The sequence below is a fragment of the Paenarthrobacter sp. NCHU4564 genome (genome assembly GCF_052156435.1).
Classification (GTDB): domain Bacteria; phylum Actinomycetota; class Actinomycetes; order Actinomycetales; family Micrococcaceae; genus Arthrobacter.
In genome coordinates, this window is the sequence record NZ_JBQLIS010000004.1 from 55,231 (window position 1) to 166,791 (window position 111,561).

Here is a 111,561-nt window from a genome sequence, read left to right on the forward strand (position 1 = left end):
TGGCGCTGGGGTGGTGCGCTGCCGGATGCCGGGTGACGGCTGGCCTGGCTCGGCCGGGGTGGTGGTTGTCATAGGGCAAATCTAGCCCGGTCCTGAGGTTCGCGGCTGGCGGATTTCGGACGCGTCCCCACAAGAAACTGCCAATGTTTGACACCCGCAGGCTGCTGCCGTAGCTTATCGATTAACGGTAATAACGAATATCGATAAATTGGGGTTAATCATGGGCTTGCGAAGAAACGTCAGCGACTCTTTGGCTCGCGTCAAAGTAGTCTCGAGGGCTGATTCGGTGGTGCTGATGGTGATCGCTTTCGCTGTGGCCTTGGTGACCACGGGTTTCACGGTGGTCTCGATCATCGGAAATTCCGGCGAGGTTGTGCTGAGGCTGCCGGTGGATCCAGCGCTGCAGGAAATGCGCGATCTGGGATTCGGGGCCGCGGGGCGGACGTCCCAAGTTGAAGTCAGCGTGCCAAGGCTCCCGGAAAATGAGGCAGCTCTGCTGGGTTGGTCTGCCGTGTTCAATCAGGTGGCGATCCTGGCGGTGGCGTCTCTGCTGGTCCTGCTGGCCCACAGGCTGGCGAATGCGGTTCTTTTCGCCCGCGGTACCGCGGTGGTGTTGGGAACTGCCGGGGGAGTTCTGGCGATTGCCGGGAGCGCTGGCCAAATCATGGACTCAACGGCCCGCAACCGGCTCGCTGAATACGTGGGCCTGGCTCCGGCAACCCCGGGCGAGACCCTGCTGTATGTGTCGGGTTTTAATCCCACACCCCTTGTGGCCGGGATTGCCCTGCTGCTGTTCGCCGGGGTTTTCCAGTTTGGGCGGCGGTTGCAGTGCGATGTGGAGGGCCTGGTCTGATGCCGGCCGAGGAAGACCTTGCCATCCACTGCAAGCTGGATGAGCTGCTGGAGCAGCGGGGGATGACCCTGACCGAGCTCAGCCGACGGGTTGGGGTGAGCCTGGTGAATCTGTCCGTCCTGAAGAATGACCGCGCCAGGGCGATCCGCTTCTCTACGCTGTCAGCCATTTGCGGGGTCCTCGAGTGTCAGGTAGGGGACCTGTTCGAGTACGTTCCCGGTGGCGTCGGGTAGTCGCCAGGGAGTGATTCGCGAGTGCGTGTCGGAGGTCACACGGCCCTCGATTTTGGAATCCGGGTATCTATGCTCTAAAGTTTTAGAGTCCAGTTCGGACGAGCGAGAGCGGAAAAGAACGCATAAAGCGTTGTGTTCTGCTGCGAAATCCGAATTGAGTTCAGGCCCCCATCGTCTAGCGGCCTAGGACACCGCCCTTTCACGGCGGCGGCACGGGTTCGAATCCCGTTGGGGGTACGCAAGGCAAGTGGTAAATCGGACCGAAAAAGTCTGGTAAGCTGGAAGCCTTGAAAAAAACGCGGTAGAGATACCGCAAAGCAAGGCCCTGTAGCGCAGTTGGTTAGCGCGCCGCCCTGTCACGGCGGAGGTCGCGGGTTCAAGTCCCGTCAGGGTCGCTCTGAGCGCCGGAAGTAATTCCGGTTCTCAAGGTGACGTGTCACCTAGGCTCTGTAGCTCAGTTGGTAGAGCGTTCGACTGAAAATCGAAAGGTCACCGGATCGACGCCGGTCGGAGCCACCACTGGGAAGCACCAGTTCTTCGGAACTGGTGCTTTTCTTGTTTAACCCGCTTACTGGCGTGCGGCGCCAGCGTCTGCACACCGGCAGTGCCGACGCCGCACCTTCCTCATGAAGATTTCAGCTTCGGTTTCACATCCTTGGTGTAAATGGACTGAAGGGTGCCTTTGAGCTCGGTCAGGGTTGCTTTGACGTCGGCCTTCTCGTTCATGATTCTTGTCGCCGCCTTCGCGATCTCTTGATCACCGCCCGGAAGGTAAGTCCGCGCGTAATCCTGGGTCCTGGTGACTTTCAGTTGGTCCACAACGGTCTTGAACTCCGGTGTCTCCGCCAAGATCGAAGCAATATCGGCGGCCTCGGCCACCGGAGCATAACCGGTAGCTGCAGACAGGGTTGCTGTGCTTTGCGCGTTCGTGGCGAACGTTGCGAACAATGCTGCGGCCAGTTGCCGTTCCGGGGAGGTCTTGCTGGCGATCACCAATCCGGAGCCACCGGTGGGGCATACCGGCGACTGGCTTACCGATCCTCCAGGAAGAAACCCGACTCCTATGCGCATATTGGCTTCTTTAGCGGCCTTCAAGGTAGCGGCGAGGTCTGCCGAAGAGCTGATTGTTGCGCTGACTGCACCAGCCTGCAGGTCAGTGATGGCGTTCTTGGACGAAACTCCGGCCCAGGAGTCCTTCACGATCGAGTCTTGCACCCACTGCATGGCCTTTACGGACGCCTCGGAGTCAGCAATGATGTCCCATTCCTTGGACCAGGCGCCACCAAAGCCCCACAGCACGTTCTGCAGGGTCCAGCCAGCGTAGCCGGCAATCGCGGGGTACTGGTACGCATTTTGGTAGCCGGAAGACACAGCGTTGGCAGTTTTGATCCTGGGCGCCCAACCTGCGAACTCTTCCCACGTCTCAGGTGCACGTTCAGGAACGCCGGCTGCCTGGAAGTGGTCCTTGTTGAAGTAGAACAATGGGGTTGAACGGGCGTATGGGACGGCCCATTGCTTGTTGTCGTGTTTGTAGTCGGAGATGAGCCCGGCAACGTAGTCCGAGGTACTGGCCTTCACGGCCTTAAGTAGTCCGTCGATAGGAAGAATGGCACCCGAAACGGCGTACCTGAACCACCACACGTCAGAGGCCACAACTACATCGGGGATGTCAGTGCCTGCCTGGGCAGTCTGGAACTTCTGGGCGACCTCTTCATAGTTGGCGCCTCCCGTGATGAGGTTCACCGTGATGCCCGGTTGGGCCTTCTGGAATGCTTCAATGAGCTTTAGTTCGGTATCCCGTGACTTTCCCGGGTGGCTTGACATGAAGCTGATGGAACTGGCTGGTTTAAGTTTTGACCAATCAGCTGCCTCGGCGGTGTTGTTGGACCCGCCGCCAGTGGTCGAAGGACCTCCACACGCGGCCAGGGTGAGCGTTCCGAAACTTGCCCCTGCCACGCCGAGGAACTGTTTGCGCGAGAGTGATATTGACATGCCGAAGCTGCCTTTCTGTTAGGTAATGGTGGAGTACTAGCCCGTTACTGACCCTTGGGTGAGCCCGGAGACGATATACCGCTGGAGGGCGGCAAAAATGATGAGGATCGGTACCAGGACAATTACTGCGCCGGCCATGAGCATTCCCCAGTTCTGCGTGCTGCCTTCGCTGTTGACCAGCTGTGTTAATCCCACGGGGAGAGTCATCATCTCCGGGTGATCCGTAACGATCAGTGGCCAGATGTATTCGTTCCATTCCGAGACAATGGTCACCAGAGCGACGGTTGCGATGCTGGGCACTGAGATTGGAACCACAATTTTCCACAGCTTCCGCCAATGGCCGGCGCCATCGATCTCAGCGGACTCCAGAAGCGCCGGAGGGAGCGTCAGAAAGTGCTGGCGCAGCAGAAACGTTCCAAATGCCGTACCCAGTCCGGGGAGGATGATGCCCCAATAGGTATTCAGGCCTCCCATGCTTGCGATCAACACGTAATTCGGCAGGACAGACACCTGCGGTGGAACCATGAGGGCCACGAGGATGAGCAGGAAGATGGCTTTTTTGAAAGGAAACCGGATAAATACGAGTGCGTAGGCAGTGAAAACGGCCAGAATGCATTTGAGCGTTGAGCCGATGGCTGTCACGATCACGCTGTTGAGGAAGAACCGCACGAAAGGCACAGTTGATGTTGCCTCGACGTAGTTTTGCAGGTTGGGATTTCTGGGCAGGATCGTCAGGTCAGTGGACACTATTTCTCCTGGCGCTTTGAGTGATGAAAGCATCATCCAGAGCAAAGGGATAAAGACCACCAGAGTGGCGAGGATGAGAGGAACGTAGCCTCCCGCGATGGTCTTACCCAGGTTTTGCCACGATAAGGGCCTGGCGCGTTCTTGGAACACGGGGGATGTCTTGACACTCATGAGTAGTGGACCTTTCGCTCGACGAACTGCAACTGCACTGCCGTCATGATCAGCAGACCGATGAACAGGACCACGGAAATGGCGGCAGAGTAGCCTGCCCTGTTATATGAGCCGAATGCTTGAAGGTAAGACTCAAAAATCAGCGTGCCGGTGCCGTTCCCGGAAGGCGTCATGATCCGAATGATGTCGAAGGCCTGGAGGGAGCTGAGTAACGAGGTAATCAGCAGGAAGAAGGTAGTTGGGGACAGCAGCGGAACCACGATCGAGCGGAAACGCCGGAAGCTGGTTGCTCCATCGAGTGCAGCGGCTTCCATCAGTTGGGGCTGGATTGATTGGAGCCCTGCCAGATAGACCACCGCGCAGTAGCCCAGGTTCTTCCACACGTAAACGATGATGATCATGACCAATGCCAACCTTGGATCGTTAACCCACTGAGGACTTGCTTGGCCGAGCGAACGGAGGAGCCACGACAACGCCCCGTACGTGGGATCAAAAATGAAGAGCCACACCAGGCCGACACCTACGCCGGATAGCACGTACGGGGCAAAAACCACAGCCCTGGCGAACGTTCGCCCCTTGAGCTTCTGGTTGAGGGCCAAGGCGATCAGCAATCCCAGAACCATGGCTCCACCCACGGTTGTAACTGTGAAGATTGCAGTGATGCTGAGTACTTTTGATGCATCTGACGAACTGAAGAATTCGACGTAGTTCCCGAAGCCCACGCTCGTGGCATTGGCTGCGCCAAGGGTCCAGTCCAAGGTTGAGAAATAGAAGTTGGTGATCAACGGCCGGTAGGTGAACAGCACAATGAGGATCACATTGGGTGCGGCGAACAGGAGGAAGGTCCAAGCTTCGCGTCGGGTTCGTCCGTTCGGCTGCCGGTTTCTCCCCGCGCCTGGTCGCCGGTTTCCCGCATAGCCTGCTTCGGCATCGCCGCCGCCTGCCGCTGTTAGGGGCTGGTTTTTTCCTGAACTTGTAGCGTCAACAGTGCTCTCCACGGACCTCAGACTCCATCGTCATCGCGGTCTGGGCCAGCGTCTAGCGAGGTTGGATGTGATCAAGGGGCGTTTGACCGGACAATCTAACCTGTTGTTCTTGTGACAAGCTACATTCATCGATGCCCTAGCGCAAGGGGCGTCTTTTTCCTTGCAAACAAACGCCTCATCATCATGTGCTAATGTCCTCACAAAAAGCAGTCAGTTATCACTCAAGAACTGTGCGGTCGCTTCTGGAGCGCCTAAGGCCCCGGAACTCCATGTTGCGGCCATGACAGAAAAGGGCTCTTGATATCGGTTCTCGAACAGGAGCATGGCTTGATCTTCAGCACGGAAACGCAGTGGTGGCAGATGTGCGCGGCCTTGGCCGTAGCGCTGGTGTTGTCTACAGCGATTGGTTTTGAACGGCAGAGCAAAAATAAATCAGCCGGGATGCGGACGCACGCGATGGTGGGGCTAGGCGCTGCGCTGTTCATGGTCGTCAGTAAATACGGCTTCAGCGATGTGTTGATGATGGACCTGGTACGGCTCGATCCGTCCAGGCTGGCCGCGCAGGTAGTGTCGGGCATCGGATTCATTGGAGCCGGACTGGTGTTCGTCAAGCGAAACCAGGTTCGGGGACTAACGACGGCGGCGTCCATATGGGTGACGGCTGCTGTAGGAACTGCAGCTGGAGCAGGACTGGTGTTGCCCGCAGTCTTTGGGACGGCGGCGCACTTCCTCATCGTTTACGCATACCCGGCGTTGTCTCGGAGGATGCGCTTCGGTTTGCCTGGTCGATGGCTCTTGCGTGTGACCTATCTGGACGGCACGGGCGCACTGCGCGATGTACTTAGCGCCTGCACTGGGGAGGGGTTCCAAGTCCAAGGTTTCACTAGTACCCGGGGTTCCGACGAAACCAAGCGCGTAGTGGAACGACTTTTACACCAGGACGACGCCGTGCCCTCGGCCGGCTTCATCGAGATTGAGCTCGAAATCGAAGGATCTGCGACTCCGTCCACGATTGTCAGTGGGCTTTCCCAATTGAGATCCGTCGTCGAGGTCTCCTTGCTTGACGAAAGCGAATAGGTGAAAAGCGGACTAAGGAGAGATACATGGTTGAAATTCAGGGTCACCGCGGCGTTCTCGCATCACATCACGGAAACACCATAGCGGGGTTCGTCGAAGCCCTCAGGCTTGGGGTTGATGCCATCGAAGTGGACATCTGGCTCACAGCGGATGGCCAGTTGGCGCTCCGGCACGATGCCGTCATTGACGGTCTCGACATCAGGATGACAGCGCTGCGCCAATCCGGGGTGGAAATGCATCCTGCTACGACGACGGAAATCCGAGGAGAAAGGCGAACCCCGACTTTGGAGGAGCTGCTGGCCCTCCTGAGGTTTGCCGCGGCTCCGAGCGTTGTGTTGGACATCGAAGTGAAGAACGATGGCACTCCGTGGGGCCAATACGGGGAGGCTGTCATCTCATCCCTTGTCAGGGTGTTAAGCGCCCACGAGCATGAGCAGTCGCTCCGCGTTCGCAGCTTCGACCCACGGATCATCCGGGCTATGGCAGGACTGCTGCCCAGGATCCCCATGGTGGCGCTAAGTCGTAAAGTCACCGAGCCTTCCTCGGCTCTATATCCATACGAACCAGCCGCCCTCATAGAGGCCGCCTTGGCGTCAGGGGCAAATGCTGTCGCGCCCGAGTATGGAATTCTCAGCGCAGCACTCGTAGCGAAGGCCCGCACGGCACGTTTGGCTGTTTATCCCTGGACGCTTGTTACTGCGGAGGAGATCTCCGAAGCCGTACGGCTCGGGGTTGAGGGTGTGTGCGTGAATGACGTCGAGATGGCTCGGGAAACATTGGCCGGGCTGGGGCACAAGCTGCCAGAGCCGAAGTCGATAAATCTTCCCATGTTGGGCGTGGGCGACGGCAAGGAAGTCGAATCGCGCTGACTCCTTAACGGCCGATTCGATTGGTTTGGGCTCGAAGCTTGGCAGTAAGCCACGGTACTACCGAGTATGGCTCAGCCGGACTGAGGTCCATCTGGCGAGGCCGGTCGTCTATCGGTTTTGGGGGCAGCCCCATGAGGTGGGGTTTTCTTCGCAGGTGTCGGCGACGAGGGCTCGTTCTGTTTTCCAGGCGTGGATGGTTTTGGGTGGGGTGGTGAGGTTGAGGGTGCCGTTGATGGGCAGGGGTGGGCCGTTGTTGACGGAGTAGGTTCCGGTGAAGGTGGTGGTCACGGTGATGGGGTAGTTCCCGGTGGTGGTGTAGGTGTGGCTGGTGCGGGTTTTGTCCTGGAGCCAGTGTTTTTCGGGCAGTGGGGCGCCGGGGTCGGGGGTGGGTCCGAGGGTGGTGCCGTCGCCGTAGGTGTAGGTGTGGCTGGTGGGGGTGGCGGTCAGGTGGACGTTTTGGCCGAGGATGGTGGTGTTGAATGTCTGGGTTGTGGCGGTGGTGTAGGTGTTGGTGGGTGCGCCGATGAGGGTGTGGGGGAAGGGTTGGATTTCCACGGTGCCGGGGTTGATGGGCAGGTGTTGGAAGTCGGTGAGGATCCGTGCGGCGATCTCGGCCAGGACGTCTGTGGGTTCTTCGGTGTAGAGGCAGGTGGGGCCGCTGACGGGGATCCAGTCGGTCCAGCCGGGATTGGTGATGGCTTTGGGTGCTTGTTTCCAGATCACCGGGGTGCCTTCCGCGCCTCCGGTGGCCGATGGTGGGCAGGACAGGGCCAAACAGCCCGGGTCCACGGTGTCCGGACCATCAGCCCGGCAATGAGTATCGGCCATGTACTGATTCGGATCCTCGGTCGGCGCCCCTAGCGCTCCGAGTGCCCGGCTGAAAGCGCCTGTGGTGCTGTCTCTGGTCCACTGTGTACTGCTCATCTTCATCCCATTGTCGACATAGCCGATATCAATCTTCGGTTCTTGAGCCAATGATTCGTTGAGGGGAACGTTGATGGCTATTACCAGAACCAGCGCGGCAACCAGAGCACGAGTATGTGACATGACCCGTTAGCGAATCAGTCCGAGGTCAACCATGACCCATCCGTCATCTTCATGGGTGAGGGCTGCACGACTCGCGGTATTGGATTCCGGTGTTGGCTCTTGGTAAAGCGATCCGTCCTGATTTCTAATCTCAATCCTTTGCTGAATCACCTGTACGACGGCAATTTGTGATGGGCTGGATCCGTCAAAGCCGAACTCGACTGCCGCCGCTCTGATGGTTGCCCCCGATACCCACCTTTGATCCGACCAAGCAGTCTTGATTCCATCGGACAATGATCGGCAAAGAGCGCAGGAGGGTTTGCTCACTGCATCGAGCGCCCCCGTTTCACCCGTTTCGTAGGCGTAGCTCAGAACGGCATACCAGTACCGAATAAACGCCTCCAGCCCCTCCTTCGTGTTCTCGCGGGCCAATGCCGGCATCACGGGAACCGGGACGTTTTGGGCCTTCCCCTGCGCATCCGCCGGCTTATATGCACCGGTGGCTGAAACAGTGGGCGGCCCACTGCTTTCCGAAGGACCCGCCGAGCCGCCTGGGGCGGGTGCCGCCGTCGTCGTGGGGTTGGCGGAGGGTGAGCCACCGCTCGAACAACCGGCCAGAAGCAGCGCTGCCGCCGCAGCAGCGGCGACAGGCAGGCGATAGGTCGGTCGGAAAGTACGGCGTGGCATGACAGGCTCCCCAGCGGCTGTTTGGCGTATTGTCGGCCAGTCTAGGCAGGGGAGGATGGAGGTTCCGACCCCGTGCAGCACGGTTGTGGATAACCTCGGCATGTGCAGGAAGAGTCCCGGCCCGGGCTGCAGGCATTGGCGCTGCAAGTACTGGTCGCCGCGCAACTCCTTCTCTCCCAAAGCGTCTGACCTAGACGTTAGGGTGGTAGTCAAGAGAAGGGGAGTGCTCCGTGTCAGAACAGAACGTGCCACACCACAACGTGCCGGATCCGACTGTGCAGATAGAACCCATGCCCGGGGACGAAGTCCCTGGCACCGGGCGCACCATCATCTCGGAAACCGCGGTAGCCAAAGTTGCCGGCATTGCGGCCCGCACGGTCCCCGGCGTGTACTCCCTGGGATCCGGACCTTCACGGGCGCTTGGCGCGATCCGGGATGCCGTGGGCAGCTCGGACCACGCAGCCGGGGTCCGGGCGGAGGTGGGCGAAACGCAGGTGGCCGTGGACATCAACCTCGTCGCCCTCTACGGCTACCCCCTGCACGGCGTAGCCAACCAGGTCCGTGCCGCCGTTTATCGGGCGGTGGAGGAACTTGTGGGGCTCCAGGTCATTGAAGTCAACGTGGAAATCAACGATGTTTACGTGACACCGCCCGCCAAACCTGCCGGGGCGAAAACAGTGGTGGTCGAAAAGGAGGCACTCCAGTGAGCATGACTGTGGTGGGTATTGTGATCGGTGCCTTCGTGGCCTTCATGTCCCTTCAGTTCGGTCTTTGGGGCTTCCTTGTGGCGTTGCTGTTCATGGGCATCGGCGCCCTCCTTGGACGCGCGGCCGACGGCAAGCTGGATCTGCGCAGCGTCCTGGACGCGCTTACGGGCCGGCGCTCGTCGTCATGAGTGTGGCTGAGGCTGTGGAACCCACCACCAGCCTGGCCGGCCACAACCGGATCAGTACCCAGGCTTTGACATCGCTGGCCCAGGCTGCCGCCGCCGAGGCCCTCGGCGTTGCCCAGGGTGATATCCGTGCAGATTGGACGGACGACGACGGCCTGCTGGCTCTATCGATCGTCGCACCGATCCGGATCCCCGCCTTGGGCGACGTCCTCCGGAACCCGCAGCGCGTCCGGGGCATGGGCGGCTCCATCTGGGACCGTGCCGTGGCAGCGAAAGCCATGGTGCTCGAAACCGTGACCAGGCTGAGCGGTTCCCAGCTAAGCCGCGTGGATATCCGGATCAGCGGCGCGCATGTCTCGGAGGGAGGCCGGGTCCAATGACCCAGGAATATGTCGTCTCGGGGCCTGCGGATCCCGCCCCCGGGCATCTTCCGGGAGCCAGCCCTGTTGCCGGTGAGGACGCCGCCATGAGCCGGATCCTGAGCAGGGAGACCCACTCATCGCGTGCCGGTGCTGCCGGTATCGCGGCAGTGCTGGTCATCATCGTGTGCGTCTATGCGCTGCTTGAATCGGTGGTCCGCGCTATCGGGCAACCGCCCTGGCTCGTCGACCCCGGCACCGCTGCAGAAAGGATCATCGCCCTGCCTGCGGGAATTTCTCCGCTGCTGCTCGGGGCCAGCGGTGCAGTGATCGCCATGGTGGGACTGTTTTTCCTCCTCCAGGCGGTGCTCCCGGGCAAACGGGCGCGCCACTTGCTGCGTGACGCACGCACCGCCGTCGTGGTTGATGACGAGGTCCTGGCCTCCGCCCTGGCCCGTCGTGCGCGTACTGCCGCGAACGTGACCCAGGAGCAGGTCATGGTGGTGGTGTCGCAGCAGCAAGTGATCGTGAACGTACGGCCAACGTCAGGCATCAGGGTCAGCCGGGAAGCGATCCTCACCGCGGTGCAGGCTGAACTTGAGGAAATGTCTCCCGTTCCCATGCCAACCGTGCGGGTTAACCTGGCGACGTCGGGGGTGATCGGTGCATGAATGAGACCCCCAGGGCCCTCAACCGGGTGCTCCTGTTCATTATCGGTGTGAAAATGCTCGCCGTAGGGCTGTTGCTGGTGCTGCTGGCGACCGTCCCGGCGGTCGCGGACTGGTGGCACGGGTGGTCTGGATCCGTCTGGGCCGGTGCCGAAGACGCGTTCCGGGCCACGCGCTTTCCCGGCCGCCAGGAGAGCTGGCTCTGGATAGTCGCAGGCGCGGTCCTGTTGTTGGTCATCGTGGCCATGGTGGCGTGGCTGGCGCAACAGGGCAAGGGCCGGGCAAACCTGCTGGTGTCCAGCGACGACGACAGCCATGTTGACGGTGAAGTCCAGATCGGCGGCGGCGTTGCCGAGCAGGCCCTTCGAGCAGCGCTGGCGGACAGGCCGGACCTCGCCGGAGCCTCGGTGGCAACCTATGAGGTCAAGGGCCAGCCGTGCCTGCGGGTCCGTATCCATCCGAGGCAAGGAGTGGCCCCGCACCTCCTTGCCGCAGAAGTGTCCCGTTTGGTGGAGGCGCTGGACCTGGTCATCGGCAAGAAGACCCCTGTCCTGGTCCACATGGCAACCGGCGCCCGTGCGCGTTTCACCAAGGCTGAAAGGGTCCGCTGATGTCAGGAACAACTGCTCTCGGAGAATCCACCCTCCATCAGGTGATGTCCGAACTCGCCGCTCTGGAGGATCCCCGCGCCCGGGAAGTCAACGAAAAACACGGCGACGATCACGGTGTAAACCTGGGTAAGTTGCGGGCTGTGGCCAAGCGCCTGAAAACCCAGCAGGAACTGGCACGCGAGCTCTGGGCCACCGATGACACCGCCGCGAAACTGCTCGCGCTGCTGATCTGCAGGCCCAAAGCCTTTACTCGGGAAGAGTTGGACGGCATGCTGCGGGAATCCCGTACACCCAAGGTCCATGACTGGCTGGTCAACTACGTGGTCAAGAAGAGTGCCCACGCAGAAGCGCTGCGCGAAGCATGGTTCGCTGACCCGGACCCGGTGATTGCCAGCGCAGGCTGGGCACTGACGTCGGAGCGCGTAGTCAAAAGCCCTGAAGGCCTGGACCTCGGCGGGCTGCTGGACACGATCGAGGCCGGCATGAAGGAGGCCCCGGAACGTCTTCAGTGGGCCATGAACCATTGCCTGGCCCAGATCGGGATCGAGCACCCGGACTTCCGTGCCCGTGCCCTGAGCATCGGCGAACGGCTGGAAGTGCTCAAGGACTACCCCACGCCGCCCAATTGCACCTCGCCGTTCGCGCCCATCTGGATCAATGAGATGGTGCGCCGGAAGCAATCCTGAGGAACTTAGCCCCGATTGCGGTGCATCATCCGGTAGGTCAGCTCAGCAAGGAGCTCCTCATCCGAGAGGTGTGACGCCCGGGCGATCGGGGCGGCCGGGGCTGTAACCCGTGGACCGGGCAGTTGCCGGGAGTCTTCGGTGGTCCGCATGTCGTCCGGCGTGATCTGGTCGGGGGCGAAGCTTGATTTTCCCTTAAGAACTTCTGAAACCGAGCCCGCGCGCCACCCCAGGGCATGCTCCAATTTCCGCTGGTTGATTTCCTGCGTCCGACGAGTGCCCGACTCCAGCGTCCGGACGGTCTTGATGGCGGTCCCGGCCTGCTTGGCCAGCTGCACCTGGCTGAGCCCCTGGGCCAGGCGTTCTTCCTTGATCAGCCGGCCAATAGTCTGGAGTGCTTCTAGTTCATCCACACTTCCCACTGTTCCATAGGCAATACTAGGCAACCAAATCCGGTGTTCTTCTGGATGGTGCCAGGCCGGATGCCAGGACCTTGCCAAGGGGCGCGCGGAGTCCCCTAACGTGGCCCCGCCATCGCGATGGAAAGGTTACTTGGTATCAGTGTGGTTACGGTCGGTGTAAGCGCTTGCATGTCATAGTGCTTGGTCGCTAGTGTGAGGGCCACCACATCAGTTGCGCCACGCTTTTCTTGTACTCAGCGAGGAGTCTTCAGCATGAAAAAATCCAAGTACCTGCTCCCGGTCGCTACGGCCGGTGTTCTGGCACTTACCCTCTCCGCCTGTAGCGGCGACAGCGGCGGCGGAGGAAACACGGCCGGATCGGACGATTGCTCGGCCTACGAAAGCTACGGCAAGCACGACGGCAAGACCGTCTCCGTCTACTCCACGATCGTCGACATCGAGGCAACCAACCTCGAAGAATCCTGGAAGCAGTTCGAGGACTGCACCGGAATCACCATCAAGTACGAGGGCAGCAAGGAATTCGAAACCCAGATCGGCGTCCGCGCCCAGTCCGGCACCGCGCCTGATGTGGCGATCTTCCCGCAGCCCGGACTTCTTGCTACCCAGGCCCGCGCAGGCTACTTGAAGGCGGCTCCGCAGACGGTCTCCGACCTCGTGGACAAGAACTGGTCTCCGGACTGGAAGAAGTACGGCACCGTGGACGGCACGTTCTATGCCGCGCCCATGCTGGCGAACGTCAAGGGCTTCGTCTGGTACGCCCCGAAGACCTTCAAGGACAAGGGCTGGGAAGTCCCCAAGACCTGGGACGAAATGATCGAGCTCTCCAAGAAGATTGCCGCGGACGATCCCAACATGAAGCCGTGGTGTGCCGGATTCGAATCCGGTGAAGCCACGGGCTGGCCGGGCACCGACTGGATCGAGGACGTCGTCCTGCGCGCCCACGGCCCGGAGGTCTACGACCAGTGGATCACCCACCAGATTCCGTTCAACGACCCCAAGATCGTGGACTCCTTCAACAAGGCCGGTGACATCCTCCTCAACCCGGAGATGGTCAACGGTGGCTTCGGTGACGTCCGCTCGATCCTGAGCACGGGCTTCGCACAGGCCGGCCAGCCGGTCCTGGACGGCACGTGCGCCATGCACCACCAGGCCAACTTCCAGGCTGCCAACTGGCCCGCGGGAACCAACGTTGCCGAGGACGGCGACGTCTGGGCCTTCATGACGCCCCCGATCGACGAGAGCAAGGGCAAGGCTGTCACGGGTGGTGGCGAAATGGTGGGTGCCTACAAGGACACTCCTGAGGTTCAGTCGTTCCTTGCCTACCTGGCCAGCGCCGACTTCGCCAACAACCGCGTCAAGCTCGGTGGTGTTGTCAGCGCCAACAAGGGACTCGACCCCAACAACGCCCAGTCCGACCTGGACAAGCTGACCGTCCAGATCCTCCAGGACCCCGAGACCGTCTTCCGCTTTGATGGTTCGGACCTCATGCCGAGCGCCGTGGGATCCAACTCCTTCTGGAAGGGCATCGTGCAGTGGATCAACGGCACGTCCTCCCAGGATGTGGCCAACAGCATCGAGTCCAGCTGGCCCAAGAGCTGACTCACCGAGTACTGCCTCCCTTGCTGGCCCTGCCCAGCCGGGGAGGCAGTGCTTTTCCCGGAACTGAAGTGATTCACTCACGCCCCGGAGGTTGGGTATGGAATTCATAGGAGAAAAACTCCTTCAAGTAGTGATAGCCCTGGCGATTTTCTCAGCGGTGATCGGCCTCATCATGTTGCTGGTGGACAGGGCCCCCAAATCAATCAAAGACAAGGTCACGGTGGCGGGATTCCTTGCTCCTGCCGCGATCCTCATGGTGGTCGGCCTGGTCTATCCCGCCATCCGCACGTCCATGCTGGCGTTCACGGACGCCAGCGGGAACGTCAATGGTCTCGACAACTTCGTCTGGATGTTTACGCAGCCGGAGGCCTTGGTCACCCTGCGCAACACCGTCATTTGGACGGTACTGGTGCCTTTGCTGTCCACCGGCTTTGGCCTGGCCTACGCCGTGTTCATCGACAAGGCCAGGGGCGAGCGGGTCCTGAAGTCGTTGGTCTTCATGCCCATGGCCATCTCCTTCGTGGGCGCCGGCATCATCTGGAAACTCGTCTACGATTACCGCGGCCCGAACATCGAGCAAACCGGTGTCATCAATTTCTTCCGGGTGGCTTTGGGTATGGATCCCAAGCAGTTCCTGCTGGACGCTCCGGAGAATACGATCTTCCTGATCATCGTGATGGTGTGGATCCAGACCGGTTTTGCCATGGTCATCCTGTCCGCTGCCATCAAGGGTGTCCCGGTGGAACTCATTGAGGCAGCCCGCCTGGACGGCGCCAACGCCTGGCAGCAGTTCCGGAACGTCACGGTTCCCGGCATCCGTGGAGCCCTGGTAGTGGTCCTGACCACCATCACGATCGCCACGCTGAAGGTCTTCGACATTGTCCGGACCATGACCGCCGGTAACTACGAGACGTCGGTTGTGGCCAACGAAATGTACACGCAGGCCTTCCGTGCCGGCGAACCTGGACGCGGCGCCGCCTTGGCCCTGGTCCTGTTCCTGATGGTCCTGCCGATCGTCGTGTACAACGCCCGAGTCCTTCGCAAGCAAAGGGAGATCCATTGACAGCCACGCCAGCCCCGAAAGAGGCCTCAAAGGCCGCCACCCGGCAGCGTCCTGGATCGGATCCCACGGAGGACGCCCAGCCCATCATGCGGCGCGTCAAGACCAAGCTGACGTCCAAGTGGGCAACAGCGGCGGCAATCATCATCGCCGTTGTGTGGTCCGTGCCGACGTTCGGCCTCTTCGTCACGTCGTTCCGTCCCGCCGCCAAGCAGGTGGGTCCCCGCTCTGACGGATGGTGGAATGCGTTCGTTGACTGGGACTTCACGTTCAAGAACTACGTGGACGTGCTGACCCCGGCGGGTTCGCAGTCCGCCAACCTCTCGCAGTACTTCGTCAACTCCATAGCGATCGTCATCCCCGTTACGGTCTTCGTGCTGGTGCTGGCAGCCATGGCGGCCTACGTGTTCGCCTGGGGCAAGTTCAAGGGCCGCGATGCCCTGTTCATTTTCGTCTTTGCCCTGCAGATCATTCCGCTCCAGATGGCACTGATCCCGCTCCTGCAGTTCTTCACGCAAACGCTGCAACTGCCGGCCGGATCCTACGCCCAGCTGTGGATTGCGCACACCATGTTCGGCCTCCCGCTGGGCATCTTCCTCCTCCACAACTTCATCTCGGAAATCCCCGGTGAAGTGATTGAGGCGGCAAGGGTGGATGGTGCCGGACACAGCACCATCTTCTGGCGCATCATCCTTCCACTGTCCGTTCCGGCCTTGGCGTCGCTGGCCATCTTCCAGTTCCTGTGGGTCTGGAACGACCTGCTGGTGGCCTTGGTGTTCTCCGGCGGAACGGCAGACGTTGCACCCATTACGCAACGCCTGGCCGAAATTTCGGGTACCCGTGGCGCCAGGGATTACCTCAACCCCGCAGCAGCCTTCGTCTCGATCATCATCCCGCTCCTGGTCTTCTTCGGCCTCCAGCGGTACTTCGTACGCGGCCTGCTGTCCGGCGGTCTTAAGGGATAACAACAAATGCGGCAGGTTACGCAGCGGGGACAACCCGCTGCGTAACCGGGGCCTGCACAAAATAGACTGTTTGTTCGCCAAAAGATAGTCACACAGGCACCGAGCAGCCGGAGAGGGGGACCTGTGACGCGTGCGACGGGTAGGTCCCAACGCGGTGGCCATGCCGGCGTCAGCATCGAGGACGTCGCCGCGGCCGCCGGAGTCTCCACCGCGACAGTCTCGAGGGCGGTCCGCGGACTCCCAAGGGTTTCCCCGGCGACCCGCGAGAAGATCCTGGAAGTGGCCGCGTCGCTGGGTTACGTGGCGTCGTCGTCCGCCTCGGGTCTGGCTACCGGACGGACCCGTACCGTGGGCGTCCTCGCCCCGTTCGTCAGCCGCTGGTTCTTCTCCAAAGCGATTGAGGGAGCAGACCGGGAACTTCACTCACGCAACTACAACCTCTCCCTGTTCAACCTGGGCGGCCACGGCAGCAACCGCGAGCGGCTGTTCAGTTCCACCATGGTCTATAAGCAGATCGACGCCCTGCTGGTCCTCTGCATGGCCCTGGGCGAAGAGGAACTGGGCCACCTCCACAAGCTGGACATTCCGCTGGTGGTGGTAGGCGGGCACGTTGAGGATTGCGCGTACATCGGGATCAATGATTACGACGCCGCGTCCACCGCCGTGCGGCACCTGCTGGAGTTGGGGCACACGGACATCGCATTGCTGCATGGCGACGACGAGACCGACCTGAACTTCGATGTTCCCCGCGTGCGGATCCGCGCGTTCCAGGAGGTCATGGCCGACGCCGGCTTGGAGGTCCGTCCCGAATGGGACGAATGGGGGGATTTCACGGTAGCCAGTGGGCAGCAAGCGTTCAACCGGTTGTGGGGCAGGCCCGGCCGGAAGCCCACGGCCATCTTCTGTTCTTCCGACGAGATGGCCATGGGCGTCATCTTCGAAGCAGCACGGCACGGTGTCCGGGTACCGGAGGACCTTTCCGTGATCGGGATCGACGACCACGATTTTTCGGCCTCGCTGGGACTGACCACAGTGGGCCAGCGCCCAGACAACCAAGCTGAACTGGGCACCAAAATGCTGCTTGACGAGCTGGACGGGATCACCGGCGCCGTGCATTCCCAAGTGGCGCCTCACCGGCTTATCGTCCGCGAGACCACCGCTCCGCCCTGCGCCAACTAGGACTCATCTCCTGGCGGGAGCTACGGCAACTACGACGCCCGCGCCAATTGGCGGATGGGGATCCACCGCGAAGCCAGCCTGCGGTAGGCTGCCGCGGCGCCGGTCATGTCCCCTTCAGCCAGACATTCGATGCCAAGGCGCACGTCCATGGGGGATTCGTCCGGATACACCTTGTCCGCCACGGCGCCGTAGTCGAGCTCAACCATCGATTGCTCATGGAACAACTCCAGCCATTCCGTCAGCTGCGTCAGGTCATCCAGCATGTCCAGATCGGGCGCAGCCAGGGCCAGGTGGGCCACGGCGAAGCGCGCCCTGTCCAGGGCTTCCATCAGGGGCGTCCATACCCGGACGGTGACGATCCGGCCATCAGCCTCCACCACGTCCGTACGGTCCGATTCAGCGAACAGGGAGAACCAACTGAAAGGGATGCCCCACGTGGATGCCCGGGTATGGACCCGCTTGGCGTCCTCGCCGGCGTTGATCCGGTCGATCCGGAGCTGGTGCCTGTCCCGCTGCGGAACCGGAATCAGGAGATCGGCCAGCGGACTGTGCACCCCGTCCATGAGGGCGTTTGCCGCCAAGCCGGCCCGGATCACGAGCTGGCTGGGGCAGTAAAGCAGCCGCCCGGCGTCGTGCTCCTGCGGGACCTCGCCGGAATCATCAGGTGCCGCATGCCGCCCGGCGGGGACGCGGGTCATCCGGACCAGGTCGGTCCGCCCGGTGGGAAAGGGGTCACCGCCCGGGCGGGTGATGCGTCCGAGCGAGGCCTGCAGCTCCGCATTCTCGACGGCGGCCCGGGAACCTATCCGGCCGCTGTCCGCCACGAGTTGGCGCTGCTGTTCGGGAGGGAAGGCCTCCAAGGGCTCGTAGATGCGCAGTGACGACGAAAAGGGCAGGCCGGCCTGGCCCCTGTACAGGTTCCCGCTCATGTCCAACCAGCCCCTTTCGTCCGAGTCAGTGAATGGTCAGTCTGCGAGCTCCACAATCACCGGAGCGTGGTCCGAGGCACCCTTGCCCTTGCGTTCCTCGCGGTCGATCGAGGCGCCGGTGACCCGGGCTGCCAAAGGTGCGGACGCGAGGCAGAAGTCGATCCGCATACCTTCCTTCTTGGGGAAGCGCAGCTGTGTGTAGTCCCAGTAGGTGTAGACGCCGGGGCCGGGGGTGTAGGGGCGGACGACGTCGGTGAAGCCTGCTGTTTCGAACGCGTGGAAAGCTGCGCGCTCGGGTTCGCTGACGTGCGTGAAGTTGTTGTTGCGGAACAGCTCTATGTCCCAGACGTCGTCGTCAAAGGGTGCGATGTTCCAGTCGCCCATGAGGGCGATCTGGGCGCTGGGGTCGGCCTGGGCCCATGCGGCTGCCTGGTCACGGAGGACTTCGAGCCACTTGATCTTGTAGGGCATGTGTTCGTCATCCAGGGAGCGGCCGTTGGGGACGTACAACGACCAGATGCGGATCCCTGCACAGGTAGCGGCGATGGCCCGGGCTTCCTGGGCCGGGTCCTTGCCGGCCTTGCCGAACGCCGGTTGGTCCACGAACGTGCGCTCCACGTCTTCCAGGCCCACCCGCGATGCGATGGCAACGCCGTTCCACTGGTTCAGGCCGAAGTGGGCGACCTCGTAACCCATGCGCTCGAACAGCTCCCACGGGAAGTTGTCGTCCTTGCATTTGGTTTCCTGGATGGCCAGGACATCACAGTCGCTGCGCTCGAGCCAGGCTTCCACGCGGTCGGCGCGTGCGCGGAGGGAGTTCACGTTCCAGGTAGCTATCTTCACAGCAACTAACTTACCGAACTTGGCGCTGAGCGCATCCCTTGGTGCCGGTCTCCCCGGAATCCGGGCTGATGGTACCTGCGGCTCAGTGCGCGTACAGGAACTGCGAGGAAGGACCCCTGCGGAGCCTGATCCCGCACACAATCAGCAGCAACCCCGCCACCACGGAGAACGCCGCGAGGAAGGCCGCCATGCTCAACAGGCCCAGCCCGGGGTTGATGAGCAGGAAGAGTCCGAACGCCGCCGTCAGGAAACCGGTCAGCACCCACACGCCCCAGCCGCTCATGGTCTCCCGTGCGGCGAACGCCAGGACGATTTCCGAAAGCCCCAGCACCAATGCCCAGAGACCAAGGAGCACCCCGAACGCAGCGGCTGTCAGCCCCGGCCACGCCACTGCCGCAAGTCCTGCAGCGATGGACACGAAGCCACCCACCAGGGTCCACCGGGAATGGCGGGAAGGATCGTAGAAATAGTGCGCCACGTTGGTCAGGCCGTCCGTGACGGCAAAGACGGCGAAGGCCAGGATCAGCCCGAACACCGTGGCCACAGGCAACGCCGCCACCAGGAAGCCGAACAGCACGGCAATGATTCCCCGGACCAGCAATGCTGTCCCCGAATGCTTGAACATCCTGCGTCCCGAAGCGTCGGACATACGGTCAGCTTAATCGAACGGGCCTCCTGGAAACAGAGGCATACGGGGCTTCCTTAGCGCATTCCTTCGCGCCGGATGGCGGTCGCAATGGCAGCCGCCCGTGTCTCTACGCCGAGCTTGGCATAGATGTGGGCAAGGTGGGTTTTGACCGTCGCCTCGGAAATGAACAGCCGCTTGCCCAAGTCACGGTTGCTCAGGCCCTGGGTAAGGAGGCTCAGGAGTTCGGCCTCGCGCGGGGTGAGGATTTCGTCCGGGTTCCGCAACTGCTGGAACAGCCGCGAAGCCACGGGCGCACTCATGACGCTCTTGCCCTGCACCGCGCCGCGGACGGCAGCGAAGATTTCCTCCGGGGCTGCGTCCTTGAGCAGGTAGCCCATGGCGCCGGCGTCGACGGCCCGCACGATATCGGCGTCCGAGTCATAGGTGGTGAACACGATCACGGCCTGCCGCGGATTGCGCTGACGGAGCTGCTTGATGGCTTCGATCCCATCCATTCCGGAGCCCATCGCCAGATCCATCAGCACAACAGCCGGTTGGTGTTCTGCCGCGGCCTGCAGGGCTTCCTCACCCGATGCGGCTTCGGCGACGACGGCGATGTCCGCCTGGGTGCCCAGCAGCGCCTTGAGGCCGCTCCTGACTACCGTATGGTCGTCCACCAGGAGCACGGAAATGGTGGTCACGGGGTCCCCTTTGGCTGGAAGCCGGTGCCTTGAAGGGGCAACTGCGCCGCGATGATGGTGCCTTCGCCGGGCGCGCTTTCCACCGACAATTGTCCTCCCAGTTGTTCCATGCGCTGGCGCATGGCCCGCAAACCGTACCCTCCGGTTTCCGACGGCGGAGGTACCGCCGCGGGATCAAAGCCGCGGCCGTCGTCGTACACGTCCAGGGTGACCGCCTCCGGAAGGTAACCGAGCGTGACGCTGGCGTGCCCGGCGTCGGAGTGGAGCTTGATGTTGGCCACGGCGCTTTGGGTCACCCGGATCAGGGCGTGGCGCAGTTCCGGCGGGACAGGCAGGGGATCGCCGGTTACCTGGAACCGGACGTTGTCCACATGCTGCCGCGCGGCGTGCTCCACGGCCTCCGCGAGCGGCCCGCTCTCCAGCCCGGGCGCGGAGAGTTCATGGACCAGGCTGCGGGTGTCGGCGAGGTTCCGCCGCAGCAACCCGGTCGCTTTTGCCACGTCCTCCCGGGCATCCGCTTCCGGCCACGACCTCTGGGCGGCTTCCAGGAGAAGGAGGCTGCTGGCCAGGCCCTGGGTCACGGTGTCGTGGATTTCGCGGGAAACGCGTTCACGTTCCGCGGCGATGCCGGCCGCCCGTTCCGTGGCGGTGAGTTGCTCCTGCGCCCGCGTGACCTCTTCCGCCAGCCTGCGCTGGAGGGCGGCATCGCGTTCGATTTTGTCGTACGTCAGCGTCAGCAGGGCTCCCGCTGCCAGCGGACCCAGCAGCATGGCCACGTCCGTCCAACCGCTCATCCGGAAAAGCCCGACGGCGGTAGCGGCGGCCGTCGCCCCGCCCGCCATGTACGCGGCTACTCCGGTGAACGCGGTGCGGGCCAGGAAGAAGATCGCAAAGGAGCACCAGGCAAAACTGGGAGCCGCCACCACCAACGCCGCCCAGGCCGCAAGGAGGGCAACCATCCACGGCACGGTGCGTCCGGCGTTCCCCCTGTGGGCCAGCACGGCAGTAGCGGCGTAAAGAGCGCACACCGCAGCGGCCAAGGCGACAGTCCACAGGTTGTCGACGGGGGAGTGGCGCATGACATACCGGACGGCTGAAGCCACCATCAGCACCGCGAAACCCAGGTGCACCACGATGTCGATCCGGCCGTCGATGCGGCCGGCGGCGGAAGTGGGGGCTGGCATGAGGGTTCCCGTTCGGTTGAGGGCGCTCTTTCCATGCTAAATCCCGCGCAGCCACCGGTCTCTCCACCTTTTGGCTGATACCGGTGGCGGAAAGGCTGAGGCCGGTCCCTGCGGCTGGCCGATGCGGGCACGGGGTGCCGGGCGGAAGCATGGAGCTGTACCGGATTGACCGTGCCTACTGCGAGGAGAACCCCGTGAAGAAGTCGAAGAAGATGATCGCCGCCGCTGCCGCCGGAGCATTGTTGCTCACCGGTGGCGTCACCGCTGTTGCCAACGCCGTTGCGCCGCAGTCCGCTCCCGCTGCCGCGGTTGCCAAGGTTCCGGCCGATGTGCAGCCGGCGCCCGAGAACGTCGTCGCCCAGAACCGCATCACCGTGGGTGCGTCCAGCAAGGCAGTCAATGCTGCGCTCGCCAAGTGCCAGGCCGACAAGCTGCCGTTCGTCACAGTGGCCCTGGTTGACCGTTTCGGTACGGTCCAGGCGCTCCTCCGCGGCGACAACGCCGCCGAGCACACCATCGAGGCCGCCAAGCAGAAGGCCTACACCGCTGCCGCCTTCGGTGCTCCCACCAGTGAACTTGCCAAGCGCATCAACGGCACTGGTCCGTCCATCGCCGACCTCCCCGGTACCCTCTACCTCGCCGGCGGCGTGCCGCTGAAGGTGAACGGTGTCTCGGTGGCGGGTATCGGCGTCGGCGGTGCTCCCGACGGTGCCCTGGACGAAGCCTGCGCCACCGCCGGAGCCGATGCCCTGGCTGCAGCCGCGAAGTAGCCTCGACGTATGAGTTTGTGGAAAGCGCGCGGCCTGGCCGCGGGTTCGGCGATGCTGCTCGCCGGGCTCGTGGCCGGCTGCGTGCCGTCCGCGGCACCTGAGCCGGCAGGCCCGACGGCGGCTGTCCCGCCTTCCGGCCCCGTCTCCGCCCAAGCACCTCCAACAGCCCCGTCGTCGAGCGCGGGTGGCGGCCCGACGTCGTCGTCCCCTGCCGTGCCGCCGAAACTGTCACCGGAGGACCAGATGGAAACCGACCGGCTGCTCATCCTCGCCGCCAAGGCCAACGATCCCGTGCGCGTCCGGGAGTTGATTGCCGCCGGCGGAAACGTCAACGCGAAGGACGACATCCAGGACTCCGCGTTCCTGTATGCCGGCGCGGAGGGGTTCAACGAGGTCCTGCAGTTGACCCTGGATGCCGGGGCCGATGTCCGCAGTATCAACCGGTACGGCGGAACGGCGCTGATCCCTGCGAGCGAGCACGGGCACACGGAAACGGTGCGGATACTCATTGCCGCCGGAGTGCCCGTGAACCACGTGAACAACCTGGGCTGGACCGCCATGCAGGAGGCGATCCTGCTCAACAACGGCGGGCCGAACCAGCAGGACGTCGTGCGGCAGTTGCTCGCGGCCGGGGCCGATCCGGACATCCGCGATCCCCAAGGCCGAACCGCCCTGCAGAACGCAGAGAGGCTCGGATTTACGGAGATCGCGGCCCTGATCCGCAACCGCTGACCGCCCCGTCTCCCTCCCCCCGCCTACCCAACTGGGTCGCAGTTAAGCGCGTTTAGACCCATCAAAACGTGCTTAAGTGCGTCCCAGTTGGGAGGGCTAGAGGGATTCGAGGATGCTGACGTAGTTGGCGATCCCCACGCCACCCATGTTTTGGACCGCGCCGCGCCGGGCATTGGGCAACTGCATGTCCCCGGCGGTGCCGCTGAGCTGCATCGCCGCGATGACGTGCTGCGAAACTCCGGTGGCACCCACCGGGTGGCCCTTCGCTTTCAGGCCGCCCGACACGTTGACGGGCAGCTTTCCGTCCTTGTACACCCAGCCTTCCTTGACGGCCCGGGAACCCTCGCCGCGTGGGGCCAGGCCCATGGCCTCATACATGATGAGTTCGGCGATGGTGAAGCAGTCGTGCACCTCGGCAAAGTCCAGGTCCTCCACTCCCACGCCCGCCATGGTGAACGCCCGCTCCCACGAAGCCCGGGTGGCAGCGAATTCGGTGGGGTCGCGCTTCTCCGCGGGGAAGAAATCATTGGCGTGGCCAAAACCGGCAAGGCGCACGGCTGCGGTAGCGCCGTTGGTTGCCGTGGTGGACAGTACGACGGCGGCAGCACCGTCCGAGACCGGCGAGCAGTCAGTGCGGCGTAAGGGATCGGCCACCATGGGGTTCTTCTCGGAGATGGTCCGGCAGAACTCTTCGCCAAAGTCGCGGTGCATTTGGGCGTACGGGTTGTCCATGCCGTTGCGGTGGTTCTTGGCCGAGATGGAGCCAAGGACATCCCCGAGGCCCGCTTCAAACCCCGGGCCGGCGATGTCCGCGCCGTAGCGCTTCCCGTAGTGCTTGGCGACCTCGGCGAAAAGACCCGTGAACCCGGTGGTGGAAGGCTTTCCGGCCATCTCATAAGAGGCACCCAAGAGAGCCGCCCCCACGACGTCGGCTCCGGCATCGGTCATTTTTTCCGCACCGATCACCAGCACATTCCGGGCAGTGCCCGCGAGGACAGACTTCACGCCCTGCTGGAACGCCGCGGAACCGGAAGCACACGCGTTCTCCGTGCGGGTTGCCGGGACGTTGGCCATGTCCGCGGAGAGCTGCAGTGCCAGGGACGACGTGAAGCCCAGGGGCTGCATGCCGGAGTTGAACTGGCCAAGGTAGATCTCGTCGATGTCCTTGGGGTCCAGGCCAGAGTTCCGGATCGCTTCACCGGCTACCTGGACGATCAGGGTCTCCAAGGTCTCGTCAGTGAGCTTGCCGAACCTGCTGTGGCCCCAGCCCGTGAGCAGGATGTCCTTGCCGAATTGGTCCTTGAGGCTCATGCGTTGGCTCCTTCCAGAGTGTGTGCTTCTGCGTCCAGCGCGACCGTGAACTGCGCCTCCGTCTTGTCGCGCAGCTCGTCCACCGTCACGCCCGGGGCGAGGCGGGTCAGCAGGAGGTGCGTGGCGCCGTCGTGCGTTTCATCAGGCGCGATGTCAAAAACGGCGAGGTCCGTGATGATGCGGTCCACGCACTTAAGGCCCGTGAGGGGCAGAGTGCATTCGGTGACGATCTTGGGCGATCCGTCCTTGGCGTTGTGCTCAGTCAGGACCACCACCCGGGGCGTCCCGGCTACCAGGTCCATGGCACCGCCCATGCCCTTGACCATCTTGCCCGGAATGGTCCAATTGGCCAGGTCCCCGCTGCCGGAGACCTGCATGGCGCCCAGGATGGCGACCTTCACATGGCCGCCGCGGATCATGCCGAACGACGTGGCGGAGTCGAAAATACTGCCGCCGGTGTTGATGGTGACGGTCTGTTTGCCCGCGTTGATGAGGTCGGCGTCTTCCTCGCCTTCATAGGGGAACGGGCCCATGCCGAGCAGGCCGTTCTCGCTCTGCAGGACCACCCGCACGCCGTCGGGCAGGTTGTTGGCCACCAGCGTGGGGATGCCGATGCCGAGGTTGACGTAGTCGCCGTCATTGAGTTCTTCGGCCGCGATGGCGGCCATCTGGTCACGTGTCCATGCCATGGTGTGTGCTCCTTTTAGTCTGCTTGGACGGCCGCGTTAGACGGCTGCGGGTTCGAGGCGCTGGCGGACCGTGCGCTGTTCGATGTCCTTGACCCGGTTGCTTGCCTGGACGAGCCTTTGGACATACACGCCCGGGGTCACGATGTGGTTCGGGTCCAGTTGGCCGGGCTCCACGATGACCTCCGCCTCGGCGATGGTCACTGTGCCCGCTGTGGCAACCACCGGGTTGAAGTTCCTCGCCGTGTAGCGGTAGATCAGGTTGCCGTCGGTGTCCGCGGTGTGCGCGTGAACCAAGGCGATATCTGCCGTGATGGCGCGCTCGCGGACGTACGTCACGCCGTCGAACTCTTCATGGGGCTTGCCTTCGGCAACCAGGGTTCCCACTCCGGTGCGGGTGTAGAAGGCGGGGATGCCTGCGCCGCCGGCCCGGAGGCGTTCAGCGAGCGTGCCCTGGGGCGTGAATTCGACCTCCAGCTCGCCGGCCAGGTACTGCTCGGCGAACAGCTTGTTCTCACCGACGTACGAGGCGATGACTTTCCGGACCTGGCCCGCCTCGATCAGCACCCCGAGGCCCTTGCCGTCGATGCCCATGTTGTTCGAGACGATGGTGAGGTCCTTGACGCCCGACTCGCGGACGGCGTCGATCAGGTCGGCGGGTATGCCGCTGAGGCCAAAACCGCCGACGGCGATCGTCTGGCCGTCTGCCAAAAGGTCATGGAGCGCTTGGGTTGCGGAGGGATGCAGCTTGGACATTGGGCGACTCCTCGTTGAGTATCCACTTTGTGGACCGGCGTTTCGTTGATCTTGAGCCTAAGAGCGGCGATCCTTCTGAGCAACGGCAGCCAAGCTTCGCGACTCACGCTGTGGACGATAGGATGCTAGGTGTCCATATTGTGGATGAAAATTCAGGAGCAGCTGTGACGGCCACTAAATCCGCATCCTCCAACCCGGTCCAAGGCGCCCAAGTGGTGGGACGCGTTGCCCTGCTGCTGAGGCTTGTCGGCCGAAAACCCGGCGGCATGTCCTTGGCGGGATTGGTCCGGGAATCGGGGCTGACCCGGCCCACGGTGTACCGCCTTTTGACATCGCTGGCAGTCGAGGGCCTGGTGGAACACGAGGAAGCCACCGGTAAATGGGTCCTTGGACCGGAGATTTTCCTGTTGGGTACCGTGGCAGCGGCCCGCTTTCCCATGGAAGACATCGCCCGGCCGTCCCTGCGCAGGCTCGCGGCTGAAACGGGGGAGAGCGCCTTCTTTTCCATCCGGCGTGGCAATGAAACCGTGTGCGTGCTGCGGGAAGAGGGCTCATTTCCCATCAGGTCGTTCGTCCTGCATGAAGGCGTGCGCTTCCCGTTGGGCGTCGCGTCCGCGGGGACGGCGATCATGGCTTTCCTGCCGGAGACGGAGCAGGAGTCGTTGCTCGCCGACTGGGAAGGGCATGCCGGTGAATTCGCCGTGGGACATCCCGCCGACGTGGTGCGGGGAAACCTGGAGCAGACCAGGCTGGCCGGCTACTCGGTGAACCCGGGGCTGGTTCTGGAAGGAAGCTGGGGCATGGGTTCGGCAGTTTTCGACCGGCAGGGCCACCCGGCCTGGGCCCTGTCCTTGACCGGGATCGAGCCGCGGTTCCGGGCGGAGCGCCGGGAGTTCCTCGGCAAACTCCTCCTCGAGGAAGCCCACCGGATGACCGCGCGTCTGCAAGGGTCCCAACCCCAACTAGGTCGCAGTTAAGCGCGTTTTGAGGGCTCAAAACGCGCACAAATGCGACCTAGTTGGGGGAGTTGGGGGGGTGGGGCGTTAGGGGAGGTCCAGGCGCATCAGGACCCTGGGGAAGCCGTTGAGGACGGACGTCGTTTCGGCCACCTTTTTGAACCCGGCTTTCTCGAACAGCCTCCGGGTTCCTACGTACGCCATGGTCAGGTCCACGTTGCCGCCCTTGTTGTCCACGGGGTATCCCTCGATGGCTGGGGCCCCGTACTTCCTGGCCATCTCCACGGCCCCCGCCAGCAGATGGTGCGAGATGCCCTTCCCGCGGTGGCCCGGCCGCACCCGGATGCACCACACGGACCAAACCGGGGATTCGTCCACGTGCGGGATCTTCCGGTTCGTCGCGAAACTGGTGTCCGCACGCGGGTGGACGGCTGCCCACCCAACCACGTCGTCGCCGTCGTACGCCAAAACACCCGGAGGCGGGTCTTCGGCGACCAGCTTCTCCACATATTCGCCGCGGGCTTCCTTCTGGAGGCTCTGGTTCAGCTTGGACGGGATGCGATAGCTCAGGCACCAGCACACGTTGGAGCCGGGGTTTTTGGGTCCCACCATGGTCTTGACGTCTTCGAACACCGTGGCAGGGCGGACTTCGATAGCCATCCGCCCATCCTGCCACCGTTCGAAAGGCTGCTGCTACCCAAAGGTAAACGAGTACGCCTGGATCCCTTGCGGAACCCGTACTTCGAGCTGGCCCGTGCGGATGTCCGGATCGTCCGCGATCTTGTACAGCGTCGGCGTCCCGGAAACCGCCACGGGAGTGGCCTTACCGTCGCGAACCACATCCAGCGAACCCTCACCGCTCACCACGATGTACACCTGTTTGGCGTGGTAATTCAGGGTGATGGAGGACCCGGCACCCGTGGGGGTAATGGACTGCGTGCCAATGTCCCACCCGCCGGCCAGGGCGAAACTGTCAGCGGGCTGCGAAGCAGGGACGGTGTACGTGCCCACCCCGGCCTTATACGGTTCACTCCCCGCATAGTTGACCTTCTTGGTCACGCCCAGGTACGTCTCGGGAGTCGTGGCACCCGCTACCGGGCCGTCGTCGGACGCTTCCACTGGCTCCGGCAGCTCAACGGACGGATCGGCCTGCTTCAGCAGCTCCCGGATCAGCCGTTCCGTGGTCTGGTAGCCGCCCTCGCCGAACTTGATGTGCCGCACCGTGCCCTCGGAATCAATCAGGTAGTGGGCCGGCCAGTAACGGTTGCGGTAGTTGGTCCAGGTGGAGAGGTTGTTGTCGATGGCCACGGGGTAGGTGATGCCCAGGCCCTGTGCGCCGGACACGACGTTCCGGACTTCCTTCTCAAATGCGTATTCCGGGGAGTGCACGCCGATAACTTCCAGCCCGGCGTCTTTGTAGGCTCCGTACCAGTCGGTGAGGTGCGGAATGGAGCGTTGGCAGTTAATGCAGGAATATGCCCAGAAATCCACCAGGACCACCTTGCCCTTGAGGTCCTTCAGGTTCACCGGCTGGTTGCCGGGGGTGTTGAACCATTCCTGGATCCCCTTGAGGTCCGGCGCAGTGCCGCAGGACTCCAGCTCGGCCGCACCGTTGCTGCATTTGTCCAGATCCCTGTTCTGGTCGTTCACGAGCCCGCCGAGGTCCAGCGCCTTCTTCACCGATTCGTTGTCCTGCACTTGTTCCTGGAGTGTGGAGGTGTAGTCGGGGACCAGCTTCTGGAGCAGCTGGGGGAGATTGAAGACCAAGCCAATGGCCAAGGCGATCATCATGATGCCGCCGGTGATACGGATCTTCCGCTGATTGCGCCGGAAGGCCTTGACCCGTTCGGCAACCCGCCGTCCAGCGAGGGCAAACACCAGCAGCGGAATGGCCGCGCCCACGGCGAAGGTCAGCGTCAGCACGATCGTCTCCGGACCCACCTGGCCGGTTGCCCCGGCCACCGCGATGGCGGCCAGCACTGGTCCTGCACAGGGAACATACACGACGCCGAGCGCCAGACCCAGCACCAGCCCGCCGTTTTCCGTCCCCACCTGCTTCTGCGGAATCCATGAGAATGGCTTCTCCAGGATGTGCTGGAAACGGTCGAAGATCAGGCCAAGCCCGATCAGCACCAGCACGGTCAGCCCGATCCACCGCAGCAGGTCCTGCGGCAGGTTCAGCAGCGTCAGCAGGAAAGATCCTGCCAGCGTGAAGGTGCTGAAACTGATGACCAGGCCAAGGATCACCAGATAGGGACGCCACCCGGCTGCGCGCCGTTGGGCACGGTCGGAGGGGGTCCCGACGGCGGTCGCTTCCTTTTGCGTGGCAACGGAACCACGTTCGACGGCGGCAGCTCCGGCGCTGCTGCCGGGTGACCCGGCTGCTGCGGTGCTGTGGGCGCGGACTCCGCTGCCGCCGTCGGGGTTGTCCTTGGCGGCCGGGGCCTTGCTGCCGGTACGTTGGCGGGCGCCTTGGGCGCCGCCCGATAGAAATATCACCGGGAGGACCGGCAGGATGCACGGCGAGATTCCCGTGATGAGCCCGCCGAGCAGGCCGATGAGTGCCAATTGCAGCATTGAGTCTCCCAACGTAGCCGGGCCGGCCGTGTGGTGGTCCGGCTCCGGGATCTGCAGGAAGTTCGGAGCGGCAGGGCGGACGGCTTGGTCCGGCTTGCAGCGGGATGGCAGGAGTGGGGCCAGTCCGCCTGGAGCCGTGCCTTAAGCCAGCGTTTCAGGAAAACAAGGGTGCTTCCAAAATTTTTTCCATCCGCACCCATCCACCCCGGCAGGCCCTCCGAATAGCAGGTGAGCACAACACCGGCAGCACCATCGCCGGGCCGCCCGTGCCACCCCCAGAGGACCAAACGCCCATGGTTCCAAGAACAAGGAGAATGACATGTTGTCCACAAAGCGCCGCCCCGCCCTCGCCTTCGTCGGCCTCACTGCAGCCGCCCTCCTCGGACTCACGGCTTGTGGTGGTTCAAGCACCTCCAGCACTCCTGCATCTTCCTCCGCAGCACCGGAGACGTCGTCAGCGGCACCGTCGCCGTCCGCCTCTTCCATGAGCAGCGCCGCCATGGACCCCGCCCGCGACCTGGTGGGTCCCGGTTGCGCCGGCTACGCAGCCCAGGTCCCGGACGGCCCCGGTTCCGTGGTTGGCATGGCCCAGGACCCCGTAGCCGTGGCCGCGTCCAACAACCCGCTGCTCAAGACCCTCACCGCGGCAGTGTCCGGGCAGCTCAACCCCAAGGTGGACCTGGTCTCGACGTTGAACGGCAGCGAATTCACGGTGTTCGCCCCGGTGGATGACGCCTTCGCCAAGATCGATCCCGCTACGATCGAAACGCTCAAGACGGACGATGCCCTGCTGAGCAAGATCCTGACCTACCACGTTGTCCCGGGCCAGCTGACCCCGGACCAGGTCGTGGGTACCCACAAGACGGTCCAGGGTGGCGAAGTTACGGTGGGTGGCACCAAGGATGCCCTCACTGTCGATGGCGCCAACGTGATCTGCGGTGGCGTCCACACCGCCAACGCCACGGTGTACCTGGTCGACTCGGTGCTGATGCCCAAGTAAGCAGGACCTGAAGGCAAAGAAAAAGCAGGCGCCGGGTTTCCGGCGCCTGCTTTCTTGTGTCCGGGCTCAGCGGCCGAGGTCGCTGTCCACGTAGGACCCTGTGTGGCGGTGTTCTGCTCCACAGGGGCAACCGCCGTTAAGCTCGACTCGGACGGTCACGGGGCTGGAAGCATCCACGCTGAAGGAGACGTGCTCCTTGGAATCGCTGGATACCCTGACTGTGCTTTCTTCTGCACGCGTTGAGATCATGGGATGACACCTTACTGCTGGTTGCTGGGAGGGGAAGGCTGGACTTACAGGTCTTTCGCCTTCGGGGGGTTGTCTTCAACGGTGGGAATGCTGCCGGTGGCGGTTCCACCGGGACAGTCAGAGTCCGGGCAATCCTCGGCACACTCGTGCTTGGTCACAAGATCGAACTTGACTCCCCGGTGCTGTTCCACCCCGGTTCGGATGGCCCGTTCCACGACGGATGTTGCCAGACGGCGCCGCAGGGACAGGGGGTCGCGCCTTAGGTCCTTCGCGAGGGCGAAGCAGAGCAGCAACATGACCAGGATGAAGGGCAGTGCTGCCACGATCGTGACCCTTTGGAGCCCCGACAACGCTTCGGACGGTTCATCACCGCCGGCCAGCATCATGACGGCTGCCACGGCACCGGTCAGGCTGCCCCAGAAGATCACGACTCCACGGCGGGGGTGCTCAGCGCCGTTGGAGCTGAGTGAACCCATCACGATGGAGGCCGCGTCGGCGCCGGTGACGAAGAAGATCGCCACCAGGACCATGGCCAGCACGATCACGCCTGCCGTGAGCCACTCCGGCATGCCAAGGTTCTTGACCAGATCGAAAAGTGCGCCGTCGAAGTTGATGGAGGGAGCGCCGTCGACCATGGTCACGAGCCCCGGCGTGCCGGCTTTGTCGGCTTCCTGCTGGACGTGGAAGGCGGCTCCGCCGAAGATGCCGAACCAGATGACACTGACGATGCTTGGCACCAGCAGGACACCGGTGACGAACTGGCGGATGGTGCGGCCGCGGCTGATCCGGGCGATGAACATGCCAACGAAGGGCGTCCAGGAAATCCACCAGGCCCAGTAGAAGATGGTCCAGCTGGTCATCCAGCTGCGCAGGGCGTCGTCCCCGACAGCCTCGGTCCGGGATGACATCTCGGCAAGGTCGCGGGCGTAGTCGCCTACTGCCGAGGGGATGAGGTTGAGGATGAACAGCGTGGGTCCAGCGACGAACACAATGAGGGCCAGGACGACGGCCAGGACCATGTTGATGTTGGACAGCCACTGGATGCCCCGGCTGATGCCGGAGACGGCGGAAGCCACGAAGCAGAAGGTGAGGATGGCCACGATCACCACCAGGATGGGCGTGCCGATTTCCCCGAACCAGCCGTTGGACGTCATGCCGCTGCCGATCTGCAGGGCGCCGAGGCCGAGTGACGCGGCGGTGCCGAAGAGCGTGGCGAAGATGGCCAGGATGTTGATGAACTTCCCGAGCGGACCTTCCACCATCCGGATGCCGAACAGCGAGGTGAAAGCCGCGGATACCAACTGCTTCCGGCCCAGGCGGTAGGTGCCATAGGCCATGGCAATGCCTACCACCGCGTACATGGCCCAAGGATGGAGGGTCCAGTGGAAGATCGAGGTAGCCATGGCGGTTTGGATGGCGTCAGGCGTGCGGCCATCCACGGTGCCGGGCGGGGGTGAGATGTAGTGGTAGAGCGGTTCTGCCACGCCGTAGAACATGAGGCCGATGCCCATGCCTGCTGCGAACATCATCGCGATCCACGAAATGGTGCGGAATTCCGGTTTTTCACCGTCTTTGCCCAGCGGGATATTGCCGAACTTGCCCAGGGCAAGCCACAGCACGAAGATCACGAACAAAGAGGCAAGGACCATGAACAGCCAGCCGGTGTACTCCATGACCCAGTTGAGGGCACCTTTGGAGGTTTCAGAGAGGCTGTCCCTTCCGACAAATCCCCAGACCACAAAGGCGACGGCGATGGCGCCCGTGATTCCGAAGGTGACTTTGTCGAGCGTAAGTTTGCGGTTCCGGCGGGCCGATACGGCCTGCTCGGTCTTGGCGACGCGGAGTTCTTCCAGGATCTGCTCATATTCTTCAGCGTCCGGGAGAACTTCGGCCCCTCCGTCCTCAGCGTCGAGGACTGCGGGGTTTGTTTCCTCAGGGGAGACGGTGATGACGTCTTCATCCGTTCCCTTGCGGGTGTGTTTGTTGGCTGTTGGAGTTTCCGCCGGCAGGTTGTCGGCAGGTAACTCCTCGGGCGTTAAGGGTTTTGTGTCACTGTTTATGGCCATGAGCGGGTCCTTTGCTCGGCGAGTCATGGGCTTGCGTTTAAACATGGCCGTGGAATGGTGGGCCGGAGGGAAGGTTGGGGGCTTCATCCGGACCGGTGACCATGCGGTTGCCGGTGGCGGTCTGCAGTTTGTCGGCGCCGACCGGCAGGTATACCGGGCGGGTGTCCGATCCTCGGCTATGGAGGCCGGACCTGGCGGCGTCATGCATTCCGTCAGTGGCGGTGGTCCCGCCATCTTCACGTGTGAAAGCGGCGGTCGGAGCAATTGTTTGGGGGCTTGCTGCCTTCCCGTCAGCGGTTGCGCTGGGCGGGGAGGCGTCGTGCATGATGCACCTCTTCCGGTGTATGGGACGGTCTGCCGGCCCGGTGGCCGTCCGGCCTGACGGGCGTTCCGCAAGAATCAACAACATTCGCGGTAAGCAACAGAGTGCGCCCCGTCACACTCAAAGTCAAGCCTTTTTGGCTCTTTGACGGCAACTTGATATATCAATTGGCTTCAAGTCGGCCCGTTGCGTATGGTGTCAACAGTTGCGCAATGTGCGACGGCGGAGTCCGGCTAGGTGCCGACAGCGGAGTCCGGAAGGCACGCCAGCGGACGAAGACGCTGAATTACCGGTGCCGGTAACCCATCTTGGCGCTGATTGACAACCCGGCCTCGCGAAGTCCATCTATGAGTCCGGGCTGGTCCTCGGGGTTGAAACGGAAAGCCGGCCCGGAAATGCTGACCGCGGCGATCACGCTGCCCAAGTGGTTGTAGATCGGCACAGCGACTGCCGTGAGTCCGATCTCGAACTCCTCATGGACCACCGCATAGCCGTTCCGTGCCACATCATGGAGCTGCCTTTCGAGCTCCCCACGGTTGGTGACGGTGCGGGGGGTGCGGGCCGGGAGTCCCACCGCCTTGAAGACCTGGCTTCTCTCGTCCGCCGTCAATGCCGCCAGGAGCACCTTGCCGCTGGATGTCGCGTGCAGTGGCGTCAGGCTGCCCACCCAGTCGTAGGTGGCCAGCGTGGAGGGTCCCATGGCCTGATCAACGTTGACGGCGTAGTTCGACCGCAGCACCGCCAGGTTTACGGTTTCCTTGTATTCGGCAGCGAGGGTCTCCAGCACTTCGCGGGCCTCGTGGACCACACTGAGGCGGCCGGGGATGGAGGAGGCCAGGCGGAGGATGCCAAAGCCCAGCTGGTACTTTCCCCGTTCGCTGTTCTGCCGGACCAGTTCACGGGCAACCAGTGAGCCAACCAGCCTGGACACCGTGGATTTGTGCACGCCCATTTCCTCGGCAATTTCGCTGACTCCGGCATCGCCCTCGCGGGCCAGGATTTCCAGGATCTGGAGGGCACGGTCCACTGACTGGACGCCTCCGCCTTGGGCGTCTGCGTCCTTGTCGATGTCCGGGTTGCTGCGTGCCATGGTTCACATCCTAAACGGACAGGACGGACGCAGGCGGGGGCAAGGGACTCTAGGGGCCCATGCGCGCCTCCTCAAGGAGTGCCCGACGCGGGAGACCGACCCTCTCCCGCCCGGAGTAGACATTGAGGCTTTTGCCGCGGCTGAAGCCCACCAGCGTCACGCCCGTCTCTGCGGCCAGGTCGGCCGCCAGGCTGGATGGGGCGCTGACGGCTGAGAGGACGGGAATGCCGGCCAGTGCTGCCTTCTGGACCAGTTCGAAGGATGCCCTGCCTGACACCTGCAGCACCAGGCCGGACAACGGCAGCAGATCCTGCCGCAGTGCCCAGCCCACCACTTTGTCCACTGCATTGTGACGCCCTACGTCCTCGCGCAGGCAAAGCAGTTCCGGCTCCGGGCCATCCAGCCTGAACAGTCCTGCGGCATGGACCCCGCCGGTCCGGTCGAACACGGCCTGGGCCTCGCGTAGCCGATCCGGCAGTCGGGCGAGAAGGTCCACCGGGACGTGCAGGGGGTCGCTGGATGGATCGAAGCTGATGGTTTTCCGGACGGCCTCTATGGAGTCTGTTCCACAGATGCCGCACGAGCTTGAGGTGTAGACGTGCCTCATGGTGTCGGGAAGGGGAACGTCCGGCCGCAGCTGGGCTTCCACCACGTTGAACGTTTGAACGCCGTCCCTCTCGCCCGCGCAGAACCGCAGGGAAACCAGTTCGGCCTGGTGGCGGATGATGCCCTCGGACACCAGGAACCCGGCCACCAGATCGAAGTCGTCACCCGGCGTCCTCATGGTGACGGCGAACGACGTACCGTTGAGGCGGATCTCCAGGGGCTCCTCCGCGGCAAGAACGTCTTCCTTGAACCGCACCGGGTGCCCGCTTGCCGCGTCATCCAACAGGAAGCGGTGGATCTTGCGGCGCTGGGTCAAGCGTGCCATGGGGCCGTCTTTCCGTAGTGGTCCAGGGGCGATGTCCACGGCAGCGGCATGACCGGGACGGGTTGGCCGGCTTCCACCCCTTCGGGGGGAACAGCCATGTAGCCGTCTGCCCAGGCGAGTCCGCGCATCATTCCGGGCCCGGTGTGGGCGGCGGGAACGGCGAGTCCGTGGACGAACGTGCACGGGACCAGCCGCGTTCTGCCGCGGTCCGGTTCGAAATCCGCGCCCGACGTCATCCGGCCTGCGGCGGACAGCGGGCGGTTTCCAAGGGCGGCCAGCAACGGCTCGCCCAGGGTGGCCAAGGCCAGCATGGCTGCCAGCGGATTCCCTGGCAGCCCAATGATGAAGCGACCGTCCGGAAGCTCGGCCAGCACCGCGGGGTGGCCCGGCCGCATGGCAATTCCGTCCAGCAGCAGGCGCCCTCCCAGGGCGTCCACGGCAGTCCGGAAGTGGTCTGTTCCGGATACCCCGGTACCGCCGGTGGTGATGGTCACGTCCGCCTGGTGGCCGTCGTGGCGGCCGGCAAGGGCGTCCAGCCATTCGTCGTACGAGTCGCCGATCCTGTGTCGGCCGGTCGGCTCGCCGCCCAGTTGCGAGATAACCGTGGCCAGCTGTGGACCGAAAGTATCGCGGACCTGTCCCGGAGCCGGCTCACCGGACGTTACTACTTCGGACCCGGTAAGCACGACGGCGACGCGTGGCTTGCGCTGTACCCGCACGTGGTCGTGGCCTGCTACAGCCGCAAGGGCGATGTGGGCCGGGTTGAGTATGGTCCCGGCCGGAACCAGGACGTCGCCTGCCGAGGCTTCTTCCCCCGCGGGACGGATGTGGCGGCCCGGTTGTGCTTCTCCGGGCTTGGCGTCCGGTGTGAGTGTGACCTGCCGGGTGCCGGCCGCGTCTGCGGTGACCTCGCCACTTTCCTTCCGCAGGATGCCGTCGGCTCCCTCGGGGACGAGCCCTCCGGTGGCGATGATGCTGGCCTCTCCGGGGGCCAGGACCGACCCTGACGGCACGAGGATCCAAGGTCCGGGGCCACTGATGGCCCAGCCGTCCATGGCGGAGGAGGCGTAGTGGGGAATATCCTGGCGCGCCACAACGTCCGCGGTCAGTGCAGATCCGATTCCGTCCGCAAGCGGTACCACCACGGAACCGAGCGGCTTGGCGCAGTGGTAGGCCACGTGCCGCGCTTCAAGCCACGTGGGCGAGTGCTTATTTTCGCAGGACATGTGGAATGCGGGGATGTCGGAGACTTCCTGGGCTAGCATGATGCCCACTTCCTGGTCTGGTTGTGCTGTCTGGGCTGTTTGAGGATCTGAGCTGGTTGACGGCGGATGCCGTGCATTAAATGCGGAAGCCGGGGGCGGCAGGCCTTCCCGTTTTTGCCGTGCCGCCCCCGGAATCCGTGGTTGCGAACTGAACCCGCGGTTGTCAGGCCTTTACATAGCCATTGGGGTTCAGGACGAACTTGGTGGCCGCCCCGGCGTCGAATTCCGCGTAACCGCGCGGTGCGTCCTCAAGCGGAATCGCCTTGGCGTTGACTGCCTTCGCGATCTGGACCTTGTCGTGGAGGATGGCCATCATGAGCTGGCGGTTGTACTTCATGACCGGGCACTGGCCGGTGGTGAAGGACAGCGACTTGGCCCATCCGGTGCCGAGGGACAGCGACAGGGAACCGTGCTTGGCGGCCTCGTCGATTCCGCCCGGATCGCCGGTGACGTACAGGCCCGGAATGCCCAGGGCGCCACCGGCTGCGGTGATGTCCATCAGGGAGTTCAGCACGGTGGCCGGCGCCTCGTGGGAAGCGTCCTTGCCGTGGCCGCGGGCCTCGAAGCCGACTGCGTCGATGCCGCTGTCCACCTCGGGCACGCCGAGGATCTGTTCGATCTGGTCTTTCGGGTCTCCGTTGGAGACGTTGACGGTTTCGCAACCGAAGGAGCGCGCCTGTGCCAGGCGGTCTTCGTTCATGTCGCCCACAATGACGACGGCGGCACCCAGCAGTTGGGCGCCGACGGCAGCGGCGATACCCACAGGGCCGGCGCCGGCAACGTAGACGGTGGAGCCCACGCCGACGCCGGCAGTGACGGCGCCGTGGAAGCCCGTGGGGAAGATGTCCGAGAGCATGGTCAGGTCCATGATCTTTTCAAGGGCCTGGTCACGGTCGGGGAAGCGCAGCAGGTTCCAGTCCGCGTAAGGGACCAGGACGTACTCGGCCTGGCCGCCTACCCAGCCGCCCATGTCAACGTAGCCGTAGGCGCTGCCCGGGCGGTCGGGGTTGACGTTGAGGCAGATGCCGGTCTTCCGTTCCTTGCAGTTCCGGCACCGGCCACAGGAGATGTTGAACGGCACCGAGACGATGTCGCCTACCTTGATGAACTCGACGTCGGGTCCCACCTCGATCACTTCGCCCGTGATCTCGTGGCCAAGGACCAGGTTCTGCGGCGCGGTGGTGCGGCCGCGGACCATGTGCTGGTCGGAACCGCAAATGTTGGTGGTCACGGTACGCAGGATGGCGCCGTGGGGCACCTTCCTGCCGACGTTGGCCGGGTTGACGCCAGGTCCGTCTTTGAGTTCGAACGTCGGGTACTCAGTGTCGATGATTTCGACGACACCGGGTTCCTTGTAGGCGACTGCTCTATTTCCTGACATGGCCACTCCTTGGACAGTTGATAATACGGAACTCATGGGCCGTCCAATGGTCCGAAAGCGATGCTCCGATGAGGAATACCTCCCCAGGTTTCAGGCCACCGAAGCACCGTTCACGGACCATTGGACAGCTGTGCATTGGGTCTAGGCGACGCCTTGGAACCGGACAGCAGCTCCAGCCGATGCCACGGTGTGGTCGTCCTCGACAGTGCTGCCGCTGACGCCGATCGCTCCAATCACCGCGCCGCTGCCGTCCTTCAGCGGGACACCGCCGGGGAACGTGATGAGTCCTCCGTTGGACACCTCGATGTTGAACAGCGGACCACCGGGCTGGGACAACCCGCCAATGGCTCCGGTGGGCATGTCGAAGTAGCGCGCGGTCCTGGCTTTCTTGATGGAAATGTCGATGCTCCCCAGCCAGGCCCCGTCCATGCGGGTGAAGGCCTTGAGGTTGCCACCGGCATCCACAACCGCAATGTTCATGGCTGTGCCGGTTTCACGGGCGGAGCCGAGTGCTGCGGCAAGGACGGCATCGGCGTGGGTTTGGGTGATGTCAGACATTGATTCTCCTTTGACTCATGTCTTCTGCACGGGGTTGGGGCCGGGCCGGAGCCAGACCGGAAAAGCCTCTGATATCTACGAACTCGGTCTATAGATATATCAGTGACATACTATGGCACGCATCACATGATGTACAGGCCCTTCTAAGCCCGTTCCAACCTGACGATGACGGACTTGGAAGTCGGCGTCCCACTGGTGTCGGCGACGGAGTCCAGCGGAACCAGGACATTCGTCTCCGGGTAGTAGGCAGCGGCGCACCCCTTGGGCGTGGAGTAGGAAACAATCCGGAAGTTCTCCGCGATGCGTTCTGTGCCTTGGAACTCCGAGATGAGGTGAACCATGTCTCCATCGGCGAAGCCCAGCTCCGTGATGTCATCCTGGTTGATCATGACCACGCGGCGACCGCCGTGGATGCCGCGGTAACGGTCGTCCTTGCCGTAGATGGTGGTGTTGTACTGGTCGTGCGAACGCAGGGTCTGCAGCACCAGCCGGCCGGCCGGGATCTTGATGTATTCGAGCTCGTTCCCGGTGAAGTGGGCCTTTCCGGAGACGGTGTCGAACTTCCTGGCGTCCCGGGGAGGGTGGGGGAGGACGAAACCGCCCGGATGCTGGATGCGGTCCTCGAAGTTCTCGAACCCGTCGATGACGGCTTCGATGTGCTTGCGGACCAGGGTGTAGTCGTCCCGGAGGGCGAGCCAGTTGGCGCGGGGTGCTCCCGGCAGTGGCCTGCCCCGGCCGTCGGTGAACAGCAGGTGGGCGAGGTTGCACACGATCGCCACCTCGGAGTGGAGGTGGTCGCTGGCGGGCTTCAACCGTCCGCGGGAAGCATGGACCGCACTCATCGAATCCTCTACCGTCACGCGCTGGTCACCGGAAGCCTGGGTGTCCTTCTCGGTCCGTCCCAGGGTCGGCAGGATCAAGGCGCGACGCCCTGTGGAGAGATGGGAGTGGTTGAGCTTGGTGGAAATCTGCACGGTGAGTGCCGTGTTGGCAAGGGCGTCCTCGGTCACTTGCGAATCCGGGGCCGCGCGGACGAAGTTGCCGCCCATTCCCATGAAGAAGCGGACCTTGCCGTCCCGCATGGCCCGGATGGCCGCAACGGTGTCGTAACCGTGCTCCCTGGGCGACAGGAACCCGAATTCGTGGTCCAGCCGGTCGTGGAACGTCGGAGGCATCTTTTCGAAGATTCCCATGGTGCGGTCGCCCTGGACATTCGAGTGTCCGCGCACCGGGCACACGCCTGCGCCGGGCTTGCCGATATTGCCTTGGAGCAGCAGCACGTTGACCACATCCCGCAGGGTGGGTACGGAGTGCTTGTGCTGGGTCAGCCCCATCGCCCAGCAGACGATCGTGGCGTTGGAGGCCAGGAGGCGCTCACCTGTGGCGTGGATCTGTTCGAGGGTCAGGCCGCTGGCTTCGACGATGTCATCCCACTCCACCTTCTCGAGGTAGCGGAGGTATTCGTCGATCCCCACGGTGTGGTCCGCAATGAACGCGTGGTCCAGCACGGTGTCCAGACCGGGAGTGGCACGGCCTGCGGCCTCGGCTTCCAGCAGGTACTTCCCGAGGCCTTGGAAAAGTGCCTGGTCGCCGCCTGCCCTGATCTGGAGGAAGTCGTCAGTCAGCTTGGTGCCCGTGACCACGCCCGCAACGTGCTGCGGGTTCTCGAAGTGAAGCAGCCCGGCCTCAGGCAGCGGGTTGACGGAGACAATGACTGCGCCGTTCTTCTTCGCCTTTTCCAAAGCGCTGAGCATGCGCGGGTGGTTGGTGCCCGGGTTCTGGCCCGCCACGAAGATCAGGGACGCTGTTTCCAGGTCCGTGAGGCTCACCGAACCCTTGCCGATGCCGATGGTCTCCACCAGGGCGGATCCGGAGGACTCATGGCACATGTTGGAGCAGTCCGGCAGGTTGTTGGTGCCGAGGCCGCGGACCAGGAGCTGGTACACGAACGCGGCTTCATTGGATGTGCGGCCCGAGGTGTAGAAGACTGCCTGGTCCGGAGTCTCCAGGCTGCGCAGTTCATCGGCCATCAGCGCGTACGCGTCATCCCAACTGATCGGTGCGTAGTGGGTGGCGCCCTCTTCCAGGACCATGGGATGGGTCAGGCGGCCCTGCTGGCCAAGCCAGTAATCGTCGCGGGTTTTCAGTTCCGCAACGGAGTACTTGGCGAAGAATTCCGGCGTGACCCGGCGTTTCGTGGCTTCTTCGGCCACGGCCTTGGCCCCGTTTTCGCAAAACTCTGCCGCGTTGCGCTTCTCGTGCTCCGGCCAGGCGCAGCCCATGCAGTCGAACCCGTCCAGCTGGTTCACGGCCATCAGCGTCTGAACGCTGCGGACCGGTCCCATCTGTTCGAACGAGATCTTCAGCGCATTGGCCACAGCCGGGATGCCCACGGCCTTTGTCTTGGGTTTGGTGACGGTCAGCTTTGACTCGTCGATGTTTTCGCGGGGGGCTTTGGAAGCCATGGCGATCTTCCCTCCAGATCAGGAACTAACGGCTTTGCGGGAGTCAGGCGACGACGGCGGCCAGCGGCTGGCCGGTGGACGCACGGGCCTGGCTGCGGGCTGCTTCGGTGGTGTGCAGCAGCAGGAGTGCGGTCGTCACCGAGCCTACGCCGCCCGGTACCGGTGTCAACGCAGCTGCCACACCGCTGACGCTCGCCTCGTCGACGTCCCCTACCAGGGAACCGTCGGGCAGGACGTTCGTGCCGACGTCGACCACTACCGTCTTCACCGAAACATGGCTGCCGGTCAGGAGTCCGGTGCGGCCTGCAGCCACGACCACGACGTCGGCGGGCCGGGTGAACGGCTCCAGCTCACCGGAGCGGGAATGGCAGACGGTGACGGTGGCGTCTTTGGCGAGCAACAGCAGGGACAGCGGTTTGCCCACCACTGCGGAGCGCCCGACGACCACTACGTTCTGCCCCGCTGTGGGCACGTCAAAGTGGTCCAGCAACTCCACCACGGCCCGTGCGGTGGCCGGCGCAAATGCAGGTTGCCCCACGGCGAGGCGTCCCAGACTGAGGGGGTTTGCGCCGTCGATGTCCTTTTCCGGGGCGATCAGGCCCACCAGGGAATCTCTCCGGACACCGGCGGGCAAGGGGGTCTGGAGGATGATTCCGTTGACCGCAGGTTCTGCGCTGAGGTCCCGCAGGACGCTGGCCAGGACCTGTTCGGTCGCGTCGTGGCCGAGGTCCACGATCCGGCAATCAATGCCGGCCCGCTCGGCGGCGCGCTCAATCGAGCGGACGTACCAGTGCGTCGATTCGTCGTCGGTGGCAACCACCACGGCAAGGACCGGATGCACGCCCTCGGCGTCGAGGAGGCGGGCCTCATCCTGCGCCCGCTGCTTGATGAGTCCGGCAAGCGGCTTGCCGGAGAGGACTTCAGTATTCATGCGAGGATCCTTTCGCGGACCCGCTGCACCAGGGCGTCGGCAGCGAGGACGACTTTCTCTTCCAGGCCGTCGGTTTCACTGGCCAGGCGTGAGCGGACCGCGGGGTCCTTGATGGCCACCACGTTGATGTCGATGTTGACCCTGGCAGTGGTCGCAGCAGCACGGGCGGCGTCCGCGGCGGCGGCGACGTCGCTGATCACATTGGGGTTCGCGGCGTCGAAGAGTTCGGTGGCAAGGTCCACCACAGCGCCGGAAAGGCCGATCAGCCGCGCAGGTGTCTGCGCGGCCGTGACCAGGGCGTCCTGGATGGCTGCGGTCTTCGCGGCTTTGAGCTCCTCCGTAGTGGAGGGAAGTTTGTAGGCATCGATCACGCCTTGGAAGGCGCGTTCGTCCTCGTCGGCGAGGCCGAGGGCTTCGTGCCGGAGGGTGTCTGCGGATTCGGTGATCCGGGCTACTTGTTCGGCGTAGGCGGCATATTTCTCACCGGTGGAGTACCGGGCCACCATGGCCACGAGTGCAGCACCCTGTGCTGCGTGCAGGGCGGCAGCGGCGCCACCGCCGGGAGTCGGCTGGCGTGATGCGAGCCGGAAGAGGTAATCGTTCATGCTTTCAGAGCTGATCATGGGGCTTCCTGGGCGTACGGGAGAGAGGCGTGGTGGGGCGTCTTGACGGCAGGGGAAAGGGCAGCGGCCCGGACACGGTTTGCGAGGGAGAAAGGGTGTCCGGGCCGCATGCCCTTGAAAGGCTGCGCGATCAGCCGCGAAGCCTGCTCATGGTGGGGTCGTACAGCGGGTCCTCGGTGACCGTTGCCTGGATGCGGCGGCCAAAGTATTCGATTTCCACGGAGTCTCCCAGGGAAACAGCCGACGGCAGGTATGCGTACGCAATCGGCTTGCGGACGGAATAGCCGTACGCGGCGCTGGTGACGTAACCCACCGGCTGGTTCTTGTAGAACACCGGTTCCTTGCCCAGCACGAGGCTGCGGCCGTCGTCGACCGTCAGGCAGCGGAGGCGGCGGGCGGAGCTTTCTTCGCTCCGGCCTTCCAGGGCGGCCTTGCCGACAAAGCTTTCCTTGGCCATCTTGACCGCGAAAGCGAGGCCGGACTCAAACGGATCGTGCTCGGTGGTCATGTCAGTGCCCCAGGAACGGTAGCCCTTTTCGAGGCGGAGCGAGCTGAACGCCGCGCGGCCTGCCGCGATGACGCCGAACGGCTGGCCGGCCTTCCACAACGCATCCCAGAGGCGCTGGCCGTTGTCGGCACTGGTGTAGAGCTCCCAACCAAGTTCGCCAACGTAGGACAGGCGCATGGCGGTCACGGGAACGCCGCCGATGACGACCTTCTTTGCACGGAAATAGCGGAGGCCCTCGTTGGAGAAGTCGTCGCTGCTGATGGTGCTGACAAGGTCGCGGGCCAGGGGTCCCCAGAGGCCGATGCAGCAGGTGCCCCCGGTGGTGTCGCGAACCTGCACCCAGTCGCCGGCTCCGCCGTTCTCCGTCTGGTGGCGGGCTGCCCGCTCGAAGTAGGCGGTGTCGATGTTGCCGTTGGCGCCGAGCTGGAACGTGTCCTCGTCCAGGCGGGCAACCGTGATGTCGCTTCGGATACCGCCCGCGTGGTCAAGGAGAAGGGTGTAGGTCACGGCGCCCGGCTTCTTGTTGAGGTCGCCGGTGGTGAGTTCCTGCAGCAGCTTGAGGGCTCCAGGGCCGGAAACCTCAAGGCGCTTCAGCGGAGTCATGTCGTACATGGCTACTGCGGTACGGGTCTTCCAGGCCTCGGCTGCCGCGATAGGGGAGTTGAACATGCCGGACCAGGCGTCACGGGCCGGCGGCTGCCATTCGTCCGGCATTTCCTTCAGGAGCTCGGCGTTGGCTTCGAACCAGTAGGGGCGTTCCCAGCCGGCACCTTCCAGGAAGTAGCCGCCCAGCTGCTTGTGGCGGGCGTGGAACGGGCTGACGCGCAGGTTGCGCGGAGACAACTTGGGCTGGAGCGGGTGCAGCACGTCGTAGATCTCCACGAAGTTCTGCTGGGAGGTTTCGCTGACGTATTCGGGAGTGAGCTGGATGTCCTCGAAGCGGTGGATGTCGCAATCGCCCAGGTCGATCTGCGACTTGCCGTCCACGAGCACCTCGGCAACAGCGCGCGCAATGCCTGCGGAGTGGGTGACCCACACGGCCTCTGCCACGTAGAAGCCGTCCAGTTCCTTGGACTCGCCCACCAGGGAGCCGCCATCAGGGGTGAAGGAGAAGATGCCGTTGAAGCCGTCTTCGATTTCGCTCTCACGCAGCGCCGGAAGGATCTGCTTGGTGGCTTCCCACGCCGGCAGGAAGTCCTCCAGCGTGAAGTCCAGGCGGGACGGCATGTTGTGTTCGCTGATGCTGCTGGGCTCGTACTTGCCGAGTTCGTCCAGGTCCACTGGCATGGGCTTGTGGGCGTAGGAGCCGATTCCGTAGCGTTCGCCGTGCTCGCGGTAGTAAAGGTCCTGGTCCTGATGGCGCAGGATTGGCAGCTGGGCGCCGTTCGGGAGCTCGTTCTTGCCCTTCTGCGCGGGGACGGGGGTGGTCTTGACGTACTGGTGTGCCAAGGGGAGGAGCGGCACGGACATGCCGATCATCTCGCCGATCTTTGCGCCCCAGAAGCCGGCACAGGACACCACGATGTCAGCCGGGATCACGCCGTCGGCCGTTTGGACACCGGTGACGCGGCGGCCCGACTGTTCAATGCCTGTGACCTCCGTGTTGCCCTGGTACTTCACGCCGGCAGCCTCGGTGCGCTTGATGAGGAGCTGGACTGCGCGGGCGGCGAGGGCCAGGCCATCGCTGGGCACGTGGAGACCGCCCAGGATGTCCTCTTCGTTGATCAGCGGGTAGAGGGCCTTGCACTCCTCCGGAGAAAGAATTTTTCCGTCGATGCCCCATGATGCCGCATAGCCGAGCTTGCGCTTCAGGTCCGCCAGACGGGTCTCGGTGGTAGCAACTTCAAGGCCGCCCACCTGGTTGAAGCAGCTCTGGCCGTCCTCGGTCAGGGACAGCAGCTTCTCCACCGTGTACTTGGCGAAGAGGGCCATGCTCTTGGACGGGTTCGTTTGGAAAACCAGGCCGGGGGCGTGCGAGGTGGAACCGCCCGGCATGTTGAGCGGTCCCTGGTCCAGGACCGTGATGTTGTTCCAGCCGCGTTGAACGAGTTCGTCCGCGAGGTTGGTGCCGACAATGCCGGCTCCGATGATGACAATGCGAGGCGTGGAGGCCATGAAAGTATTCTCCTGCTGTGATTCGGGCGGGGCTAGGGTGCGGGTTAGCGGAAAACGACCGTGCTGGTCTGGTCCAGCAGGACACGGTGTTCGCAGTGCCAGCGGACGGCGCGGGAAAGGGCGAGGGCTTCGGCGTCCTGGCCCACCGTGGAGAGGGCAGTGGGGCCGTAGCTGTGGTCCACCCGGATGACTTCCTGCTCGATGATCGGGCCTTCGTCCAGGTCCGCAGTGACGTAGTGGGCCGTGGCGCCAACCTGCTTCACGCCGCGGTCGTAGGCCTGGTGGTAGGGGCGGGCACCCTTGAAGCCGGGGAGGAAGGAGTGGTGGATGTTGATCGCACGGCCTTCCAGCTTGCGGCAGAGGTCGTCGGAGAGGACCTGCATGTAACGGGCCAGGACGACGAGGTCGGCCTGGTACTCATCAACCAGCTCAAGCAACCGGGCTTCGGCTTCTGCCTTGGTGTCCGGGGTTACCGGGACGTGGATGAAGGGCAGGCCGGCGGCCTCGGCCATGGCGCGGTGTGTCTCATGGTTGGACACCACCGCAACCAACTCGCCGCCAAGGCTGCCACCGCGCCAGCGGAAGATGAGGTCGTTCAGGCAGTGGCCGAACTTGGAGACCATCACCAGGACGCGCTGCTTGGTTTGGTCGTAGAAGCTGAACTTCATGTCGAAACGCTCCGCGATGGAACGGAACTCGTCCTCAAGCTGCTCCGGGGAGTAGCTCTGCGGACCGGAGAACGCGGTACGCAGGTGCAGCGTCTGGCGCAGGCTGTCATCGAACTGCTGGTGCTCTTCAATGTTGAAGCCGCGTTCGAACAGAAACGTGGTGACTGCATGCACGATGCCGGGCTGTTCGACGCACGACAGTGTGAGTACGAACTTCTGCGCCTGCTCGTCCTTGAGCTGGCTGCGCTCTGCCGGCACGGTGCTGAGGTGAGAGTCTGAAGCCACGAGGGTCATAGGTCCTCCTTAGATGATTCCCTAAATATATTCCTGAGTCGTGTACTGATATATTAGGATTGGAATCAGCGTATACTGGACCTTGGAACGGGGTCAATAGGTTTTTTTGAACTGCGGAAGGGGCTCGGCACTGTGGTAATCCAAACTCTGGCAACCGCCGAAGAGGCGGGCAGGAAGTCCCTTGCGGAGATCGCCTACGAGAGTGTGCGGGACCGATTGCTGACACTGGACATCAAGCCCGGGGATCTCCTGAACGACGAGCAACTGGCCAGGGAGCTGGGCATCGGTCGCACGCCGGTACGCGAGGCCTTGAAGCGCCTTGAGCTGGATCGCCTGGTGGTGACTTATCCGCGGCGCGGAACCTTCGCCACCAGGGTGGAAGTCACCGATCTCGCCTTCATCTCGGAAATCCGCGTCCAGCTGGAGCCTGTGGCCGCTGCCCGCGCTGCGCGGGTAGCCACTCCGGCGGGCCGTGACCATCTTCGCCAAGTGATGCGCGCTGTAGAAGCGTTCGACCTCCGCGCGGCCACGGTCGTGGAAACGCTGAAGCTGGACGCCAGCGTCCATCAGGGAATTTATGCGGCGGCCGCCAATCCGCACCTGGAAGACGTGTTGATCCGTTATGACAACCTCGCCACGCGCATTTGGTGCATGGTGTTGGACCGATTGCCGAATCTTGAGCACCATGTCCATGAACATGTGGACCTCCTTCAAGCCGTGATCGACGGTGAAGCTGAGAAGGCGGCCGAACTGGCCCGTGTTCACGTGAGCGGCTTCGAGCAGGCCGTGCGCCAGGCGTTGTTTGCCGCCTGACGGCAGCCCGCCCGCTTCATTCCCGTTCGCCCTTCGGTCCTGCCGTTGACTCCGGGAACCAAGGCTTGCATACTGAAATCCGCAGCTAATATATCACCCGGATATCAGACACTCCTGCCTTTGCATGATCGATCTCCGGGTGCCCGCGGCCACCGCGGCTTTCATTCCTTTGGAGTATCACGTGAACCCAAGACTTCTCCCTTTTGAAAACATCGCGCTCACGGGCAGCAGCCGCGTTAAGCGGGGCATGGCTGAGATGCTCAAGGGCGGCGTCATCATGGACGTCGTTAACGTCGAGCAGGCCCGCATCGCCGAGGATGCCGGCGCCGTGGCTGTCATGGCGCTCGAGCGAGTTCCGGCTGATATCCGCGCCCAGGGTGGCGTGTCCCGCATGTCCGATCCAGACATGATCGAGTCGATCATCGCTGCCGTGTCCATCCCGGTGATGGCCAAGGCCCGCATCGGCCACTTCGTCGAGGCCCAGGTCCTGCAGTCCCTCGGTGTGGACTACATCGACGAGTCCGAGGTGTTGACCCCGGCGGACTACATCAACCACATCGACAAGTGGAACTACACTGTGCCTTTCGTTTGTGGGGCCACCAACCTCGGAGAGGCGCTGCGCCGCATCAACGAAGGTGCGGCAATGATCCGCTCCAAGGGCGAAGCCGGCACCGGCGATGTCTCCAACGCCACCGGTCACATGCGCAAGATCCGCACCGAGATCGCCCAGCTCTCCGCCCTTCCCGAGGACGAGCTGTACGTTGCGGCCAAGGAACTGCAGGCTCCGTACGAGCTGGTCAAGGAAGTCGCCGCCACGGGCAAGCTTCCGGTGGTGTTGTTCACCGCCGGTGGCATCGCGACCCCGGCTGATGCTGCGATGATGATGCAGCTCGGCGCCGACGGTGTGTTCGTCGGTTCCGGCATCTTCAAGTCCGGCAACCCGGCCCAGCGCGCGGCAGCCGTCGTCAAGGCCACCACGTTCCACGACGACCCTGACGTGATCGCCAAGGTCTCCCGCGGCCTGGGCGAAGCCATGGTCGGCATCAACGTCGACGAGATCCCGCAACCGCACCGCCTCGCCGAACGTGGCTGGTGATGGAGGTGCCGGAGGCAAGGCAGGTTCGGACGGAAGAAGGGCGTGCATTGCGCCATGACTGGGCCCAGTTGACGGGGCACGTGGTGGAGGTGTGGTTAAAGGACGACCGCATCATGTCCGGGGTCGTGGAGCAGGCAGCCGCCGATGATTCTGTCCTGTGGCTGGCCGCGGACGGGGCCGAATCCCGCCGTCTGTTCGATAAATCGACCGGTTATCAGGTGTGGCACTGAGCAGCATGTGAGGGGCCATGGCGGGATATTGACACAAATTGACACTGTGAGACGGCCAACACTACGTTCTCATATATCAGTTTTTTTGCTGTCAATATATTCACCGTTTTCCCGACGCAGCGTCGCGCCGGGACAGGCCAAGGAGAACCATGGGTCTAAGCTCCGCCCTCGATTCCGCCCGCTTTTCCCCTTTCCATCGAAAACTCGTCATTGGCTGCATGGGAGGTCCACTCCTGGACGGGTACATGCTGAGCATCATTGGCATAGCAATGGTGGGGCTTACTGCCCAGTTCGGAGCCAATGAGCTCGAAGTCAGCCTCATTGGCGCCTCCGCCCTGGTGGGCATCTTCTTCGGCGCGCTGCTCCTGGGGCCGCTGACGGACAAGATCGGGCGCCGTCTGATGTACACGATCGACCTGTGGGCGCTGGTGATTGCCTCGGCGCTGCAGTTCGTGGTGCAGGATGCCACGCAGTTGATCATCCTTCGCTTCATAGTGGGCCTGGCCATCGGTGCTGATTACCCCATTGCCAGTGCACTGTTGGCCGAATGGCTGCCCCAAAAGCGCCGCGGCAGGATGCTTGGCATGCTGATCACCGGCTGGTTCGCGGGGGCTGCCCTGGCATCCCTTGTAGGGTTCGCCATGTCGGAGGTCTTCGGTCCCGAAAGCTGGCGCTGGATGCTGGGGAGCTCTGCGGTGCTGGGCATCGCGGTGCTGGCCATGCGGCACGGAATTCCGGAATCACCGCGTTGGCTTTTCAACAATGGTCGACTGAAAGAGGCAGAGGACGCCCTGCGTACCGGCCTGGGCGACCAGGTGGACGCAGCGGCGGTGCTTGCGGCCGAAGCCGAAGCGCCGTCCGGGGCGTCGAAGCGGGGCAAGGTTGACTTCGCCATGTTGCTTCGCCGCCCCTACCCCAAGCGCCTGTTCTTCTGCAGCGCGTTCTACATCCTCCAAGTCACGCCACTCTTCGCCATCTTCACGTTCGGCCCGGTCATTCTTGGCTCGTTTGGCCTGGGGGAGGGCAACCTGGCAAACCTTGGCTCGGTCATCATCAATGCCGTCTTCCTGCTTGGATGCCTGCCTGCCCTCCGCCTGGTTGAAACCGTCGGCCGCCGACCGCTGATCATCTGGAGTTTTGCCTTGATGGCGCTCCCGCTCTTTGTTTTGGGATTCGCTCCGGGAGCGCCGGTCGCCATCATCATTGCCTGCTTCTGCATGTACGCCTTTTTCTCGGGCGGTCCCAACATCCTTGAGTGGGCGTACCCCAGCGAGCTTTTTCCCACGGAGATCCGGGCGAGTGCCATCGGCATTACCACCGGTGCCAGCAGGATCGGGGCGGCCATCGGTACGTTCGTGATCCCCTTTGCTCTGCGCGACTGGGGCATTGGTCCCACAATGCTGGCAGCAGCCGGCCTCACCGCGCTCGGATGGCTGGTATGCGTACTTCTGGCAGAAGAAACCAAGGGAATGTCGTTGGCAGCGGCTGCGGGTTCCAAGGAAACCATCGTCGACGACCAAGCCGCCGAGCCGGCGCGGATCGCAGGCGTCTAGAACCTGCGCCGAATGGCTTGGCATGATCCTGGCGTCGGCTGGAAAATCCAGGCGACGCCAGGACGCCGCTTGGGGAGACACGAGCTGGTCAGAGGTCGTCCTCCGGGCGGGCGGTGAGGATCCGATGGGCCCGGGCCTGCAGGATGTCCAGCGACTCCTTGATCAGGGGCGAAGAGATGCTTCCCCTGCGGACTGCGGCGACAATGCGGCGCGCTGGCTTTCCCTTGCCCGTAATGCGGAGCCGGACCACGTTTTCGGCACTGTGGAGGGGAGCCAGGCGCGGCAAGAGGCCAACGCCGAGCCCCGCCCCGACAAAAGCGATCTGGGTTTCCCACTCAACGGCCTCGTGGGCTATCCGCGGGGTCACGCCCACCGCAGTGAACGCCGCGGTAAACAGGGCGTGATACGTGGAACCGGCTGACTCAGTGATCCATGGTTCCGAGGCCAGCTCTTCGAGCGTCACGGTCGTCCTCGTTGCCAGGGGGTGGTCGGCCGGAATAATCACGTCCAGGGGATCGTCGAGCAGGACGGTCTGTTCGAAGCGCGGATCGTCCTCGCCGTATGTGTCCGATTGCATGGCCACTATGACGGCGAGGTCGATCCGTTCGGCGACCAACAGGTCAAAGCAGCGGGCCGGGTCGGCCTCCAATACCTGTACCTCGAGCTGCGGCCGTGTTGACCGCAGCGTTGCCGCCAGCGGCGCAAGCAACTGGGCGGCCGCCGTCGAGAATCCGCCCAAACCAAAATGTGACTGCACTTGGTCGCCGGCTTCCATGGCCGCCGCCCGCAGGCTCTCCCATTCCGCGACGAGCGCGTCCGATCCGGCCACCAGGTACCGGCCTGTGGCGGTCAGCCGAACGCCCCTTCCGTCCTTTGTCAGCAACTGCATTCCCAGCAGGCGCTGGAGCTCGCGGAGCTGCGCGGACACTGCAGAAGGGGAGTAACCGGTGAGTTCGGCTGTTGCTCCGACCGTGCCGCAGCGGGCAAACACGCGAAGGGTATTGAGCCTTGGATCGATCATGAACTAATCATGCACCAAACGTGCACGGTTATCTCCTGAATATTGCGCTTTTGTTGCAGTTCCTGTGACCCTAATCTCTTACTACGAAGACTTCGAAAATACCGGCCGCGACGACGCATTGCCGGTCCCCCAGATTCACCTACGTACCCAGCCTCCCGGGAGGAAACCCATGACTGCTCCAGTGAACGTCGCCCTCAATTCACGCGGAAAACTCGCTTCATCCCTGCCTGCCGAGCAGTTGGCAGAAATCACCGCGTTGTTTGAGTTCCGGCGTACGGGCTATTCCCTCGATGCCCCCTTCTACACCGATCCCACGATCTTCAAGATCGACATGGAAGCCATCTTCGGCCAGCACTGGATTTTTGCCGGCAGCGTCGCCGAACTGCCTGAGCCCGGCGACTACATCACGGTGGACTACGGCCCGTACTCCCTGATCGTGCTGCGCACCGATGAAGGTGACGTCAACGTTCTCCACAACGTATGCCGCCACCGCGGTGCCCGCGTCCTGACCGAAGCCGCCGGCTCCACCGGAAACCTCGTCTGCGGCTACCACTCCTGGACCTATTCCCCCGAGGGCAACCTGATCCACGCCTCCGCTCCCGGAGAAGCCAAGTTCGACAAGAACTGCTTCGCCCTCAAGCGTGCCCACAGCCGCGAGGTCGCCGGACTCATCTTTGTCTGCATCGCGGACGAGCCGCCCACGGACTTTGACGAGACCTCCAAGATCTTCGAGCCCTACCTGGCGCCCCACGATCTGTCCAAGACGAAGATTGCCTACCAGCAGAACATCATCGAAGAGGGCAACTGGAAGCTCGTCATGGAGAACAACCGTGAGTGCTACCACTGCGACGGACACCCCGAGCTGGCGTGCTCGCTCTTCCCCACATGGGGCCTGACCGAGGGCCTGATCCCGGCACACCTTGAGGAGGTTTGGGACCGTAACAAGGAAGCCCAGTCCTCGCTTGAAGAGCGTTGCCGTCGCTATGGCCTCCCCTACGAGGTGGTTGAGGAACTCGATACCCGTATTGCCGGCATCCGCATCTCACGCGAGTCCTTGGACGGCGAAGGCGAATCGTTCTCCGCCGATGGGCGCCGCCTTTCCAAGAAGCTGCTCGGCGACCTGCCGGACTTCCGCCTCGGCCGCTGTTCCATGCACCTGCAGCCCAACAGCTGGTTCCACTTCCTGGGCGACCACGTGATCACGTTCGGTGTCTTCCCGATCAACGAACACCAGTCCCTGGTCCGCACCACCTGGTTGGTGGCCGACGACGCCGAAGAAGGCGTGGACTACGACCTGGACAAGCTCACCTACACCTGGAAGCAGACCAACATCCAGGACAAGGCCTTCGTTGAGCTGTGCCAGACCGGCGCGGGCAGCCCTGCCTACGAGCCCGGCCCGTACATGAAGAGCGAATACCAGGTTGAAGCATTCATCAACTGGTACGTGCAGCGCGTTCAGGAGCACTTGGCATGACGGAACTCCTCACCGAGACGGTCATCGAGGAACCGCAGCGTATCCGCGGCCTTGAGATGCCGTGGAACCGGGTGATGGGCAGCACGGATGCACCGGCCCGCGCTGCCCGGGCCCTGGGCCCCTGGCATCCGCAGGAGTTCATGGCCGAGTGCGTGGAAACCGTTCCCGAGGCCGGCGGCCTGATGACTTTCGTCTTCCGCCGCTGCGACGGTGCGCCCCTGGCATTCCGTGCCGGGCAGTATGTCAACGTGGCGTTCCCCGTGAACGGCGAGGACCACGAGCCTGTGGACCGCAGCTACTCCCTGTCCAGCTCGCCCACCGAGCCGTGGACCTTCAGCATCAGCGTCAAGCGCGATGCCGGCGGCCTGGTGTCCCCGTGGGTGCACGACAACGTCAAGCCCGGGACCGTGCTGGAGATGCTCGGTCCCGTGGGTGCATTCCATCTGCCTGATGCGGACCGGCGTGCACGTTACCTGTTGCTCGCAGCCGGAGCCGGCATCACGCCCATCATGTCCATGGTGCGCACCATCCATTCGTTGCCGGGTCACGCGGACGTTGTGGTGCTTTACCACGGCGCAGAAGCAGGCGGCTTCGCCTTCCACCGGGAGCTGGCTTACATCGCTTCCGTGGATTCGCGGATCCGGGTCTTCTACTCCCTGGGTGACCGCAACAAGCCGGACGGTTGGGAAGGCCTCACGGGGCGCCTGACTTCGGCAATGATTGACCACGTGGCGCCTGACGCCAATGGACGCCAGGTGTATGCCTGTGGTCCCGAGGGCTACCTGAACACCGCCACCGAACTTCTCAAGAAGGTGGGCGTGGACGACACCTCCATCTACATGGAGTTCTTCTCCGGTGATCGCCAGACGCTCCTTGAATACGCGGCCGAGGTTGCCCTCGCCGCGGACATTGCCGAGGAGATCGCGGAGGAAATCGCCGATTCGGCCGAGGACTACTACGAAAGCCAGCCCGCCGCATTCGGACTCTACGAGCCCGGTTACGATGCCGACGGGACCCTGGAGGCCTCAGGCCTGCCCCTGGAGACGGTTGAGGGGGAGCCCTCCGGTTCCGGGACGAACGACGGCGGTCCGGTCACCGAGCCTGAGGCAGCAACTCCCGATGCCTCAAGCTTCAACACTGTAGGTTCCGGCAGCCTCACGATGTCCTTCCTGAAGACCGGCATTAACGTGCGGATCGACCCCAGCGAGCACATCCTTGAGGTGGCACAGCGCGCGGGCGTCAGGATCGGCGCGAACTGCAAGGAAGGAATGTGCGGTTCCTGCAAGGTGGTCAAGCTGTCTGGTGACATCGACATGAACCACCAGGGCGGAATCCGAAAGAGGGAGATCGACGCGGGCAAGTTCCTGCCTTGCTGCTCCACTGCCCAGACCGACCTGGTGATCGACGCTTAACTCCAATCCGGCTGCGTCCTGCGCAGCAACGGACTACCGGATTCCCGCACTGTGGGCCATTGCCGTGGCCTCAGTGCGGGACCGGACGTCCAACTTCCTGAACAAGTTCCGCACATGGAACTTCACCGTGTTCTCGCTGATGTTCAAGGCAGCAGCGATGGCACGGTTTCTGTGTCCCGCGGCCAGGAGCTCCAGAACCTCGAGCTCCCTCTGCGCCAGTCCCCATGCAGCTACGTCCTTGCCCGGTAACCCGGGAGGATCCAGGGGCAGGACTACGGAGATGTCCGCTCCCCACCCCTGCATGACGTCGATGCCCATGCGTCCGTCCACCGCCTGAACCCTTTGCCGCAGCCGGTCGATGGTGGGGGCGTCGGGGGAGAGGTCGCCGCGGCCGTCGTCACGGACATTGACCAGCAGGTTTTCTCCGTCGCAGTCCCACTGGACCCGGACCCGCCGCACATCAGGCTGCTCCGCGATCGCCAACACCAGTCCCCGCACTACCGCCCTGGCGGCGTGGGCAACTTCTCCCGGCAGTGCCCTGCCGTTGGCCGGCGGTTCGATGAACTGGGTATCGATGTTGCTGAACCGCATCAACGGCCGGAGGTCCTCCCGCAGTCGCGCGAACGCATTGCTCACGGGTTCCTCCGCGAGGTCGCTGGTGCGGTCGTTCAGTGTGCGCAGGCCCACCAATGCTTTGGCGGTCATGTCCGTCACTGCGGTGCGGGCGGCTTTGTCGTCCAAGGCTGTGGAGCGCAGGGCAGCGAGCACCGTTTCCAGCGTGGTTGAGTGCTGGTCCACGAGCTCTGCTGTGACCCGCAGGCGCTCGGCCGAGGCGGCACGGGATTCCAGAAGGTACGACGGCGGCGCATCCGATACCTTTTCCTGGATGCGGGCGGCTGCGAGGCACCACAGGTACTCCACAATGCGCAGCTGCCCACTGACATGCTGTTTGGGCTGTGCTGCGGGAAGCTGTTCCGCCGGAGGCTGCCCTGCCTGTACGTGCCCGGGGTCCGTGAGCACAAGCAAGGCCCCGCTGGGTTGGTATTTCAGGGCAAGAACGTCCCGTTCCATGCCCCCGATCTCCGCCCGCCCTGTCCACGCTTTCCCGTCCGGAACCCCGGCGCGGAGGCGCTCCAGCTCCGCGATGGTGACCCGCCCGATGATTGCCTCGTCGCCGGCCTTCTTCTGGGGCCGTCCGGTGCAGTCTTCGGTGAAGATCACCAGGGCACTGTTTGCCATGAACGGCTGGACAGCGGCGCGGAGGCTCCCGGCGATGCCCAGGAGGGGGGCCTGCACAACTGCCGTGATGTGGTCCAGCAGTTGCCAGGGAAGTCCCGTGGACAGCAGGGCAGAAGGCGCAGCAGTGATGGTCATGGAAGAACGGTACCGGCTGTCGGCGCGCCCTGACTACCCGAACGGATAGGTATTACTGCTCTTTTTCAGCGTATTACCTACCCGCAGATACCTGAAAACTGGTATCAGGCCGCAGAAGCGGCCCATCTACCACCTGAGAAGGGAGCACGTATGGACGTAACGGCAGAGTCGCCGTCCCTGACCGGAACCACCGATCAGGCCGCCCTGAACCTTTCCCTCATCCAGAAGGAAATCCTGGACACCACCAGCAAGATCGATGTCCGGGAACTGGCAGTCCTGGCCGACCGGATCAAGGGCGCGGACCGTGTCTTCCTGGCCGGCGCCGGGCGGAGCGGGCTGGTCCTGCGGATGGCTGCCATGCGCTTGATGCACCTCGGACTGACGGTGCACGTGGCCGGTGACACCACGACGCCGGCCATCACCTCGGGCGACCTCCTGCTGGTTGCGTCGGGATCGGGAACCACGGCCGGGGTAGTCAAGGCTGCCCAGACTGCCCGCGACGCCGGAGCAGAGGTCGCGGCGGTGACTACCGACCCGGACTCGCCGCTGGCCGGCCTGGCCGGTGCCGTGGTGGTTATCCCGGCGGCACGCAAGACGGATCACGGATCCGCCATCACCCGCCAATACTCCGGGAGCCTTTTTGAGCAGTCTCTGTTCCTGGCCACCGAGACGGTGTTCCAAACCCTCTGGGACACCACAGACGAGCCGGCTGAGCAGCTATGGCTCCGCCACGCCAACCTCGAGTAGGCGTCCTCGTTTTACCCGTGCTGTGCACAACAACCAACACCACCGGAAAGAAGAAAACATGAAACTGCAGGTTGCACTGGACCTCCTCACCACCGAAGATGCCCTGGCACTGGCCGGCAAGGTCGCCGAGTACGTGGACATCATCGAGTTGGGTACGCCCCTCATCAAGGCCGAGGGCCTCTCCGCCATCTCCGCCATCAAGGAAGCCCACCCGGAAAAGATCGTGTTCGCGGACATGAAGACCATGGACGCCGGCGAGCTCGAGGCTGACATCGCGTTCAAGGCCGGAGCCGACCTCGTCTCCGTGCTGGGCACCGCCGACGATTCCACCATTGCCGGTGCCGTCGCCGCAGCCAAGGCCCACAACAAGGGCATCGTGGTGGACCTGATCGGTGTTGCCGACAAGGTATCCCGGGCCAAGGAAGCCCGTGCACTGGGCGCCAAGTTCATCGAGTTCCACGCAGGCCTGGACGAGCAGGCACAGCCTGGCTACAACCTGCGCACCCTGCTGAACGCCGGCGAGGAAGCCCGTGTTCCGTTCTCCGTGGCCGGTGGAGTGAACGCCTCCACCATCGGATCCGTGCAGTTGGCAGGTGCTGACGTTGCTGTTGCCGGAAGCGCCATCTACAGCGCCGAGGACCCGGAACTGGCTGCCAAGGAACTGAAGGCTGCCATCCAGTAACTGCTGCTGCCATCCAGTAGCTGGCGGCCTACCTGTCCGGCTCCCGCAAGCGGGCCCGCTCCACGAGCTCGGACATCCAGGGCCGCTGCCCGTGATGAACCGTGAGACCCTCCGGAATGCCTTGCACCGTCGCTTGCATTCCGGAGGCGTCGATCGTGATGCGGGCATCTCCCATGGGGGCGTTGCTGATGTGCAGGTCCCCGAAGGACTCCGGCAGCACCGGGTCCAGCCAGATCCCGCCCTGCGAGATGTGGGTGTCGTACCGCATCAGGCTGGTGATCACGTGGATGGGCGTGGTGGCCGCCCATGCTTGCGGCGAACAGGCGGTGGGGTAGGGCACCGGTTCCATGAACCTGTCGCGGTCGAAGCCGCAGAAGAGCTCGGGAAGCCGGCCACCGGAGTACTCGGCCGCCTCGAGGAGGGCGGTGCCGATCCGCTGGGCTTCCTCCACATACCCGTACCGGAGCAAGCCGGACATGATCAGGGCGTTATCGTGGGGCCATACTGATCCGTTGTGGTAGCTGGCCGGGTTGTAGGAGGCCATGTTGCTGGCCAAGGTCCGCACTCCCCATCCGCTGAACATTTCCTTGGACATCAGATGTTCCACCACGGAGGGAACCTTGTCCTCATCCAGCAAACCAAACCACAGGCAGTGGCCCATGTTGGAGGCGCACGCATCCACCGGCCGCTTGTCCCGGTCCAGCGCTACGGCGAAGTAGCCCCGGTCCGGCAACCAGAACTCCTCGTTGAACCTTTGCTTCAGCCGGTCCGCGCGTTCCTGGAGGTCGGCCGCCAAGGCGGTGTCGCCGTCGTCGTAAGCCATCCAGGCGCGTGCCACATAGGCGCCATGCACATAGGCCTGGACCTCCGCCAGGGCGATGGGCACCTCCGCGAGGGTGCCGTCGGCGAAGTTGATGCCGTCCCACGAGTCCTTCCAGCCCTGGTTGATGAGCCCATGCTGGTTGGGCCGGCCGTACTCCACGAAGCCGTCCCCGTCACGGTCCCCGTAATGGCGGATCCAGTCCAGCGCCCGGTCCGCATTGGGCAGCAGCGCCTTGATGGTCTCCCTGGAGAAGCCCCAGCGGCTGACGGAGCCGAGCACCACCACGAAAAGCGGCGTGGCATCCACGCTGCCGTAGTAAGCGGACCTGCCGCCCAGTGCCTGCCCACTGGTGACATCCAGCCTGACCTCGTGGAGGATCTTGCCCGGTTCCTCTTCGGTGTCCTCATTGACCTCGGTGCCCTGCCGTTCCGCGAGGGTGCGCAAGGTACCCAGCGCCAGGGAAGGATCCACAGGCAGCGCCATTTCCGACGCCCAGAGTGAGTCGCGGCCGAACAGGGTCATGAACCAGGGCGCACCGGCGGCCACAACCACCCTGTCAGGGTGGTTGGGATCCTGGATCCGCAAAGCGCCCAGGTCCTCGTAGCTCCGGCGCAGGGTCCGCTGGATGGACCGGTTGCCCATCTGGAGGACCGGGATCCTGGCCACCCATTCCTGCCTTCGGCGGTCGCTGGGGGAGAGCCCGTCCCGGTCCGGATGCCCGAAAGGAAGGGCCGTGCCGGTGCCGTCGACCGTCGGGACCACGCTGAGGCGTGCGTTCCACTCCCCAAAAGGCGGCACGGTGATCCTGTAGCCCAGGGCCTTCGCTCCTGCACCGCCGCCTTCGGCCCTGATGACCACACTTTTGCGCACGCCTTCCCACTGACCCCGGATTTCCAGGGAGTCACCGTCGATCCGGCGGGTTTCCTTCCACTCGCGGGTGACCCGGGCCTCCTTGACCTCGAACAGGTCCGCAAAGTCGGCTTCCACCGACAACGTGATCCGGCATTCCGTGGGCTTGGCGGAGTAGTTGTGGACCGTAACCTTCTCCAGGATCCCGGCCCCAACCTCCCGGCGCCGTTCCACCAGCAGGGGGCTGTCCGAGTTGCCACCGGGCCCCGGTACGCGGCAAGCGAACAGCGCACGGTATGGTTCCTGGGTTTCGGCGGCCAGGGGTTCCAGGGGCTGGTCGTTGATGGTCATTTCCCAGCGCGACAGGATGCGGGTGTCCAGATGGAAGACACCGTGGGGCAGGCCTGGGCGAATGTCCCCGTTGGCCGTGGAGATGCAAAACGACGAGCCCTCCACGAGCGTCACCGTACCGGAACCCAAGGGGCCGGCGGCCGTGTCAGTATTCCATCCGGCCACGGGGGCTCCTTCAACGGCGTGCAGCGGGATGTAGTTGACGGTACGCCGTGCCGGCAGCGGATACCAGACCTCTGTACCCGGAGTTCATCTCCGCGGGCCAGCCGGGCGGTGGAAAGGGGTCTATAGTGGGGAAGAGCACTACCTCGCTGATGCAGACCGGCGGCCCTTTTTGATGGCCGGAGGCCTCTGCAATGACAGATTCCCAGATTCATGCGTTCCTGCGCGATTCCGTAATTTACGAAGAAGACAGCGAAGACGGGTTGGGCTTTGAAGCCCTGTATGGCCTGTACATCAGTTGGTGCTTGCTGGGGAACAAGGTTCCCATCCCGGACAGTGCCTTCCGCACGGCAGTCCGGATCAGCGGCGTCAAGCACGACAAGCGTGACGGTCTGCGCTACTACCCGGGACTTCGCATGATGGGCGAGGCTGCGCGGGACTACGTGGTCAACAGCGTTCCCGTAGCCGGTGCCCTGGAGGTTCCCACCCCGGCGTTGCTGGTGGTTGAACAGGATGGGCCGGTTTCCACCCTCAGCTAGTCGGAATGTTTACAGAAAGTGCCCTTATGATTCGTTCGTAAGGGCACTTTCTGTATTCAACCTGGAAGAGGGGCTCAAGTGAAGCCGTCCATCGTATGGTTCCGTGACGACCTCAGGGTCCGCGACAACCCGGCCTTGCGCGCCGCCGTCGATGATGGCGCCGCAGTGGCCCTGTACGTCCTGGACGAGGAATCGCACGGCATCCGTCCGCACGGCGGTGCCGCGAAGTGGTGGCTGCACCACTCCCTGGCGGCGCTGCGCGAGGATCTGGACAAGCTCGGGATTCCTTTGTTGCTGCGGCGTGGACCGGCCGCGGAGGTCGTGCGGAAAACCACGACGGCGGCTGGCGCGGGCGCGCTGTACTGGAACCGGCGGTACGGCGAAGTGGAACGGACCATCGACGCCGGGATCAAAGCCTGGGCGGGGGACGAGGGGCTGCATGTAGAGAGCTTCCAGGCCTCCTTGCTCCATGAGCCGTGGAAGATCACTACCAAGACCGGCGGGCAGTACAAGGTCTTCACGCCCTTCTGGCGCGCGGTGTCCGCTCAGGAGTTCCGTGAACCGTTGGCCATCCCGGCCAAGGGGCATGGTTACGGGGGCAAGCTTCCCGCGTATGACGACCTGGATTCCTGGCACCTCCTGCCCACCAGGCCCGACTGGTCCGGGGGGTTGGCTGAGCGCTGGACGCCTGGTTCGGATGCCGGCCACCGGCGGCTCCGGGATTTCGTGGCCAACGGCCTGTCCGGCTACAAGGACGGACGCAACCGGCCGGATGTTGATGGCAGCAGTTCTTTGTCGCCCTACCTCCGCTGGGGTGAACTGAGCCCGTTCGAGGTCTGGCATGCCTTGGGCTCCAAGCGCTCGGACAGCGCCACGATTTTCGCCTCCGAGCTTGGTTGGCGGGAATTCTGCTGGCACCAGTACTTCCACAACCCGACCCTGGCCACGGCCAATCTCCGAACCGAGTTCGACCGTTTTCCGTGGGCATGGCCGGGAGCTTCCGGCAGTTCCTCCGATGGCAAGCATCCCGGCCATGAGTCCGCGCCCCAGGAGTTCGCAGCCTGGCAGAAGGGCCTCACCGGGTTTCCCATGGTGGATGCCGGGCAGCGACAGCTTTGGCACACGGGCTGGATGCACAACCGGGTCCGCATGGTCGCTGCGAGCTTCCTGGTGAAGAACCTTGGCATCCACTGGCAGCTCGGCGAGCAGTGGTTTTGGGACACACTGGTTGATGCCGACCCTGCGTCAAATCCGGCCAATTGGCAGTGGGTGGCCGGTTCAGGTGCTGATGCCTCACCGTTCTTCCGGATCTTCAATCCTGAGGCACAGCGCACCAGGTTCGACCCGCAGGGCAAGTACATCGCGCACTGGATCCCGGAGTTCGGCACGCCTGATTACCCCGCCGAAATCGTGGACCTCAAGACCTCCCGCCAGGACGCGCTGGATGCCTACAAGGAGCTGCGCGAGGTCCATTGAGGCCTGCCCGCCGCTGCCGGATGCCCCTCTGGAATTTAGTAGGAAGTCCGAGTATATTCAGGTTCAGAGATGACCTGGATCACAGTTGGTCACGTGTTCCCGCCACGTCCCAGCACCCCGGGAACGGCAGTCATTCACGATGCAAAGGAGCATTCACCATGGTGCGCGAACTTTCCCACTACATTGATGGCCAACGGGTGGACGGAACGTCCGGCCGTTTCAGCGACGTCTACGATCCCTGCACGGGCCAGGTCCAGGCCCGGCTTCCGTTGGCCAGCGCGGACGAGGTTCGCAACGCGGTAGCGAATGCGGAGAAGGGCCAGCTCGAGTGGGCTGCCATGAACCCCCAGCGCCGTGCCCGGATACTGCTGAAGTTCGTTGATTTGGTCAACGACAACATGGACGAACTCGCCAGGCTCCTGTCCTCGGAGCACGGCAAGACCTTTGCCGACGCCAAGGGCGATATCCAGCGCGGCATCGAGGTGGTGGAGTTCTCCGCCGGAGCCCCGCACTTGCTCAAGGGTGAATTCTCCGACAGCGCAGGCCAGGGTATCGATGTCCATTCGCTCCGTCAGCCACTCGGGGTGGTTGCGGGCATTACCCCGTTCAATTTCCCGGCCATGATTCCGCTGTGGAAGTCCGGACCTGCGCTCGCCGCCGGCAACGCATTCATCCTTAAACCGTCCGAACGCGACCCCTCCGTTCCTTTGCGCCTGGCCGAGCTGTACAGCGAAGCCGGGGTGCCGAACGGCGTCTTCAACGTGATCAACGGTGACAAGGAAGCCGTGGACGCGCTCCTCGAGGACCCGCGGGTCAAGGCGATCGGCTTCGTGGGTTCCACGCCGATTGCCCAGTACATCTACGCCACCGCCGCTGCGCACGGAAAGCGGGCCCAGTGCTTCGGCGGGGCAAAGAACCATATGGTGATCATGCCCGACGCCGACCTCGACATGGCTGCCGACGCCCTGATTGGTGCCGGGTACGGTTCCGCAGGTGAGCGCTGCATGGCCATCTCGGTGGCCGTACCTGTGGGCCAGGAGACGGCCGATGCGCTGGTGGCCAAGCTGGGTGAACGGGTCAAGGACCTGAAGGTGGGCCACAGCCTGGACAAAGACGTGGACTTCGGGCCGGTGGTTGCCGCGTCCGCCAAGGAAAGGATCGAGGGATACATCCAGTCCGGCGTTGATGAAGGCGCCACGCTCGTTGCCGATGGGCGCGGCCTGACCGTTGACGGCTATGACGGCGGGTTCTGGGTGGGCCCCACACTCTTCGACAATGTCACCAAGGACATGAAGATCTACAAGGAAGAGATCTTCGGTCCCGTGCTCAGTGTCCTGCGGGCGGCAGACTACGACGAGGCTCTGCGGCTCTGCAGCGAGCACGAGTTCGGCAACGGCGTGGCCATTTTCACCCGCGACGGCGATTCCGCCCGCGACTTCGCCAGCCGGGTGGAAGTGGGCATGGTGGGCATCAACGTCCCCATCCCGGTGCCGATCGCGTACTACACCTTCGGTGGCTGGAAAGCGTCCGGTTTCGGCGACCTCAACCAGCACGGCGCCGACGCCTTCCGTTTCTACACCAAGACCAAGACCGTCACCTCGCGGTGGCCCTCCGGCATCCGCCAGGGCGCCAGCTTCGTGATGCCGGCAGGCAGCTGATGGGAGAAACAGTTTCCACCGAACAGGCAGAAGACCAAGTGCTCTTTGAGCGCCGCGGCCATCTGGGCATCGTGACGCTCAACCGGCCCCGGGCAGTCAACGCCCTCAATGCGGGCATGGTGAAAGCCATGCTGCAGCAGTTGGCTGCCTGGGCTGATGATGACTCCGTTGCCACGGTGTTGGTGCGCGGTGCCGGCGACCGCGGTCTCTGCGCCGGCGGTGACATCGTGGCCATCTACAAGGACATGCTGCACGGCGGTTCGGCCACGGCAGACTTCTGGGCTGATGAATACCGGCTCAACGCCCTGATTGCCAACTACCCCAAGCCCTACGTTGCCTTCATGGACGGGCTGGTGCTCGGTGGTGGCGTGGGCGTTTCGGCCCACGGATCGGTCCGGGTGGTCACCGAACGGACCCGTACCGGCATGCCGGAAACAACCATCGGTTTCGTGCCCGACGTCGGCGGCACCCTGTTGCTGTCGCGTGCACCGGGGGAGACCGGAACCCATGCCGCCCTGACGGGAGCGCACTTGACCGGGGCGGATGCACTGTTCCTCGGACTTGCGGACCACTTCGTGCCGTCCGGAAGCCTCCCGGCACTTGCCCAAGCGCTGGAAAGCTCGACGGCGGACGCCGCCGTCGGGCGCTTTGCCCAAGCCGCGCCGGACTCACCCCTGGAGGCGCAACGGGACTGGATCGATGCCTGCTACGCAGGCGGCGAGGCCGAGGAGATCGTGCACCGCCTGCGCAGTGCCGGTGGGGACGCGGCCGAAGCCGCGGACACGATCGAGGGGAAATCCCCGACGTCGGTCAAGGTTGCCCTGGAATCGTTGCGGCGTGTGCGGGGGCTCTCCCTCGAAGAAGCCCTGGACCAGGAGTACAGGGTGGGTCTTCGCTGCCTCTCGGGTCCGGACTTCCGGGAAGGGATCCGTGCCCAGGTGGTGGACAAGGACCGCAATCCGCAATGGAAGCCGGCCACCCTCGCCGAGGTGGCGGCGTCCGACGTCGAGGGCTATTTCGCGCCGCTTGGCGACCGTGAACTGGGGCTTGCGCCAAGTCCAGTCCAGTCGAGTTGAGGGAGACGATCATGACAGAGAATGCAGCGAGGTCGGCCACGGGACTCATCGCTTTCCTGGGCCTCGGCCACATGGGCGGTCCCATGGCGGCCAACCTGATCAAGGCAGGGCATGAGGTGATCGGCTACGACCCTGTGCCGGCCGCCGTGGAAGCGGCCAGGGACCATGGGATCCCCATGGCGGAATCGGCGGTCGATGCCGTGCGGGACGCGGGCGTGGTGTTGACCATGTTGCCCAGCGGCAAGCATGTGCTGGACGCGTACCGGGGCGTCGAGGGTCCAGGGCTCCTTGCGGCTGCACGGCCGGACACCCTCTTCCTCGACTGTTCCACCATCAACGTGGACGAGGCCCGCGAGGCAGCGTCCCTGGCCGTCGCTGCGGGGCACCGGTCTGTGGATGCTCCCGTGTCCGGTGGGGTAGTAGGCGCCGAGGCCGGAACCCTGACCTTCATGGTGGGAGCGCTGCCCGGGGATTTCGACGCCGTCAGGCCGCTCCTGGAACACATGGGCAAGAGGATCGTCCACTGCGGCGACCACGGAGCCGGCCAAGCCGCGAAGGTGTGCAACAACATGATCCTGGGGGTGTCCATGATCGCTGTTGCCGAGGCCTTTGTCCTGGGCGAGAAACTGGGCCTTACCCATCAGGCGCTGTTCGATGTTGCGTCCAATGCGTCCGGGCAGTGCTGGGCGTTGACCACCAACTGTCCGGTTCCCGGTCCCGTGCCTACGAGTCCGGCCAACCGTGACTACCAACCCGGTTTTGCCGGCGCTTTGATGGCCAAGGACCTGCGCCTGGCAGTGAATGCGTTGGAAAGTACGGGTGTCGCAGCGGAGATGGGGCCGCTGGCGTCCAGGATCTACGATGCCTTTGCTGCCGGAGAGGGCGCCGCGCGGGACTTCTCCGGCATCATTACCGACATCCGCGACAAGTCTTCGTAAGTTTTGGTTGCTGAGAGGGAGAGTATGACGTTCGAGAACATCCTGGTGGAGCGCCGGGGCCGGGTTGGCCTGGTGACGCTGAACAGACCGTCGGCTTTGAACGCCTTGAACACGGCGCTCATGAATGAACTCGTCGAGGCGGTCACTGACATGGATCGTGATCCCGGTGTGGGTGCCGTAGTGATCACGGGTTCGGCAAAGGCCTTCGCGGCTGGTGCGGACATCAAGGAGATGTCCTCCAACAGTTACATGGAAATGTACGCGGCGGATTGGTTCAGGCACTGGGAGGACCTGACGCGCCTGCGCATACCCATCATTGCGGCGGTCTCCGGGTTTGCCTTGGGCGGAGGGTGCGAGTTGGCCATGATGGCCGATGTCATCATCACCGGCGACAACGCCAAATTCGGGCAGCCCGAGATCAACCTGGGTGTGATCCCGGGCATGGGCGGTTCCCAGCGGCTCACCCGGGCTGTGGGCAAGGCCAAGGCGATGGACATGGTCCTGACCGGGCGTTTCATGGACGCGGAGGAGGCTGAGCGTTCGGGCCTGGTCTCCCGGGTGGTGCCCGCCGCGGAAGTTGTGGACGAAGCGTTGAAGGCAGCGGATGTCATTGCTTCGAAGTCCAAACCCGCAGCCATGGTGGCGAAGGAAGCCGTCAATGCCGCGTTCGAGATGGGCCTCGCCCAAGGCGTGGTCTATGAACGCCGGGTGTTCCACTCACTCTTCGCCACCGAGGACCAAAAGGAAGGAATGGCGGCCTTCATGGAGAAACGCGAGCCCGCCTTCAAGCACCGGTAATTCCTGCACGGTAGTTCCTGCCCGGAATCCGTCCCCGGCCCGGATAGACTCAAGGCCACCGACAAAGGGGGAGAGAACATGTCAACGGAGAGTGTTCCGGCCGGTCAGGTCGATGTTTCGGCCCAGCAAGTCAATCGTCTTGCGATCGTCGCAGCGGCAATGGCGGTCCTGGCCCTGGTGGGCTTGTTCTTCGCGGGCATGGCAGTCATTGCCGTATTCGTGGTGGGTGCAGGCCATGTGGCACTCAACCAGATCCAGGAGCGCGGTGAGCGGGGCCGGCCCCTTGCCGTGGGCGCGCTGGCCGTGGGCTACGGGATCGGCGTCCTGTCCTTGGTTTCCGCACTCATTTTTGCCTTCACGGCGACCTACGCGTAGCTCTGGCAAGGGGCGGCCCGGACGCCGGCAGCACTAAACAGCTGCCGGCGCCAGCGCGGCGTCGAAGAACGCCCGCTCCAGGCGGACGGCTTCCCGGAACGTTGCCGCCACCCGGTCGCGAACCGCCGGATTACCCGGTTCCACGGCATTGAACTCTGCCCGCAGCCAAGCCACCCAGGCGTTGTACCCGGGATTGTTGTGGAGCCGGATCCATTCGGAATGCTTGGCCTGCGCAGGCCAGTTCGCGGGGTCTCCGGCCCGTGCAGCCCAGTCACCGTAGAGCCACTCGGCCATCAGGAGCACCGCCAGCACATCCGGATACGAGCGCGTTGCCAGGGCACTTCTCATCAGTGCGTCGAACTGGGCCGTTGCCGGGCCAAGGACCGGAGCGGTACGGTCATGGGCAGGCACGCCGAGTTCATCGAAACAGTCCTGGAAGTACGTGTTCTCATCCGAGGCGAAGGCGCCCAGAATGCCGGCAAACACCAGCCGCGACGGAAGGGCAGGGGCCGACGCCACAGCTTGGCCCAGCAGGGCAGTGAAGGCATCGCAGAACTGGTAGTCCTGCACCAGGTAGTGGCGCAGGTGGTGGTCCGAAAGGCTGCCATCCAGCAGCTTGTCCACAAAGGCGTGATGCACGGCGGCTTCCCAATCAGCGGCGCAACTGGTCCTTAGGTCTTCGGCAAAGCCCACGGCTGGGTGCTCCTCATGGTTGTCGGCGTAGGGGGACTGAACCAGCATAAAGACCGGTCGGTATATCGCTGGTCAGGCGCGGTGTTTGTCCGGCGCTCGTACACGGCGTCCCCTGTCAGTAGACGGTGCCCTGAAGGAGCTCGGACAGGCGGTGGGCCGCGCGCCTGATCTCAGGAACCCCTGCCTTGAGGACGTCTCCACTGGCTGATTCGACGGGGCTGGTCAGCGAGATCGACTCGGTGGGCCGGGCGTCGGCCCGTGGGATGGCCACCGCAACGGACAGCACGCCGGTGGCGCGCTCGTCCTCGGAATAGGCGTAATCCTGTCCGTCCTGCGCCAGCCGTGCCCCGAGGTCGTCCGCAGTAAAGGTGTCTTTCTCGTGCCCTGCCGTGATGGCCGCCGCAACCACCTGCTCGAGTTCCCCGCGCGATAAGCCTGCCAGGAGGATCTTCCCTGCCGCACCCGCCGTCAGTGGAAGCCGCTTACCGAGGGGCAGGTCATAGCGCAGGGGCGATTCCCCATCCACCCGCGCTACCAGGATGCGCTCGAACCCCAAGCGCGTGTAGAGGGATGCGGTGAGACCCGTCTGGGATGCCACTTGCTGAAGGATCGGACGCGCGGCAACCACCAAGGGGTCGTTCTCCAGGTAGCTCCTGGCTGCGGGAAGGACCGCAGGACCCACCCGGTACGACTTGTCGGTTTGGCTGACCATGCCAAAGTCCTGCAGGACCCGGAGAATCCGCAGCGTGGTCGGCAGGCTCATCCCACACGTCCTGGCAAGGTCGCTCAGTCGTTGCGGACGCTCAGCACGCTGCAATTCGGCGAACACTTCCAGGGCCCGGGAGAGGGACCGCATGTTGGCTGCCTTGGGGCTGTCCTCGGCTGCGGCGCCTGGGGAAGGGGGGCTCTCGGTCATTGTTTCATTCTATGTAAGTTCCTTGCGCTTGACAGCTCCTGTGTCCCCTGTCACTATTTCTGAGTACGCAATGTTCTTTCATCCTATGAAACAGAAATCCATAGGGTGTAAGGCAATAAACGTCAGAAGGAAACCATGACAACGGAGTCACTTACGGCCACGTCCAATGCCAGGGGGAGAGTGGCCAAGTCCGTCCTCGCAGGGATTGGCGCTTTCGTCGCAGCAGGCGTCTACGTGCTGGTCAGTTCACTGGAACTTGGCCTGTGGACCAGCCTGGGGCCCGGTCCCGGACTGTTCCCCTTTGCCATGGGCGCGCTGATGGCAGCGATGTCGCTGATCTGGCTTGTCCAGGAATTGCGCCGCCCTAGCGAAACGCCGAAGGGCGCCGATCGGGGAACGGTGATTGCCGTCGTCGTAAGCCTTGCGGTACTTGCCGCCGTCCTGGACCTGATCGGCTTCCAACTGGGTATGTTCCTGTTCCTGCTGTACCACCTCAAGGTGCGTGGACGCAGGGGCTGGGCCTCAACGCTGATCATTGCGCTCGCCGGGAGCGTCGGCGCGTTCTACGCCTTCAATTACGGGCTTAATGTGGCCCTTCCCGCTGCGGGCATCCCCTTCCTGAACTCGATCGGACTTTAGACGTGGACACCCTCAATGAACTGATCGGCGGATTCGCTGCCGCCATGACCTGGCAGAACCTGATTTTCGCCTTCATCGGCTGCCTTCTGGGCACCGTCATCGGCGTCCTGCCGGGCATTGGTCCGGTGGCCGGCGTTGCCCTGCTCATTCCGCTCACCATGAACCTCGACGCGACCGGTGCCATCATCATGCTGTGTGCCATCTTCTATGGCACGGCGTACGGCGGGACCATCACCAGTGTCCTGCTGAACACGCCAGGTGAGGCGGCCTCGGCCATTACCACCATCGACGGCTATGCCATGACCAAGATCGGCAAGGCCGGTGCGGCACTGACCATTGCCGCCGTCGGGTCTTTTGTTGGCGGAACCATAGCCACGCTTGGCTTGGTGGCTGCAGCAAAACCATTGGGGGAGCTCGGCCTCCTGGTCGGGCCGCCTGAATTCTTTGCTCTGATGGTGGTGGGTATTTCACTGCTGGTGGCGCTGGCAGGGAAGTCGATGGTCAAGGCCCTCATCTCGGGTGCCCTGGGCCTCATCATCTCCATGGTGGGCATCGATCCTGTGGCTGGTGCCCCGCGCTTCACGTTCGGCTCCGACAACCTGCTGGACGGGGTCAGCTTTGTGGCCGTCATTGTGGGTGTCTTTGGACTGTCGGAAATCCTGTCCTACCGCAAGGACGCAAAGGTCCAGACGGTCCACGCGCCCGGTTTCCGCTCCCTGCTTCCCAACGCCAATGAGTGGCGCCGCAGTGCTCCATCCATGGCACGGGGTACGGGCATCGGTTTCGGCCTGGGGCTCATACCCGGAATGACCGGATCGGTTTCCTCACTGCTGGCCTATGGTGCCGAAAAGAAGTTCTCCAAGCACCGCAACGAACTCGGCCATGGCGCGATTGAAGGCGTTGCCGGTCCCGAGACGGCCAACAACTCACATGCCAACGCTGCCCTCATCCCGCTCTTCACGCTCGGCATCCCCGCTTCCCCCACCATCGCTGTGCTTATGGGTGCGTTCCTGCAGCAAGGCCTTACCCCGGGGCCGACACTGTTCACCGAGCACTCGCAAATTGCTTGGGCCATCATTGCCAGCCTCTTCATCGGCAACCTCCTGCTGCTGCTCCTCAACGTGCCGCTGGTGGGTCTGTGGACCTCGATCCTCCGGGTTCCGACGACCATCCTGACCGCCCTCATCCTGCTGTTCATGGTGATCGGTGCCTACACGATCAACTTCAGTGTCTTCGATGTGTTCGTCATGATCGCGTTCGGCCTCCTGGGCCTGGCCCTGCGTCACCTCGATATCCCACTGGCCCCCATGGTGCTCACTTTGGTCCTCGGTCCGCTCATGGAACGGTCGCTGCGCGAGTCCTTGGAGATCAGCCAGGGCGACTTCGGCATCTTCGTCAACCGACCCATCTCCATGGTGCTCATCGGTATCGGCGCCCTGATTGTCCTGAGCCCGCTCCTGAAACTCCGCAAGCCCAAGGCCCTCACTGAAGACCCCGAGACCTAAACAATCCATCCCCCTACGTCCCACAGCCCACTTCAAAGGAGAAGAACCATGCCCCGTACACGCATGGCTGCAGCGTTCGCAGCCGTAACCCTGATGGCCCTCACCGGCTGCGGCGCCAACGCCGGATCCAACAACAACGCAGCCGCAGACGACTTTCCCAAAAAGGGCAAGTCGATCGAACTGATCGTTTCCTTCTCACCCGGTGGAGCCGTGGACACGGCCGCCCGCCTGGTCCAGCCCATCCTGGAAAAGGAACTGGGCACCAATGTGGAAGTGATCAACAAGCCCGGTGCCGGCGGCCAGATCGGCTACACGCAGCTCACCAGCGCCAAACCGGATGGATACACCATCGGTGCCACCGGCTCCCCGTCCGTGGTCGCGTCTCCACTGGATCCGGCGCGTGGAGCCAAGTACAGCCGCGACAGCTTCCAGCCCCTGGGTCGCCAGGTCATCGACCCCACGGTGATCGCCGTGCAGCCGGACAGCCCGTACAAGACGCTCAAGGAACTCCTTGATGCAGCGAAGGCAAACCCCAAGTCCATGACGGCCAGCACCACCGGCCTGCAGACAGGTGAACACTTCGCCCTGGCCCAGATGCAGGAAGTTACGGGTGCCGAGTTTGCCCCGGTGCATTTCTCAGAAGGCGCCTCCCAGGCCACCACGGCCTTCCTTGGCAAGCACGTGGAGATCCTGGTGGCAAACGTCAGTGACGTGACGGACCTGACCAAGCAGGGCAAAGCCCGCGTCCTCGGTGTCATGACGGCAGAACGTGCTCCGTCACTTCCCGACGTGCCCACGTTCAAGGAATCGGGCTACGAACTCGAAGCCGGCACCGTCCGCGGATACTCAGCGCCGGCAGGGTTGCCCGACGGCGTGGCCAAGAAGCTTGAAGCAGCCTTGCAGAAGGCAATCGAAGACCCTGCCGTGGTCCAAAAGATGGAGGACCTCGGCCTGCAGACGAGCTACCTCAACGGCTCCGGGTACCAGCAGTTCTGGGCAAGCCAGGAAGACGACTTCAAGAAGGTCCTGCCACTGGTCCAGAAGAAGGACTAACAGCCTGACATGAACTGGAGCCTGCCTGGGAAGCCAGCCGGCCCCGCGGCAGTTGCCTCGGCGACTTTACATCTCCTGACCACCATCCAGACGAAGGACTACCACCATGACCAGCCCCGTCCTTGAGGACATCGACGCCGACTTCCCCCGTCCCGACCAGGACATACTGAACCGCCTCGCGAAGCTCCCCGCCGCCAACATCGGGGACGCCATGGACCGCCTGGGCGTGGCGGACTCGGCCATCCAGGCCATCTGGCCCGGCGCCCGCCTCGCGGGACCGGCATTCACGGTGTGGACCCGGCCCGGCGACAACCAGGGCATCCATCAGGCCCTGCAGTTGGCCCAACCAGGTGACGTGATTGTTGTCGCCGGAGGCGGGGACGAGTCCCGGGCCTTGCTGGGAGAACTGATCGGCGAAAGGGCCATCAACCTGGGGATTGCCGGATTTGCCTTGGATGGCGCGGCACGGGATGCGGAGGCGCTGGGCGAGATCGGCATGCCGGTATTCGCCCGTGCCGTCACACCGGCAGGGCCCTACAAGAACGGGCCCTCCCGGTTGGCCACTGCGGTCTCCTTCGGAGGGGTGCCCGTCATGCCGGGCGACATCATCGTCGGCGATTCGGACGGAGTGGTTGTTGTTCCCCGCGAACAAGCGGCCGCCGTCGCCGAGGCCGCTGAGGCGGTCTTCGCGGACGAAACCAACCGCCGTGCCGCGATCATCGCGGATCGCCGGAAGTAGCAGGAACCATAATCCAGCCACCGGCATCAGCCGCGCCCCGCAACTCCTTGGGGCCGGCTTATGCCGGTGTGCCCATCGGCCCACAGATGAAAGACACGAACATGACAGCTTGCACCGTCATAGGCCTCGGCGAAGCCGGAGCCACCTATGCAGCAGCCCTGGTTGCAGCCGGCCACCAGGTGACCGGATTCGATCCCGTTGCACCGACCACTCCCGAAGGGGTTTCCCGGGCAGCCACTGCCGCAGCAGCCTGCAGCGGAGCGGACATTGTTTTGGTCCTGACCGGCGCGGCCGCTGCCCGCAGTGTCGCGGTTGAATGCCTCCCGGTCCTGGACGAAGGCAGCTGCTACGCCGACTTCACCTCATCCTCCCCTCACGTCATGCAGGAGCTCGGCCAGCTGCCGTCCAAGGCACAGTTCGCCGACGTCGCCATCCTCGGTCCCGTGCCCACGCAAGGTGCAAGGACCCCGCTGATGGTCAGCGGCCCAGGTTCCCAAGCGATAGCCGGGCTGCTCGCCCCCTTGGGTGCCGACGTCGAAATTGCCGACGGCGTGCCGGGCGCCGCCATGGCACACAAGCTCCTGCGGAGCGTCCTGATGAAGGGGCTCGCGTCGGTAGTGGTGGAGGCCGTGACGGCTGGCCGGGCAGCCGGGCTGGAGGACTGGATCCGCGAGCAGATCGCCCGGCAGCTCGCGGGAGACGGCCATGCCGTAATCGACCGCTTCCTGGTGGGTACGGCCAAGCATGCGCAACGGCGTTCCAAGGAGATGCAGGACACCGCCAGCTACCTCACCGACGACCTGAAGGTGCCGGCTGAGATGACCACGGCCTCGGCTGTGGCCCTGACCCGTATGGCCAGTGCAGAGGCGGACACTGCGGCGGTATTGCGCTGAACCATGGATCGGGAAGAATCAGGGGATCGGGAAGAATCAGGACCAGGCCACCCGTGAATGTATCACCAGCAATGCCATACCCGTCAGGAGCGCCAACATGATCGGCATATGGGCCCTTGGAGCCTATCTGGCCGTGATCCTGCTCTGGACCACACTCCTGAAACGAAGCGTAGGGGAGGCCATGATCATCGGCTTCCTGGTAGTCCTTCCCTTTACCGGGGCGGCGGCCGGCGAGGTCGGCTGGACGTCGCTGTACTCGGCCATCACCGATGAAATCGTCTATGCCACCATGGCGTTCGTCTTCATGGGATATCTCCTGGACAAAACGGGAGTGCTGGACAAGCTTATCGACCTGCTCAATTCCCTGATCGGGGGTGTTAAGGGCGGACCGGCCTGGGTTTCCACCGTCGCATCGGCCGGCCTGGGCGGAGTGGTTCACAACCAGGCCGCCATCGCCGCCACGGTCGGTTCTGTCACAATTCCGTGGATGGAGAAGTCCAAACTGGATAAACCGTCCGCCGCAACGCTGGTTGCGGGCAATGCAGGCATGGGCATCACGTTCCCGTTCAGCGCCTCCATGTTTGTGTTGGTGGGATCCGCCACCGTGGGCCCGCTGCTGAACATCAACGACCTCGTACTGCCCTTGCTGGTTGGCGGTTTGTGGTGTTTCCTGCACCGGCTGATCGTCACTTGGCTTCTGGTGCGCAAGAGCGGAATGGCTCCCCTCGACGCCGCCCACCGCCTGGGCGTGCGGAATGCCTTCGGCCGGGGATGGGCAACCTTGCTCCTGTTTGTGGTGGTAGCGGTCCCGCTGGTCATAACCTCCGGCGCCATAGGCGCTGCGCTCTCCGGCTGGACAGGCGGGGACATCACCAAGTCCATCAGCGTGATCGTCTGGATTCCGGTGGTTCTCATCATTACCGGTGCGCTGCTGGGCCGGAAGCTCCTGCCGCGGAACGGCAAGGCCTGGTGGGATTTGTTGCAAAACTCGGCTCCCCGGTTTGGTGTTGTGGGGATAACCGTGGTTTTTGCTTTCGCTGGTGCCAATGCTTTGGCGGCTACAGGCTTGCCGAAGCAAATGACGGCCCTGTTGAGCCAGATGCATCTGCCCTTGTGGCTGCTCGCCATTCTCATTGGCCTGATCATCATCGCAGTGGCCGCGCCCCTGTCCGCCACAGCGACCATGGCCGCCGTCGGGACCGTCGGCGTGGCGACGTTGGTGGCAGCCGGAGTTCCCGCGACAACAGCCGCGGTTGCGGTGCTGGTCTTTTCTTCCTGCGAAGCTGCAGTCCCGCCTGGTGGTGCCCCTCTGTATGTGGCGTGCGGAATCGCCGACGTCAATCCGATCAAGACCTTCTCCAGGCTCCTCACGCACTATGCCCTGCCGTTGCTGGGCATCGGTGTGCTGATCATCCTGGGTGTCCTGCCCATCTAAGGAACCCCACCAATGCATCAGCTCCGACGCGCCGTACAGGCCACTTTCGTCGTTACACTCGCTGCGCTCCTGGCCGGAGGAGTGCTTTTCGTCACCGGGCAGGCCCTGTCCCTCGCAGCAGGACAGGGGGAGTGGCTGACGTTTCTGGACGACGTGTTCAAGCCGATGATGTCCATCGCGGCTTCGGTCTGCGCCGTGGCCGGGTTTGTGCTCAGCTATAAGAAGCACCAGCCGCAGGAAGACCACGCGGAGGCCACTGCGCGATGACCGGTTTGACGGAAGGATGTCCCGATTATGCCGCGTTGCTGCGGCGGAAAGGCCGGCTGGCCGGTACCTCCTGGGGTCTGTTCACCGACGAAGACCGCGGCACGCCGTCGTTCATCACCCCCGATGCAATCCTGGCAGCAAAGGACTGCATCCGCACGGGGGCTGTCTTCGGACTGGATTACGCGGTGGACGCCTTCGACCCGGGCATGTCACTTAAACGGGGAGCCCCCCGGCACATTATCTACTCGTCCCACCCCGCCCACCGGGACGATTACCTGGACGGGTTCTACCTTCAAGGCTCCACACAGATCGACGGGCTCCGCCACCGGCGGGCAGACGACGTGGGCTTCTACAACGGGACTCCCGACGATCTGGTCAGGGAGGGAACGCCGGACCTCGGCATCCAGGGGTGGGCGGACCAGCCCATCGTTGGCCGTGGAGTGCTGGTGGATCTCGAGGGGTTCAGGTCGGCCCAGGGCAATCCCATCGACCACGCATCCGGCGAACCGTTGGGACTGGAGCTGATCAAGGCCGCCATCCAGGACCAGTCCCTCAGCCTGGAACCGGGCGACATTCTCATGCTCCATACAGGCTGGTGCGAATGGTTCCTCGGGCTGAAGCCTGAGGACAAGCAGGAGGTACGGGCGGGCCGCAAAGCAACAGGGGTGGTGCAATCCGACGAGTTTGTCGCGTGGGCTTGGGATCATCGGTTTGCGCTGCTGGCCGCCGATAACTTTGCCTTCGAATGCCTGCCCGCAGTGGCAGACAGCCCCTATCTGGAGGCAGCTCCCAACGACAATGGCATGATGCACCAACAGCTCCTGGCAAAGCTCGGCATGCCCCTGGGGGAACTATGGAAGCTGGGACCACTGGCCCGGCACATGCGTGAGACCAAAACCTGGGATGCATTTGTCAGTATCAAGCCACTGAACATTGTGGGCGGAACAGGGTCACCCGCCAACGCCACGGCCCTGACCTAGGAGACGCGAAGAAAGTTGCGAGGCCAACCGGCACTGGTTCCTGTGTCCGTGCCCGCGTAAGCTCGGGGCCATGACGGAGTCCGGACCCATCGTCGTTGGATATGACGGTTCCACAGAAGCGAAGCTGGCCGTGTCATGGGCTGCCAACCAAGCGCTGCTGCGGAAGCGTCCACTGCATCTGGTGCACTGCTCCCTATGGATTCTGGTCGCCCCCGACCTCGCTCCGGTCCCCGGTGTAGCCGACAGCGGGCTTGAGCGGGCGGCCGAGCTTGTCCTGCAGGAGGGCCGGGCGCTCGCAAAAGACGCGGCGCCCGCACTGGAGGTTAACACCACGCTGCTCCATGGCTTGCCGAGGGACCATTTGGCCAGGATGTCAGCCGACGCGGACATGCTGGTCCTGGGCAGCCGGGGAATCGGCGGGTTCATGGGTTTGCTCATCGGATCCGTCAGCTTGGAGATGGCGGCCACCGCCTCCTGCCCCGTGGCGGTCATCCGATCCGTTGAGCATCCTGATGGCCCCGTAGTGGTGGCGATCGATGATGCAGGTTCACCGGCGGCCCTCGAGGACGCGTGCGCCATGGCGGAAGCCGAAAGCGCCACGCTAAAGATCGTCCACGTCGTTCACGAGCCGTCCGGCTACCGGCGGTTGCGGGACCCCGTGGACGCCTACCCGGCAGCGGAAGCACTCATCGACGCAGCAGTACTCAAGGCACGCCGGGAGGCGCCGCACGTGGAGGTTTCCGGACAGTTGTTGGTCGACCACTCGACGCCGCGGGCGATCCTCGAGGCCGCGAAGGACGCCCGGATCGTTGTGGTCGGCACCAAAGGGCACGGACTCATCAAAGGAACCATAGGGTCAACCGCGCATGCAGTCATGCATCACGCCGCCGGTCCCGTCCTGGTATCCCGCCGCAGCGCCGAGCCGCCCAGCGCTACTCCCCGGTGAAGTCTCCGGCATCCCTGCGGAAGGCGCCGAGGACGCGGATGAGGTGATCGACGTCGTCGTCCTTGAATCCCGACTTGCCGAAAACCTCGGTGTTGAGCGCCGCCGTCGCCTTTTTTGCGAGCGTGCGGCCCTCCGGGGTGAGCTCGATCAGCGTGGTGCGGCCGTCTGTAGGGTGGGGTGACCTGGCCACCAGCGCGGCCTTTTCCAAGCGGTCGACCGCGTTGGTCACCGACGTGGGATGCACCTGCAGCAGGGCGCTCGCCTTGTTCATGGGCAGCGCACCGCTGCGGGCGAAGCTCAGCAGGGCCAGGAGTTCATACCGTGCGAACGTCAGGCCGAACGGCTTGAGCACCGTCTCGATGCGGGCCAGCAGGATCTGCTGGGTCCGCATGATTGCGGTGATGGCAGCCATGGGAGCCGCGACATCGCCCCACCCATGCCGTTCCCAGTTGCGTTGGGCGTCGGCGATGGGGTCGCGGGGGAGCGGGGTGCCCATGTACGTCCTTTCTGTGGTGGGTGCCTAGTCTTTCAGATTCGGAAACTCTTCCTCCGTGTATTCGACGCCGAGGCCCGCCGGAAGCGGGCCGGCACCGTGGCGGGCCACCTCGGTTCCGCGCAGTTCGACCCGGCGGATCTTGCCGGAAATGGTCTTGGGCAGTTCCCCGAATTCGATCCTGCGGATCCGTTTGAAGGGTGCCAGGTGTTCCCGGGCGTACCGGAGGATGTCCTCGGCGACCGCCGGGCCGGGTTCATAGCCGGCGGACAGCACCACGAATGCCTTGGGCACCGACAGCTTCACGGCATCAGGAGAAGGCACGACGGCGGCCTCCGCCACTGCGGGGTGTTCGATCAGGACGCTTTCGAGTTCGAAGGGCGACAAACGGTAGTCCGAGGACTTGAAGACGTCATCGTCCCGGCCTACGTACGTGATGACACCGTCAACGTCCCTGCTGGCCATGTCGCCGGTGTGGTAGTAGCCGTCGCGGAAGGCTTCCGCCGTTTTCGCCTCATCGCCGAAGTAGCCCTTCATGAGCCCCACGGGCCGTGGGTCCAAGCGCAAGCAGAGTTCGCCGTCGTCGGCTTCCTGGCCGGTGACCGGGTCCACCAGGACGACGTCGTACCCGGGGAGGGGGCGTCCCATGGAACCGATCTTGACCGGCTGGGCCGGAGTGTTGGCGATTTGGACGGTGGTTTCCGTTTGACCGAAGCCGTCCCGGATGGTGACGCCCCAGGCTTCCTCGACCTGGCCGATCACTTCGGCGTTCAGGGGTTCGCCCGCGGAGACCACCTTTTTCGGCGGATTCTCAAGCTGCGTCAGGTCTGCCTGGATGAGCATGCGCCACACGGTGGGCGGGGCGCAGAAGCTCGTGACGCCTTCGCGGTCCATCTGTTCCATGAGGGCTTTCGCGTCGAACCGCTCGTAGTTGTAGATGAAGACGCAGGCCTCGGCGATCCACGGCGTGAAGACGTTGGACCACGCGTGCTTGGCCCAGCCAGGGGAGGCGACATTGAGGTGGACATCGCCGGGTTCCACGCCGATCCAGTACATCGTGGACAGATGTCCCACCGGGTAGGAGGTGTGCGTATGTTCCACGAGCTTGGCGCGCGATGTTGTCCCGGAGGTGAAATAGAGCAGCAGCGTCTCGTCCGCGCGGGTGGGGGCGTCGGGCGTGAAGTCAGTGCCGGCGTCGTAAGAATCTTTATACTGTTTTGCCGCTTTGCTGGTGGCTTCCTGGCCGACTTCAATCAGCGTGTAGGTGCCCTCGACGTCGTCGAACTTGCCGATGTTGGCGCTGCCGACGGCGACCCACGAGGCGCCGCCACGCTCCACCCGGTCCTGCAGATCGCGGGCGCCCATGAGGGTGGTGGTGGGGATCATGACGATGCCGAGTTTGATGCCGGCCAGCATGAGCTCCCACAGTTCCACCTGGTTGCCGAGCATGATGATCATATGGTCGCCACGGCGGACGCCCTGGTCCCGCAGCCAGTTGGCCAGCTGGGACGACCTTCGAGAGAGGTCCTGGTAAGTGCGACGCGTTGAGCTGCCGTCCTGCTCGACGATGACCAGCGCGGGCTTGCTTCCTCGCTCCGGGTTTGCGGCGAGCTGGTCGAACCAGTCCAGGGCGAAGTTGAAGTGCTCAAAGCGGGGCCATTGGAATTCGCTGTGCGCCTGCCGGTAGTCCTCGCGGAGTTCGAGCAGGCGGTCGCGGGCCGCGCGGAAGTCATCGGTGACTCTCATTGTCCGCCTTTCGCTGGGGCGTCGTTGCCTTGGGTCTGCGGGTGAATGCTAGTGATCCATATCACCTTGCAATATACTAGGACATCCAAGGGTTTGGAAGAACCTGACGGGACATGACGAAGGGGTCACATGCTCGACGAAAAAGCCGTTACCGCCACAAGCGGTACAGCACCGGAGAACCTCCTTCCTCCTTATCCGGAGGCTGACCTGATGCACGTAGTAGACCTGCTTCCCCCAGGGGAACGCGCCCGTTACGCCGAAGTGCGGGAGTTCCTCCAATCCCAGGTTCGGGCGGCCAGCATCGACTACTGGAACAGGGAAGAGTTCCCCTTCGGTCTGCTGGCGGACATGGCGAAGTTCGGGCTGGGCGGCTTGCAGACCGATGGTTCCTCGAAGCTGTTCAAGGGCCTCATGTACACCGAAATTGCCCGGGCGGATGTTTCACTTTCTGCCTTGGTAGGCATCCACAACGAGCTCATCGTCGGGATGATCCATGAGCTCGGGTCCCCGGAACAGAAGCAGCGCTGGCTGCCGGGTCTTGAGGGTCTTACCCAGTTGGGTGCCTTTGCGCTGACGGAACCCGACCACGGTTCCGACATTGCCGGGGGACTTTCGACGACGGCGCGGCGCGACGGCGGCGAATGGGTCATCAACGGCGCGAAGCGCTGGATCGGAGCCGGGACGATCGCCGACTTTGCCCTGGTCTGGGCACGCGACGAAGCCGACGGGCACGTTAAAGGATTCATTGTGGAGACCGACCGCCCAGGATACGCGGCGACGAAAATCTCGCACAAAATCGGCCTGCGGATCATGCAGAACGCGGACATTCTTTTGGATGAGGTCCGCGTGCCGTTGTCTAATCTCCTTCCCGGCGCCACGGAGTTCTCCCGGGCCAACGACCTACTGCGCGACTCCCGGGCCTGGGTTGGCTGGCAGGCTGCGGGAATCCAGTTGGCAGCCTTTGATATTGCCCGGTCCTACTCCCTGAGCCGTTTCCAGTTCGGCAGGGAGCTGGCTCGCTTCCAGCTCGTCCAACAGCAACTCGCGGACATCCTGGGGAACGCCCACGCATCGCTGTCCCTGATGGTGGAACTGGCCCGCATCCAGGAAGCCGGGAAATTGGAGATGGTCCAGGCAGCGATGGCCAAAGCGACCACCACCCGCCTGGCCCGGTCCTCGGTGGCGATGGGGCGTTCCCTGCTGGGCGGGAACGGAATTACCACCGATTACGAGATGGGGAAGCTCTTCGGGGACGCGGAGATTCTTTACACGTACGAGGGCAGCTACGAGATCAACTCGATGATCGTGGCCCGGGCTGTGACGGGGAAGTCGGCGTTTGTTTAGGGATGCCTTGGCTGCTGTGGGCTAGCTGCGGCTCCGACGACCTGACCGCTCCGCGAAGGCATCGAGGGCTACTAGAATTTCGTCAGCCCTCCAGTGTCTACCGCGTTTGAACTTGTCGAATCCCTTGACTACGCCGGCCTCTTCCAGAACCTGCATTTGCCGCCAGATTGTCGCCGGGGCAAGACCAAGCCGTTGTTCAAGCAGCTTTGAGTTGATCACGGGCTGGCGGGTGAGTAGGTCTGCGATTTTCCATGCAGCAGCGTCCCGACGTGCTTTGATAGTGTCGGCCCACCTATCCCGTGCGGCTCCGATATCAGAGGCAAGTTGCCGGCCGTTGTCGATGGCGCGGAAGGTTGCCTCGGCCGTCAGCATGATGATCCGATCAGGGTTACCGTCGCGGTAGGCCGTGAGTGCGTCGTGGTATCCCCGCACGTCGACCAGGAGCCCTGCGGAGACTGGAACCGTGACGGCTCGGGTAAGGCCCTTGTTGCGCAGCAGGGCCTGCAGGAGTGCCCGGCCAGTACGGCCGTTGCCGTCCGTGAAGGGGTGGATGGTCTCAAATTGCGCATGCGCGATGGCCGCCTGGGTGAGGATCTGGACATCGTTGCGCGCGGCATAGCGCATTAAATCGTCAATGAGGTCCGGGACGTGGCTCGCGTTCGGGGCCACGAAGTCGGCGCCGATTGGGCTGGCGCTTGATGTGCCGATCCAGACCGGTTCTGTCCGCCACTTTCCTGCAGCTTGAGGATCGGCGTGGCGCATCAGGGCGCTGTGCATTTCCAGTATCGCTGCCGGCTCCAAGGAATCAGCCGCGGCAAGTGCGGCATTCATTGCCGCAACATTGTCAACGACCAGTGTTGCGTTTCTCTTGGAATCGTCGCCAAGTTCGGCCATGCCAATGCTGCGGGCATTCGCAGTGACGTTCTCGATTTGCGACGACGATACCGACTCAGTCCTGAGAAGAATGGCAGAGAAAGGGGCAATGTCGTCGCCAAACTCGTTATCGAAGTCGCGAATAGCCAAGGCGGCGTCTTCGGCGGCGGTGGCTACTTCACTGGGCGGCGCGTAGTAGATGTCAGCGATCGACGGCGGGACTGCCGCTTTATAGGGAAGGTAAGGGGTATCGGTCATGTACCGGGGACCGGACCCTATTCGAGTCTCCCATTGCAAGGTTTCCCAAGTGAGTTTCGGCCAGGTGGCTTCAGCGGTCAACGTCGTTCCTCAGAAGTGTAAGCAGTTGTCGGAGATCTTTTCACTTAACGCCCTAAGTAAAAAGATCCTCGGCTAAACTATTTCACTTCTTCCCTTAAGTGACAAGATCCACGCTGTGGTCCCTTCACTTCCCGGGTCACCTAAGCCGGGCAATCTCCGAGGATCCGTGCCATGGCGTCGCGTTCAGCCTGCGTGACCCAGAGGCCATAAGCGGCCTTCACCGAGATCTGCCGCGTAACGTATTCGCAGCGGAAGGCTTTGCTGGGCGGCAACCAGGTGGCGGCGTCGCCGTCGCCCTTTTGCTGGTTGGTGGGCCCATCGGTAGCTTGCAGGTTCAGCGGATCGTTCGCGAGGGCCGTCCGCTGTTCCCGGCTTAGCTGCTGGGCGCCCTTTTGCCAGGCGTCGCTGAGGGCCACCACATGGTCGATTTGTACAGCTGAGCTTGTGGTGGTGCCGCGGACAAAGGCGATGGTCTTGGCCGTGTAAGGGTCGGCGAGCGTACCGCTTTTGACCTTGCAGGGCACGCTGTTGACGTAGCTGACGGCTGTGAGGTCACGTTTGAGGATGTCGTTCCGGGTGTCGCATCCATTGCGGTCGACGTCCGCCCAGGCTTGCCCGAACTGGTCGCGGTCGTATCCCGTTTTCGGGGCGCGACCCTTGATAGGGAGGGTTGTCAGGGTATCGAGTGCCTGTGAGGCTCCACGAACGCCAGTGGCTTCGACCGGGCCGGGCGCGCAGCTTCCCAATAAGAAGGCCAGCGATACCGCCAGGACAAGGGCGCCTGGGCGTCGCCAACCGGATAGGACGTGTGTGGGCAAAGCCGGCAAAAATAATCCCCTTCTTCATGACGTCAGGCCGCGAGTCAACGGCCGACTTGGGGCGCTTTTGGGAAGACACCCTCGGGGATTCTAGTTGCCTGAATTACAAGGCTGTAATTAGCTGCGGTTGGTTAGAGGTTCGCCTCCGCGTAGACCCGCAACGCGTCCCGCACAAATGCAGCCCCCGATTCCCCTCCGTAGTTGGCTGCGAAGCGCGGATCAGCGACGTACATCTCGCCGAGGCCCACCACATAGCCCTTCGCATCTCCACCGGGCGCTGCCGAGGGAGTTCCCGGAATGCCGCGCAGCCATTCAACGTGCCGCCGGGCCAGATCCTGGGCCTCCGCGCTGTCGGGTGACGCCCCTGAGGAAGCGGCCGCAATCCAGTCGCTGCCAAGCTTCTGTGAACGGTCCTTCCATTCCTGCTTTTCTTCGGAGCCCATGCCCCGCCACCACGCGTCACTCGCGGCGTAGGCGTCCTTGCCCCATCGTTCCTCTACCTCGTCCTTGTACTGAGTGTGGTCGAAGCCGTCAAACATGTCCTGTGCCATGTACTTTCCATCCCCTTTCATTGTCTCGATGGTTTGCCGCACGGAAGCGATCTGCCTGGCCAAGCGGTCCTGTTCCTGCCCGAGCCATTCCAGATGGCCGCTGAGGGCTTTGACGGTGTCCGTTTCCCGGACCAGGACCTCGGCAATCGCCGGCAGCCCGAGCCCGAGCTCCCGCAGCAGGAGGATGCGCTGGAGCTGAACCAAGGCCGGACCGTCGTAATAGCGGTAGCCGTTATGTCCGGTCCGGCTTGGTTTGAGCAGCCCGATGTCGTCGTAGTGACGCAGCGTTCGGCTGGTGGTTCCTGCCATCCTTGCGATTTCCTGGATTGACCAGTCCATCCGTCCTCCGTCCCGTGCCTGTCCTTTGACAGTAGAGGTTGACGTTACGTCAAGGTCAAGGGGATGAGTGCGGTACTAGTCGGCCAAGATCAGGTACAGCGCCCGGCGGGTTTCATCGAGCTTCTCGATGGCTGCCTTGCGCTGTTCCTCGGTGGCCGTGGCGCGGAACTGGTGGATGGCGCCCATGAGTTTCCCGATGCTCTGGTGGAACTCGTGGTCGGTCCCGTCCACGCCCGTGTTCCAGGCGTTGGCCAATTCTTCCTGGTGTCCGGCAACGTATTCACGGCCGGCTTCGGTGAGGGTGAACTCGGTGCGGCGTCCCTCACCGGTGGCGGCGATGAGTTCTTCATCTTCCAATTGCTGCAGGGTCGGGTAGACGGATCCAGGGCTGGGACGCCATGCGCCGGCAGTCTTTTCTGCGATGGTCTTGATCAGCCCGTAGCCGTTCGATGGGGATTCGGCCAGCAGCGACAGGATTGCCGCGCGGACGTCGCCGCGGTTGCGGCGCGGTCCGCCAGGACCAAAGCCGCGGGGACCGAGGCCGCCGGGTCCAAATCCCGGACCGAAGCCTAGGCCGAATCCGCCGCCGTGACCACCGGGACCCCGACGTCCTCGGCCGCGGCCAAACCGTCCACGGCCGGGGAAGCCCGGACCTTGTTCGGGAGAGTGGTGGTCGTGTTCGTGGATGCCTTTCATAACAGCATCATCCTTTCGGTAGGGTTCACCGATGGAGTATCGGCGATAGTCAACGATATATCGGTAACTATCGTGACGTCAAGAGATGCGAGAGAGCGTTCGGCTGAAGGGAGCGTTTGGTGAGAGAGGGTCCGGCTGGAAAGGGCTTTTGGTGAGAGAGGGTCGTTAACGCCCGACGGCGGGTGCGGACTTATCGCTAAGTCCGCACCCGCCGTCGCGGTTTTGGGAGGCTGGTGGCTATTTCCACCAGGTATCAAAGATGGTGACCGGTACCGTGCGCTTGTGGCGCGTCCGGAGGTATTTCTGCTCGATGAGCTCGGCGGCGCCGTCGGGAACGTCGCGGCCTTCGAGGTAATCATCGATCTGGTCGTAGGTAATGCCGAGCTCGTCCTCGTCCGTGCGCCCAGGCTTGTCGTCCAGGAGGTCTGCCGTGGGAACCTTCTGCCACAGGCGGGCCGACGCGCCCAGTTCCGCAAGGAGTTCGCGGTTCTGCCGTTTGTTCAGGCCGAACAGCGGCAGGATGTCTGCACCGCCGTCGCCATATTTGGTGAAAAAGCCCGTGACCGACTCGGCCCCATGGTCCGTGCCGATCACCAGGTAGTTGTGCTCGCCCGCCAGGGCGTACTGGGCGATCATGCGGGCGCGGGCCTTGGTGTTGCCCTTGTGGAAGTCGGAAATTTCTGCGCCCGTGGTTTTCTTGAACTCATCCTCGAAGCCGTCCACGGCATTGGAGATATTGAAGGTCCACTCGGTCTTGGCGTTGATGAAGTCCAGCGCTGCCTGGGCGTCGTCTTCGTCGTGCTGGACACCGTAGGGGAGCCGGACTGCCACAAAGTTGGCGTCGACGCCCTCGGCTTCCAGTTCCTCCACCGCCAACTGGGCGAGTTTGCCGGCCAGCGTGGAGTCGAGTCCGCCGGAGATGCCCAGGACGAAGCCCTTGGTACCCGTGGCTTTCAGGTAGTCCTTCAGGAAGGCAACCCGCTTGCGCACCTCCTCTGCTGGAGTGATCCGGGGCTGGACGCCCATTTCCTCGATGATCTTGGCCTGGAGTTCGCGCATGTGGTCAACACTAGTCAGGGCAGTTGTGACCGCTCAACCATTTCGCCTCCCGTTGCCCAACTAAGTCGCAGTTGTGCGCGTTTTGAGCCCGCTAAACGCGCTCTGCTGCGACCTACTTGGGTGCCGGGCCGGTGGAGCGGCGGACGGTGAGGTGGGTGGGCATGACTGCAAGCCGCCGGCTTGAACCAGCATGCAAGGGATCCAGCTGGGCCAGCAGCATGGAGACAGCCACCCGGCCTGCCTGCTCAATCGGCGAGGCGATGGTCGTCAGGGGCGGGTTGCAGAAGTCGGCGCCGAAGATGTCGTCGCAGCCCACGATGCTCATGTCCTCGGGAACCCGGATTCCGCGCTCCCTCAGCCGCTGGAGCATTCCGATGGCCAGGAGGTCGTTGAACACGATGCATGCGGTAGCTCCCGTCCGCGCAGCTGCGTCTGCAGCCGCGGCTCCGGACGTGGTCTTGGGAGCAAAGGGGCCGATTCGTGACGTGTTCAATCCACGTTCGCGGCTTTCGTCCTCGAAGGTTTTCCATCGCTTGGCGTTGGACCACGACGACGCCGGGCCGCCGACGTAGCAGATGTTGGTGTGGCCGAGGGATGACAAGTGGTCGATTGCTTGGACGATTGCCCCGGGCGTATCGATCATGACGGTTGGTGCATTGGAGGACGAACGGTTGATCGTGACAATCGCCTGGGATGAAGCCGCCGCAGCCAACTGGGTATCGGTGAGCCTGGAGGCAGCCAGAATAAATCCGTCAGCGGTCCGCTGCATCTTCTTGAGCGTGTCTGCCTCCATCTCTGCCGATTCCTCCGTGTCCACCAGCAACTGGGTGTATCCGGCAGCTTTCAACTGGTTCTGGGTGCCGCGGATGATGTCGAAATAAAAGGGGTTGGTTACGTCTGGGACAAGCAGGGCAATTGCGTTGGTGCGCCCTGAGCTGAGCCCCCTGGCCTGCGAACTCGGCACATAGTTCAGGGTCGCCGCCGCTTGCTCAATCCGTTCCCGGGTTATCCGGTTCACACGCCCCGGGTTGGAGAGTGCCCTGGAGACGGTCGATGTTGCCACGCCTGCCAGTTCGGCGACGTCGCGGATCGTGGGAGGAGCACCCGTGCCTCGAACGGTCGAGTCTGCCATGTCGGTTCCTTCCAGCTGGCGTCCGCCCATCCCGGTGGGCGCGTCCTGCCAACATTTGAGCAGTTTTGGCAACTTTTGGCAACCGCTTGCCGCAGGGATTGCCAACTCCTAGACTCAACTCCGAGCCCCTGTGACATAGACCACCATTGCGGGCTGGCCAACCAAGGAGGAAACAATGAGGTTTGCACCATCGGCAAAGCTGGCGGCTGTAGTCGCAGCAGCCGCACTCGCTCTGACAGCCTGCGGAGGTGACGGCGGAAGTTCATCCGCTTCAAGTGGTCCCGTAGATGGCACCGGGAAGAAACTTAGCGTCCTGACCGGAGTCAACAACCAGTATCCCGAGCAGCAGAAGGAATGGTTCAAGGACATCGCCGCGAAGTTCAAGGCCAAGACGGGCGCCGAGGTTGAGTTCGAGACCTTCGCCTCCGCAAACGACGAACTGACGCGGATCCAGACTTCTGTTGTTTCAGGCCAGGGCCCGGATGTCTACAGCCTCGGCACCACCTTCACACCCACGGCCTACGCCACCAAAGCCTTCGTGACCCTCTCCGACGACGATTGGAAAAAGGTGGGCGGGAAAGAGAGGTTCAACCAGGCTGCCCTGGGGATCTCCGGACCGGATGCGGAGCACATGGCGGGAATTCCGTTCGTCAGCCGCCCGTTCGTCATGGCGTACAACAAGGACCTCCTTGCGGCGGCCGGCATTGAGAAGCCGGCAACCACGTGGGACGAACTCGCTGAGCAGGCCAAGAAGATGACCAACGCCGGCACCGGCACGTATGGCCTGGCCACCGGCTACAAGGACAACTTCGACCCATGGAAGTTCATTTGGGCCATGTCCGTCCAGGCCGGAAACCCGCTGGTGGACGGCGACCAGCTGAAGATGGACGACCCCACGGTCAAGAAAGCCTACGAGACCTACTTCGGCTGGCTCACCAAGGACAAGGTCGTGGATCCTGCAGCGATCGGCTGGAGCAACAGCAACGCGGTGGCTGCCTTCGCGTCCGGCAAGGCGGGCTACTTGATGATGACAACGTCCAGCTCGGTTCCCACCCTGGACAAGTCGCCGATCGCCGGCAAATACGCCTACTCGATTATGCCCACCACGGCGCCCGGTGAGACCTCACCCAAGGGCGACGGCGATAAGGCCGCCAGCATCCTCTCCGGCGACAACGTCGTGGTTGCCGACTACTCCCAGCAGAAGGACCTGGCGTTCGCTTACATCGAGCTCATCACCTCCAAGGAAGAGCAGTTGAACTACCAGAAGATCTTCGGCGAGCTGCCGGCGAATGCCGAGGCTCTGGCCTCCTTGACTGATCCCAAGCTTCAGCCCATCGCCGAGGCCGCAGGCAAGTCAAAAGCAACTCCGTTTACCGGTGCTTGGGGCGACATCCAGCTGGGCCTCCTGAACGTCACCGTCCAGTCCATTCCGGACCTGGCCAACGGCGCCGTGGATAGCGCTGCCCTGGAGTCCCGGCTCAAGGACGCCCAGTCCAAGGGCCAAGCATCCCTCGACCGGGCCGCAAAGTCCTAGGCAGGGTTCCCCATGTCCACTGATTCCTTCAGGGAAATGAAGGCCGTTGCCGGCCCGGCTGCCGGAGGGCATCCGGTCCGGTCCGGCACCTCAGCAAAAATGTCCGACGGCGGCACCGCCCCGACCCCGGGCACCAGCACCATGGGTCCTGCGGGCCGGGGCAGGAAACCCTCCCGCCGGAAAGGCATGAGCGAACGCAACCGGCCATTGTGGATGTTGATCCCGGGCGGCCTGCTGATGTTCGTCATCATCGTGGTTCCGCTTTTCCTCGGCATTTATATGTCGGCCCTCAACCTGGACCAGTACACCCTTCGCAAGTGGGTCAGCGCACCGTTCATCGGCGTCGACAACTTTGTGGAAGCGCTGACTGACTCACCCCTGCTGCACTCGGTATGGCTGAGCGTCAGCTATTCGCTGATCGCAATGCTGGTCACTTTGCCACTGGGAATCGCAGCTGCCGTCGCGACGCAGAACGCGTTCAGGGGCAGGGCGCTTGTGCGTTCGATTTTCCTGATCCCTTACGTCCTCCCATCCTTTGTGGTTGCCACGGTGTGGCGGACCATGTTCCAGCCGGACGGCGTGGTGGATTCAGCCCTGGGGGCCTTCGGCATGGACGGCGGGCTGTGGCTCAACGGGCCGCAAACGTATTGGACGCTCATCCTGGTTCAGATCTGGGCTTCCTGGCCGTTCATCTACCTGCTGGCCCTCTCCGGCTTGCAGTCCGTGGACCACGAGGTCCACGAGGCTTCGGCCCTAGACGGTGCGTTGTGGTGGAACAAGCTGCGGTACGTCATCTTCCCGTACTTGAAGGGTCCGCTGGCACTGGCCTTCCTCATCGGCATGCTGCACCACATCAACAACTTCACGCTCCCGTTCGTGCTGTTCGGCGTTCCGGCCCCTGCCGACGTCGAAGTCCTTCCGATCCTCACGTACGTCACCAGCTTCCAGAGCTTCCGGTTCGGCCTCAGCGCCGCCATGGCATTCGTGTCCCTTGTGCTGATCGCCATTCCGCTGTTCATCTACCTGCGCGCCGTCAAGTTGGACGACGCCGATACGCCGGGAGGCAAGAAGTGAGCGCACCAACCACCTCAGTCCGCGGCACGGCCGACCGGAGTTCGTCCGGAAACGGATTCCGGCCCGGCTCCAAACGGCAGCTTGAAGTAACCCGGCTCCTTCCGGGCCCCCTGCTGGCCATCATCCTGGCGTTCCTGAGTGCCATTGTGCTGATTCCGGTCGCCTATATCTTCCTGGCGTCCGTGAACTCGGACATCGGCGTGGCCAACGGTGAGTTCTGGCCCTCGACGTTCTCCCTGGAGAACTACACCAAGATCTGGTCCAGCGTTGGCCTGGCCAAGGGCCTTGCCAACAGTGTGCTCGTCGCTGGAGCCACAGCTGTGGTGTCCGCCGCAATGTCCGTTTCCATCGCCTACGTCCTGGTCAGGTACCAGTTCCGTGGCAGGCTCACTATCCTGCGAAGCCTGCTTGCACTCCAGTCCGTACCCGGGACGCTCATGGTCTTGCCGGTGTTCGTACTCTTCTCGTCCGCGGCCAGCTATTTGGGAGTCCAGGTCATCGGAACGCAATGGGGCCTGTTCATCACCTACCTGACGTTCGCCATGCCGTTCTCGACGTGGGTGATGGTTACCTACCTGCGCGGCCTGCCCCGCGAACTGGAAGAGGCTGCCAGGATCGACGGCGCCAGCAACCTTGGGGTGCTGATGCGCATCATCCTGCCTCTCAGCTGGCCCGGAATTGTGGTCTCGGGAATCTTCGCCTTCCTGCTCGGCTGGAACGATGTTCTGTTCGCCTCGGTCATGACCAGGCCGGACAGCCAGACCGCGGCAGTCGCTTTGCAGATCTTCGGCGCCTCGCAAGAAGGTGGAGCCATCCCCCTGTACGGCCAAATGATGGCGGCGTCGCTCGTGTGCGCGGCACCCGTCGTGATTCTGTACCTGATTTTCCAACGTTACCTAGTGGGCGGCCTGACCGCCGGAGGAGTCAAGTAGCAATGACCGGTTCAGCAACAGTGGAGTGGACGCTCTCGGGCTTCGGAGACGAAATCGACGACGATCCCGTGCTGCAGATCGCGGTGCTCCAGGCCTTGGGTGCAAACCACATCGAAGTCCGCAGTGCATGGGGAACCAACATCGTGGAACTCACTGCGGAGCAGTTGGATGAACTCAGGAAACTCCTCGACGCTGCAGGCATGGGGGTATCGGCCATTGCGTCGCCCATCGGCAAGGTGGATGTCACGCTGCCAGTGGACCACGAGGTTGAACGGCTGCGGCGTGCCGTCAACGCCGCCCAGGTGCTGGGTGCCCGTTATATCCGGATCTTCTCGTTCTACTACGGCGACGACGTTGCCGTAGAGAGCATCCGCGACGACGTCATTGACCGGATGCGGGCTTTGGCAGCCGTGGCAGAGGAAGCCGGAGTGGTGCTGCTGCACGAGAACGAGAAGGACATCTTCGGAGATACTCCTGAGCGGGTGCTGGACATCATCGAATCAGTGGCGTCACCGGCACTGAAAGTGGCCTGGGACCCCGCCAACTTTGTCCAGGTGGGGGTCAAACCGTTCGATGAAGGCTATGCCAAGCTCCGTCCGCACCTTGAATACCTGCAGGTAAAGGACGCACGGTTCGCCGACGGCGTCGTGGTTCCTGCCGGAGAAGGCGACGGCGATCTCCTCCGTACTGTCCAGGCTCTGAAGGATGACGGCTTTGTGGGCTTTGCCAGCCTGGAACCGCACCTCGCCGGTGCCCATGGGCTCGGCGGGTTCTCCGGGCCTACTGCGTTCGGAATGGCAGCACGCGCCTTTGCAAAAGTAGTGAACGAAGCTGGAGTGGAAACCAAGTGAGCACTGATACGAACCAACCCATTAACGTTGCCATTGCCGGATGCGGCAGCATCGGCAGGACGCATGCTGCCGCCGTCGGCGAATTGCCTGAACTGCGCGTCACCGCACTGGTTGACGAGATTGAGGAAGCTGCCACTGCCCTGGCGCAGCACATTGAAGACAGCGGTGCCTCCCGTCCAGCCACCTACGGAAGCCTGCGTGAAGCGTTTGCCGCTGCCGACGTCGATCTTGTCATCATCGCCACCCCCAGCGGACTGCACATCCAGCAGGCCTTGGAGGTACTGGCCGCGGGCAAACACGTTGTCATCGAGAAACCGCTGGACGTGAACCTCGATCGAGCAGATGAAATCCTGGCCGCAGCCAGGTCCGCGGAGGAAAAGGGCCTCGTTGCCACCGTCATCAGCCAACATCGTTTCGACCCGGCGTCGGTACTGGTGGACCGGGCACGCCGTGCTGGCCGGTTCGGCCGTCTGACGTCGGCAATCGCGTCGGTGAGTTGGTTCCGCAGCCAGGGCTACTACGATTCCGGGGCATGGCGCGGGACGTGGGCCATGGACGGTGGCGGAGCAGTCATGAACCAGGGCGTGCACACTGTGGATCTCCTCCTGTGGTTCCTGGGCAAGCCAGTGGAGATCAGCGCCAAGACCGCCCTCCTGGCGCACACGGACGTGGAGGTGGAGGACACCGCAGTGGCCACCTTGACGTTCGAATCGGGCGCGCTCGCGGTATTGCACGCGACGACTGCCGCCTATCCGGGACTGACCGTGCGGCTCCAGGTCATGGGCTCAACAGGCTCTGCCGTCATCGACAATGACAACCTTGAGTATTTCCACGCAGGGGATCCTGAGGAGGTAAACAAGAACCCGATGGGTGTCCGCGGCGGCGGCAACCAGGCCGAGTCCGAGCTTGCCACGTTCGCCGAGCCACCAGTAGCCACCAACCTCGACCCCACGGTTTACCCGGCTGGACATATCCGCCAGTACCGCGACGTGGTGGATGCCATCCGCAGCCGCAGGGCACCCGGCGTCACGGTTGCTGACGCCGTCACGGCCCTGGCCACTGTCCGCGCACTTTACGTTTCAGCCACGTTGGGCAGGCCCGTCCTGATCGCCGATGTCATGGCAGGAAAGTACAACGACGTGCAGGTGCGTACCGGCAATGGACACTTTGAGGAGGTCACGGCATGAAGTTCTCGGTTTTCACGGCATCGACCCCGGAATGGACTCCGCAGGAAGCGGCCATGACTCTGGCCGCGCAAGGATGGCACGGCATCGAGTGGCGGGTCACGGACCAGGCTGAGGCGTCGGAACCCGGCTTCTGGGCCGGCAACAAAGCCACCTGGCCCATGACCGGGCTTGAGGAAACCCTCCCTGAGATTGCCCGGCTGACCAAGGAATCCGGGCTGGAATACTCCGGCCTGGGTGGCTACGCACGTTGTGATGACCACGACGGCGTGGAACGGGTTCTTGCAGCCACGGCCGCCTTGGGTGCCCGGCAAGTCAGGGTCAATGTCCTTCCTCTGGGCAACTCCACCATGGGGGGCCAGGAGCCAAGCGGGCTGTCCTACCCCGAACTGTTCGCCTCAACGCGGGAGCACTACGAATGGGTGGCCGGGAGGGCCGCGCACCACGGGGTCAAAGCACTCGTTGAACTGCATCACGGCACGGTGACGGCCTCCGCTTCGTCTGCCCGAAGGCTCCTCGAAGGCCTTGATCCACAGCATGTGGGCGTGATCCATGATCTGGGCAACCTGCTGATAGAGGGCTGGGAATCACTGCTTCCCGGGCTCGAACTGCTTGGCCCTTACCTGGCCCACGTGCACGTGAAGAATGCGCGCTGGGTCCGGACGGAAGAACGCGACGCGGTAGGCGCAGCCATATGGGCACATGAGTGGGCGCCGCTCGCAGAAGGACAAGGCAACGTGCTGGCATATTTCCAGGCACTCGAATCGGTGGGCTACGACCGTTGGGTCACGGTAGAGGACTTTTCCACCGAAGTGCCCTTGGCCGAGCGTACCGCGGGCAACCTGGACTTCCTTCGCCGCGCTGCCTCCGCGGCGGGGTTGACCGTCAGCGAGAGCAATGCCGCTGACTCACTGGCGAAAGGTTGAACTGATGCCTTCCTCCATTGCAGCCCACCCGGACCGACTCCTGCCCGCGGATCCTGGAACCCGGGAGATTGCCCGCTCGCTGCTGTCCAGGGTTCAGGACCTGCCTGTCATCTCTCCGCACGGCCACGTTGACGCCGCTGTCATTGAGCAGAACACGCCCTTTCCGGATCCCGCCGCGCTGCTGGTGAGCCCGGACCACTACGTCACCCGCCTGATTCATGCGGACGGTGTTCCGATGGACCAGCTCCGTGCAAGCGGCTCCCGGGATTCCCGGGAAGTCTGGCGTCGGTTCGTGGAGGCCTGGCCGCTTTTTGAGGGGACGGCCTCCGGTTATTGGCTGCGTACCCAGTTCGAGCAGGTGTTCAAGCTCGGTGCGGACCTCGGCGAGCTGTCCGCAGATACCAGCTACGACGCGATTTCCGCCAAGCTTGTGGAGCCTGGCTTCCGCCCGAGGCAGTTGTTCAAGGACTTCAATATCGAGGTCCTGGCCACCACGGACGACCCCCTGGATGACCTTGCCAGCCACAAGGCGTTGACCGAGGACCCCAGTTTCAACGGCCGCGTCCTGCCGACGTTCCGCCCGGATGCCTACATCAACATCGCCCACCCGTCGTGGGCCTCGAACGTGGAACGGCTGATCGAAACCGCAGCCGACGGCGGCACAGGCTACGCCGGTTACCTCGCGGCCCTGGAAAACCGCCGTCGTTATTTCGTGGACCATGGCGCCGTGTCCGCGGACCATGGCGTCCGCACTCCGGCGACGCTCAAGTTGGAGGCCGCCGAGGCCGGGGCCCTGTTCGAGAAGGCCCGCGCCGGCAACGCCACAGCCGCGGACCGGGACGCGTTCGAGGCGCACATGATGTACCAGATGGCGCGGATGTCGGTGGAGGACGGGCTGGTGATGACCATCCATCCGGGCTCGTACCGCAACCACCACGGGCCCACGTTCGAGGCCTTCGGCGCGGACACCGGCCATGACATCCCGTTTGCCGTCAATTACACCGAGGCGATCCGTCCGTTGCTGCAGGATTTCGGGACGGCCAAGGACTTCCACTTGGTGCTGTTCACTTTGGACGAGACCGTGTTCTCGCGTGAATTGGCGCCGCTGGCAGGCTTCTATCCGTCGGTGTACCTGGGCGCGCCGTGGTGGTTCCTCGATGCCCCGGATGCCATGCTGCGGTTCCGCTCGGCCGTGACGGAGACGGCCGGTTTCTCGAGGTCCTCGGGCTTTATCGACGACACCCGTGCGTTCTGCTCCATCCCGGCACGCCATGATGCATCGCGCAGGATCGAGGCCTCGTTCCTGGCGCGTCTGGTGGCCGAGCACCGCGTCAGCGAGGACCGGGCGCATGAGCTGATTGTGGACGTCGTTGACGGGTCGCCGCGGAGGGTGTTCAAGCTGTGAGCTCCCTATTGCACAGGACGGCTCCGGCCGCTCCGGTCCGCATCGTCCATCTTGGGTTGGGTGCCTTCCACCGCTCGCACCAGGCCTGGTACACCCAGCACGCCGGCGATGCGGGGGAGTGGGGGATCGCGTCCTTTACCGGCCGCCGCCCCGACGCCGCTGCGGTCCTTGCCGCGCAGGATGGGCTGTTCACGGTGGTGGAACGCTCGGACGCGGGGGATGCCTTCGAGGTTGTCAGCAGCATTGTTGAGGCCGTTGATGGTGCTGATGTTGGCCGCCTGGTTGAACTACTCGCCGCGTCTTCCACGGCCATCGTCACGCTGACCATCACTGAAGCCGCGTACGGTCTGGGCGCCGCCGACGTGCCCGTGCTGCTCGCCGGAGGGGAACCCACGACGCCGATGGGCCGCTTGGTCGCGGGCCTCGCCGCCCGTCAGAAGAACGACGGCGGGCCGCTCGCTGTGGTCAGTTGCGACAACCTCTCCGATAACGGGACCGTGGCCCGGAACGGTGTGTTGTCCCTGGCACGTGAGTTCGATGCCGGCCTGGCGGGGTGGATCGAGGCGAACGTCAGTTTTGTGAGCACGTCGGTGGACCGGATCACCCCGCGCACCACACCGCAAGACATCGCCCTGGTGGCCTCTTCCTGTGGGTACCGGGACGAGGCGCCCGTGGTCACCGAGCCGTTCCACAACTGGATCCTGTCCGGCGATTTCCCTGCCGGGAGGCCCCGGTGGGAGGACGCCGGGGCAGTGTTCGTGGACGACATCGAACCCTACGAGAACCGGAAGCTCTGGCTGCTCAACGGCGCGCACTCCATCCTGGCCTACGCAGGCCTGGTCCGGGGGCACACCACCGTGGCGGAGGCCCTTGCCGATTCCGTCTGCAGGGAGGCCGTTGAGAAGTTCTGGGACGAAGCAGCGAAACACCTGACCGGCCCGGACCTGCACATCACGGAGTACAGGGCCGCATTGTTGGAGCGCTTCGGCAATTCACGGATCGCCCACCACCTGGCCCAGATCGCCGCGGACGGCAGTACGAAACTCCGGATGCGCGCCATTCCCGTGCTTGCCGCCGAACGTGCGGCCGGCCGAAACGGAAGCGGGGCAGCCCGGATGATCGCTGCGTGGTCCGCCTACGTGGCTGCGTACTCCGGCGGACAAGACCCACAGGCAGAGGCCATCGAACAGGCGAACCTGCTCACCGGCACTGCGCGGACTGGAGCCCTCTTGGGCTTGCTCAGCCCGGACCTGGTGCGCGACACCGACTTGCTAGAGAGCCTGACCGCCCTGCAGGCAGAACTCGCGGCCGCGGTCCCTGACGATTCCACTCTTGAACCCGCGGGCAGCCACGTCGCCGATCCCGTACTGAAAGGACAACCATGAAAATCATCGCCGCTGACGTCTTCGTGACCAGCCCGTCCCGCAACTTCGTCACCTTGCGGATCACCACCGAAGACGGTGTGACCGGTATCGGTGACGCGACCCTGAACGGCCGGGAACTCGCCGTCGCCGCTTATTTGAAGGAGCACGTCGCCCAGTTGCTGATCGGCAAGGACCCGCACCGGATCGAGGACACGTGGCAGTTCCTTTACCGGTCCTCGTACTGGCGCCGTGGCCCGGTGACGATGGCGGCGATTGCCGCCGTCGACATGGCGTTGTGGGATATCAAGGGCAAGATGGCAGGCATGCCGGTGTATCAGCTCCTGGGCGGTGCCTCGCGCAACGGGCTGCGGGCCTACGGGCACGCTTCGGGTTCGGACATTCCCTCGCTGTTCGATTCCGTGCGGGAGCACCTGGAACTGGGGTACAAGTCCATTCGCATCCAGACCGCTGTTCCCGGCATCAAGGCCGTCTACGGTGTGGCCGCGCAGGCCCAGGCCTCGGGGGAGCGGTACGACTACGAGCCCGCCGGCCGCGGTAACTTCCCGCTGGAGGAGGACTGGGACACCCGAGCCTACCTCCGCCACCTGCCCACCGTTTTCGAAGCCGTGCGCAACGAGTTCGGCCCCGAAATCCCCTTGCTGCACGACGGCCACCACCGCATGACCCCCATCCAGGCCGCCAAGCTCGGCAAGGCCCTGGAACCGTACGACCTCTTCTGGCTCGAGGACTGCACCCCGGCCGAGAACCAGGAAGGCCTGCGCCTGGTCCGCCAGCACACCACCACCCCTTTGGCGATCGGTGAGATCTTCAACACCGTGTGGGATTACCAGACGCTCATCAAGGAACAGCTGATCGACTACGTCCGTGCCGCCTCCACCCACTTCGGCGGGATCAGCCCGTTGAAGAAGGTCATGGACTTCGCCGCGCAGTACCAGATCAAGTCCGGCTTCCACGGACCCACGGACATCTCCCCGGTAGGTTTCGCCGCGCAGTTGCACGTTGGCCTGGCCATCCACAACTACGGCATCCAGGAATACATGCAGCACTCGGACAAGACCAACGAGGTCTTCGAACAGTCCATGACCTTCACGGACGGCTACCTGCACCCGGGCGACAACCCCGGCATCGGCGTCGAATTCAACGAAGAAGCCGCCGCAGCCTACCCCTACCAGCAGGCCTACCTGCCCTACAACCGCCTCGTGGACGGCACCGTCCATGACTGGTAAACCCGGGACAAAGCACGACGGCGGCACCCTCCCCGGTCCTTCCGGTCGCCATCTTGTGGTGATGGGTGTGGCCGGGTGCGGCAAGAGCACGGTGGGGATCGCCCTCGCCGAACGGCTCGGTGCCCGGTTCCTCGACGGCGATTCTCTGCACCCCCACGCGAACATCGACAGGATGGCCTCGGGTACTCCGCTGAACGACGACGACCGGGCACCTTGGCTGGCCGAAATCGGGAGGCGGTTTCCGGCGTCGGACACTGCTCTGGTCATTGCGTGCAGCGCGCTCAAGCGCGGCTACCGCAACATCATCCGCAGCGGCGACCCGTCCGTGGTGTTCGTCCACTTGCACGGCACGCGGGAGCTGTTGAGCGCGCGCATGACCTCGCGGCCCGGCCACTTCATGCCGCCGTCGCTGCTGGACTCGCAACTGGCTACGTTGGAACCCCTGCAGGACGATGAAGCTGGAATCGTCGTGGATATCGACCAATCCGTGGAGGACATCGTGGAGCACGTTGTATCGGCTATGTCGGGGCATCTGGTCCAGGCCGAAGCGTCCGCGCCGCAGTACCTCGTGGATTTGACGGCCGCGCCGTTCAGTCTCGACGATGCCGCGCTGAACTGGGTCGAATCCACCATCGCATCCATGACGTTGGAAGAGAAGATCGGACAGCTCTTCATCAACCACAACAACGACTACTCTCCGGAGTACCTGGACAACGTGCTGGAGAACTTCCACGTGGGCGGAATGCGGTACCGTCCGGGTCCGTCGGCTGCGGTGCAGGAGCACATCCGGTACGCGCAGTCGAAGACGCGTATTCCGCTGCTGGTTGCCTCGAATCCCGAGATGGGCGGCGCGGGAAGCTGCGACGACGGCACGTTCGTCTCCACGCACCTGCAGGCCGGTTCGCACCCGGACAAGTCGATTGCCCGACGCATGGGCGAGGTGGCCGGCGTCGAAACCGCTGCCTTGGGTTGTAACTGGGCGTTCGCGCCGATCGTGGACATCCACTACAACTGGCGGAACACCGTAATCTCCACTCGTGCCTTCGGGAACACCCCGGGGATCGTGGTGGAGCGTGCCAAGGAATACTTCGACGGCATTAGCGAGTCGCCCACGGTTTGCGCCATGAAGCACTTCCCGGGCGACGGCATCGACGAGCGCGACCAGCACGTGGTGACCTCCTACAACACGCTCGGTTACGAGGAATGGGACCGGACGTACGGGCACGTGTACCGCGAGATGATCGGGCATGGCGTGCAGTCGATCATGGTGGGGCATATTGGTGCGCCTGAGGTGTCGCGTCATTTCCGTCCGGGCCTCGCCGACTCTGAGATCCGTCCGGCGACCCTGGCCCCCGAATTGTTGCAGGACCTGCTCCGGGGTGAACTTGGCTTCAACGGCCTGGTGCTGACCGACGCCTCGCTGATGGTGGGACTGACCCAGACCATGAAACGGCGCGACCTCGTCCCGGCCACCATCGCTGCCGGGTGCGACATGTTCCTGTTCTTCCGCAACCCGGAGGAGGACTTCCAGTTCATGCTGGACGGCTACAAGTCAGGGGTCATCTCCGATGTGCGCCTGCACGATGCCTTGCGGAGGATACTCGGTTTGAAGGCCAGCCTGGGTCTGCACGTTAAGCCTCGGGAATCCTTGGTTCCTTCCTCGGAGGCGCTGGCCGTCATCGGCAGCGACGCACACCGATCCATTGCCGCGGACATCGCGGACAAGACGGTGACCTTGGTGAAGGACACCGCGGGGAACCTGCCCATCACGCCCAAGACCCACAAACGCATCCGTTTATATGGGATCTCGGGCGGGGCAGATTTCACCCGGGCCGATCCGCTGGCCTACCTGGACACCGTCAAGGAGGAACTGGAAGCCGCAGGCTTTGTGGTGGACGTGTTCAAGACCGCCGAACAGCGCGAGGCCGCAGGGGAGACCGGCATGAACTTCATGCGGGTGTTGTCTGAGGAAGCCACAGCGGACTACGCCGATCGTTACGATGCCGCTTTCGTTTTCGCCAACGTGAAGGGTTTTGCGCAGGAAGCAGCCATCCGCATCAAGTGGTCATCGCCGATGGCAGCCGAGATCCCCTGGTACGCCACTGAGGTTCCCACGGTGTTCGTTTCGCTCAACCAGCCCAACCACCTGATTGACGTGCCCATGGTCAAAACCGCCATCCACGCCCATGCCGGAACCCGCGAGGCAATCCGCGCCACCATCCAGAAAATTCAGGGGAAGTCCGAATTCCAGGGCACGTATAACGAGAACGTGTTCTGCGGTTCGTTCGACACCCGGTTGTAGTCCTCCCATCCGGGGGCGCGGTCTCGTAGCGGAAGACGCACGGGATGCCCGGCACGGCTCACGAGGCTGTGCCGGGCTCTTTTGCGTGCGTCATGTTCTGAGGCCGCTGACACTAGGTATATGCAGCAATCAGCTGACTTCACAGGGAACCCAGGGGCGAACAATGTCACTGTCGAACGGCAAATACCGAACCGCGCCCGCCGCGTCCATCATCGTGGGCGGTGTGCTCATGCTGGCATGGATCGTTGCGATGCAGACCGGCGGATACGTGATCGACGAACAGAAAATCGATCCTGCCGGCACACTATGGCCCATGATGTGGTTCGGCGGGCCGCTGGCTGGAGGAGTGCTTCTCTTCGGGATCCTCTGGCAGAGCGGGAGGTGGCGGGCACGGACCAAAGCCGGCACCCCCGTGAATCCAAGCACGGCCCGAAGCCGCCCGGATGCTTCCGTAGAATAGGAGCCATGACTTCCTCGCCTGACACCTCAGTTGCCCGCGCCCGCCTTCTTGAACTGATCAAAGAACTGGCGGTGGTCCGCGGCAAGGTGATCCTGTCCAGCGGCAAGGAAGCCGACTACTACATTGACCTGCGTCGCATCACCCTCCACCACGAGGCGTCCAAGCTGGTGGGCCAGGTCATGCTGTCCATGATCGACGACGCCGGGATCCCGGTTGAGTGCGCCGGCGGCCTCACCATGGGGGCCGACCCCGTAGGAACCGCCGTGATGCACGCTGCCGCCGATGCCGGCCGGGCCGTGGACGCATTCGTTGTCCGCAAGGCGCAGAAGTCGTACGGCATGGGCCGCCAGGTTGAGGGGCCCTCGGTTGAAGGACGCAATGTTGTAGTCCTCGAAGACACGTCCACCACGGGCGGGTCGGCACTGACCGCCGTCGAGGGTGTCCGCAAGGCGGGCGGCAATGTAGTTGCCGTCGCTGTGATCGTGGACCGCAACACAGGCGCCAAGGAGAAGATCGAAGCCGAAACGGGTGTCCCATACCTCTTTGCTTTCGGCAAGGACGAGCTGGGCCTCGACTAAGGACTTCATGCTCCGCCGGTGCCCTCAAAGGAGCATCTTAAGGGCATCGGCGGTGCGGTTTCCACAGGGCTGTAAGGCACTGGCTTCGAAGCCTATGCTTGCTGCGTGGGCGTTCAGGTAGGGAAACTTCCGGCACCGCCGGATGTGGAAGAAGACCTCCCGCTGCCCGCCACGCCTGACCCGGGCGCCATGCCCGGTGCAGGGACGGAGCCAGCGGAGGATCCGGGTTCATGGGCCCGGATCCTGCCTTACGCTGCCCGGCTGAAAAAGACGTCGCGCCGTAACTTCCTGGTGGCCGCCGGGGCCTCCGCCGCCTTGGCCGGGGACATGCTCTTCACCCGCCATGTCCAGGCCGAACGCCGCGCACCGAAGATTCTCCGCGTCCCTGATCCCTACTCCGACCTTTACTTCCCGAAGGCCAGCTGGATCCTCTTCCCTGGGTACAAGACGAGTTGGGAAGAGGCCCAGTGGATCCTCAACTCCCTGCGCCCGGCGCTTCACCAGCGCGGACGATTGGCTGCTGTTGGTTACTCGAACCTGGGGCTGGATGTGGACGAGGTGGTGCGCGAAGTCGTCCTGCATGTCCGTGAACTGGGTTTGGAAAAGCTGTACTTCTACGGCCACAGCTTTGGCGGGATGCTGGCTACGCAGGTTGCTGCCCGTTTGCTGGAACTGCACGGTGTGGAGACCGAACTGATCGTCCTGGACTCCAGCCCTTTCAGCCGGGCGGACGTGCTGGACCAGAGCTGGTTCGACGGCGTCGTGTTCCTCTATGAAAATGGCTTCCGCATCCCGTCGGTCCTGCGGGGCGGCTACGAGTTGGGGGAGCGGCTGGTCCATAAGGATGAGCGCTCGTGGCGGCAGATCCTCGACCAAACCGCAGAGCAATTGTCGCCCATCGCGCCGTCCAGCGTGCTCGTCCAAACGGAGTCGGCCTACATCTACCACTTCGATGCCCTCCGCTATATGGGAAAACTCGGTCCGGCGAAGATGGCCTACATGGGAAACTCCGGAGACGCCACGGTCAACTACCTCACCGCGCGTGCAGGGTGGAGCAAGGTGTTCGCGGACAACATGAAGCTACCGATCCTCAGTACCGAGGGTGCGCGGCCGGCCCACGCCAGCCCGCAGTGGAATCCGGACGTGTACCGGCCGTTGGTGGAGCACGTCCAGAACCAATTGGATCCGCTGCCGGCGGAGCGGGAGGAGCCCCTGTTCGAGGAACCGAACGGGCGGATCATCAGGCCCGCTTAGATGGGATAAGTGGGGCGGAACCTAGGCGGCAGTGCGCAGGGCTTCAACCTCGACGGCGGTCATGCCCGCCTCCCGCAGGAAGGACGCCGCGTCTCCAAATTCACGCGCGAAACCGATCAGGAACTGCCGGATGGCTGCCTCCGGGCTCTGAAGGATCATGAGGTCCGGACTGAAGTACTGGGCCGGGGTCGATGGGACGTGCAGGCGCCAGGTTTCTGCCATGACCTCCAGGACAGTGGGAAGGTTGGCCGTGGTGGCCGTATAGTCCTTCACCACGGCCTCGTCCGGGGCGCCCGCCGCCATGAGCGCCACCGCGGAGACGACGCCTGTTCGGTCTTTGCCCAGCGAGCAGTGGATCAGGGTCCGCTTCCCATGGGCAGCAGGACGCAGGGCGTCGGCCACCCACTCCGGCCGGATCCGGATCCAGCCGAGGTAGAGGTCGCCAAGATCCTCAGGCGTTTCCACGGCTTGCAGCGAACCCGCAATCGCGTTGGGATCCAGAGGATTGTGGATCAGCTCGACGGCGGGTTGAGAGTTTCCGGGGCTGGGCCGGCCAGGCATGGGCGCGCCGGGTTCGCCCGGTACCAGCCACGGAACCAACGACCGCTCGAGTTCACTGCGCAGGTCCATGATCGTCTGGACGCCGTGCTCCGTCAGGAACTCCGACGTGCCGGCCGCATCCAGGCCAAAGGGCTGGCTCCCCCTGAGAATCCGGCCACCGGCCAGGGGTCGCAGATTGAGCACAGCCATGGTCTGATACCGGTCCGCTAGATCTGGCTCTTGAGATCCGCCACGGAGTTCAGGATCTGGTTGGGCCTGAACGGGAAGGACACGATTTCCTCGCGCTGGGTGATGCCGCTGAGGACCAGGACGGTGTGAAGGCCTGCTTCCATGCCCGCAACGATGTCCGTGTCCATGCGGTCGCCGATCATGGCCGTGGTTTCCGAGTGGGCGTCGATCTGGTTCATGGCGGAACGGAACATCATGGGATTAGGTTTGCCCACGATGTATGGTTCCCGCCCGGTGGCCTTGGTGATCATGGCCGCTATGGCACCGGTGGCAGGCAGCGGCCCGTCCTTGGAGGGTCCCGTGGCGTCAGGGTTGGTGGCGATGAAGCGCGCCCCGGCCAGGATGTGCCGGACCGCCATGGTGATGGCTTCGAACGAGTAGGTACGGGTTTCGCCGAGCACCACGAAGTCCGGATCCGTATCGGTGAGGATGAACCCGGCCTCATGCAGGGCGGTGGTAAGCCCGGCCTCACCGATGGTGTAGGCACGGTTGCCGGAGTCCGAGGAGCTTACCTGGTCCTTGAGGAACTGCGCGGTGGCCAGAGCCGAGGTCCAGATGTTCTCTTCCGGAATCTCCAGGCCTGACGCGCGCAGGCGTGCCGCGAGGTCGCGGGGAGTGAAGATGGAGTTGTTGGTCAGCACGAGGAAGCGCTTGGACGTATCAACCCAGCGCTGGATGAGCTCGGCCGCTCCGGGTATGGCCTGGTTTTCGTGAACCAGCACCCCGTCCATGTCCGTGAGCCAGCACTCGATTTCATGGCCGTTGCGGTACAGGGATTCGGACGTCTGGGGCGTGGTTTCTTCTGCCATGTTTGCCTCCGGCTGGGGTTGTTCATTCACTGCGTCCCAGTCTTTCATTATTCGGGCGGCCAGACACCCCGGGGGCGGCGTATGTGGATAGAGGTACCCATGTGGAAAACCGGTTTTGACTTGCAAGGACGCTGCCTGGCTGCACTACTGTGGTTGCTGCGCAGGCGTGCAGACAGCGCGGGTCGGGGGATCGACGCGGTGGATTCATCGCCGCCTGCGGCTTCAAGAGGTCCCCGGTACGCCGCACGGCTGCTTTCGAGCCGCCGCATTCCAGCACCCTGAAAGGGCCTGTCTTGAGCAACAACAACGGAGCGCCGCAGCCTCCCTACAATCCCAATGGCGCGCCCCAGGCCTATAACCCGGACGGCGTTCCGCAGCCCCGCTACGACACCGGGCAAGGACAATACAGGCAGTACAACCCAGAGCAGACCCAGCCGCTATACCAGCCGGAAGCCCAGCACCAGCCGGGCAGCCAGCCCGGTGCCCAGCCCCAGCCGGGTGCCCAGCCCCAGCCCGGAGCCCAGCCCCAGCCGGGTGCCCAGCACCAGCCGGGCGAGCCGACGCAGGCATTCCCCACGCAGCCCGGCGAACCGACCCAGGCCTTCCCCGCGCAGTCTTTCCAGACGCAGGCCTTCCCGGCGCAGGGACTTCCACCCCAGGCCTACCCTCCCCAAACCCCGGGCGACCACAACAAAAAGGCGCTCTTCCTCATCCTGGGCGGGATCGCCGTCGTCGTCATCATTGCCGTAGTGGTGGTGTTCGCCTGGCTGATTCCCTCCGTGACCAAGCCGGTCGCCGTCGACACCCCGGTGCCGTCGGCAAGTGCTTCGGAGCAGCCGTCGGAAGACGCCGCCGGGTCCTCCGACGAACCTTCCGCTGACCCGGAACAGAGCTCCGGGGCGTCCGGCGTGCCTGAAGGTGCCATCCCGCTCCCGGCAGTATGGGAGGACTTCGCGGGACCGTCCAATGTCCCTGCGGACGGCGATCCCTTGTTCAGCAAGTGGGTCACGGGCGAATCGTCCTTCCAGTACCTGGCCGAGTGGACCCACGATGAGTCCTTCGGGATCACCAAGGACCCCACCACGGGCGAGGAAATCCAGAAAAAGGCCCAGGGCACAGTGGAAACCGATGGCGACGGCATTGCGCTCGCCTACGCGTTCTTTGCCGAGTCCGAAGAGGGCAAGTTCGGCAAGGAACCGTCGGACGTCAAGAAGGCCATCGAGGACATCGAAGCCCGCTACAAGGGCATGACCGCCACGGAACTGCCGCAGAACCTGGTGGGCCACAAATGCGCGTCCGACTTCAAGACCACCATGCCGGAGATCCGGGAATTCCGCCGTGGAGCGGCTGTGGTAGTTGGCTTCACGTGCACCAACGCGCGCGGTGAACACATCCAGGCCGTCAACCTGTTCTCCGTGACGCCCTGGGGAACGCCGCAAATGCTTGGCGTGAGCGGACACAAGGAATACTGGGACGCCCACCCGGGCCTGTTCGAGCAGCTGGCCAACTCGTACCGCATCAACAAGTGGAAGCTGACCTAGGGCGCGCCGCTAAAGTTGAGGGGTGACTGACCTTCCCCCCGACACCGCCCTGCCCCATGCTGCCGACCCGCGCGACCAAACTCCCACGGGAACCACGGCCGAAGGGGAGATAGAAGCGAAGGCGGAGGTCGGCGTCGGGCCCTGGGAAGGCGAGTGGCCGGAAGGCGACCACTGGGATCCGGACCTGCTGCGCGACGGCGACCGCCGCAACGTGGTGGACCAGTACCGCTACTGGAAGCATGAGGCGATCGTTGCCGACCTGGATTCCAAGCGCCACGAATTCCACGTGGCCATTGAAAACTGGCAACACGATCTCAACATCGGCACCGTGGTGCGGACCGCCAACGCGTTCCTCGCCAAGGAGGTCCACATCATCGGACGACGGCGGTGGAACCGTCGCGGGGCCATGGTCACCGACCGCTACCAGCACGTGCGCCACCACCCCACTGTGGACGATTTTGTCCAGTGGGCGGAGGGCGAGGGGCTGGCGGTGATCGGGATCGACATCTTCCCGGATTCGGTGCCGCTGGAGACCTACGACCTTCCGGAAAAGTGTGTCCTCGTGTTCGGGCAGGAGGGTCCTGGCCTCACCCCGGAGGTCCACGACGCCGCTGTAGCCACGCTGTCCATCGAACAGTTCGGCTCAACCCGGTCCATGAATGCAGCCTCCGCAGCCGCGATCGCAATGCACGCCTGGGTTCGGCGCCACGTGTTCAAGCAACCCGTGTCCTAGCGCCCCGCCGAGATGGCACTTAATGACAATCCCAGCGCCCCGGATTGCCATTAAATGCCTTCTCGGCGGGGTGGGTGCGGCGGAAGCTGTGGATAACGCGTCCGGGTCCCTCGCGGAGCAGTAACAATGTGGCATGCGCAGGAAAGAACTACCGGAACACCTCACATCAGGTTCATTCTCTGTGCGCGCATCGGACAAGGCCGGCGTAACCCGCTCCCGCACCCATGCCCGGGATCTTGTGCTGGTATCGAGGGGAATCCGGGTCCCGGCCTCGTCCGGTGCTTCCGGAGCGTCAGCCCTGCGCGCCTACACAGACCTGGATGACACCTCGGTGCTGGTTTCCTTGTCGGCGGCGCGGGTCTGGGGGATTCCCTTGCCCGGTCATCGGATGGGGGACTGGCGCATTCATATTGCCCGACGTCGGGGGTTCAGCGTTCCACGCCGGGTCAATGTGGTGGGTCACCTCCTCACCTTCCTCCCCGGGGAAACAACCGAGTACGACGGCGTCAAGCTCACCTCGCCTGCCCGCACGTGGTTGGACTTGGCCGCGCTGTTGAGCGTAGAGGACCTGGTGGCTGCCGGTGACCACCTGGTGTGCTCGCACGGCGCGGAGTTTCCCGTCCCCAAGACCGCCGTATGCACCCCTGGTGAGCTGGCAGCCATGGTAAGCCGCCACCCGGGCATGCGGGGAGTAAGGGCCGCGAGGGCGGCGCTTGACCTCATCAGGGTTGGTGCTGACTCTGCCCCGGAAACCCGGATGCGCCTGGCACTCGTCAACGCCAACCTGCCGGAGCACGAACTGAACCACGTGGTGCGCAACAACCTCGGGCAGGCAGTCCTGTGGCCGGACGGAGCGTACCGGGAGTTCAAGGTCTCACTCCAATACGACGGGCAACACCACGCTGGCACGGAGCAGCATGTGCGGGACATCGAACGCCAGGAAAGATCCCTTTCCCTCGGGTGGCTGGAAGTCCGCATCTCCAAGCGGGACCTCGAAGGTGAGCGGCCCGCCGTCGTACATAAGGTTCGGCGAGCGCTCGTCAGCCGGGGTTGGTCACCGAGGTGACATTTAATGGCAGTCCCGGCGCCCGGGATTGCCATTAAATGCCATCTCGGCGCCAGTGTTACCAGCCCGCGTGACCGGAAACACTGGCCCCGGACGGTTGTCGCTAGGATGGTGCTAGCCGTAAGCGGTCTACTCCAGGGTCACCAGCCCACAGACGAATTCAGCATAGGAGTCACCATGCCCATTGCAACCCCAGAGATTTACTCCGAGATGATCGACCGCGCAAAGGCTGGCGGCTTCGCCTTCCCCGCGGTCAACGTGACGTCGTCGCAGACTCTGAACGCTGCGATCCGCGGTTTCGCCGAGGCCGAATCCGACGGCATCATCCAGGTTTCCACCGGTGGCGCAGCCTACTGGTCCGGTGCATCCGTCAAGGACATGGTTGCCGGTTCCCTGGGCTTCGCCGCGTTTGCCCGTGAGGTCGCCAAGAACTACAACGTCAACATCGCACTGCACACGGACCACTGCCCGCAGGACAAGCTGGAAGGCTTCGTTCTCCCGCTGCTGGCGGCTTCCGAGGAAGCCGTGAAGGCCGGCAAGGACCCGATCTTCAACTCGCACATGTGGGACGGCTCGCACGAAACCCTGGAAGACAACCTGCGCATCGGCCGTGAACTGCTGCAGCGCGCGGCGGCTGCCAAGATCATCCTCGAGGTTGAGATCGGCACCGTCGGCGGTGAAGAAGACGGCGTGGAGAACGAGATCAACGAGAAGCTCTACACCACCACCGCAGACGCACTGGCCACCATCGAGGCCCTGGGTGCCGGCGAAAACGGCCGCTACCTGACCGCCCTGACCTTCGGCAACGTCCACGGCGTGTACAAGCCGGGCAACGTCAAGCTGAAGCCCGAACTGCTCAAGCAGATCCAGGCCGAGGTCGGTGCCAAGATCGGCAAGGACAACCCCTTCGACCTCGTCTTCCACGGCGGCTCGGGCTCCACTGAGCAGGAAATCGCCGACGCCGTTTCCTACGGCGTGATCAAGATGAACATCGACACCGACACCCAGTACGCGTTCACCCGCCCGGTGGCCGGCCACATGTTCTCCAACTACGACGGCGTGCTGAAGGTCGACGGCGGCCTGGGCAACAAGAAGACCTACGACCCCCGCGTCTGGGGTGCTTCGGCTGAAGCCGGCATGGCCGCACGCATTGTGGAGGCAGCACAGCAGCTCGGATCGGCCGGCAAGACGTTCTGATGTCCGACGAATTCCGCAAGAACCTGATGGGGCCGGAGCCCACGCTCCTGCCCGCCGAAACCGAGGTCTACCAGCACCTCGCCCTCGGTAAGGAAGCGTTGGACCTCGTGGCGCAGAACCCCACGTCGTCCCTGTTGTGGGCGATCCTCGCCGAGGAAGCATGGGCCGAGGGTCGCACCATCGAGTCCTACGCCTACGCCCGTGTGGGTTACCACCGCGGCCTGGACGCTTTGCGTCGGAACGGTTGGCGCGGCGTCGGGCCTGTCCCGTGGGAACACGAGCCAAACCAGGGCTTCCTGCGCGCCCTGTACGCGCTGGGACGCGCAGCCTCCGCCATTGGCGAGGCTGAGGAGCCGGAGCGGATCGAGAAGTTCCTGAACGACTCGGACCCGAAGGCCAAGGCGGCTATCGAAGCGGGCTAAGCGCCTCAAGAAACAACGACGGTGACCCTCACCGAAAAGGCGAGGGTCGCCGTCGTCCGTTAACGCCAACCAGGTCGCATTAGTGCGCGTTTTGAGCCTTCAAAACGCGCACTAATGCGACCTACTTGGGCAGGCGGGGGCGGCCCAGGGGGACCACCAGGGGAGTGTGGGTGACGGGGTCGTCGATGATCCGGCACGCCATGCCGAACACGTCCTCCACCAAGGACTCGGTAATCACCGATGCCGGCGCGCCCTCGGCCACCACGGCGCCGTCCTTCATGGCGATGATGTGGTCGGCGTAGCGGCTGGCGTGGTTGAGGTCGTGCAGGACGGCCACCAGGGTGTGTCCCTTGTCCAGATTGAGCTCGCGGAAGAGCTCCAGCAGTTCTATCTGGTGTGCGATGTCGAGGAAGGTGGTGGGCTCGTCCAACAGCAGCAACGGTGTCTCCTGGGCCAGCACCATGGCCACCCAGACCCGCTGCCGTTGGCCCCCGGACAGCTCATCCACCAGGCGGCCGGACAAGGCGGAAACGCCGGTGGCCTCCATGGCCTCGACCACCGCGGTTTCGTCCGCTTGGGACCATTGACGCAGGAGTTTCTGGTGCGGGTACCGTCCGCGGGCAACGAGGTCGGCCACTGTGATGCCGTCGGGCGCGATCGATGACTGCGGCAGCAGCCCCAGGCGCCGGGCGAGTTCCTTGGCGGGCAGCGAGGTAACGGACCTGCCGTCCAGGAGCACCTGTCCGCTGCGCGGCTTGATGAGCCGGGCCAGGGCGCGCAGCAGGGTGGATTTGCCGCAGGCGTTGGGGCCAACGATCACCGTGAACGCGCCCTCGGGGATCTGTACGTTCAGGTCCTCCGAGATAACGCGTTGTTCGTAGCCGATGGTCAGCGATTCGGCTTTCAACTGCGGAGCGGCGGTGCTGATACTCATGATTTCCTTGCTTCCCTGGCCAGGAGCCAGACGAGGTAGATGCCGCCGATGCACACGGTCACCACGCCCACGGGCAACTGGATCGGCGCGAACAGGCGCTGCGCGGCGAGGTCGCTGGCGGCCAGGAGGAAGGCGCCCATAACCGCGGACGGGACCAAGGTGATGCCCGCGCTGCGGACCAGTCGGCGGGCAAGCTGCGGTGCGGCGAGTGCCACGAATGCGATGGGCCCCGCAACGGCAGTGACCGCAGCGGTCAGACCAACGCCCAGCACCAGCAGCAGCAACCGGGTTGGCTCGGCCCGGACGCCCAGGGCGCGTGCGGCGTCGTCGCCCATTTCCAGAAGCTGCATGCGGCGCGCGGCTCCCAGCGTGGCTGCCCCGAGCACAACAACAACGACGGCGGCAGGCGCCACTTGCTCCCACGTGATGCCGTTGAGGGACCCGGCTCCCCAGACGGCGGCGGCAAGGGCCGCTTCAAGCTCGGCTTGCAGGATGAGCCAATGGTTGAAGGCCGCGAGCATCGCGCTGATGCCAATGCCCACGATGATGAGCCGGAAGCCCTGTGAACCGCGCCGATACGCCAGCAGATAAACGGCGATCGCGGTGAGGATGCCGCCAACCAAGGCACCGGCAGCCACCCCAAGGTACCCGCCGCCCACAGTCAGCATCACAACGAGCGCACCCGTATAGGCGCCGGTGTTGAAGCCGATGATGTCCGGGCTGCCCAACGGGTTCCGGGTCATGGATTGGAAGATTGCGCCGCCCATCCCCAGCGCCGCACCGAACAGGAGCGCGCCCAGCACCCGTGCCAGACGCCATTCCATGACGATGGTCTGGGCCAGTCCGGGAGCGTCTCCGGTGAAAGCCTGCAGCACCTGGGGCACGGTGACCTCGTAATCCCCGGTGGCCAGGGACACGACGGAAACGGTCAGGGCGGCAAGGAGCAGCAGGATACAGACGAGGATGCTGCGTACGTCCACCAGGCCACTGAAGACGCGGTTGCGGACCGGCAGGGCAGCCCGGCCGAAATCAATGGGGTTCGTCACCGTCTTTGGCCGGGTCACAGTCCGCTGACCTTCCTGCGGCGCGCGAGTGCGATCAGTACCGGCGCCCCGATGAACGCCGTGACTACGCCCACCTGCAGTTCCCCTGGCGCAGCGATTCTGCCCACCACGTCCGCTACGAGCACAAGGATGGGGGAGAGCAGCACGGTGGATGCGAGGATCCAGCGCTGGTCCGGGCCAACGATCCAGCGGGCAACATGCGGGATCATGAGTCCCACGAAGCCGATGGCTCCGGCGCCGGCAGTGGCGGCACCGCTGAGGAGCGTGATGGCTGCGATGCCAAGAATGCGGGCCCGGTTGACGTTGGCCCCCAAGGAGGTCGCGAGGTCGTCACCCAGCGCCACGGCGTTGAGCCCGCGGACACAGAAGAGAGCCACCAGGAGTCCGATCCCCATGAACGGGGCAACGGTTGCCACGGCGTCCATGCTGCGGCTGTCCAGGGAACCGATGCTCCAGGAGCGCAGGTGGTCGAACGCTTTGGGGTTCAGCAGGGTCAGCCCCGAGCCGATACCCGTGAGCACGGCCCCCAGTGCGACCCCCGCCAGCGTCAAGCGGATGGGGTTGACCACATTCCGGCCGGAGGTGCCGATCAGGTACACCGCGGCGGTGGTGAGGATGGCCCCGGCAAAGGCGAACCAGATGTATCCGCTGAGGGATGCGATCCCAAAGACACCAATGGCCACCACGATCGCAAAGGACGCGCCCGCGTTCACGCCGAGGATTCCGGGATCGGCCAACGGGTTGCGGGTCAAGGCCTGGATCAGGGCGCCGGCCACACCGAGGGCGACCCCGACGCCCAGGCCCATGAGGGTTCGCGGCAGCCTGTTCTGGAGGATGATTGCATGGTCTGCGGTGTCCCGGGGGTCCAGGAAGGCCTGCAGGACCGTGCCCGCCGGGATGAACTTGGCTCCCACGCCCAGGCTCAGGAGCACAGCACCCAGCAGGACTGCCGCTGCCAGCAGCAGGAACAGGACGCGCCAGCCTGATTTGCGTACGACGCCGGAAGGATCGGACGCGCTGCCGGCCGGCGGGGCGGCGGTGTGCGGCTGGGCACGTGGTGGCACGGGGGCCGTCACTTGGGACACGACAGAAAACCATTCCGGAAAGCTAAGCGGTGATGAGGGCATATCCGTGACCGTTGTCACAACGTCACAGAAGTATGCCCTAATTAGGTTAGCCTTACTCCGTGAAAAACGACGATTCTGTAGTAAAGCCGCGCAAGGCCCCGCGTCTGCGCCGTGCCGCACTGAAAGTGGCCGGCGTCGCCCTGGTCATGGGCCTCGTGGCAGGCTGCGGCACCAGTGGCGGGTCAGGCTCCGCCGCCGGCAACGCCGATGTAGCCACTGGCGGCTCCAAGTTCACTACTGCCGACCAGGAAACTGCCAAGCTTGGCACGGACGCTGCCCCCGGCGTTTTCCCCCGCACCCTGAAGCACGCCAACGGTGAAACCACCCTGGAGAAGAAGCCCGCCCGCGTGGTGGTCCTCGACACCGGAGAGCTGGACGACGTGGTGTCCCTGGGCATCACCCCTGTGGGCATGGCCACCACCGAAGGTGCCAACCCTGTTCCCAGCTACCTGGCGGACAAGGTCAAGGACGTTGCCTCGATCGGCACCATCCAGGATCTAAACCTTGAGGCCATCGCTGCCCTCAAGCCGGATCTGATCCTTGGCAGCCAGCTCCGCGCCGACAAACTCTACAAGCAGTTGTCTGCGATCGCTCCCACGGTCTTCAGCATCCGTCCCGGGTTCCCGTGGAAGGAGAACTTCCTCCTGGTGGGCAAGGCGCTTGGCGAGGAAGACAAGGCGGTCAAGGCGCTCAACGACTACCAGGAGCAGGCCGACGCCCTGAAGAAGGATGTCCAGGGCGACCCCAAGATCTCCTTGGTGCGCTTTCTCCCCGGGAAGATCCGCCTGTACGCCAACAAGTCCCTGATCGGCGTGATCCTCAAGGACGCAGGCCTCGCACGGCCGGAGAACCAGGACATCGATGAACTTGCCGCGGAAATCTCGGCCGAAAACATCGAGCAGGCCGACGCCGACTGGATCTTCTACAGCAGCTACGGCGAACCCGCAGCAACCGGTGAAACATCCGTGGTGGAGGGCGCCGTATGGCCCAAGCTCACCGCCGTCAAGGAGGGCCACGCGAAGGCCGTCAATGACGACGTCTGGTTCCTCGGTCTTGGCCCCACAGGCGCCCAGCTGATCCTCAAGGACCTCCGCGCCCTGCTGGTCGGCTAAGTACCACCACCCCCCCAACAAGCCCCAACAAAACGGCGGCCCCCACGCGAAAGGTGGGGGCCGCCGTCGTACGTTACCTCCCAACTAGGTCGCATTTGTGCGCGTTTTGAGCGCTCAAAACGCGCACTATTGCTACCCAGTTGGGGAAGACTAGGCCTTGCGGGGGATGCCGGTCCGGGCCATGGCCTCGGCGTATGCGCCGTGGATGGCGTCCAGGTATTCCTGCTGGCGCTCGGGTGTGCCCGCGAAGGACCGGCCACCCAGGGAGCGTACCTTGAACGTCTTGAACCCGCGGCGGGCGATGCTGGCGGGAGCCGACTTCATGAGCTGGTCGGCCAAACGGTGCGCCTCGTTGCCGTGTGCCACCAGGGCGGAGGTGCGCGGCAGGAGCTGCAGGAGCCGCAGGAGCGGCTTGAGCCCTTCGGTGATGTTGGCGGGGGTGAGCTTGCCCGGCTCGCCGGCCGGCTCGATCCACGGGTAGACGTTCCACGGGATCACGTACTCCGGGCGGAGGCCCAGCTGCCACTGCATGCCGAGCATGCGGGTGGTGGCCTCGTCGTCACCGGGCTTGATGAAGCCCTCGCCGGAGGTGACCCGCTGGTTGGAGAAGAGGCTCACGATGCGGCAGTCGTCCATGCTGTGGGCGGGGTCGATGTAGAGGACCTCGCTGCCCGGCTTCTGATCCTTGATCGAGTCACACAATGTGTTGACCTCGGCGATGTGGTCTTCGTAACGGCGGTTCCAGAGGAGTTGTTCGGGTGAGTCGGTCGCCAGGTCTTGCATCGGGGGTTAAGTCTCCTAGGTGTTACAGCGCGCACCACAAGGGCTGCGGGCATGCCGCAGCGGATCCGTCAGGGTGCAGTTGGGGGCTGGTTAACCTTACCGGACCAAGGAGGGCTCCGTTTCCGCCGGACCAATTGCAACGGCCTGGATTAACCCTTAAGTGCAGTTCCCGGGCCGCCGGCTTGACGACGGCAGAAGATGGAGGGGCACCAGCATCAACTACCTTGGGGGTAAACAGTGGTTGCACCAGACTCGTCGCCCGAATCGACCCAGCGTCCACGGAAGGCACCCAGGATCCGGGCGATCCTGGCCGGCGGCCTCGTCCTGGGAGTTGGAGCCGCGATCACCCTTG

General features: G+C 63.8%; 112 protein-coding genes and 3 tRNA genes (2 of these 115 cut by a window edge). 66 read left to right on the plus strand and 49 right to left on the minus strand.

What is annotated here, in order from left to right:
* Positions 1-72: the start of a DMT family transporter gene (locus tag ACSVIE_RS05710; RefSeq protein ID WP_426005578.1), read on the minus strand. The gene continues 885 nt to the left of window position 1, outside the view; only the first 72 of its 957 coding nucleotides appear in the window; its start codon is at positions 70-72; the stop codon falls past the left edge of the window.
* A 148-nt stretch (positions 73-220) separates the two neighbouring features.
* Here ACSVIE_RS05710 and ACSVIE_RS05715 point away from each other — a divergent pair, with 148 nt between their 5' ends.
* The 5 genes from ACSVIE_RS05715 to ACSVIE_RS05735 all read left to right on the plus strand — a co-directional run bounded on the left by ACSVIE_RS05715 (position 221) and on the right by ACSVIE_RS05735 (position 1,605).
* Complete coding sequence (locus tag ACSVIE_RS05715; protein ID WP_442423281.1) at positions 221-853, plus strand: hypothetical protein; 633 nt, start codon at positions 221-223, stop codon at positions 851-853.
* Complete coding sequence (locus ACSVIE_RS05720; protein WP_426007470.1) at positions 850-1,086, plus strand: helix-turn-helix domain-containing protein; 237 nt, start codon at positions 850-852, stop codon at positions 1,084-1,086. The genes ACSVIE_RS05715 and ACSVIE_RS05720 overlap by 4 nt, the downstream gene beginning before the upstream one ends.
* Positions 1,087-1,250: 164 nt before the next feature.
* Positions 1,251-1,323, plus strand: a tRNA-Glu gene (locus tag ACSVIE_RS05725).
* 84 nt (positions 1,324-1,407) lie between these two features.
* Positions 1,408-1,481 (plus strand) — tRNA-Asp (locus tag ACSVIE_RS05730).
* A 48-nt stretch (positions 1,482-1,529) separates the two neighbouring features.
* Positions 1,530-1,605: transfer RNA gene (locus ACSVIE_RS05735), tRNA-Phe, on the plus strand.
* 105 nt (positions 1,606-1,710) lie between these two features.
* On the opposite strand, the gene ACSVIE_RS05740 is transcribed toward ACSVIE_RS05735, so the two are convergent.
* The 3 genes from ACSVIE_RS05740 to ACSVIE_RS05750 are packed head-to-tail and all read right to left on the minus strand — an operon-like array spanning position 1,711 to position 4,994.
* Positions 1,711-3,078, minus strand: coding sequence for an ABC transporter substrate-binding protein (locus tag ACSVIE_RS05740; protein WP_442423282.1), 1,368 nt, complete (start codon positions 3,076-3,078; stop codon positions 1,711-1,713).
* 36 nt (positions 3,079-3,114) lie between these two features.
* Positions 3,115-3,996: a carbohydrate ABC transporter permease gene (locus ACSVIE_RS05745; protein WP_442423283.1), complete on the minus strand. Its 882-nt coding sequence runs from the start codon at positions 3,994-3,996 to the stop codon at positions 3,115-3,117.
* The gene (locus ACSVIE_RS05750; RefSeq protein ID WP_442423284.1) at positions 3,993-4,994 is read right to left on the minus strand and encodes a carbohydrate ABC transporter permease; all 1,002 of its coding nucleotides are present in this window, start codon (positions 4,992-4,994) and stop codon (positions 3,993-3,995) included. The genes ACSVIE_RS05745 and ACSVIE_RS05750 overlap by 4 nt, the downstream gene beginning before the upstream one ends.
* Positions 4,995-5,309: 315 nt before the next feature.
* Here ACSVIE_RS05750 and ACSVIE_RS05755 point away from each other — a divergent pair, with 315 nt between their 5' ends.
* Complete coding sequence (locus ACSVIE_RS05755) at positions 5,310-6,059, plus strand: MgtC/SapB family protein (RefSeq protein ID WP_442423285.1); 750 nt, start codon at positions 5,310-5,312, stop codon at positions 6,057-6,059.
* Between the two features lie 26 nt (positions 6,060-6,085).
* Positions 6,086-6,928, plus strand: a complete 843-nt coding sequence (locus ACSVIE_RS05760) for a glycerophosphodiester phosphodiesterase (protein ID WP_442423286.1) — start codon at positions 6,086-6,088, stop codon at positions 6,926-6,928.
* A 108-nt stretch (positions 6,929-7,036) separates the two neighbouring features.
* Here the strand turns inward: ACSVIE_RS05760 and ACSVIE_RS05765 are convergent, their stop codons facing one another.
* Together ACSVIE_RS05765 and ACSVIE_RS05770 are read right to left on the minus strand one after the other, a co-directional pair.
* The gene (locus ACSVIE_RS05765) at positions 7,037-7,756 is read right to left on the minus strand and encodes a hypothetical protein (RefSeq protein WP_442423287.1); all 720 of its coding nucleotides are present in this window, start codon (positions 7,754-7,756) and stop codon (positions 7,037-7,039) included.
* Positions 7,757-7,981: 225 nt separating this feature from the next.
* Entirely contained in the window at positions 7,982-8,641 is a 660-nt protein-coding gene (locus tag ACSVIE_RS05770; protein ID WP_442423288.1) for a DUF6318 family protein, read from the minus strand.
* A gap of 290 nt (positions 8,642-8,931) precedes the next feature.
* Between ACSVIE_RS05770 and ACSVIE_RS05775 the strand changes: the two genes are divergently transcribed.
* Genes ACSVIE_RS05775 through ACSVIE_RS05800 form a run of 6 tightly spaced genes read left to right on the plus strand, consistent with a single transcriptional unit; the run spans position 8,932 to position 11,857 of the window.
* Complete coding sequence (locus ACSVIE_RS05775) at positions 8,932-9,348, plus strand: Asp23/Gls24 family envelope stress response protein (RefSeq protein ID WP_426007471.1); 417 nt, start codon at positions 8,932-8,934, stop codon at positions 9,346-9,348.
* Positions 9,345-9,536, plus strand: coding sequence for a DUF2273 domain-containing protein (locus ACSVIE_RS05780; protein WP_442423289.1), 192 nt, complete (start codon positions 9,345-9,347; stop codon positions 9,534-9,536). The genes ACSVIE_RS05775 and ACSVIE_RS05780 overlap by 4 nt, the downstream gene beginning before the upstream one ends.
* Positions 9,533-9,913, plus strand: a complete 381-nt coding sequence (locus ACSVIE_RS05785; RefSeq protein ID WP_442423290.1) for a hypothetical protein — start codon at positions 9,533-9,535, stop codon at positions 9,911-9,913. The genes ACSVIE_RS05780 and ACSVIE_RS05785 overlap by 4 nt, the downstream gene beginning before the upstream one ends.
* The gene (locus tag ACSVIE_RS05790; protein WP_426005588.1) at positions 9,910-10,563 is read left to right on the plus strand and encodes a DUF6286 domain-containing protein; all 654 of its coding nucleotides are present in this window, start codon (positions 9,910-9,912) and stop codon (positions 10,561-10,563) included. The genes ACSVIE_RS05785 and ACSVIE_RS05790 overlap by 4 nt, the downstream gene beginning before the upstream one ends.
* Complete coding sequence (locus ACSVIE_RS05795; RefSeq protein WP_426005590.1) at positions 10,560-11,171, plus strand: hypothetical protein; 612 nt, start codon at positions 10,560-10,562, stop codon at positions 11,169-11,171. Before ACSVIE_RS05790 ends, ACSVIE_RS05795 begins: the two co-directional genes overlap by 4 nt.
* Positions 11,171-11,857 carry a DNA alkylation repair protein gene (locus ACSVIE_RS05800; protein ID WP_442423291.1) on the plus strand — a complete coding sequence of 229 codons (687 nt, stop codon included), beginning with the start codon at positions 11,171-11,173 and terminating at the stop codon, positions 11,855-11,857. The genes ACSVIE_RS05795 and ACSVIE_RS05800 overlap by 1 nt, the downstream gene beginning before the upstream one ends.
* Before the next feature lie 5 nt (positions 11,858-11,862).
* Here the strand turns inward: ACSVIE_RS05800 and ACSVIE_RS05805 are convergent, their stop codons facing one another.
* Entirely contained in the window at positions 11,863-12,267 is a 405-nt protein-coding gene (locus tag ACSVIE_RS05805; protein ID WP_426005593.1) for a helix-turn-helix domain-containing protein, read from the minus strand.
* Positions 12,268-12,528: 261 nt separating this feature from the next.
* Between ACSVIE_RS05805 and ACSVIE_RS05810 the strand changes: the two genes are divergently transcribed.
* The 4 genes from ACSVIE_RS05810 to ACSVIE_RS05825 all read left to right on the plus strand — a co-directional run bounded on the left by ACSVIE_RS05810 (position 12,529) and on the right by ACSVIE_RS05825 (position 17,079).
* Positions 12,529-13,875, plus strand: coding sequence for an ABC transporter substrate-binding protein (locus ACSVIE_RS05810; protein ID WP_426005594.1), 1,347 nt, complete (start codon positions 12,529-12,531; stop codon positions 13,873-13,875).
* 97 nt (positions 13,876-13,972) lie between these two features.
* Positions 13,973-14,938, plus strand: coding sequence for a carbohydrate ABC transporter permease (locus ACSVIE_RS05815; RefSeq protein WP_426005596.1), 966 nt, complete (start codon positions 13,973-13,975; stop codon positions 14,936-14,938).
* Positions 14,935-15,900: a carbohydrate ABC transporter permease gene (locus tag ACSVIE_RS05820; RefSeq protein ID WP_426005598.1), complete on the plus strand. Its 966-nt coding sequence runs from the start codon at positions 14,935-14,937 to the stop codon at positions 15,898-15,900. The genes ACSVIE_RS05815 and ACSVIE_RS05820 overlap by 4 nt, the downstream gene beginning before the upstream one ends.
* Before the next feature lie 123 nt (positions 15,901-16,023).
* The gene (locus ACSVIE_RS05825) at positions 16,024-17,079 is read left to right on the plus strand and encodes a LacI family DNA-binding transcriptional regulator (RefSeq protein WP_426005599.1); all 1,056 of its coding nucleotides are present in this window, start codon (positions 16,024-16,026) and stop codon (positions 17,077-17,079) included.
* Positions 17,080-17,108: 29 nt separating this feature from the next.
* Here ACSVIE_RS05825 and ACSVIE_RS05830 read toward each other — a convergent pair whose 3' ends face one another.
* The 5 genes from ACSVIE_RS05830 to ACSVIE_RS05850 all read right to left on the minus strand — a co-directional run bounded on the left by ACSVIE_RS05830 (position 17,109) and on the right by ACSVIE_RS05850 (position 21,364).
* Positions 17,109-18,008 (minus strand): hypothetical protein, encoded by a 900-nt coding sequence (locus ACSVIE_RS05830; RefSeq protein WP_426005601.1) that lies wholly within the window; start codon positions 18,006-18,008, stop codon positions 17,109-17,111.
* Between the two features lie 36 nt (positions 18,009-18,044).
* On the minus strand, positions 18,045-18,851 hold the full coding sequence (locus tag ACSVIE_RS05835; RefSeq protein WP_426005602.1) for an exodeoxyribonuclease III: 807 nt from the start codon (positions 18,849-18,851) through the stop codon (positions 18,045-18,047).
* An 82-nt stretch (positions 18,852-18,933) separates the two neighbouring features.
* Positions 18,934-19,500 (minus strand): HdeD family acid-resistance protein, encoded by a 567-nt coding sequence (locus ACSVIE_RS05840; protein ID WP_442423292.1) that lies wholly within the window; start codon positions 19,498-19,500, stop codon positions 18,934-18,936.
* A gap of 53 nt (positions 19,501-19,553) precedes the next feature.
* A complete protein-coding gene (locus tag ACSVIE_RS05845; RefSeq protein WP_426005604.1) occupies positions 19,554-20,180 on the minus strand; it encodes a response regulator in 627 nt (208 codons plus the stop codon).
* The gene (locus ACSVIE_RS05850; protein WP_442423293.1) at positions 20,177-21,364 is read right to left on the minus strand and encodes a sensor histidine kinase; all 1,188 of its coding nucleotides are present in this window, start codon (positions 21,362-21,364) and stop codon (positions 20,177-20,179) included. The genes ACSVIE_RS05845 and ACSVIE_RS05850 overlap by 4 nt, the downstream gene beginning before the upstream one ends.
* 194 nt (positions 21,365-21,558) lie before the next feature.
* On the opposite strand from ACSVIE_RS05850, the gene ACSVIE_RS05855 reads away from it, so the two are divergent.
* Together ACSVIE_RS05855 and ACSVIE_RS05860 are read left to right on the plus strand one after the other, a co-directional pair.
* Positions 21,559-22,134: a GlcG/HbpS family heme-binding protein gene (locus ACSVIE_RS05855; protein WP_426005607.1), complete on the plus strand. Its 576-nt coding sequence runs from the start codon at positions 21,559-21,561 to the stop codon at positions 22,132-22,134.
* A 9-nt stretch (positions 22,135-22,143) separates the two neighbouring features.
* Positions 22,144-22,866 (plus strand): ankyrin repeat domain-containing protein, encoded by a 723-nt coding sequence (locus tag ACSVIE_RS05860; RefSeq protein ID WP_442423294.1) that lies wholly within the window; start codon positions 22,144-22,146, stop codon positions 22,864-22,866.
* A gap of 96 nt (positions 22,867-22,962) precedes the next feature.
* On the opposite strand, the gene ACSVIE_RS05865 is transcribed toward ACSVIE_RS05860, so the two are convergent.
* The 3 genes from ACSVIE_RS05865 to ACSVIE_RS05875 are packed head-to-tail and all read right to left on the minus strand — an operon-like array spanning position 22,963 to position 25,619.
* Positions 22,963-24,177, minus strand: a complete 1,215-nt coding sequence (locus tag ACSVIE_RS05865; protein ID WP_442423295.1) for an acetyl-CoA acetyltransferase — start codon at positions 24,175-24,177, stop codon at positions 22,963-22,965.
* Positions 24,174-24,866, minus strand: coding sequence for a CoA transferase subunit B (locus tag ACSVIE_RS05870; RefSeq protein WP_442423296.1), 693 nt, complete (start codon positions 24,864-24,866; stop codon positions 24,174-24,176). The genes ACSVIE_RS05865 and ACSVIE_RS05870 overlap by 4 nt, the downstream gene beginning before the upstream one ends.
* Before the next feature lie 36 nt (positions 24,867-24,902).
* A complete protein-coding gene (locus tag ACSVIE_RS05875; protein ID WP_442423297.1) occupies positions 24,903-25,619 on the minus strand; it encodes a CoA transferase subunit A in 717 nt (238 codons plus the stop codon).
* 212 nt (positions 25,620-25,831) lie between these two features.
* Here ACSVIE_RS05875 and ACSVIE_RS05880 point away from each other — a divergent pair, with 212 nt between their 5' ends.
* The gene (locus tag ACSVIE_RS05880) at positions 25,832-26,596 is read left to right on the plus strand and encodes an IclR family transcriptional regulator (RefSeq protein WP_442423408.1); all 765 of its coding nucleotides are present in this window, start codon (positions 25,832-25,834) and stop codon (positions 26,594-26,596) included.
* A gap of 66 nt (positions 26,597-26,662) precedes the next feature.
* On the opposite strand, the gene ACSVIE_RS05885 is transcribed toward ACSVIE_RS05880, so the two are convergent.
* Together ACSVIE_RS05885 and ACSVIE_RS05890 are read right to left on the minus strand one after the other, a co-directional pair.
* Positions 26,663-27,235, minus strand: a complete 573-nt coding sequence (locus tag ACSVIE_RS05885) for a GNAT family N-acetyltransferase (protein WP_442423298.1) — start codon at positions 27,233-27,235, stop codon at positions 26,663-26,665.
* A 33-nt stretch (positions 27,236-27,268) separates the two neighbouring features.
* Positions 27,269-29,152, minus strand: coding sequence for a cytochrome c biogenesis protein DipZ (locus ACSVIE_RS05890; protein WP_442423299.1), 1,884 nt, complete (start codon positions 29,150-29,152; stop codon positions 27,269-27,271).
* A 319-nt stretch (positions 29,153-29,471) separates the two neighbouring features.
* Between ACSVIE_RS05890 and ACSVIE_RS05895 the strand changes: the two genes are divergently transcribed.
* Positions 29,472-30,152: a fasciclin domain-containing protein gene (locus ACSVIE_RS05895; RefSeq protein ID WP_426005616.1), complete on the plus strand. Its 681-nt coding sequence runs from the start codon at positions 29,472-29,474 to the stop codon at positions 30,150-30,152.
* Between the two features lie 66 nt (positions 30,153-30,218).
* Here the strand turns inward: ACSVIE_RS05895 and ACSVIE_RS05900 are convergent, their stop codons facing one another.
* From ACSVIE_RS05900 to purU, 13 genes are all read right to left on the minus strand, one after another.
* A complete protein-coding gene (locus ACSVIE_RS05900) occupies positions 30,219-30,401 on the minus strand; it encodes a hypothetical protein (RefSeq protein WP_442423300.1) in 183 nt (60 codons plus the stop codon).
* Positions 30,402-30,445: 44 nt separating this feature from the next.
* Positions 30,446-32,467, minus strand: a complete 2,022-nt coding sequence (locus tag ACSVIE_RS05905; protein ID WP_426005618.1) for a BCCT family transporter — start codon at positions 32,465-32,467, stop codon at positions 30,446-30,448.
* Positions 32,468-32,504: 37 nt separating this feature from the next.
* Positions 32,505-32,792 carry a hypothetical protein gene (locus tag ACSVIE_RS05910; RefSeq protein WP_442423301.1) on the minus strand — a complete coding sequence of 96 codons (288 nt, stop codon included), beginning with the start codon at positions 32,790-32,792 and terminating at the stop codon, positions 32,505-32,507.
* Positions 32,793-33,075: 283 nt separating this feature from the next.
* Positions 33,076-33,879, minus strand: a complete 804-nt coding sequence (locus ACSVIE_RS05915; RefSeq protein ID WP_426005620.1) for an IclR family transcriptional regulator — start codon at positions 33,877-33,879, stop codon at positions 33,076-33,078.
* A 49-nt stretch (positions 33,880-33,928) separates the two neighbouring features.
* Positions 33,929-34,810: a formate dehydrogenase accessory sulfurtransferase FdhD gene (fdhD, locus tag ACSVIE_RS05920; protein WP_442423302.1), complete on the minus strand. Its 882-nt coding sequence runs from the start codon at positions 34,808-34,810 to the stop codon at positions 33,929-33,931.
* Entirely contained in the window at positions 34,798-36,075 is a 1,278-nt protein-coding gene (locus ACSVIE_RS05925; RefSeq protein WP_442423303.1) for a molybdopterin molybdotransferase MoeA, read from the minus strand. Before ACSVIE_RS05925 ends, fdhD begins: the two co-directional genes overlap by 13 nt.
* A gap of 163 nt (positions 36,076-36,238) precedes the next feature.
* Positions 36,239-37,456 carry a formaldehyde dehydrogenase, glutathione-independent gene (fdhA, locus tag ACSVIE_RS05930; protein ID WP_426005623.1) on the minus strand — a complete coding sequence of 406 codons (1,218 nt, stop codon included), beginning with the start codon at positions 37,454-37,456 and terminating at the stop codon, positions 36,239-36,241.
* A gap of 141 nt (positions 37,457-37,597) precedes the next feature.
* Complete coding sequence (locus ACSVIE_RS05935) at positions 37,598-38,014, minus strand: GlcG/HbpS family heme-binding protein (RefSeq protein WP_426005624.1); 417 nt, start codon at positions 38,012-38,014, stop codon at positions 37,598-37,600.
* A 143-nt stretch (positions 38,015-38,157) separates the two neighbouring features.
* Positions 38,158-40,479: an FdhF/YdeP family oxidoreductase gene (locus tag ACSVIE_RS05940; RefSeq protein ID WP_442423304.1), complete on the minus strand. Its 2,322-nt coding sequence runs from the start codon at positions 40,477-40,479 to the stop codon at positions 38,158-38,160.
* A gap of 43 nt (positions 40,480-40,522) precedes the next feature.
* Positions 40,523-41,410 carry a bifunctional 5,10-methylenetetrahydrofolate dehydrogenase/5,10-methenyltetrahydrofolate cyclohydrolase gene (locus tag ACSVIE_RS05945; protein ID WP_442423305.1) on the minus strand — a complete coding sequence of 296 codons (888 nt, stop codon included), beginning with the start codon at positions 41,408-41,410 and terminating at the stop codon, positions 40,523-40,525.
* Entirely contained in the window at positions 41,407-42,033 is a 627-nt protein-coding gene (locus ACSVIE_RS05950; RefSeq protein ID WP_442423306.1) for a cyclodeaminase/cyclohydrolase family protein, read from the minus strand. The genes ACSVIE_RS05945 and ACSVIE_RS05950 overlap by 4 nt, the downstream gene beginning before the upstream one ends.
* Positions 42,034-42,163: 130 nt before the next feature.
* Positions 42,164-44,656, minus strand: a complete 2,493-nt coding sequence (locus ACSVIE_RS05955) for a GcvT family protein (protein ID WP_426005629.1) — start codon at positions 44,654-44,656, stop codon at positions 42,164-42,166.
* Between the two features lie 44 nt (positions 44,657-44,700).
* A complete protein-coding gene (gene purU / locus ACSVIE_RS05960) occupies positions 44,701-45,618 on the minus strand; it encodes a formyltetrahydrofolate deformylase (RefSeq protein ID WP_442423307.1) in 918 nt (305 codons plus the stop codon).
* 132 nt (positions 45,619-45,750) lie between these two features.
* On the opposite strand from purU, the gene ACSVIE_RS05965 reads away from it, so the two are divergent.
* The 4 genes from ACSVIE_RS05965 to ACSVIE_RS05980 all read left to right on the plus strand — a co-directional run bounded on the left by ACSVIE_RS05965 (position 45,751) and on the right by ACSVIE_RS05980 (position 49,310).
* The gene (locus ACSVIE_RS05965; RefSeq protein WP_426005631.1) at positions 45,751-46,431 is read left to right on the plus strand and encodes a GntR family transcriptional regulator; all 681 of its coding nucleotides are present in this window, start codon (positions 45,751-45,753) and stop codon (positions 46,429-46,431) included.
* A 181-nt stretch (positions 46,432-46,612) separates the two neighbouring features.
* Positions 46,613-47,527: a pyridoxal 5'-phosphate synthase lyase subunit PdxS gene (gene pdxS / locus ACSVIE_RS05970; protein ID WP_442423308.1), complete on the plus strand. Its 915-nt coding sequence runs from the start codon at positions 46,613-46,615 to the stop codon at positions 47,525-47,527.
* A gap of 47 nt (positions 47,528-47,574) precedes the next feature.
* Positions 47,575-47,757 carry a hypothetical protein gene (locus tag ACSVIE_RS05975; RefSeq protein ID WP_442423309.1) on the plus strand — a complete coding sequence of 61 codons (183 nt, stop codon included), beginning with the start codon at positions 47,575-47,577 and terminating at the stop codon, positions 47,755-47,757.
* Positions 47,758-47,906: 149 nt separating this feature from the next.
* Positions 47,907-49,310: an MFS transporter gene (locus tag ACSVIE_RS05980; RefSeq protein ID WP_426005633.1), complete on the plus strand. Its 1,404-nt coding sequence runs from the start codon at positions 47,907-47,909 to the stop codon at positions 49,308-49,310.
* 88 nt (positions 49,311-49,398) lie between these two features.
* Here ACSVIE_RS05980 and ACSVIE_RS05985 read toward each other — a convergent pair whose 3' ends face one another.
* On the minus strand, positions 49,399-50,331 hold the full coding sequence (locus tag ACSVIE_RS05985) for a LysR family transcriptional regulator (protein WP_426005634.1): 933 nt from the start codon (positions 50,329-50,331) through the stop codon (positions 49,399-49,401).
* A gap of 169 nt (positions 50,332-50,500) precedes the next feature.
* On the opposite strand from ACSVIE_RS05985, the gene ACSVIE_RS05990 reads away from it, so the two are divergent.
* Positions 50,501-51,805: an aromatic ring-hydroxylating oxygenase subunit alpha gene (locus ACSVIE_RS05990; RefSeq protein WP_426005635.1), complete on the plus strand. Its 1,305-nt coding sequence runs from the start codon at positions 50,501-50,503 to the stop codon at positions 51,803-51,805.
* Positions 51,802-53,217, plus strand: coding sequence for a ferredoxin reductase (locus ACSVIE_RS05995; protein WP_426005637.1), 1,416 nt, complete (start codon positions 51,802-51,804; stop codon positions 53,215-53,217). Before ACSVIE_RS05990 ends, ACSVIE_RS05995 begins: the two co-directional genes overlap by 4 nt.
* A gap of 33 nt (positions 53,218-53,250) precedes the next feature.
* Here the strand turns inward: ACSVIE_RS05995 and ACSVIE_RS06000 are convergent, their stop codons facing one another.
* Positions 53,251-54,591 (minus strand): LuxR C-terminal-related transcriptional regulator, encoded by a 1,341-nt coding sequence (locus tag ACSVIE_RS06000; protein WP_426005638.1) that lies wholly within the window; start codon positions 54,589-54,591, stop codon positions 53,251-53,253.
* Positions 54,592-54,741: 150 nt separating this feature from the next.
* Between ACSVIE_RS06000 and hxlB the strand changes: the two genes are divergently transcribed.
* Complete coding sequence (hxlB, locus tag ACSVIE_RS06005) at positions 54,742-55,338, plus strand: 6-phospho-3-hexuloisomerase (protein WP_426005639.1); 597 nt, start codon at positions 54,742-54,744, stop codon at positions 55,336-55,338.
* A gap of 58 nt (positions 55,339-55,396) precedes the next feature.
* Positions 55,397-56,020, plus strand: coding sequence for a 3-hexulose-6-phosphate synthase (gene hxlA, locus ACSVIE_RS06010; RefSeq protein ID WP_426005640.1), 624 nt, complete (start codon positions 55,397-55,399; stop codon positions 56,018-56,020).
* A gap of 28 nt (positions 56,021-56,048) precedes the next feature.
* Here hxlA and ACSVIE_RS06015 read toward each other — a convergent pair whose 3' ends face one another.
* Positions 56,049-58,208 carry an amylo-alpha-1,6-glucosidase gene (locus tag ACSVIE_RS06015; RefSeq protein ID WP_442423310.1) on the minus strand — a complete coding sequence of 720 codons (2,160 nt, stop codon included), beginning with the start codon at positions 58,206-58,208 and terminating at the stop codon, positions 56,049-56,051.
* Positions 58,209-58,399: 191 nt separating this feature from the next.
* Between ACSVIE_RS06015 and ACSVIE_RS06020 the strand changes: the two genes are divergently transcribed.
* From ACSVIE_RS06020 to ACSVIE_RS06050, 7 genes are all read left to right on the plus strand, one after another.
* On the plus strand, positions 58,400-58,744 hold the full coding sequence (locus ACSVIE_RS06020) for a hypothetical protein (protein WP_442423311.1): 345 nt from the start codon (positions 58,400-58,402) through the stop codon (positions 58,742-58,744).
* A gap of 78 nt (positions 58,745-58,822) precedes the next feature.
* Positions 58,823-60,220, plus strand: a complete 1,398-nt coding sequence (locus tag ACSVIE_RS06025) for a cryptochrome/photolyase family protein (protein ID WP_442423312.1) — start codon at positions 58,823-58,825, stop codon at positions 60,218-60,220.
* A 158-nt stretch (positions 60,221-60,378) separates the two neighbouring features.
* Positions 60,379-61,878: a CoA-acylating methylmalonate-semialdehyde dehydrogenase gene (locus ACSVIE_RS06030; protein WP_426005645.1), complete on the plus strand. Its 1,500-nt coding sequence runs from the start codon at positions 60,379-60,381 to the stop codon at positions 61,876-61,878.
* A complete protein-coding gene (locus ACSVIE_RS06035; protein ID WP_426005647.1) occupies positions 61,878-62,954 on the plus strand; it encodes an enoyl-CoA hydratase/isomerase family protein in 1,077 nt (358 codons plus the stop codon). Before ACSVIE_RS06030 ends, ACSVIE_RS06035 begins: the two co-directional genes overlap by 1 nt.
* An 11-nt stretch (positions 62,955-62,965) precedes the next feature.
* Positions 62,966-63,892, plus strand: a complete 927-nt coding sequence (mmsB, locus tag ACSVIE_RS06040; protein ID WP_426005648.1) for a 3-hydroxyisobutyrate dehydrogenase — start codon at positions 62,966-62,968, stop codon at positions 63,890-63,892.
* Positions 63,893-63,916: 24 nt separating this feature from the next.
* Positions 63,917-64,690, plus strand: coding sequence for an enoyl-CoA hydratase (locus ACSVIE_RS06045; protein WP_426005649.1), 774 nt, complete (start codon positions 63,917-63,919; stop codon positions 64,688-64,690).
* A 78-nt stretch (positions 64,691-64,768) separates the two neighbouring features.
* Entirely contained in the window at positions 64,769-65,065 is a 297-nt protein-coding gene (locus ACSVIE_RS06050; protein WP_426005650.1) for a DUF4190 domain-containing protein, read from the plus strand.
* A 33-nt stretch (positions 65,066-65,098) separates the two neighbouring features.
* Here the strand turns inward: ACSVIE_RS06050 and ACSVIE_RS06055 are convergent, their stop codons facing one another.
* The gene (locus tag ACSVIE_RS06055; protein ID WP_442423313.1) at positions 65,099-65,806 is read right to left on the minus strand and encodes a TenA family protein; all 708 of its coding nucleotides are present in this window, start codon (positions 65,804-65,806) and stop codon (positions 65,099-65,101) included.
* Positions 65,807-65,873: 67 nt separating this feature from the next.
* Complete coding sequence (locus tag ACSVIE_RS06060; protein ID WP_426005652.1) at positions 65,874-66,674, minus strand: IclR family transcriptional regulator; 801 nt, start codon at positions 66,672-66,674, stop codon at positions 65,874-65,876.
* A 135-nt stretch (positions 66,675-66,809) separates the two neighbouring features.
* Here ACSVIE_RS06060 and ACSVIE_RS06065 point away from each other — a divergent pair, with 135 nt between their 5' ends.
* From ACSVIE_RS06065 to ACSVIE_RS06105, 9 genes are all read left to right on the plus strand, one after another.
* A complete protein-coding gene (locus ACSVIE_RS06065) occupies positions 66,810-67,313 on the plus strand; it encodes a tripartite tricarboxylate transporter TctB family protein (RefSeq protein WP_426005653.1) in 504 nt (167 codons plus the stop codon).
* Positions 67,314-67,315: 2 nt separating this feature from the next.
* Entirely contained in the window at positions 67,316-68,818 is a 1,503-nt protein-coding gene (locus ACSVIE_RS06070; protein WP_426005654.1) for a tripartite tricarboxylate transporter permease, read from the plus strand.
* A gap of 48 nt (positions 68,819-68,866) precedes the next feature.
* Positions 68,867-69,871, plus strand: coding sequence for a tripartite tricarboxylate transporter substrate binding protein (locus ACSVIE_RS06075; RefSeq protein WP_442423314.1), 1,005 nt, complete (start codon positions 68,867-68,869; stop codon positions 69,869-69,871).
* A gap of 106 nt (positions 69,872-69,977) precedes the next feature.
* Positions 69,978-70,610, plus strand: coding sequence for a methyltransferase (locus ACSVIE_RS06080; RefSeq protein ID WP_426005657.1), 633 nt, complete (start codon positions 69,978-69,980; stop codon positions 70,608-70,610).
* Positions 70,611-70,711: 101 nt separating this feature from the next.
* Positions 70,712-71,503 (plus strand): DUF1932 domain-containing protein, encoded by a 792-nt coding sequence (locus tag ACSVIE_RS06085; RefSeq protein ID WP_426005658.1) that lies wholly within the window; start codon positions 70,712-70,714, stop codon positions 71,501-71,503.
* 97 nt (positions 71,504-71,600) lie between these two features.
* Positions 71,601-72,938 carry a TRAP transporter large permease subunit gene (locus ACSVIE_RS06090; RefSeq protein WP_426005659.1) on the plus strand — a complete coding sequence of 446 codons (1,338 nt, stop codon included), beginning with the start codon at positions 71,601-71,603 and terminating at the stop codon, positions 72,936-72,938.
* Between the two features lie 12 nt (positions 72,939-72,950).
* Positions 72,951-73,205 (plus strand): hypothetical protein, encoded by a 255-nt coding sequence (locus tag ACSVIE_RS06095; RefSeq protein ID WP_426005661.1) that lies wholly within the window; start codon positions 72,951-72,953, stop codon positions 73,203-73,205.
* The gene (locus ACSVIE_RS06100; protein WP_426005662.1) at positions 73,202-74,185 is read left to right on the plus strand and encodes a cyclase family protein; all 984 of its coding nucleotides are present in this window, start codon (positions 73,202-73,204) and stop codon (positions 74,183-74,185) included. Before ACSVIE_RS06095 ends, ACSVIE_RS06100 begins: the two co-directional genes overlap by 4 nt.
* A gap of 70 nt (positions 74,186-74,255) precedes the next feature.
* Positions 74,256-75,131 (plus strand): universal stress protein, encoded by an 876-nt coding sequence (locus ACSVIE_RS06105; RefSeq protein WP_426005663.1) that lies wholly within the window; start codon positions 74,256-74,258, stop codon positions 75,129-75,131.
* Here ACSVIE_RS06105 and ACSVIE_RS06110 read toward each other — a convergent pair.
* On the minus strand, positions 75,118-75,627 hold the full coding sequence (locus ACSVIE_RS06110) for a MarR family winged helix-turn-helix transcriptional regulator (RefSeq protein ID WP_426005665.1): 510 nt from the start codon (positions 75,625-75,627) through the stop codon (positions 75,118-75,120). The genes ACSVIE_RS06105 and ACSVIE_RS06110 overlap by 14 nt on opposite strands.
* A gap of 24 nt (positions 75,628-75,651) precedes the next feature.
* Positions 75,652-77,370: an AMP-binding protein gene (locus tag ACSVIE_RS06115; protein ID WP_442423315.1), complete on the minus strand. Its 1,719-nt coding sequence runs from the start codon at positions 77,368-77,370 to the stop codon at positions 75,652-75,654.
* Between the two features lie 129 nt (positions 77,371-77,499).
* Here ACSVIE_RS06115 and ACSVIE_RS06120 point away from each other — a divergent pair, with 129 nt between their 5' ends.
* Entirely contained in the window at positions 77,500-78,714 is a 1,215-nt protein-coding gene (locus tag ACSVIE_RS06120) for an acyl-CoA dehydrogenase family protein (RefSeq protein WP_442423316.1), read from the plus strand.
* Between the two features lie 21 nt (positions 78,715-78,735).
* On the opposite strand, the gene ACSVIE_RS06125 is transcribed toward ACSVIE_RS06120, so the two are convergent.
* The 6 genes from ACSVIE_RS06125 to ACSVIE_RS06150 all read right to left on the minus strand — a co-directional run bounded on the left by ACSVIE_RS06125 (position 78,736) and on the right by ACSVIE_RS06150 (position 84,521).
* Positions 78,736-79,926 carry a Fic family protein gene (locus ACSVIE_RS06125; protein ID WP_442423317.1) on the minus strand — a complete coding sequence of 397 codons (1,191 nt, stop codon included), beginning with the start codon at positions 79,924-79,926 and terminating at the stop codon, positions 78,736-78,738.
* Positions 79,927-80,066: 140 nt separating this feature from the next.
* A complete protein-coding gene (locus tag ACSVIE_RS06130; protein ID WP_442423318.1) occupies positions 80,067-80,744 on the minus strand; it encodes an HNH endonuclease family protein in 678 nt (225 codons plus the stop codon).
* A gap of 131 nt (positions 80,745-80,875) precedes the next feature.
* Entirely contained in the window at positions 80,876-81,634 is a 759-nt protein-coding gene (locus ACSVIE_RS06135) for a MerR family transcriptional regulator (protein ID WP_442423319.1), read from the minus strand.
* Positions 81,635-81,709: 75 nt separating this feature from the next.
* Positions 81,710-82,330 (minus strand): PadR family transcriptional regulator, encoded by a 621-nt coding sequence (locus tag ACSVIE_RS06140; RefSeq protein ID WP_442423320.1) that lies wholly within the window; start codon positions 82,328-82,330, stop codon positions 81,710-81,712.
* A gap of 237 nt (positions 82,331-82,567) precedes the next feature.
* Positions 82,568-83,389: an ammonia-dependent NAD(+) synthetase gene (gene nadE, locus ACSVIE_RS06145; RefSeq protein WP_442423321.1), complete on the minus strand. Its 822-nt coding sequence runs from the start codon at positions 83,387-83,389 to the stop codon at positions 82,568-82,570.
* A gap of 112 nt (positions 83,390-83,501) precedes the next feature.
* Positions 83,502-84,521, minus strand: coding sequence for a LacI family DNA-binding transcriptional regulator (locus tag ACSVIE_RS06150; protein ID WP_442423322.1), 1,020 nt, complete (start codon positions 84,519-84,521; stop codon positions 83,502-83,504).
* A gap of 175 nt (positions 84,522-84,696) precedes the next feature.
* Here ACSVIE_RS06150 and ACSVIE_RS06155 point away from each other — a divergent pair, with 175 nt between their 5' ends.
* From ACSVIE_RS06155 to ACSVIE_RS06215, 13 genes are all read left to right on the plus strand, one after another.
* Positions 84,697-86,055 carry an ABC transporter substrate-binding protein gene (locus ACSVIE_RS06155; protein ID WP_426005674.1) on the plus strand — a complete coding sequence of 453 codons (1,359 nt, stop codon included), beginning with the start codon at positions 84,697-84,699 and terminating at the stop codon, positions 86,053-86,055.
* Positions 86,056-86,067: 12 nt separating this feature from the next.
* Entirely contained in the window at positions 86,068-87,129 is a 1,062-nt protein-coding gene (locus tag ACSVIE_RS06160; protein WP_442423323.1) for a carbohydrate ABC transporter permease, read from the plus strand.
* Positions 87,126-88,061 (plus strand): carbohydrate ABC transporter permease, encoded by a 936-nt coding sequence (locus ACSVIE_RS06165; protein WP_426005676.1) that lies wholly within the window; start codon positions 87,126-87,128, stop codon positions 88,059-88,061. The genes ACSVIE_RS06160 and ACSVIE_RS06165 overlap by 4 nt, the downstream gene beginning before the upstream one ends.
* Positions 88,062-88,063: 2 nt before the next feature.
* A complete protein-coding gene (locus ACSVIE_RS06170; protein ID WP_442423324.1) occupies positions 88,064-88,912 on the plus strand; it encodes a sugar phosphate isomerase/epimerase family protein in 849 nt (282 codons plus the stop codon).
* Entirely contained in the window at positions 88,909-90,099 is a 1,191-nt protein-coding gene (locus tag ACSVIE_RS06175) for a Gfo/Idh/MocA family protein (RefSeq protein ID WP_426005678.1), read from the plus strand. The genes ACSVIE_RS06170 and ACSVIE_RS06175 overlap by 4 nt, the downstream gene beginning before the upstream one ends.
* Positions 90,096-91,022 (plus strand): sugar phosphate isomerase/epimerase family protein, encoded by a 927-nt coding sequence (locus tag ACSVIE_RS06180; protein WP_442423325.1) that lies wholly within the window; start codon positions 90,096-90,098, stop codon positions 91,020-91,022. Before ACSVIE_RS06175 ends, ACSVIE_RS06180 begins: the two co-directional genes overlap by 4 nt.
* 4 nt (positions 91,023-91,026) lie before the next feature.
* A complete protein-coding gene (gene uxaC / locus ACSVIE_RS06185) occupies positions 91,027-92,427 on the plus strand; it encodes a glucuronate isomerase (RefSeq protein ID WP_442423326.1) in 1,401 nt (466 codons plus the stop codon).
* A complete protein-coding gene (locus ACSVIE_RS06190) occupies positions 92,424-93,812 on the plus strand; it encodes a mannitol dehydrogenase family protein (RefSeq protein ID WP_442423327.1) in 1,389 nt (462 codons plus the stop codon). Before uxaC ends, ACSVIE_RS06190 begins: the two co-directional genes overlap by 4 nt.
* Positions 93,809-95,038 carry a D-mannonate dehydratase ManD gene (gene manD, locus ACSVIE_RS06195; protein WP_426005685.1) on the plus strand — a complete coding sequence of 410 codons (1,230 nt, stop codon included), beginning with the start codon at positions 93,809-93,811 and terminating at the stop codon, positions 95,036-95,038. The genes ACSVIE_RS06190 and manD overlap by 4 nt, the downstream gene beginning before the upstream one ends.
* Positions 95,028-97,340, plus strand: a complete 2,313-nt coding sequence (locus tag ACSVIE_RS06200; protein ID WP_442423328.1) for a gluconokinase, GntK/IdnK-type — start codon at positions 95,028-95,030, stop codon at positions 97,338-97,340. The genes manD and ACSVIE_RS06200 overlap by 11 nt, the downstream gene beginning before the upstream one ends.
* A gap of 163 nt (positions 97,341-97,503) precedes the next feature.
* Positions 97,504-97,800 (plus strand): hypothetical protein, encoded by a 297-nt coding sequence (locus ACSVIE_RS06205; RefSeq protein WP_442423329.1) that lies wholly within the window; start codon positions 97,504-97,506, stop codon positions 97,798-97,800.
* A gap of 5 nt (positions 97,801-97,805) precedes the next feature.
* Positions 97,806-98,378 carry an orotate phosphoribosyltransferase gene (gene pyrE, locus ACSVIE_RS06210; RefSeq protein ID WP_442423330.1) on the plus strand — a complete coding sequence of 191 codons (573 nt, stop codon included), beginning with the start codon at positions 97,806-97,808 and terminating at the stop codon, positions 98,376-98,378.
* 105 nt (positions 98,379-98,483) lie between these two features.
* Complete coding sequence (locus ACSVIE_RS06215; RefSeq protein WP_426005691.1) at positions 98,484-99,632, plus strand: alpha/beta fold hydrolase; 1,149 nt, start codon at positions 98,484-98,486, stop codon at positions 99,630-99,632.
* A gap of 21 nt (positions 99,633-99,653) precedes the next feature.
* On the opposite strand, the gene ACSVIE_RS06220 is transcribed toward ACSVIE_RS06215, so the two are convergent.
* Both ACSVIE_RS06220 and ACSVIE_RS06225 read right to left on the minus strand, forming a co-directional pair.
* Entirely contained in the window at positions 99,654-100,382 is a 729-nt protein-coding gene (locus ACSVIE_RS06220; protein ID WP_426005692.1) for a tyrosine-protein phosphatase, read from the minus strand.
* 17 nt (positions 100,383-100,399) lie between these two features.
* The gene (locus ACSVIE_RS06225) at positions 100,400-101,230 is read right to left on the minus strand and encodes an HAD-IIA family hydrolase (RefSeq protein WP_426005693.1); all 831 of its coding nucleotides are present in this window, start codon (positions 101,228-101,230) and stop codon (positions 100,400-100,402) included.
* A gap of 293 nt (positions 101,231-101,523) precedes the next feature.
* On the opposite strand from ACSVIE_RS06225, the gene ACSVIE_RS06230 reads away from it, so the two are divergent.
* The 5 genes from ACSVIE_RS06230 to ACSVIE_RS06250 all read left to right on the plus strand — a co-directional run bounded on the left by ACSVIE_RS06230 (position 101,524) and on the right by ACSVIE_RS06250 (position 106,189).
* On the plus strand, positions 101,524-102,771 hold the full coding sequence (locus tag ACSVIE_RS06230) for a hypothetical protein (RefSeq protein ID WP_442423331.1): 1,248 nt from the start codon (positions 101,524-101,526) through the stop codon (positions 102,769-102,771).
* A gap of 22 nt (positions 102,772-102,793) precedes the next feature.
* A complete protein-coding gene (locus ACSVIE_RS06235; RefSeq protein ID WP_426005696.1) occupies positions 102,794-103,504 on the plus strand; it encodes a TrmH family RNA methyltransferase in 711 nt (236 codons plus the stop codon).
* Between the two features lie 133 nt (positions 103,505-103,637).
* Entirely contained in the window at positions 103,638-104,570 is a 933-nt protein-coding gene (locus ACSVIE_RS06240; RefSeq protein ID WP_442423332.1) for an endonuclease domain-containing protein, read from the plus strand.
* Between the two features lie 177 nt (positions 104,571-104,747).
* Positions 104,748-105,767 (plus strand): class II fructose-bisphosphate aldolase, encoded by a 1,020-nt coding sequence (fbaA, locus tag ACSVIE_RS06245; RefSeq protein ID WP_144661880.1) that lies wholly within the window; start codon positions 104,748-104,750, stop codon positions 105,765-105,767.
* The gene (locus tag ACSVIE_RS06250) at positions 105,767-106,189 is read left to right on the plus strand and encodes a DUF3151 domain-containing protein (protein ID WP_426005698.1); all 423 of its coding nucleotides are present in this window, start codon (positions 105,767-105,769) and stop codon (positions 106,187-106,189) included. Before fbaA ends, ACSVIE_RS06250 begins: the two co-directional genes overlap by 1 nt.
* Before the next feature lie 121 nt (positions 106,190-106,310).
* On the opposite strand, the gene ACSVIE_RS06255 is transcribed toward ACSVIE_RS06250, so the two are convergent.
* The 3 genes from ACSVIE_RS06255 to ACSVIE_RS06265 are packed head-to-tail and all read right to left on the minus strand — an operon-like array spanning position 106,311 to position 109,314.
* Positions 106,311-107,123 carry an ABC transporter ATP-binding protein gene (locus ACSVIE_RS06255; RefSeq protein ID WP_442423333.1) on the minus strand — a complete coding sequence of 271 codons (813 nt, stop codon included), beginning with the start codon at positions 107,121-107,123 and terminating at the stop codon, positions 106,311-106,313.
* The gene (gene fepG / locus ACSVIE_RS06260) at positions 107,120-108,187 is read right to left on the minus strand and encodes an iron-enterobactin ABC transporter permease (protein WP_442423334.1); all 1,068 of its coding nucleotides are present in this window, start codon (positions 108,185-108,187) and stop codon (positions 107,120-107,122) included. Before fepG ends, ACSVIE_RS06255 begins: the two co-directional genes overlap by 4 nt.
* Positions 108,184-109,314: an iron chelate uptake ABC transporter family permease subunit gene (locus tag ACSVIE_RS06265; protein ID WP_442423335.1), complete on the minus strand. Its 1,131-nt coding sequence runs from the start codon at positions 109,312-109,314 to the stop codon at positions 108,184-108,186. The genes fepG and ACSVIE_RS06265 overlap by 4 nt, the downstream gene beginning before the upstream one ends.
* Positions 109,315-109,373: 59 nt before the next feature.
* Between ACSVIE_RS06265 and ACSVIE_RS06270 the strand changes: the two genes are divergently transcribed.
* Positions 109,374-110,426, plus strand: coding sequence for an ABC transporter substrate-binding protein (locus ACSVIE_RS06270; RefSeq protein WP_442423336.1), 1,053 nt, complete (start codon positions 109,374-109,376; stop codon positions 110,424-110,426).
* Positions 110,427-110,576: 150 nt separating this feature from the next.
* Here the strand turns inward: ACSVIE_RS06270 and ACSVIE_RS06275 are convergent, their stop codons facing one another.
* Positions 110,577-111,209 (minus strand): uracil-DNA glycosylase, encoded by a 633-nt coding sequence (locus tag ACSVIE_RS06275; RefSeq protein ID WP_426005703.1) that lies wholly within the window; start codon positions 111,207-111,209, stop codon positions 110,577-110,579.
* Positions 111,210-111,446: 237 nt separating this feature from the next.
* On the opposite strand from ACSVIE_RS06275, the gene ACSVIE_RS06280 reads away from it, so the two are divergent.
* A protein-coding gene (locus ACSVIE_RS06280) for a SipW-dependent-type signal peptide-containing protein (protein WP_426005704.1) crosses the window boundary here: on the plus strand, positions 111,447-111,561 show its start. It continues 500 nt past the right edge of the window; the window shows 115 of its 615 coding nt (coding positions 1-115); the start codon lies at positions 111,447-111,449; its stop codon lies beyond the right edge, outside the window.

Excerpts from the sequence above, each read along its gene's own strand:
- ACSVIE_RS06075 (WP_442423314.1), top strand. The coding sequence starts at position 68,867 with ATGCCCCGTACACGCATGGCTGCAGCGTTCGCAGCCGTAACCCTGATG.
- uxaC (WP_442423326.1), top strand. The coding sequence starts at position 91,027 with ATGCCTTCCTCCATTGCAGCCCACCCGGACCGACTCCTGCCCGCGGAT.
- ACSVIE_RS05740 (WP_442423282.1), bottom strand. The coding sequence starts at position 3,078 with ATGTCAATATCACTCTCGCGCAAACAGTTCCTCGGCGTGGCAGGGGCA.
- ACSVIE_RS06035 (WP_426005647.1), top strand. The coding sequence starts at position 61,878 with ATGGGAGAAACAGTTTCCACCGAACAGGCAGAAGACCAAGTGCTCTTT.
- ACSVIE_RS06030 (WP_426005645.1), top strand. The coding sequence starts at position 60,379 with ATGGTGCGCGAACTTTCCCACTACATTGATGGCCAACGGGTGGACGGA.
- ACSVIE_RS05945 (WP_442423305.1), bottom strand. The coding sequence starts at position 41,410 with ATGAATACTGAAGTCCTCTCCGGCAAGCCGCTTGCCGGACTCATCAAG.
- ACSVIE_RS05785 (WP_442423290.1), top strand. The coding sequence starts at position 9,533 with ATGAGTGTGGCTGAGGCTGTGGAACCCACCACCAGCCTGGCCGGCCAC.
- ACSVIE_RS06020 (WP_442423311.1), top strand. The coding sequence starts at position 58,400 with ATGACAGATTCCCAGATTCATGCGTTCCTGCGCGATTCCGTAATTTAC.
- ACSVIE_RS06050 (WP_426005650.1), top strand. The coding sequence starts at position 64,769 with ATGTCAACGGAGAGTGTTCCGGCCGGTCAGGTCGATGTTTCGGCCCAG.
- ACSVIE_RS05850 (WP_442423293.1), bottom strand. The coding sequence starts at position 21,364 with ATGCCAGCCCCCACTTCCGCCGCCGGCCGCATCGACGGCCGGATCGAC.
- ACSVIE_RS05900 (WP_442423300.1), bottom strand. The coding sequence starts at position 30,401 with ATGATCTCAACGCGTGCAGAAGAAAGCACAGTCAGGGTATCCAGCGAT.
- ACSVIE_RS05840 (WP_442423292.1), bottom strand. The coding sequence starts at position 19,500 with ATGTCCGACGCTTCGGGACGCAGGATGTTCAAGCATTCGGGGACAGCA.
- ACSVIE_RS05895 (WP_426005616.1), top strand. The coding sequence starts at position 29,472 with ATGTTGTCCACAAAGCGCCGCCCCGCCCTCGCCTTCGTCGGCCTCACT.
- ACSVIE_RS06225 (WP_426005693.1), bottom strand. The coding sequence starts at position 101,230 with ATGGCAGAAGAAACCACGCCCCAGACGTCCGAATCCCTGTACCGCAAC.
- ACSVIE_RS05795 (WP_426005590.1), top strand. The coding sequence starts at position 10,560 with ATGAATGAGACCCCCAGGGCCCTCAACCGGGTGCTCCTGTTCATTATC.
- ACSVIE_RS05745 (WP_442423283.1), bottom strand. The coding sequence starts at position 3,996 with ATGAGTGTCAAGACATCCCCCGTGTTCCAAGAACGCGCCAGGCCCTTA.
- ACSVIE_RS05925 (WP_442423303.1), bottom strand. The coding sequence starts at position 36,075 with ATGCTAGCCCAGGAAGTCTCCGACATCCCCGCATTCCACATGTCCTGC.
- ACSVIE_RS05980 (WP_426005633.1), top strand. The coding sequence starts at position 47,907 with ATGGGTCTAAGCTCCGCCCTCGATTCCGCCCGCTTTTCCCCTTTCCAT.
- ACSVIE_RS06275 (WP_426005703.1), bottom strand. The coding sequence starts at position 111,209 with ATGCAAGACCTGGCGACCGACTCACCCGAACAACTCCTCTGGAACCGC.
- hxlB (WP_426005639.1), top strand. The coding sequence starts at position 54,742 with ATGGACGTAACGGCAGAGTCGCCGTCCCTGACCGGAACCACCGATCAG.
- ACSVIE_RS05770 (WP_442423288.1), bottom strand. The coding sequence starts at position 8,641 with ATGCCACGCCGTACTTTCCGACCGACCTATCGCCTGCCTGTCGCCGCT.
- ACSVIE_RS05800 (WP_442423291.1), top strand. The coding sequence starts at position 11,171 with ATGTCAGGAACAACTGCTCTCGGAGAATCCACCCTCCATCAGGTGATG.
- fbaA (WP_144661880.1), top strand. The coding sequence starts at position 104,748 with ATGCCCATTGCAACCCCAGAGATTTACTCCGAGATGATCGACCGCGCA.
- ACSVIE_RS06065 (WP_426005653.1), top strand. The coding sequence starts at position 66,810 with ATGACAACGGAGTCACTTACGGCCACGTCCAATGCCAGGGGGAGAGTG.
- ACSVIE_RS05950 (WP_442423306.1), bottom strand. The coding sequence starts at position 42,033 with ATGATCAGCTCTGAAAGCATGAACGATTACCTCTTCCGGCTCGCATCA.
- ACSVIE_RS05905 (WP_426005618.1), bottom strand. The coding sequence starts at position 32,467 with ATGGCCATAAACAGTGACACAAAACCCTTAACGCCCGAGGAGTTACCT.
- ACSVIE_RS05865 (WP_442423295.1), bottom strand. The coding sequence starts at position 24,177 with ATGAGCCTCAAGGACCAATTCGGCAAGGACATCCTGCTCACGGGCTGG.
- ACSVIE_RS06045 (WP_426005649.1), top strand. The coding sequence starts at position 63,917 with ATGACGTTCGAGAACATCCTGGTGGAGCGCCGGGGCCGGGTTGGCCTG.
- ACSVIE_RS05910 (WP_442423301.1), bottom strand. The coding sequence starts at position 32,792 with ATGCACGACGCCTCCCCGCCCAGCGCAACCGCTGACGGGAAGGCAGCA.
- ACSVIE_RS06180 (WP_442423325.1), top strand. The coding sequence starts at position 90,096 with ATGAAGTTCTCGGTTTTCACGGCATCGACCCCGGAATGGACTCCGCAG.
- ACSVIE_RS05765 (WP_442423287.1), bottom strand. The coding sequence starts at position 7,756 with ATGGCCGATACTCATTGCCGGGCTGATGGTCCGGACACCGTGGACCCG.
- ACSVIE_RS06265 (WP_442423335.1), bottom strand. The coding sequence starts at position 109,314 with ATGCCCTCATCACCGCTTAGCTTTCCGGAATGGTTTTCTGTCGTGTCC.
- ACSVIE_RS05915 (WP_426005620.1), bottom strand. The coding sequence starts at position 33,879 with ATGGCACGCAGCAACCCGGACATCGACAAGGACGCAGACGCCCAAGGC.
- ACSVIE_RS05985 (WP_426005634.1), bottom strand. The coding sequence starts at position 50,331 with ATGATCGATCCAAGGCTCAATACCCTTCGCGTGTTTGCCCGCTGCGGC.
- ACSVIE_RS05890 (WP_442423299.1), bottom strand. The coding sequence starts at position 29,152 with ATGCTGCAATTGGCACTCATCGGCCTGCTCGGCGGGCTCATCACGGGA.
- ACSVIE_RS05860 (WP_442423294.1), top strand. The coding sequence starts at position 22,144 with ATGAGTTTGTGGAAAGCGCGCGGCCTGGCCGCGGGTTCGGCGATGCTG.
- ACSVIE_RS05935 (WP_426005624.1), bottom strand. The coding sequence starts at position 38,014 with ATGTCTGACATCACCCAAACCCACGCCGATGCCGTCCTTGCCGCAGCA.
- ACSVIE_RS05990 (WP_426005635.1), top strand. The coding sequence starts at position 50,501 with ATGACTGCTCCAGTGAACGTCGCCCTCAATTCACGCGGAAAACTCGCT.
- manD (WP_426005685.1), top strand. The coding sequence starts at position 93,809 with ATGAAAATCATCGCCGCTGACGTCTTCGTGACCAGCCCGTCCCGCAAC.
- ACSVIE_RS06135 (WP_442423319.1), bottom strand. The coding sequence starts at position 81,634 with ATGGACTGGTCAATCCAGGAAATCGCAAGGATGGCAGGAACCACCAGC.
- ACSVIE_RS06105 (WP_426005663.1), top strand. The coding sequence starts at position 74,256 with ATGACGGAGTCCGGACCCATCGTCGTTGGATATGACGGTTCCACAGAA.
- mmsB (WP_426005648.1), top strand. The coding sequence starts at position 62,966 with ATGACAGAGAATGCAGCGAGGTCGGCCACGGGACTCATCGCTTTCCTG.
- ACSVIE_RS05815 (WP_426005596.1), top strand. The coding sequence starts at position 13,973 with ATGGAATTCATAGGAGAAAAACTCCTTCAAGTAGTGATAGCCCTGGCG.
- ACSVIE_RS06200 (WP_442423328.1), top strand. The coding sequence starts at position 95,028 with ATGACTGGTAAACCCGGGACAAAGCACGACGGCGGCACCCTCCCCGGT.
- ACSVIE_RS05775 (WP_426007471.1), top strand. The coding sequence starts at position 8,932 with ATGCCCGGGGACGAAGTCCCTGGCACCGGGCGCACCATCATCTCGGAA.
- hxlA (WP_426005640.1), top strand. The coding sequence starts at position 55,397 with ATGAAACTGCAGGTTGCACTGGACCTCCTCACCACCGAAGATGCCCTG.
- ACSVIE_RS06140 (WP_442423320.1), bottom strand. The coding sequence starts at position 82,330 with ATGAAAGGCATCCACGAACACGACCACCACTCTCCCGAACAAGGTCCG.
- ACSVIE_RS06155 (WP_426005674.1), top strand. The coding sequence starts at position 84,697 with ATGAGGTTTGCACCATCGGCAAAGCTGGCGGCTGTAGTCGCAGCAGCC.
- ACSVIE_RS05885 (WP_442423298.1), bottom strand. The coding sequence starts at position 27,235 with ATGGCTATCGAAGTCCGCCCTGCCACGGTGTTCGAAGACGTCAAGACC.
- ACSVIE_RS06250 (WP_426005698.1), top strand. The coding sequence starts at position 105,767 with ATGTCCGACGAATTCCGCAAGAACCTGATGGGGCCGGAGCCCACGCTC.
- ACSVIE_RS06150 (WP_442423322.1), bottom strand. The coding sequence starts at position 84,521 with ATGGCAGACTCGACCGTTCGAGGCACGGGTGCTCCTCCCACGATCCGC.
- ACSVIE_RS06100 (WP_426005662.1), top strand. The coding sequence starts at position 73,202 with ATGACCGGTTTGACGGAAGGATGTCCCGATTATGCCGCGTTGCTGCGG.
- ACSVIE_RS06090 (WP_426005659.1), top strand. The coding sequence starts at position 71,601 with ATGATCGGCATATGGGCCCTTGGAGCCTATCTGGCCGTGATCCTGCTC.
- ACSVIE_RS06220 (WP_426005692.1), bottom strand. The coding sequence starts at position 100,382 with ATGGCTGTGCTCAATCTGCGACCCCTGGCCGGTGGCCGGATTCTCAGG.
- fdhD (WP_442423302.1), bottom strand. The coding sequence starts at position 34,810 with ATGGCACGCTTGACCCAGCGCCGCAAGATCCACCGCTTCCTGTTGGAT.
- ACSVIE_RS05940 (WP_442423304.1), bottom strand. The coding sequence starts at position 40,479 with ATGGCTTCCAAAGCCCCCCGCGAAAACATCGACGAGTCAAAGCTGACC.
- ACSVIE_RS05715 (WP_442423281.1), top strand. The coding sequence starts at position 221 with ATGGGCTTGCGAAGAAACGTCAGCGACTCTTTGGCTCGCGTCAAAGTA.
- ACSVIE_RS06095 (WP_426005661.1), top strand. The coding sequence starts at position 72,951 with ATGCATCAGCTCCGACGCGCCGTACAGGCCACTTTCGTCGTTACACTC.
- ACSVIE_RS05810 (WP_426005594.1), top strand. The coding sequence starts at position 12,529 with ATGAAAAAATCCAAGTACCTGCTCCCGGTCGCTACGGCCGGTGTTCTG.
- ACSVIE_RS05790 (WP_426005588.1), top strand. The coding sequence starts at position 9,910 with ATGACCCAGGAATATGTCGTCTCGGGGCCTGCGGATCCCGCCCCCGGG.
- fdhA (WP_426005623.1), bottom strand. The coding sequence starts at position 37,456 with ATGTCAGGAAATAGAGCAGTCGCCTACAAGGAACCCGGTGTCGTCGAA.
- ACSVIE_RS05875 (WP_442423297.1), bottom strand. The coding sequence starts at position 25,619 with ATGTCCAAGCTGCATCCCTCCGCAACCCAAGCGCTCCATGACCTTTTG.
- ACSVIE_RS06255 (WP_442423333.1), bottom strand. The coding sequence starts at position 107,123 with ATGAGTATCAGCACCGCCGCTCCGCAGTTGAAAGCCGAATCGCTGACC.
- ACSVIE_RS05830 (WP_426005601.1), bottom strand. The coding sequence starts at position 18,008 with ATGAGCGGGAACCTGTACAGGGGCCAGGCCGGCCTGCCCTTTTCGTCG.
- ACSVIE_RS05955 (WP_426005629.1), bottom strand. The coding sequence starts at position 44,656 with ATGGCCTCCACGCCTCGCATTGTCATCATCGGAGCCGGCATTGTCGGC.
- ACSVIE_RS06120 (WP_442423316.1), top strand. The coding sequence starts at position 77,500 with ATGCTCGACGAAAAAGCCGTTACCGCCACAAGCGGTACAGCACCGGAG.
- ACSVIE_RS06160 (WP_442423323.1), top strand. The coding sequence starts at position 86,068 with ATGTCCACTGATTCCTTCAGGGAAATGAAGGCCGTTGCCGGCCCGGCT.
- ACSVIE_RS06170 (WP_442423324.1), top strand. The coding sequence starts at position 88,064 with ATGACCGGTTCAGCAACAGTGGAGTGGACGCTCTCGGGCTTCGGAGAC.
- ACSVIE_RS06055 (WP_442423313.1), bottom strand. The coding sequence starts at position 65,806 with ATGCTGGTTCAGTCCCCCTACGCCGACAACCATGAGGAGCACCCAGCC.
- nadE (WP_442423321.1), bottom strand. The coding sequence starts at position 83,389 with ATGCGCGAACTCCAGGCCAAGATCATCGAGGAAATGGGCGTCCAGCCC.
- pyrE (WP_442423330.1), top strand. The coding sequence starts at position 97,806 with ATGACTTCCTCGCCTGACACCTCAGTTGCCCGCGCCCGCCTTCTTGAA.
- ACSVIE_RS05870 (WP_442423296.1), bottom strand. The coding sequence starts at position 24,866 with ATGGCATGGACACGTGACCAGATGGCCGCCATCGCGGCCGAAGAACTC.
- ACSVIE_RS05760 (WP_442423286.1), top strand. The coding sequence starts at position 6,086 with ATGGTTGAAATTCAGGGTCACCGCGGCGTTCTCGCATCACATCACGGA.
- ACSVIE_RS06110 (WP_426005665.1), bottom strand. The coding sequence starts at position 75,627 with ATGGGCACCCCGCTCCCCCGCGACCCCATCGCCGACGCCCAACGCAAC.
- ACSVIE_RS06080 (WP_426005657.1), top strand. The coding sequence starts at position 69,978 with ATGACCAGCCCCGTCCTTGAGGACATCGACGCCGACTTCCCCCGTCCC.
- ACSVIE_RS06115 (WP_442423315.1), bottom strand. The coding sequence starts at position 77,370 with ATGAGAGTCACCGATGACTTCCGCGCGGCCCGCGACCGCCTGCTCGAA.
- ACSVIE_RS06060 (WP_426005652.1), bottom strand. The coding sequence starts at position 66,674 with ATGACCGAGAGCCCCCCTTCCCCAGGCGCCGCAGCCGAGGACAGCCCC.
- ACSVIE_RS05995 (WP_426005637.1), top strand. The coding sequence starts at position 51,802 with ATGACGGAACTCCTCACCGAGACGGTCATCGAGGAACCGCAGCGTATC.
- purU (WP_442423307.1), bottom strand. The coding sequence starts at position 45,618 with ATGACCCTCGTGGCTTCAGACTCTCACCTCAGCACCGTGCCGGCAGAG.
- ACSVIE_RS06085 (WP_426005658.1), top strand. The coding sequence starts at position 70,712 with ATGACAGCTTGCACCGTCATAGGCCTCGGCGAAGCCGGAGCCACCTAT.
- ACSVIE_RS06240 (WP_442423332.1), top strand. The coding sequence starts at position 103,638 with ATGCGCAGGAAAGAACTACCGGAACACCTCACATCAGGTTCATTCTCT.
- ACSVIE_RS06000 (WP_426005638.1), bottom strand. The coding sequence starts at position 54,591 with ATGACCATCACTGCTGCGCCTTCTGCCCTGCTGTCCACGGGACTTCCC.
- ACSVIE_RS06205 (WP_442423329.1), top strand. The coding sequence starts at position 97,504 with ATGTCACTGTCGAACGGCAAATACCGAACCGCGCCCGCCGCGTCCATC.